Genomic DNA, 114,451 nt, shown 5'->3' on the forward strand with positions numbered 1-114,451 from the left:
GCGACTGCCCAATCAAAAGCGCGATTATCGATACGGGAATGGCCAGAACGATCAAGCCAACAAGAACAAGCAAGGATTCCAACCGAAACCTCCGGGATGTTACGCGCTGAACCTATCGCGGAGCTTGTTGTGATTACAGTACGGAAATCCGCATGATTACCGTATGTTGCCCAGAAAACCTTCCTGGAACAGCGAAATGTCCGGACGTGCAAGCATCAGCCACAGGATCACCAGAGCTGCGGCAAAGGCGGGAATGCCACAGGCTAACCAGATGCCGAACAGTCGATAATATTCGGCAGGCAAGGTTGTGCCCGCTTCATCGGCCTGTCGTGCAAAGTCTCTCAACCTAAGCTGTATCCATACTACGGGCAGCCAGAACAGACCGGTCAGGATGTAAAGTAGCAGCGACAGTGCAATCCAGCCTTCCGTCAGAGACCAGCCCAATCGCCAGGCCAACAGCGCGCCAGTAATCGGTTGCAATATGACCGCTGTAGCAGTGAACAGCATATCGGCCAGCACAACTATTGCGGCCGTATGTGCAATGACCCGCGTATCCGCAGTTCGGTGCGCCATCATCATGAAAAAGGCAATCCCTGCCCCGGTGCCCAGCAGAACACACGCTCCGACCACGTGAAGCCATCGCAAGATCAGGTCCGGGTCCATCAGCGACTCTCTAGGATTGCACGCGCGATCAGTGACAACATCAGTGCTGGCAGTATCTTGACCATCGGGCCCAAAGGATCAAGCCAAAGCTCTGGCACCACTAACGTTGCGGCGACCAAATAGAAGACGGCAACGCCAGCCTGTGCTAAACAGGCGCGCGCAGCCCAAGGGCGCCAAAGTATTGCGAGGCCCAACACGATGTCGATCAACGACCAAAGCACCACGCTTGCCTTTGCAAACCCATGGGTCCAACCCGATTGCACGAGGATTTCGGCCGCTTTGGAAAGGCCCACTAAACCAAACACACCAGATAACAGCCAAAACAGGCTGAGAACCCCGACGACGACAGGCATAAGCAATGTCACCCGTGCTGTCAGCCTGTGCTCACGGGCGCAAACCAGCCCTTTGTAGATTTCTTCCAGCCCGGGCAAAGATCGTCCTGAGGCACGGCGATATGGTTCAGGGTTTCCGGTAACCCCCTGTTTCATAACTGTCATCGCCGTACTCCTCAGGGGCGATCGCCACCCAAGGTACCCCAGCAGATCAGCAACAAAGGCAACCGCATTTATCAGCGGCGGCGGCATTGCAATCGTTAATCGCGCACGCGAAAAGCCAAGCCAGCGCCGGGTTGCGGACAAGACTTGCGACAGAGAATGCGGTGTATCTTCTACCAAATCATAGCTGCCCGGCGCGAGTACACCGCGAATGGCGGCAACAATCGCCGCGCAAAGGTCATTCATTCCGACACATTGAACCGGGGTCTTCGCATACGCGATGGGCTGCACAATCGGAACAGCCGCCAGCATCCGCAGCAGCGCCGTGCCGCCATAGTCGCCTTGACCGATGACCAGCCCGGGTTTGAGGCACCATAAGGTCGCGCCGCTTGCGCGCAGTGCGGCATCGCCTTCGGCCTTGGTGCGCATGAAATCCGTCGACGCATCTGGCTCGGCCCCAATCGCCGATATCTGCACAATCGCAATACCGAGGTCGGCGCAGGCGTATCCCAGCGCTGCAATTGCAGTATGGTGAACGGCGTTCAGATCATCCTGTCCGCCATCCTGCAAAGCCCCCGCACAGTTCACCACCACATCGATTTGTTCCAGATGCGGCAACCAGCCCTCAGCAGATTTGAAATCGCGCAAATCACCCACGATCAGATCGACATCAGGCAGCGTCCGATCAGCGATCTTCGGGCTGCGCACAAGACCTCTCACCACGATGCCATTCGCCTTCAACGCATGAACCACGGCAGAACCGATGAAGCCATAGGCACCGGTTACCAATACAGTTTTTTCGCTAAGGGCTTCTGCCACAAGATGACCCGCGTCTGTTTTCGTTACCCTATCGGACCAGTGTTCAAGAACCAGTCCGATTGAACCAACTGCGACAAAGGCGCAGTTCAGGGATGAAAGAGTGACCCCACCCAAAAGGCGATGGCGGCCGCGGCACCTCCGATCAGCAGGGTTTCTCCACCCGACCTCCACCATGGCGCAAGCGACCAGCGGCTTTTCATGGCGCCAATTGCAAAGAATACACCTGCCGTCATCCAAGCCGATACGTTGAACGCATCCTCAAAGGACAGCAGAAATGGCAGCAACGGAATCATCCCGGCGACCAAGAAGGCAAAAAACGTCGCCATCGCGGCCTTTATGGGATGCGGATCAACGCTGCCCAACCCGTATTCGCCTTCGATCATCAAATCGATCCAGTTGTCATGGTTCGAGGTGATCTCATCCGTTGCCTCATCCAGCACACTGCCCGAAAGGCCCTTTTGTGCAAGGATTTCGCGGACTTCGTTGCGCTCTCCTTCCGGATACAGCCTGATGTGTTGCTCTTCTATGGCGCGGATGCGGTGGATATTATCAAGCTCTGCCTTGGTTCCCGAATAGTTCCCCGCCGCCATCGAAAACCCATCCGCCAGCACATTGGCCAAACCCAGTGCAACGATCACGAAGGGTGACAGCCCCGCCCCAGCCACTCCTGCAACAATGGCAAAGGTCGTCACCGAGCCATCGATGCCGCCATAGACCACATCACGCAACACACCACGCCCAGGCGGCGCGTTGATCCGTTGGGATATCTCTTGCTGGCTGTGGCCGTGGTCGGTCATGGCTGGCTCCATCCGCTTTATGCGGGACGGCGCCGGCTAAGACATTGCGCCAGATCAAGTCTTGGAAAACAGCCCGCTGAGCGCGCGTTTGATCATGCCTCGGGTCGAAGGCTTGTGGCGCTTCGAGAAAGGCAGAGGTCGGCAGACCTCCATCGCGGCAACGCCCACGCGAGCGGTGAGTGCGCCGTTGACCAGCCCTTCGCCAAATCGACGTGACAATTTGCTAAGAACCGAACCGCCCAGGATCGGCTCCAGCAGGTCATCCCCCACCGCCACTGCGCCGGTTGCGACCAGGTGCACGAATACCGCACGGGTCAGCCGCCAGCTGCCCAAAAACCCAGCTCGCCCGCCATAGATCTCGGCAATACGTCGGATCATTCGCAATGAGCTTGCCAGCGCGGTAGCGACATCGGCAAGCGCTAAAGGCACCAGAGCGGTAACCGTTGCGACCTGTCTGGCTGCCGCTTCAACCTCGCGGCTAGCGGCGGCATCTAGCGGGGCTAACAGTTCGTCTTCGGCCAGTGTCAGCAAGGTTGCGGCGTCGAATTGTTCGCCAATCCGTTCCTTCAACCGGTCTCGGCCCCAGCGGGTTTCATCGCGCCCACTGTAGAATGTAATCAGGCGATTGGTAACGGTTCGGGCCTGCGACAGGTCCTCATCCGCCAACGCAGCATCGGCGGCGCGGCGCAGGCCATCTACGCGCGAAAGACGGCTGATTGCAGCCAACTCGCGCAGCGCGATTATCAAGACAACCAGCAGAAGCGCTGCGATCAATCCGGTAACAATCCAGCCCAGAACCGGCGCGCGTTCCAGCAGAGAGAAGGCAAAATCCCACGCAGCGACCGAAATCACAGCCCCTACGACCGCAAGAGCCAAACCCCAAAACCAGCGCGACAAAGCCGAAGGTCTCCGCGCTGCAAATCGAACAGCCGCTTGCATCGCTTGCCCCTGCGGAGGCGTGAGATCGGGCACCGGCGGCGCGGTTGAAACATCGGCTGCCGGGGTGTCATCTTCCAGATCAATCAGGACCGGACCTTTAGCCATCGCCCTTCTCCTCGCGTGTCCAGACATATTTGATATCGGGCAGGTTTTCGTCATTTTCAGAGCCATCGCCGCGCGCGACCTCTACAAACCCGTTGCGTTCGTAGAAGCGGCAGGCTGGGTGGTTGGCCTGAAACGCATACAAGCTGAGCGTAGGGCGCTGTGCTTTCGCATGATCAAGCAGTCGTCGCCCGATCCCCCGCCCTCGGGCCTCCGCTGCCAGATAGAGCGACTGTACCTCGTCACCGTTCAATGCCAAAAACCCGGCCACCCGCCCCTGCAGTTCGACGACCGTGACCCAGCCCAGATCGATCATGCGGCCGCAAAACGCGATGGTTTCAGCCTCGGAATGCAGTTCCGGCATCCAGTCGTTGTCGCGCGCGAACCCGTGCAGAATTGCGCCTGTTGTACCGGCATCGGTACTGCGCGCCGAGCGAAGGATCACGCTCAAAGCCGGTCTCCGATCAAAAACTGTACGGCCCTGTCCAGCCGAATATGCGGAGGGCCATCGCCGGGGTTCAAGGTCAGATGCGCGGGGGCGAATGCCATGAAGCCGTAATCTTCGCCCAGCCAACCTTCGGCACCATTGCGCGCAGGGCCTAGCAGGTGGGCAGGGTCTTCTGGTAAATCGCCCGGATAGAATGCAGCCTGTTTGCCGCTGTCCAATAGCGTGCCACGTACACAAGGCAGTTCGGCGCCATTATGGCTGCGCAACTCTTCCGTTGTGGTGCGAAGCGAGGCCAGCGACAGCGCAGCAGTCTCGGCCCCGGCAAAGCTGGCACGATCACGGGCCTCGCGGGTCAGGGCCTCGATGATCGCCGTCAATCGCGAATGCTGCAGGTGATGCAGATGATCCGCTTTTGTAGCGGCAAAGAGGATGCGTTCGACCCGTTTGCCCAGTAGCAGCCTGTTGAGCCACGCATTGCGACCGGGACGGAAGGCCGACAGGATATCGACCATCGCACGGCGCATATCTTCAACCGCTTGCGGGCCTTTGTGGATCGCACCCAGCGCATCGACCAGTACGATCTGTCGGTCGATCCGCGCAAAATGATCGCGGAAGAAAGGTTTGACGACTTGCGATTTATAAGCCTCATAGCGCCGCTCCATCTCGCGGTGCAGTGAACGGCGGCGTGACGCTTCGGACACTAGCAATGGCGCGAAGGTCAGCACGGGGGAGCCGGCGAGATCTCCGGGCAGAAGGAACCGACCCGGTGTGCAGTCATAGAATCCGGCCTCGCGCGCAGCGTTCAGATAGTCGGTGAAACAGCGGGCAAGGTCCTGCGCCTGCGGCTCGTCATGTGGCGCCGTTGGATCGGCTGACTGAGCTTTGGCCAGAAATGCCTCGGCCAGCGGGCGGTTGGATATGTGCTCCAGCGTGCCTCGTGACCAGTCTTCATAGGATTTGTCCAGCAGGGCCAAATCCAGTAGCCACTCCCCCGGATAGTCAACGATGTCCAGATGCAGCGTGCGTGGGCCTTGTAGTCCTGACAACAGACCTGCGGGCTGGACTTTGAAGGACAGACGCAGTTCGGACACCGCGCGCGTGCTGTCCGGCCAGTGCGGCGTAGGTCCGGTAAGCGCGGACAGGTGGTTTTCGAAATCAAACCGGGGCACGGTATCGTCGGGCTGCGGCTGTAAATAGCTGGCGGTTAACCGCCCTTCCTGCTGCGCGATTAGGCCGGTCATGCGACCGCGATCCAGCAGGTTGGCCACCAGCGACGTGATGAACACAGTCTTGCCTGACCGCGCCAATCCCGTGACGCCCAGCCGGATGACCGGTTCAAAGAAGGTCTCGGATACGCGGTCGCCCACGGATTCGACTCCGCGCACCAGACTGTCTGCCAAGGATGAGATGACCAAGCCGTCGCCCCGCAATTATCGTTTGTGCCAAGATAGGTAGCGGTTGCGGCACATGCCAGAGCTTTCACCCCTCTTGCCCGTCCGCGCAAGGCGCGATACCAGCGGCGCATGCCCAGATACGCGCTGAAAGTTGAATACCAAGGGGAACCGTTCGCCGGATGGCAGCGGCAGAAAGAGCTGCCTTCGGTTCAGGGTGCGATTGAGACTGCGCTGTCGCGGATCGAACCCGGTGAGCATACCATTGCCGCCGCTGGTCGCACGGATGCAGGCGTACACGCGCTTGGGCAAGTGGCCCATTGCGATCTGGCTAAAGAGTGGGACCCGTTCCGCTTGTCGGAGGCGCTGAATTACCACCTTAAGCCACAGCCTGTCGCGATCATCAAAGCCGCGCGGGTGGATGATGACTGGCATGCACGGTTCTCGGCACTCGAGCGGCAATATCTGTTCCGCGTTCTGATGCGTCGTGCGCCTGCGACCCATGATCGGGGACAGGTCTGGCAAATCAACCATATGCTGGACGTTGCGGCAATGCAGGCTGCGTCGGATATGCTGATCGGACGGCATGATTTCACAACCTTCAGGTCCTCCATCTGTCAGGCGGCCAGCCCGGTCAAAACGCTGGACGAGTTGCGGGTCGAGCGGGTTGAGGGCTTCTCGGGCCCCGAAATCCATTTCCACGTCAGCGCCCGGTCTTTCTTGCACAATCAGGTGCGCAGCTTTGTTGGCACGTTAGAGCGTGTGGGGGCCGGGGCATGGACACCTGAAGATGTGCGTTCAGCGCTCGAGGCGGTTAATCGCGCGGCCTGTGGGCCGGTTTGCCCGCCGCAGGGTCTCTATCTTGCGCGGGTTGGATATCCTGAACCGGTGTTTGGTTAATATTACAAAGCCCGCATCAACAGCCCGCTGGCAATCACTGCGATGATAAGACCCGCAATCAGTTCGATGGTCGGGGCCAGCACCGACGCAAAGCGAGTGGCCGAGGCAGAGGCCAGCAACCCACCGCGCAGTCCAAAAGAGGTCCAGCCGACAAGAGTAGTAATGGTTGCGGTGCCCAGCGCCATGGCGAAAGCCCCGGCTATGCCGACCACTGCGATGCCCATTTGCCATGTCAGGATCAGCACAAACAATGCTCCGGTACAGGGGCGTGCGGCTATGCCCGCGATCAGGATCAATGCCTCGCGCAGGCTACCGACCTGAGCGACCTCTTCCGCAGTCGGGCCATGGCGGTGACCGCAATCCGAACATACCTCGTGTTCGTGGTGATGGTGATCATGGTGGTGGTCGTGCACATGATGCTGGTGGTCGTGCTGGTGCGATGCATGGGACTTGTGACGCCGCGCAAAGCTGCGAATGGCGCGAAAGACCAGCCACAGGCCAATTGCCGCAATTGCACCATAGCTAATCGGTGCCATCACCTGTTCGGTCGTACCCACTAGCGACTCACGCGACATCTGAAACACCAACACGCCCGCGTAGACCAATACGACCGCAGTGACCGCTTGCCCCAGGCTCGAGAGGACGCTGATGGCAGAAAGGCGCCAGAACGCGACGCGGCGGCCCAGGCCGTACCCCCCGATCAGAACCTTGCCATGGCCCGGTCCGATGGCATGAAAAAAGCCGTAGGCAAAACAAACAGTCAGCAGGGTCGCAACCGCCTCAGGCTGTTCGGCGCGCGCCGCGCGCAATGCACGGGCGATCTGGTTCTGAAATTCCCGCTGCTCTCCAGCGGCCCAGGCGGCCAAGTGATCAAAACCACCGCTACCCCAAAACCAGAGCAATACTCCGCAGGCAATGGCAACAGGTACGATCAGGTATTTGGACATGAAAGTCTAATCTCGCTTGCAAATTTCTCACCAACCAGAGGGATGTCGTTCTCCTCGAGATCATAGTCGGCATCAAGCGATTGCAGGAATGCCTGCATCTGGGCCAATTCTGCATCGATATCCGGATCGGTGCGCTCGATATTGCACGCCAAGGGCCCCGAAACCGTAACAGGGCGGGTAATCTCATACGCCGTGTAAAAACTCTCATCAAACGCCTTGATAGACAGATCGTTTGCCGGAACCGGGGCCCCTTCGACCTCACGCAGATGTGTGGTGACGATGCGCGCGTCCTCGGTTGTGGCTTTCGGCTCAAGGGGGCCGGATAGTGGGATCACAGTTTCACCCATCCGGATGACCAGATCGCCGTTATACCCTTCGATCCATTGTGCGTCGAAACCCGATAAATGCTTTTCTTCCGCTTCGGTCAAAATGCCATCGCCGTCCTGATCAACGCGATATTCTTCCAGCAGCAGTAATGAATAGAACTCATCATAAGCCCATGTCACCTGCACATGAGTCAGGTTGCCCGCCTCGTCGACAACAAACTCTAACCCCGTGTCAATGAAAACATGTGGGTGAGCCAATGCCGGAACCGGCAGGCAGCATGTCAGAGTAAAAGCAAGCCAACGCATGACCAGAAGATAGGGTGCGTATCGGGTATGGGCAATCTGATAACGCATCACAGCGCAGTTTCTCGCCACTTTAGCCGGGTGGGAACAACACAAGCGTTTGCAATGCGGTTCCCACCGATCCCTGCGTGTCAAACAGGACCGACTGCGACATACCGATGCCCGAAGGTTGCCAGTGCGAGATTGAGTCAGAGGCCAGCCAATCCGAGACGGGCTCTCGATGAATCTGCACCGTCAGGTCGGTGTTCATAAAGCCCATCTCAGACGTTGGGGCGTTCCAGGATATGCCATTGCCGCAATCGGCGAGCGGGCAAAGTGCCTGAATCGGCGATGGGTCCTCGCCCTCTAACAAGGGTGGCGTTCGCATCCAGACCGTTTTTGGACCAGCCCCCTGATTGCCGCCTTTTGGATAGCCGATCTGGGAATGATGCGCGAAACCGCGCAGGTCATGACGCATTTCACCAATTGGGAATGGGCCGTCCACCATATCCTCGATGTGTGGCGCGGGTAGGTCGACATTGGGCATAGCCCCGAGCTCCTTGCGCACCATATGCATCGTCGTTGCGGTGGCACACAGCGTATCGTCCAAATCATGCACAGTGCCTCGGGTGGTCGCGAGCGTTTTTGTATGCCGTGTGGTTTCCGCCGCGACCCGAAGCCCAGCCAAAGGTAAGGGGCGCAACAGATCGACTGTCAGCCGGGTCAGCACCTTCTCAGGACCAATTTCGGCTTCTGCGGCCCGAACGATCAGGCCGCTGACGGGGCCTGCATGGCAGTGATCGGCAGACCAGGGCCCGCGCGCCGGATCATTGCCGACGAACACGCCCTGCGCATTCTGGTGAAAATACGCCTGCCCCAGCACATCCAATGTCATCGCTCAGACTTTTTCCTGCGTGTATTTCTTCAACTCGGCCCGTGCGACCTGTCGGCGATGCACAGCGTCCGGCCCATCCGCCAGTCGCAGGGTGCGTACATGTGTCCACGCATTGGCCAATGGCGTATCCTGACTGATGCCTTGCGCACCGAACATCTGTACGGCCTCATCAATCACCTTCAACGCAACCTTGGGGGCGACGACCTTGATCTGGCTGATCCATGGGGCCGCCGCCCGTGCGTCGCCTTGATCCATATACCAAGCCGCCTTCAGGCAGAGCAGACGAGCCATCTCGATCTCCATCCGGCATTCGGCGATAATGTCGTAGTTTGCGCCAAGCTGAGCCAACTTCTTGCCAAACGCCTCGCGCTGCAGGGATCGTTTGCACATCTGCTCTAACGCAGCTTCAGCCTGACCGATTGCGCGCATGCAATGGTGAATGCGACCGGGTCCAAGACGACCTTGAGCAATCTCAAACCCGCGCCCTTCGCCCAGCAGCATGTTTTCGGCCGGGACCCGGACATCTGAGAATCGGATATGCATGTGACCATGGGGGGCGTCGTCGTGGCCATAGACCTCCATCGGACGCAATACCTCGATCCCCGGCGCATCTGCTGGCACAACGATCATGGATTGACGCTGGTGTTTGGGCAAGTCTTCTCCGCCGGTTTTGACCATCACGATATAAACCTTGCAGCGTGGATCACCCGCGCCCGAAGACCACCATTTCTCGCCGTTCAGTACGTAGTCGCTCCCATCCCGCATACAGGACATAGAGATATTGGTGGCATCGGATGAGGCCACATCGGGTTCGGTCATCAAGTATGCAGACCGAATTTGCCCATCAAGCAGCGGCTTCAACCATTGCTCTTTCATCGGATCAGAGCCGTAGCGTTCAAAGACCTCCATGTTGCCAGTATCGGGGGCCGAGCAGTTGAACACCTCGGCCCCTAAGGGGGTTTTGCCCATCTCCTCGGCAAAATAGGCATATTCAACTGTGCTGAGACCGAAGCCCCTTTCGCTGTCCGTCAGCCAGAAGTTCCATAGGCCAGCCGCCTTGGCCTTATCTTTGAGCCCTTCGAGGATTTCGCTCTGGCGTTCGGTATATTGCCAGCGATCACCTTTGCTGATCTCGGCCTGGTATTCCTCTTCCAGCGGCATGACCTCATCACGGATCATATCCGCAACACGCTGCAGTAGAGCGCGATTTTCCTCGCGCAATCCGAATGTCATGGTCATGCCAAACCCTCTTTCTGGCACCAAATCGTGCCTTCGCCTGTATCTGAGGATGGCTTAGCAGCTATGACGCTGTCCAGTTGAGTGACGGAACGTCACTCCGGCAAATTTCAACGACGCTGGTCACTCGATGTTGCTGAACGCGTGAGTACCCGTTCGCCGGATTTGGCAGAACAAACAAACGCTGCTCAGCGCGCAGTTTCCTACGGTGCCAGAATCCAATTGCCGTCCGCGGTTCTGCAGCGTCGAGTTCTGATGTCACGTGCTTGTTCAGCGCCTTCAGGCTGCACAACGTGCTGGAGAATCACGCAATTGTCCTGAATGCTCTGCACCCGGATCGTCCCTTTTGAACCGGTGTCCTGATTAAGCCACGCCCGTTCCTGCCCTATGGATGGGGACCCGGATGACAACAACGCGTTGGATGTAGCGTTCACAACTTCGAAATCAGCAGGGCTCAGCCCCATTTCCGCGATGATTCGAGAAAGCGGTTTGGCCTGAGCAAACTCACCGGTTCCAAGGAATAAGGTGGCAGCTAGCGCCGTGCAGACAAATGCTTTCATAATGGGGCCTCACGGATTTGAATGAATTTCACGCTCATAAATATACCTCTATGCGTGTGCGGCCAAGCCCAACGTAGCCACCTTCAAATTATCCCGAACAAACCTATCGCAATGCAGGTGCTAGGTCCGCCCGCCAGTTCGCCTCATATTGGCCTCAGACGAACCAGAGGCATTTGATGACACATCCGAAATACTATGCGCCAACGGGCGGGCACCCGGGGCAAGAGCAGTTGCTGACCGACCGCGCCATGTTCACCGATGCCTATGCGGTGATCCCGAAAGGCACAATGCGCGACATCGTCACCAGCTTTCTGCCCTTTTGGGAGGGCACGCGCCTGTGGGTATTGTCACGACCTCTGAGCGGATTTGCCGAAACCTTTTCGCAATACATCATGGAAGTGCAACCCGGCGGCGGCAGCGATGCGCCGGAAACCGATCCCAACGCGCAAGGTGTAATTTTTGTGGTCGAAGGTTCCGTAACGCTGACATTGAACGAAGCAACTCATGTTCTGGAAACTGGCGGATATGCCTATATTCCACCGGGCAACGACTGGACGCTGCACAATCAGGGCGATGGCATCGCCCGTTTTCATTGGGTACGCAAAGCCTATCAAGCAGTGCCCGGCCTGCCCGCCCCAGACCCAATCATTACCAACGAGCGCGATGTGACACCCGTCGAGATGCCCGGAACAGAGGGGCGTTGGTCTACCACTCGATTCACCGATCCACAGGACCTGCGCCACGACATGCATGTCAATATTGTCAATTTCGAACCCGGCGGCGTGATCCCATTTATGGAGACTCACGTGATGGAGCACGGTCTCTACGTGCTGGAAGGGAAGGCAGTGTATCGGCTTAACCAAGATTGGGTCGAGGTCGAGGCAGGTGATTATATGTGGCTGCGCGCCTTCTGCCCCCAGGCCTGTTACGCGGGGGGGCCGGGGCGGTTTCGCTATCTGCTCTACAAGGATGTGAACCGGCATATGCCATTGTCCTTGCCCGCGCGTTAACGGATGATCTCTGCTTGGCCGAGGCAAGTTTCACAAAGGGGTTCACAGAATCACTGGAATCTGATGAAATTACATGAGTTTTCAGCACTGGAGATTGTTCGATGTTACTGCGCGGTACGATGATTGCACTGGTTGCCACCCTTGGCCTTTCGGCTTTCAATGCCGCCCCGGTCGCCGCCAAGGAAGAAACCAAATCCGTTTTTGTCATGAGCCGCACTTGGGCGGTGACGCAGGTCTCGGACGCGCCGGTGGTTTATCGGGCCACGCGGGACAACAACAATCTGAACCCTTTTGGCCCGCCACCCCGTTTGCGCACCATCCAGGCCATGGCCGCGATTCAGAAAGCCACCGGGTGTCGGGCGATCTATTCCAGCATGTATCAGAACATCTCGGGCCAGTTCTTTTCACAGGTCAGCTGTAACTGAAATTGGTACAATACTTTGATTGAGATCGCCTGATCTGCCTGCCATAGCTAGCGCATGAAACTCGCGATCAACGGATTCGGCCGCATCGGCCGCACTATTCTGCGCCAGATCCTAAGCCTGCCGCAACATTCGGATATCGAGCTGGTGCTGATCAATGATATCGCACCGCTTGAAACCTGTGCTTATCTGTTCAAATACGACAGCACGTTCGGTCCCTATCAGGGCGCGGTCACGACCGAAGACGAGGCGCTGAATATTGATGGCCGCGCAATTCCCATGTCTCACAGCGCTGATCTAGCGCAGGTGGATTTGGCCGGCGTTGATGTCATGCTGGATTGCACCGGTATCGCGCGCACATCCGATGTGGCCTGCCGGGGGCTGAGCGCAGGTGCGGGCAAAATCCTGATCTCTGGGCCGTCACCCGCAGCAGAACTGACGGTGGTTCTGGGGGCAAACGAAGATCAATTGGGCAATGCCCAGATCGTTTCAAATGCATCTTGCACGACCAATGGTCTGGCCCCGCTGGTCAAGCTGATCGATGAAATTGGCGGTCTGGTCTCCGGCCATATGACCACGATCCATTGTTACACCAACAGCCAGCCGATGGTTGACGCACCGCGCGGCGATCTGGCCCGCTCGCGGGCTGGGGCGTTGTCGATGGTGCCCACAACCTCTAGCGCCACGCATTTGATTGATGTCGTCTTACCAGAATTGGCCGGTCGTATGTCAGGGGCTGCGGTGCGTGTTCCAACGGCCAGTGTCTCAGCCGTTGATCTGGTCGCCACGCTTGAACGTGGCATGAGTGCCGAAGAGTTCGACCATGCGCTCCGCAATGCCGTTGAAGCCTCTGTCGTGTTGGGTTGGACCGATCTGCCGCTGGTCTCGTCCGACCTGCGATCACGCCCCGAGTCATTGGTTCTGGCCGGGCCCGAGACTCGGATGATCGGTGAAAACCAGATCCGGGTCTTTGGCTGGTATGACAATGAATGGGGGTTCTCGGCCCGCATGCTGGACGTTGCGCGCCTGATGGCCCAAGCGCAGTGACCGCAGCGCTAATGCGCGCTGCGGAATTGTTCATCAATCAGTCGTGGGGCAAGCTGCCGGCACCGTGACCAGCCATGCCACCTGAAACCTCTTCGGTCGATTCTTCAGCCAGTTCTTCCGGCAAGATCAGGTTCAGTACAATTGCAATCAGCGCAGCAGGCAGCAGGCCACTGGTCATCAGAATGCGCAGCGTATCCGGCAGGTGTTGAACTGCGCCGGGCTCTAACTGCAGACCAAGACCGATCGACAAAGAGATCGCGAAGATCACCATATTACGACGGTTCCAATCCACGTCCGACAGCATCGAGATACCAGCCGCGACCACCATCCCGAACATAACGATCACACCGCCACCCAACACTTCGATCGGGACGGTCCGAATAATGGCCCCGACCTTGGGCACAAGGCCGCACAGGATCAGGAAAATGGCACCGCAGGTCACGACATGGCGGCTCATCACGCCTGTCATCGCGATCAAGCCGACATTCTGGCTGAACGAAGTATTGGGAAAACCGCCGAACATGCCGGCAACGGCGGTACCGAATCCATCTGCATAGGTAGCACCGGCGATCTCCTTGTCGGTTGCTTCGCGACCTGCACCCCCCTTGGTGATACCCGATACGTCCCCGACGGTCTCGATGGCCGAAACGAATGACATCAGACAAAAGCCGATTACCGCGGCGAGAGAGAACTCAAACCCATATTTAAACGGCACGGGCAAAGCAAAGGCAGAGGCACGTGACCAGCTTGTGCCAATGGCCTCAAACGTCACCATGCCGACCATCAGGGCATAGATGTAACCAATCGCCAAACCGACCAGTACGGCAGACACCGACAGCATACCGCGCGCAAAGAACTTGAGGCCCAATGTCACAAAAACCACAACTAATGCTGCCGACCAGTTTAGCAGCGATCCATACTCGGGAGTTCCAATCGCAGGCACGCCACCAGCGGCATATTGTATGCCGACCTTGACCAACGCCAACCCGATCATGGTCACGACAAGCCCGGTCACCAGCGGTGGCAGCGCAAAGCGTATCTTGCCGATGAAGAGACCAAGAAAGGCGTGAAACAGGCCGCCAACCAGGACGCCGCAAAACAGCGCCCCTAAGGCATCCACGCCTTTTCCGGCGACCAGAGGGATCATGATGGGTAGGAACGCAAAGCTCGTCCCCTGTACAATCGGCAGACCCGCCCCAACCGGGCCCAGTGTGACGGTCTGCAGCAAGGTCGCCAACCCCGCGAACAGCATCGACATCTGGATCAGGTACAGCAGTTCGGGAAAATCCGGGGAGTTCGACCCAAATCCAAACCCGGCTGCCCCCGCCACGATGATGGCTGGGGTGACGTTCGAGACGAACATCGCCAGAACGTGCTGAATGCCGAGCGGTATCGCCTTGTGCAAAGCGGGGGTGTAGTTCGGATCCCGAAGCTGTTCGGGCGTCCCTATCGAAGTTTCAGCCATGATCTCAATGTCCTCCCTAAGATCCTATGGGGTTCTTACCGCTTCTCCGGCGGTTTCGGTTCTGGTTTCAGCGATCGACCACCTCGTACGGTGAGCTGAACCAGTGTTCCTCCAAGTTCGGGCCGTCTCCGATCCGATCAACCACGGCGAACAAGCCGGGCGCATGCAGAGGTGTCAGAACCCCGTGCCATGTTCCCAGGTGATAGTTCACCGCCTGTCCGGGCTGTGTAAAGAACGCGCGAGGCTGCCCCGGTTGCCCTCCTTCATCCGGGGCGACGATCACCAGAAAGGGCTGATGGGTCATCGGAATGAACGCCTGGCTGCCATCGGGATGACGCTCGACCATTTCCAGCTGATAAGGCAACGCGCGGGGGTTGGCGTTGAACAGGCTGATACCCGCGCGAGCACCACTGAAATCCAGTTTAGCCCGGTCGTGATACCGCCCGCACTGGCCCTGATTGATGATCTTGTCGGGCTCACCTGAGATATCGATCAGATCACCAAACGGCGCGAAAGCCTCAGCCGAGATCGGTTCAGCGACAATCCGAGTCATGAGGGCAGCACATCGCGCAAGCGGAATTCTGCGATCCGCTCGACCTGTCGGCAGGCCTCGGCAAACTCGGCATCGCGATCCTGTTCGATGCGCCGCTGGAACGCACTCAGGATCGAGGCTTTGTTGTGGTCCCGCACTGCAATGATGAACGGGAAGCCGAATTTTTCCGTATAGCGCTGGTTCAGTTCGGTGAAACTGGCGCGTTGCTCGTCCGTCAGCGCATCCAGCCCTGCCGAGGCTTGCTCGGACGTGCTTTCCTGTGTCAGCCGCTTGGCCTGCGCCAGTTTGCCTGCCAGATCGGGGTGAGCTGTCAAAACACCCAGTCGTTCCTCGTCCGAGGCGGACCGGAACATGCGGGACAGAGCATTGTGCAATCCACCCGCCGTGTCATGCGCCGCACCCAATTCCAGATCATAGGCACGCTCAGCGATCCACACCGAGTGCTCGAAGATACCACCGTAAGCGGAAACAAATTCATCGCGGCCCATCTGCGAGGGTTTTGGATACACAACCGATGGGTGCGTTTCAGCCCAGTGTTCTGCTATCTGCAACCGCGTCGCGAACCACACGTCCGAGTATCCGCGCGCGTATTCCAGAAATCGTTTTAGTGCCATAACACGACCCGGTCGCCCGATCAGGCGACAGTGCAAGCCGATCGACAGCATCTTGGGCGCGCCAGATTCGCCTTCCGCATAAAGCGCGTCGAAGCTGTCTTTCAGGTAGGAATAGAACTGGGCTCCGGCATTGAACCCCTGCGGCGTTGCAAAGCGCATATCGTTGCAGTCCAGCGTGTAGGGTACAATCAACTGATCCCGACCCCCGGTCTGCATCCAGTATGGAAGATCGTCTGCATAGGTATCGGCGACATAGGCAAAGCCGCCTTCCTCGGCGACCAGACGCACAGTGTTGTCCGAACAGCGCCCGGTGTACCAGCCGCGCGGGCGATCCCCCACGACCTCGGTATGCAGGCGGATCGCCTCGGCGATCTGGGCGCGCTCTTCGGCCTCGGGCATGTCCTTGTGCTCGACCCATTTCAGGCCATGGCTGGCAATCTCCCACCCTGCGGATTTCATCGCGGCGACCTGATCCGGCGAGCGCGCCAAAGCCGTCGCCACACCGTAGACAGTGATTGGAAGATCTTTCATCAGCCGATGCAAGCGCCAGAACCCGGCCCGCGAGCCGTATTCATAGATCGATTCCATGTTCCAGTGTCGCTGGCCCGGCCACTGCGCCGCCCCGACAATCTCGGACAAGAACGCCTCAGACGCGGCATCCCCGTGCAAAACACAATTCTCGCCACCCTCTTCGTAGTTCAACACGATCTGAACAGCCAGTTTCGCCCCACCGGGCCACGCGGCATCAGGCGGGTTGGCTCCGTATCCGATCATGTCGCGGGGGTAACGAGGCGGCTGCATAGGGTCTTCCAGTCAGATTAAGTGTTTCCACAGCTTTACCCCAGAAACGTGGGATTGATTATCAAATCAATCCGAATACTGCTTCCGATTCTTTCGGCATTTCCACCGTTTTGCGGAGTACCCAGACTGTGGCACACCAAACGAAACACATAGGAGAGACCTTTGGCTGGCTATCTGACGACCCATGTTCTGGACACCGCACGCGGCTGCCCCGCCGAAGGTCTGAAAATCGCGCTTAATGCGGTGTCGGGAAATTCGCACCGCAAACTGGTCGAGATGGAAACCAACGCGGATGGACGCACCAATGGTCCGATCCTGCCGCAAGCGGATTTCAAGACCGGGACTTACGAGCTGATCTTCTTTGCCGGGGATTACCTACGGGCAACCGGACAGGATGGGGATGACCCACTGTTTCTGGATCAAGTTCCAATCCGTTTTGGCATGTCTGATGCAGAAGCGCACTACCATGTGCCGCTACTACTGTCGCCTTACGGCTATTCGACCTATCGCGGCAGCTAACCTCAGGTTTCGGTGCTGCGTACCACCTTGCCGATCCGGCCAATCATGAAATCCATGAACAACCGCGCCTTAGGGTCTTGGTGACGGCGATGTGTGTACAAGCAGGCCATTTGCACCGGTACCGGAGGCGTTTGCACCGCCACCGGGATCAACCGCCCTGCCTTCAGATGCTCAGACACCTCAAAGGTGGGTTTCATGGCAATCCCCTGCCCTGACAAAGCCCAATCGGTCAGAACATCCCCATCGTCGCATTCATAGCGGCCCGACACCGCGAACCGTTTCGGACCGTCTGGCGTTTCCAGCATCCACTGAAATTCAGTCGCGCCCGGAAAGCGCAGATTCAGGCACTCATGTTTACCTGAAATCAGATCCGCACCAGTTTCCGGCATTCCCCGCTGTTTCACGTAATCGGGTGCTGCGCACAATACGCGCTGGCAGTCTGCGATCTTTCGAATACGCAGAGTGCTGTCCTCGGGCTGGCCGATGAAAAAGGCCAGATCCAGCCCCTCGGTGGTCAGATCAACCGATCGGTCCGTCAGCCTGAGGCGAACGTCAATCTCAGGATATTCTGACAGAAAATCAGGCACATGAGGTGCCAACAACCGGCGCCCCACCCCCAAAGGTGCGGCCACAAACAATGATCCTCGGGGGGCTTCGGTCAGATGCGTTACCTGAGCCTCGGCCTCATCCACTGCATCCAGAACCGCGACCGCTCCGGGGTAGAATGCCCGGCCCTGTTCGGTCGGTGTCAGGTTGCGGGTGGTCCGCTGAAACAGGCGCACGCCCAAATGATCCTCAAGCTGAGAAATCCGTGCCGAAGTCACCGCGGGCGAGATACGCATATCCCGCCCGGCGGCAGACATGCTGCCCAAATCATAAACCCGGACAAAGGTGCGAATGTTGTCGAGATAGGACATCTTATCGTTTTTTTTGATACAGTTTGACAATATACGGGAATACCGAAGAAAAGCCCGTTTGCCTAGTGTGGCGGCAACTTATCGGAGACCTCATCGATGTACGACTTCGCCGTTTTCTGGGATTGGATTGGTTTTGGCGTGCGCTGGCTGCATGTCATCACCGCAATCGCCTGGATCGGATCATCCTTCTACTTCATCGCGCTGGACCTTGGCCTGAACCGCGACATCCCCGGACCTGCGGACGGTGAGGAATGGCAAGTTCATGGCGGCGGCTTCTATCACATACAGAAATATCTGGTCGCGCCAGAGCGCATGCCGGACCACCTGACATGGTTCAAATGGGAAAGCTATGCCACATGGCTCAGCGGTGCTGCGCTTTTGATGATCGTCTACTGGGTGGGCGGAGAGCTATATCTGATCGACGCCCAAAAGGCCGATCTGGCATTGTGGCAGGGCATCCTGATCTCTGCCGCGTCGCTGACTGTCGGCTGGCTGGTCTATGATTTCCTCTGCAAATCAGGTCTTGGCGAACGTCCGACGTTGCTTATGGTTCTGCTGTTCATGCTGCTGGTGGCGATGGGCTGGGGCTACAATCAGATTTTCACTGGCCGGGCGATGATGCTGCATCTGGGGGCCTTCACGGCCACGATCATGACGGCAAACGTGTTTTTCATCATCATGCCAAACCAACGCATCGTGGTGGGTGATCTAAAAAACGGACGCACACCTGATCCAAAATACGGCAAGATTGCCAAGCTGCGTTCGACCCACAACAATTATCTGACCTTGCCCGTCGTATTCCTGATGCTGTCGAACCACTACCCGCTGGCCTTTGCCACCGAGTACAACTGGATCATCGCAGCGCTGGTCTTCCTGATGGGCGTCACGATCCGCCACTATTTCAACACCCGCCACGCGCGCGCCGGGAACCCGACCTGGACCTGGCTGGTAACGGCTTTGCTGTTCATGACCATCATGTGGCTGTCGACCGCTTCGATGAACGAACCGTTGGAAGAGACCGAGGCGCGGCAACTAACGCCATACGAACAGAAATTCGCATCCGCAGATGGTTTTGAAGAAGCGCATGACATAGTTCTGGGTCGCTGCTCCATGTGCCACGCGCGCGAACCTGTATGGGAGGGCATCCTGTGGGCGCCCAAAGGTGTCTTGTTGGAAACCGAAGCCGACATTGCGCAGAACGCGCAGCAAATTTACCTGCAATCCGGGGTCACTCATGCCATGCCGCCCGCGAATGTGACCTACATGGAGCCCGAAGATCGGGACACGATCATCCGTTGGTTCCGGAACGCCAATCTGTAAAAAGTTGGAATGCAGGCCGGATAATAAAGCAACTAAGTTTGGTTTAGTCCTTCCCCTAAGCGCCGCCAAATGCTCTAAATGAATTCAACAAGCCGCATTCTTTGGTTTTGCGGTCATAGCGATTTCGACTTGGGGCAGTTGGAGCTAGGAAATGACAGGGAGCAGACCGCGCAGCGCTCTGAAGGGCTGGCTTTTTGGTACGCTTGTGGCCCTATCCCCAAATCTTGCTATCGCGCTAGAAACCACCCTGTCCGCCCCTGGCGCATCCGAAGATTTGGTCGACCGACTGGAAGAGACCTCATCTGTTTTCACTTCGGAATCTCGTGGGTTGGATACCTCGCTGGAAATTCTGTCGGCGGCCTTGTCCGATTACCGCACTATCGTTCAGATCCTTTATGACGAAGGCTATTTCAGCCCCGTCGTCAGTATCAAGCTGGACGGTCAAGAAGCCGCTGATATCGACTCGCTGCACGTTCCGGCCCAATTCAAACGGGCGACGATCTTGGTGACACCTGGTCGAAAGTTCAAATTCGGAACGGCGATTGTGCAACCGCTAGCAACAGGTACGGAACTGCCCGAAGACTTCGCAACGGGCAAAACCGCAACCACCGGGGCGATCCAACAGGCAGCCTCGGCCGGGGTGCAAGGCTGGCGCGACACCGGCCATGCAAAGGCGGAAGTGGCCGATCAAAAAGTGATCGCCCGCCATGCGCAGGCAAGGTTGGACGCGACGATCGATCTCGCTCCGGGGCCGAGGTTGCGGTTCGGCAAGATGATCATTCAGGGCGATACAAATGTGCGCCATCGGTCGATCGAAAAAATCGCAGGTTTCCCCTCAGGCGAAGTGTATTCGCCGGAACAGGTGCAAAAGGTTGGCACGCGTCTTCGCCGAACCGGGACATTCGCGTCGGTGTCTCTGAGGGAGAAGGATGAGCCGAACCCTGACGGTACGCTGGATTTCGATGCCACTTTCGAAGACCTGCCACCGCGTCGCCTGACCTTTGGCGCAGAAATTGCATCACGCGACGGTGTGGACCTCACCGCCACTTGGACCCATCGCAACGTATTCCGCCGCGCCGAACGGCTGCGGTTTGAGGCTGCAATCCGCAATATCGGCGGGGCCGAGGATATCGATGGGCGCATCGGTCTGCGTCTGGATCAGCCTGACCGGCTTGGCCCCGACGACAATACCTTCTGGAGCGCCTTGCTGGAGCGGCGCAATACCGAGAACTACAACGTCTCGGTCGCTTCGCTTGCGTACGGTGCCCGTCGTACCTTCTCGGACCGGCTCTATGCCGAAGCCTCAGCCGGTTTCCAATGGTCGGATGCGGATGACGCCTATGGTAATGGGCGCAAGTTCCGGTACTTCATCCTGCCCTTCCGGTCAGAATGGGACCAACGCGACAGCAAGGTCAGCGCCACGCGGGGCTATTATCTGGATTCGCAGGTTATGCCGTTTGTCGGGTTCTCTGGTTCGGATACCGGCTTGAGAATGTTCTTTGACGGACGCATCTACAATGATCTGGGCACTGCCGGTCGACTGGTTCTGGCGGGCCGGGTGCAGCTGGGTTCAGTCCTTGGCCCACCAGCTGATGGCGTGACTCCGGATTTCCTGTTCTTCTCGGGTGGTGCCGGAACCGTTCGCGGCCAACCTTTTGAAAGCCTCGGCATCCCGGTCGGAGACGGTGTTGCCGGTGGCAAATCTTTCCTTGGTCTCTCGGCAGAGGTTCGCGGCAAAGTCACCGACGCAATCTCATTGGTCGGGTTCTATGACTACGGCGTGGTCGACACGTCCTCATTCATCGGCAGCGGTGCGGAAGAGCATTCTGGCGCGGGCATTGGAATCCGCTATGATCTGGGTGGCTTTGGCCCTCTGCGTTTTGACCTTGCCGTGCCTGTTCAGGGCGACACGGGCGACGGGCTGCAATTCTATCTTGGGATCGGACAGGCCTTTTGATGCGTCGCGTTGTATATCCCCTGTTGCTAAGCTCAGCACTGATCACCGTCCCCGTCGGGGCGACCGCCCAGGACGAGGGCGGCAGCATGATCGAACGGTTCCTGCAAGACACGCTCTCGGGTGATGATCAGAACGTGCGGGTGATTGGCCTGGAGGGCGCGCTAAGCTCTCGCGCGACCATTCAGGAGATCACAGTCGCCGATGACGAAGGTGTATGGCTGACTATCAAGAACGCCGAACTGGATTGGAACCGGCTGGCGCTACTGCGTGGACGCTTCTCGGTCAACACCCTTTCGGCAGAGGAAATTGATGTTGCCCGTGCGCCGGGTACGACCACCAAGGATACTCCACCACCCTCAGCCGAGACCCAACCCTTTCAACTGCCTGAACTTCCGGTCTCGATCGAAATCGGTGAGCTTAAGGTGAAAGAGTTGTCACTGGGCGAACCCCTGATTGGCGTCGCTGCTGATCTTGCGGTGAACGGCAATCTCTCACTTGCAGATGGAACACTGGATACCACGCTGGATATCGACCGATTGGATCGCGCGGGGGACGCGATTGATCTGAAAGCGGGGTTTCAGAATGACAGCCGCCAGATCGATCTGGACCTGACGGTCGCCGAGGCCTCAGGCGGGTTGATCGCAACGGCGCTTTCTATCCCCGACGCACCGCCGCTGGAGCTGACTGCAAAAGGTTCGGGGCCGGTCTCCGATTTCAATGCTGATATCGGGCTGAGCAGCGATCAACAGCTTCGTGTATCTGGCCAGGTCCGGCTGCGCACCGCCGACGAAAATGGCACCGCATCCGACGGCATTGCCTTTACGGCTGATGTCGGGGGCGACCTTACACCGTTTCTGGCTGAAGAGATGGACACATTCTTTGGCACAGATACGCGGCTATACGTAGACGGGCGTACCCATTCCGACGGCGCGCTGGATATTTCGGAAATCGAAATCTCTTCAGAAGCGCTGGAGCTTAAAAGCGAACTCCGTCTTGCCTCGGGTGGTGTTTTGCAACTGGTCGCCCTGCAGGGCCGTATCACCCCTCCGGACGGTGACAAGGTTGTTCTTCCGGTCAGCGGAGGTGAGACGTCCATCGGCGCGGCTCAGATTTCGGCCTTGTACAATACCGAGAATGGCAACCACTGGGACCTGAGCCTCACGACCAACAATGTAGAAACCCCAAACCTGAACCTCGATCACGCCAGGATCAACGGGCAAGGCACGTTGGACCAATCCGGTGGATTATCAGTCGATGGTGATCTGCAGGCTGTGCTGGATGGTATCGATTTGACCGACCCGGCGCTGAATGCCGCCGTTGGCGATCAAATCACGCTTGATGGGCAATTCGATTATGGCAGCGACCAGACGTTGAAATTGTCCGGGTTCGAATTGGTTGGTAGCGACTATACTCTTGATACCGATGCGCTGATCAGCGGGCTTGCCTCCGGGCTGCAGGTCGATGGGACCGCACTGCTGCAGGCAACCGATCTGTCGCGCTTTTCTGAACTGGCTCAGTTGCAGCTTGGTGGTCAAGCTTCGGTCGGGGTGACAGGCAAAGGGTCTCCGCTGGAACGCAGCTTTGACGGTAAGGTTACGGTGAATGGCCGCGATCTGGTGACCGGTCGCGACGATATCGACCCGTTGATCAAAGGCGAGACCGAAATCGTGCTGGATGCCAAACGCGACACAGACGGGGTGTCTATCCGTGAATTCACCATCGACGGTGACGCACTGGCTGCCCAAGCCAGCGGCACGGTTACGACCCCCGATGGCAACTTGACGATTGACGGTCAGGCCAGCGTGAACGCCCCCGATCTTACCGTGTTCTCGGGCCTCGCCAAGCGTGACCTTGCAGGGGCTGTTCAGGCACGGCTGGATGGCAAAGGAACAGTGCAGACGCTCGAGTTCGACGGTCAGGCCAGTGTGATTGGAACAAACATCCAAACCGGGATGAGCGAGTTCGATCCGCTGCTGAAAGGCCGAACTTCGATTAATTTCGACGGCGCACATGCGGACAATCGGGTCGTTATTCGAACCGCCACGGTCAAAAGCGCCGCTTTGACTGCCGAGGTCGGCGCGACCATTGAGGACCCTACGGGCGATATCGCGGTAGATGGCAGTGCCAAGGTGAATGCACCAGACCTGTCTTTGTTCTCGGGCCTCGCCGGGCGTGATCTTGCGGGATCGATCAACGCGGATGTCACTGGACGCGCGGCGCAAGGCAGCAAGACTTTTGACGTCAAAGGCACCGTCATCGCGGATGACCTTGGGACAGGCACCAACCTTGTCGATGAATTGGTTCAGGGTAGAACCACGTTGAACGTGGATGCGGCCAATGATGATCAGGGCCTAAACATCCGTACATTCAGCCTGAATGGCACCGCCTTAACTGCGGATGCATCAGGTCGGTTGGACCGCGAAGCGGGTGGCCTCGATTTCTCAGCCATGCTGGATAATGTTGGTCGCATTTCTCCAACACTATCGGGTCCGCTGAAACTCGAAGGCAACGTTGCGCCGACCGGCTCCGGGTTAGAGGGCAACGCGCGCCTGCAGGGACCTGATAGCTCATACGCCAATCTCTCTGGAACGGTTGAGACCAGCGGCACCGCCGATCTCGACTTTGAAGCCCGGCTAAACAAGCTTGAACGTTTTGTTCCTGATTTCCCAGGCACCGTTTCGGCCAACGGCACCGCGCGCCGCGACGACGGAAAATGGACAATCGATGCGAAGGCTGACGGCCCTGCTGAAATCAACACGACGGTTGCCGGAACCTATGACGAAACTAGCGGCGAAGCAGACCTGAAGATGCAGGGCGGTGTCAACATCGGCATCGCCAACGCCTTCATCTCACCCAACAGTCTGGCCGGTACGGCCCGGTTTGATCTGGCTCTGAAAGGGGCGCCCGCATTGGATGCGCTCAGTGGAACGGTTTCGACTTCCGGTGCGTCGATGGCCTTGCCCGATGTGGGACAGACGATCACTGGCATCGGGGGTTCTGTTAACATCGCGCAAAGCCGCGCCACGATTGCACTGCAAGGTGGGGTACGTGCGGGCGGAGGGTTCACCGTCAACGGCCCTATTGACCTGACACCGCCTTTCAACGCCCAGATCACAACGGCGATCAACAATCTCGTGCTGACTGACAAGCTGCTTTACGAAACCACATTGAACGGCCAGATCGCCTTAACCGGAGCACTGGCAGGAAACAGTTCGCTGGCAGGGCAGATCAATTTTGGCGAAACCAACATCAATCTCGCCGCCGCTGCAGGCGCAGTTGGTGCGGCGCCTATTCCAACAATTGAACACTTGAACGAAAGCCGCGCAGGTTTCGTGACCCGGGAACGTGCAAATTTGGTGGAATCCGAAGATGCAGCCAAAAGCAATTCGCGCATGTCGCTCGACATCGGATTGCTTGCGCCCAAGGCGGTCTTTGTTCGAGGGCGCGGTGTGAACGCCGAATTGGGCGGTCGCATACAGATAGGCGGAACCACAACCTCTGTTGTCCCATCAGGTCAGATTGAGCTCATCCGCGGCAACATCGATATCCTTGGCCGCCGCTTGGCGCTGACTAAAGGCTTGGTAACACTACAAGGCGACCTCACCCCGTATATTGAATTCGAATCCACAACCAGCACCTCGGATGGGACTGCGACGATCGAAATCGCCGGACCGCTGGATTCGCCCGAGGTCGACGTGTTCTCGGACCCCGAGCGTCCGACCGAGGAAGCGCTGGCCATGCTTTTGTTCGGCAATCGCTTCTCAGAGCTGTCACCATTTGTCATCGCGCAGATGGCGGCCTCGTTGGCCCAACTCAGCGGCGCAGGTGGAGACGCAACGAAGGGCCTGCGTGACGCCACCGGCCTTGATACAGTTGATCTTGGGGCGACAGAGGGCGGCGGAGGCAGCCTGGGCGCCGGCGCCTATCTGAGTGACAATCTCTACACCGATTTCACCGTGAACACCGAAGGCGATACCGAGGTGAACCTGAACCTGGACGTCACCGACAGCTTCACGGTGCGAGGCACGGTAGACGGGCGCGGTGAAACGGGTCTTGGTATCTTTTTCGAGCGTGACTACTGATTGCATCGAGCATTAAAAAGGGCGGCCCTTAAGGACCGCCCTTTGTTTCAGTTCAATCGCAGTTTATTCCGCTGCGATCGCATCTTCGATCTTGTCGACACGAATGGCCGAGAACTTGAACTCAGGGATCTTGCCGTATGGGTCAATGGCCGAGTTGGTCAGGATATTCGCTGCCGCCTCGACGTACGCAAACGGGATGAACACCATGTCTTCAGCAATCGCCCGGTCAGCGCGGACCATGATCTCGATGGACCCACGGCGGGTGGTCAGGCGGATAGTCTCACCCGGCTCGATACCCATCAGCTTGAGCGTTCGCGGGTTCATCGAGCAATTCGCTTCCGGTTCCACAGCATCCAGAACAGTCGCACGGCGGGTCATCGAACCCGTATGCCAGTGCTCAAGCTGACGACCCGTGGTGGCGATCATCGGATATTCGTCATCCGGCGCCTCGTCGGGCGGAATGACACTGGCAGGCGTAAAGCGCGCTCGACCATCCGCACGCGGGAAGCCATCACCAAACACGATCGCTTGGCCCGGATCAGTCTCGGACAGCGACGGATAGGTGATTGTCTCGGTCTCAAGCCGTTCCCAAGTGATATTGTCGAGCGAGGCCATCGTCAGCTTCATCTCGGCAAAGACCTGGGACACATCCGTGTAGTCCCAGTTCAGCCCGATCCGCTGCGCAAGCTCGACGGTGATCTTCCAATCCTCGCGCGCCTCACCCGGAGGCGTCACAGCAGGGCGCACACGCTGCACCTGACGGTTGGTGTTCGACACGGTGCCGTTCTTCTCATAGAGCGCCGAGGCTGGCAGGATGATGTCGGCATAGTTCGCCGTTTCGGTCAGGAAGATATCCTGCACGATCATCAGTTCCAACTTGGCCAAGGCATCACGTGCGTGGCCGACATCCGGGTCAGACATGGCCGGGTTTTCACCCTGAATGTACATGCCCTTGATGTTGCCCGCATAGGCCTGATCGATGATCTCGGTTACCGTCAGGCCCTTCTCGTTCGAGAAGTCGCGTTCATCATTCCAGACATTGTTGAACTTGGCCCGGATGCCATCGTCGGTGACCGACTGGTAATCCGGCAGGAACATCGGGATCAGACCCGCGTCCGAGGCCCCTTGCACGTTGTTCTGGCCGCGCAGCGGGTGCAGACCCGCGCCCGGCTTGCCCACGTTACCGGTCATCAAGGCCAGGGAGATCAGACAGCGAGAATTATCGGTTCCGTGGATGTGCTGGCTGACGCCCATACCCCAGAAGATCAGACCGGCCTTGGCTTGCGCAAAGGTGCGCGCCACGCGGCGCAGCTGATCCGGTTCAATACCGCAGATCGGCGACATCGCTTCGGGCGTGAACTGACGCAGATGCTCTTTCTCGGCTTCCCAGTTCTCGGTCCAGCGGTGGATGTACTGGCTGTCATAAAGCTCTTCTTCGACGATCACATTCATGATCGCGTTGAGCATCGAGACATCCGCACCGGGACGGAATTGCAGCATCTCATCAGCGAACTTGCGCATCCCAACGCCGCGCGGGTCCATCACGATCAGCTTGCCACCACGTTTGGTAAACTGCTTGAAGTAGGTCGCTGCAACGGGGTGGTTCTCGATCGGGTTGGCCCCGATGATAATCGCCACATCCGCGTTTTCGATCTCGTTGAAGGTCGCGGTCACGGCGCCGGAGCCGACGTTCTCGATCAGTGCGGCCACGGACGACGCATGGCACAGGCGAGTGCAGTGGTCGACGTTGTTGTGACGGAAGCCCTGACGAATGAACTTCTGGAACAGATAGGCCTCTTCGTTGGTGCATTTGGCCGAGCCAAAGCCTGCAACGCTGCGCGGGTCCTCGTCACGCAAAGCCATCAGCTTGGTGGCGGCCAGATCCATCGCCTCTTCCCAGGTCGCTTCGCGGAAGTGAGTCGACAGATCGCTGGGATCAACATTCAGGCCCTTCGAAGGCGCATCCTCGCGCCGGATTAGCGGCTTGGTCAGGCGATGGGGGTGGTGGATATAGTCGAAACCAAAGCGGCCTTTGACGCACAGGCGGCCTTCGTTGGCGGGGCCGTTGATGCCCTCGACATACTTAACCTTGCCGTCCTTGACCTTTAGCGAAACCTTGCAGCCAACGCCGCAGAACGGGCAGACGCTTTCGGTCTCGGAATCGTAGTCCTTGCTGTCGCCTTGCTGCTGGTCGTCCAGCACGGTTGCGGGCATCAAAGCCCCCGTCGGACAGGCCTGAACGCATTCACCACAGGCCACGCAGGTCGACACCCCCATCGGGTCATTCTGGTCGAACACCACCTGCGCAGTATGACCGCGTCCGGCCATGCCAATCACGTCGTTCACCTGCACGTCACGGCAGGCGCGAACGCAGAGGTTGCAGTTGATGCAGGCGTCCAGATTGACGCGCATCGCAACATGGCTGTCATCCAGCAGAGGGATTTTCTCTGCCTCTTTCGCCGGGAAACGGCTGTCACTGACGTCGTTCAGTTTGGCCATATCCCAGAAATGGCTGGATTTATCGTGCGCCTCGTCGGGCTGATCGGCCACCAGCAGTTCCATGACCATTGCGCGCGACTTCTCGGCGCGTTCCGAGTCCGTTTTCACCACCATACCTTCAGCGGCAGGGCGGATGCACGAGGCGACCAGAGTGCGCTCGCCCTCCACCTCGACCATACAGGCGCGGCAGTTGCCGTCGGGTTTATAGCCCGGTTGCGGCTTGTGACACAGGTGCGGGATGGTGAATTCCTGCCCTTTGGCGGCTTCCCAGATGGTCCAGCCTTCGGGCACGGTGACATCTTCGCCGTTCAGGTTGAAGGTGACGGTCTTGGTTGGGCTTGCATCTAGCATGGCTCTGTCTCCCTTCAGATTTCGTCAGCGAAATGTTTCATGACAAGGCGGATCGGATTCGGAGCAGCCTGCCCCAGACCACAGATCGAGGCGTCGCCCATGACCTGGCACAGATCTTCCAGCAGATCGGTGTCCCACTTATCGGCTTGCATCAGCTTAACCGCCTTCTCGCAGCCAGCACGGCAGGGCGTGCACTGGCCACAGCTTTCATCCTCGAAAAACCGCAGCATGTTCAGCGCCGCATCACGCGCGGTGTCCTGATCGGACAGGACCACGACGGCAGCCGAGCCAATGAACGTGCCATGCGGTTGCAACGTGTCGAAATCCAGCGGGATGTCATCCATCGACGCGGGCAGCAGACCCGAGGACGGGCCGCCCGGCTGATACGCCTTAAAGGTCTGGCCTTCGACCATCCCTCCGGCCGCTTCAATCACATCCAGAATGGTTGAACCAGCAGGCAACAGGTAAACACCCGGCTTGGCCACGCGGCCCGAAACCGAATAGCTGCGCAGACCCTTACGGCCATTCTTTTCTGTGCTGTTGAGGCATTCCGGCCCCTCACGGCACACTTTGGTGACCCAATACAGCGTCTCGACATTGTGCACCAAAGTCGGGCGGTTAAAGACCCCAACCTGCGCCACAAACGGAGGACGGTGACGCGGCAGGCCCTTCTTGCCCTCGATCGACTCGATCATCGCGGATTCTTCACCGCAGATATAGGCACCGGCACCCCGGCGCAGGTCGATATATCCAGGTTCAACGATCCCGGCCTGTTCCAGCGCGGTAATCTCACGGCGCAGAATTTCCAGCACCGCCGGGTATTCGTCGCGCATGTAGATAAAGCAGGTCTCAGCCTCGACCGCCCAAGCTGCGATCAACATGCCCTCAAGGAAAACATGCGGCGTGCGCTCCAGATAGTAACGGTCTTTGAACGTACCGGGCTCGCCCTCATCACCGTTCACCGCCAGATAACGCGGGCCTTCGTTCATACGAACAAAGCCCCATTTCTTGCCGGATGGGAAACCTGCGCCACCCAAGCCGCGCAGGCCCGAAGACAGGACGTCTTCCTGAACCTTTTCCCAATCCCCGCCCTCGCGCAGCTCTTTCAGCTTGGTATAGCCGCCACTCGCCTCATAAGTTGCGAAGGTTTCATAGCCGGGCAGATGTGCATGGGTGTCGCCCGCAGCAATCGCGGCCTGCACCTTTTCAGGGGTGGCATGGTCGATATGGTTATGACCAATCTCAAGCACCGGAGCGGCGTCGCAGCGACCCATGCAAGGTGCACGGACAACACGAACCTCGGCAGGGTCCAGCCCGTCCTCCAACGCCTTTTGCAGCTGCTGGGCACCGGCCATTTCGCAAGACAGAGAATCACAGACTCGGATGGTCAACGCGGGCGGAGGTGTTTCGTCTTCTTTCACCACATCGAAATGGGCGTAGAATGTCGCCGTTTCGTAGATCTCAGCCTGCCCAATCCGCATCTCGACCGCCAGGGCGGCGATATGATCGGCGCTGATATGGCCGTGTTCATCCTGAATCAAATGCAGGAACTCAATCAAAAGGTCGCGGCGGCGCGGGCGATCGCCCAGCAAGCGCGCGATTTCCGCCTGCGCTTCATCCGTGAATTGACGGCCTTTGGGCGTGTGCCGCCCCTTGCCTTTACCTGACTTCCAGACGCCCTTGGGTGCGCCCGATGGCTTGGTATCTAATGGTGCCATGATGCCCTCCGATTAAGGCCCCGTGTCTCATCAGACTAGCATATCGTCAAATCGCATATTTCAATCGCACGATAACGACAGATTATCAACGTAAAGACGTCACCACGTCACGCAATGCGCCGACAGTAGGCAATTCCGGGTCGCGCATCAGGGTCGCCAGACAAATTGGCTTGCTGACCACAGGGTCGACCAGCGGCAACACTTTGGTGCCTTTTAAATCACCCAGCGCCCGTACAAGCACACGCGGGATCACCGTTGCGGCCAGCCCCTCGCGTGCCATAACCATCGAGGCGGTAAAGCCGCTGGTTTCAGCGACCACATCCGGGTGCAAACCTTGCTCGGCGAATATCCGGTCTAGAATTCGTCGGTTCTGCATCTGCGGCTCTAGCAGGCTAAGCGGAAACTCAGCCACGTGCGCCCAAGGGATCGGGCCTGTCTCATCAGTCATGTGCGAGGGCACCAACAGCACATAGGTTTCCTCGTATAGCGGTTGCACCTGCCTCAGATCGGTGCCGATGCTGTCGCCATAAGTGATGCCAGCATCCAGGCTGCCTTCGTCCAGCCGGTGCAGGATCGCGGTCGCAGACATGGTCTCAATCCGGGTCACGATGCGGGGATGAGCATCGCGGAGCCGCTTGGTCAGACGTCCCGTAAATGCGATGGCCGTCGGAATCACGCCGAGGATCAGCGTCCCCGTGATCTCACCCTTCGCGGCCAGCACCTGTTGTTCAAGGGCCTTGGTGTCATCGAGGATACGCCGCGCGCGCTGGACGATCATCACGCCCTCTTCGGTCAGGCCCTGAAACCGATTTGCACGGCGGACGATGGAGACGCCCAGCCGGTCCTCTAGGTTACGGATTCGCATTGAGAAGGCGGGCTGAGATATTCCGCATTCCTCCGCCGCCTTGGCAAAGTGACGATGCCGAGCCAGGGCGCTGAGAAGTTGAAGGTCACGGATTTCGATCATGATTTAGACTTCCAACTTCTGGCCCAATGTAACTCTAACCGCTTTTTTCCAGAGGAACAGCGCAGTCTCCGCCTACTAGCTGGTAACTCAGAGTTCTTGTCTCGCGTGCTCGACTTGCCTCTAATGGATAGAGCGTACGAACGAATGGAGCGCACGATGGTGGCAAAGGATATTTTTCAGCAATTGTATAACGGTTACGTCGATAGGTATCGATCAAAAGACGCCGCGGGATGCGCTTCGTACTTTACAGAAAACGCAGAGCTATACTCGCCATACGGTCCTGCAGCGATCGGACGGAGCGCCATAGCAAATATCCATTCAGATTGGGTTCAGGAAGGCGGGGAAGACAAAGTTATCGAAGTCATGCATGCTGATATCAACGACAATGTCGGTTGGTGCCTTGCACGTTACAGTGAAGGAACGAACGGCCAGGGTACTTCATTGAATGTACTATATAAGCAGGCCGACGGAAGATGGCTGATCACCCAGTGCAGCTTGAACGAAGCACTCTGAAAACCTGCGATAACCAGATATATTTACGTGTTGAACAGGAAATGCATCACATCGCCATCCTTGACGATGTAGCCCTTGCCTTCGGCCCGCATCTTGCCCGACTCTTTCGCACCCTGTTCGCCGTTGGCAGAGATATAGTCGTCATAGGCAATGGTCTCGGCGCGGATGAAGCCTTTTTCGAAGTCGCCATGGATCACACCAGCAGCCTGTGGCGCTGCGGTGCCGGTGCGGATGGTCCAAGCGCGGGCTTCCTTTGGGCCGACGGTGAAATAGGTTTCCAGTTTCAGCAGATCGTAACCAGCCCGGATCAGGCGGTCGAGGCCGGGTTCTTCCAAACCCATCTCCTCAAGGAACATCTGGGCTTCGTCCTCTTCCAGCAGGCTGATCTCTTCTTCGATCTTAGCGCTAATGATGACGTGGGCATTGCCCTGAGCTGCAGCCATCTCGGCCACTTTCGCGGAATACGCGTTACCTTCGGCGGCTTCTTCCTCGGACACGTTGCAGACGTAAAGAACCGGCTTGGTGGTCAGCAATTGCAACATCTTCCACGCCTTAGCGTCTTCGTCAGAAACTTCGACCAAACGCGCGGGTTTACCGTTTTCCAGCATTTCCTGCGCTTCGGCCAACAGACGGTCCTGCTGCTGGGCTTCTTTATCGTTGCCCTTAAGCTTGCGCACCAGATTGGCGCGGCGCTTTTCAATGCTTTCCAGATCAGCCAGCATCAGCTCGGTCTCAATCGTATCAGCATCGGCGACCGGATCAACGCGGCCATCCACATGGGTCACGTCACCATCTTCGAAACAACGCAGTACGTGTGCAATCGCGTCTGTCTCACGGATGTTGGCCAGAAACTGGTTGCCCAACCCCTCACCTTTTGAGGCACCCTTCACCAAACCAGCGATGTCCACAAACGTCATTCGGGTTGGAATGATTTGCTTGGACGACGCAATCGCGGCCAGTTTATCAAGACGGTCATCAGGAACGGCTACGTCACCCACATTGGGTTCTATCGTGCAAAACGGGAAATTCGCCGCCTGAGCTGCTGCGGTTTTGGTCAGCGCATTGAAGAGGGTCGACTTGCCCACATTCGGCAAACCCACGATTCCCATTTTAAAGCCCATGACGGCCTCCTGATACCATTCGAGCGCTGCTTCTAGGCAGGTCCGCTCCAATGCGCAAGGCAAAGTGCCTGTTCGCTTGCTCGAGTCCATTCTGCCACATCACAATAATGGGATCACATTGTGATCTTGCCTGCGTTGAAAACATGCATCTACATTCCTCAATAAAATCAAATCAAAGAACGACGGACAAAGTAGGTACAATGAAATCCCTAGGTATATTGGCCATTGCGCTGGCGGCCGCAACGTCAGCACAGGCCCAATCGATTGTTTTTGGCGCGGGTTATGCAGACTATTCAAATGCCGAAGCCGAAGATCAGGCAATTGTTTCGCTTGAGTATCAGCATCGGCCCTTTCACGAGGCCACCCGTTTCAGCGCAACCTGGGGCGCGGCGTTGTCGGTTGATGCGGATGGAGACACGCATATCGGCGCAGGCCTGATCGGGTTATATACATTCGCAGACCGCTGGTTCGTGGAAGGCAGCGTCATGCCGGGATATTACAACGAATCTGACGAACGGAACGATTTAGGCGGCAGCTTCCAGATTCGAAGCCTGCTGGGTCTGGGATATACGCTGGAAAGCGGCAATAAACTGTCTGTTGCGATTACGCATAAATCCAACGCCAGCACTCAGGAAGATAATCCCGGCGTGAATGCCTTGCTGCTGCGGTATCACTATTCGTTCTGATCGCGAGCTTTCCAAGCGGGATTGATTTTCAGCGAAAGTTTCTGCACATCAGGTCCAAACCCGAGTGCAAGGACTTCCGATGACCCGTATCGACGCCAAATTCGCCGCCCTGAGAGACCAGGGCAAAAAGGCATTTGTAGCTTATGTGATGGCCGGTGATCCCGACTATGACACTTCGCTAGAGGTCGTAAAGGGTTTGCCAGGCGCAGGCGTCGATGTGATCGAACTGGGCCTGCCCTTTACCGACCCGATGGCAGATGGCCCTACCATTCAGGCCGCCGGTCAAAGGGCGCTGGACGGTGGCATGACATTGCAGCGAACGCTGGATCTGGCGCGCGCGTTCCGTGAAACTGATGAAACAACACCCATTGTGCTGATGGGGTATTACAACCCGATCTACAGCCGAGGGGTCGAGACCTTTTTGGCCGATGCAAAATCCGCCGGAATTGATGGCTTGATCGTAGTGGATTTGCCACCTGAAGAAGATGCGGAACTCTGCCTGCCTGCGCAGGCAGCCGGTTTGAACTTTATCCGCTTGGCAACCCCAACCACCGATGACAACCGCCTGCCTCGCGTTCTGCAGAATACCTCTGGCTTTGTGTATTATGTCTCGATTACCGGCATCACCGGCGCCGCCGAAGCGCAGGCGACCGATGTCGGCCCCGAGGTCGCACGGATCAAAGCTGCAACCGATCTACCCGTGATCGTCGGGTTCGGGATCAACACGCCAGAGAAGTCTCGCAACATCGCCAGCGTGTCCGACGGTGCAGTTGTTGGGTCTGCGATTGTCAGTCAGATTGGGGCCGGAAAGCCGGTTTCTGAGGTTTTGGACTTTGTCAAATCTCTGGCTGACGGCGCGCACTCCGTCTAAATCATTTCTGCGATTTCAGACTAAATTCCACCGCAGCGGGCTTTCAGCTTGCTGCGGTTTTTTGCTTCTTGCGACGCGGCATCCAACCGCATCAGACAGGCATTGCAGTACGATGTGATAATTGGTAAAGAAAGTTAACCAATCGCTTGAAAGCCTGATCTATGCCTGTCATTACGAATATCGAAGACCTCAAACGGATCTATGAACGCCGCGTTCCCCGTATGTTTTTCGACTATGCCGAAAGCGGCAGTTGGACCGAACAAACCTTCCGCGAGAATACCTCGGATTTTGAGGATATTCGCCTACGGCAGAGGGTTGCGGTTGACATGACCGGGCGCTCGACTGCGTCGCAGATGATTGGGCACGACGTAACAATGCCGGTCGCATTGGCCCCGGTGGGCCTTACGGGAATGCAACATGCCGATGGCGAGATCAAAGCGGCCAAAGCAGCCGAAGCCTTTGGCGTGCCGTTTACGCTCTCGACCATGTCGATTAATTCGATCGAAGACGTTGCAGACAACACATCGGCTCCGTTCTGGTTCCAGCTCTACACCATGAAAGATGACGACTACATCAGGCGGCTGATCCAGCGCGCGAAGGATGCGAAATGCTCGGCCCTTGTCATCACGCTTGACCTGCAGATATTGGGTCAACGGCACAAGGATCTCAAAAATGGCCTGTCCGCTCCGCCGAGATTAACACCCAAAACTATCGCCAACCTCATGACCAAATGGGCATGGGGTATCGAGATGCTCGGGGCCAAAAGACGCGAGTTCGGAAACATCGTTGGCCATGTCGATAGCATCACCGATACCCGCTCACTGGGCACCTGGACCGCCGAGCAGTTCGACCCCAGCCTTGATTGGGGCAAGGTCGGGAAACTGATCGAGCAATGGGATGGCAAAGTCATACTCAAAGGTATTCTGGACGCCGAAGACGCAAAGATGGCCGCCAAGCTGGGCGCGGATGCGATTGTTGTATCCAACCACGGTGGGCGACAGCTGGATGGCGCGCTCAGTTCAATTCGCGTCCTGCCTGAAATCATGGATGCGGTTGGCAATGATGTCGAAGTACATCTGGACAGCGGTATTCGCTCGGGTCAGGACGTGCTGAAAGCGCTGGCGCTTGGGGCCAAGGGCACCTTCATTGGTCGCGCCTTTGTCTACGGGCTGGGTGCGATGGGCCAGAAAGGTGTAACTACGGCTCTGGAAATCATCCACAAAGAGCTTGATACGACAATGGCGCTCTGCGGTGAACGCAACGTGGCTGATCTGGGCCGTCACAACTTGCTGATCCCCGAAGATTTTGGAGGTCGCTGGCAGGCCTGACCTCGTGTCGCTGGGAAAGTGGGGGCGCTGCCCCCGCCGCCCGCTGGGCGTCTCCCCCGGGATATTTGGGGCCAGATGAAGCAGGGGATCCGCTCTTCATCTGACCCAAAATATCCCGGAGCGCGAGGCAGAGCCTCGCTAATTCTCAGGGTCTGCAAAAAGCCCTTTCCAAACCAACTGAATCAAGCTAAGGACGCGGCTTCACGCGGGCATACAGCCTTGGAGGATGCCCGCCCTAACATTGGAGAATTATCATGGCTGGAGAGATTCCTGATCTCGTAGCTCTGGAACGGACGGGGACAGGCAAGGGCGCCGCTCGTCAAGCACGCCGCGACGGCATGGTTCCGGGCATTGTATTTGGTGGCGACAAAGAGCCGCTGCCGATCCAGATCCCGTTCAACGAACTGTTCAAGCGTCTGAAAGCAGGTCGGTTCAAGTCGACTCTTTGGAACCTGAAGGTTGAAGGCCACGACGACGTTCGCGTCATCTGCCGCGACGTTCAGCGTGATGTTGTCAAAGACCTGCCGACCCATCTGGACCTGATGCGTCTGCGTCGTACCACCAAGATCGCGCTATTCATCCCCGTTGAATTCGTCAACGAAGAAGCTGCGCCCGGCATCAAGAAAGGTGGCGTTCTGACTGTTGTTCGCCCTGAGGTAGAGCTGCTCTGCACTGCTGGCGACATTCCTGAGAAGATCACCGTTGATCTGACCGGAATGGAAATCAACGATGTTGTCACCATTTCGTCGGTCAGCCTGCCCGACGGCACCAAGCCGACCATCGATCGTGACTTCGTGATCGCCAACGTCTCGGCACCCACCGGTCTGTCGACCAGCGACGACGAAGAGGGTGAAGAAGAAGTGGCTGCAGATGAAGTTGAAGTCATCGGCCAGGAAGAAGAAGAATAAATCCGGATCAGTACCGGATTCGAAACGGGGCCCCATCCGGGGCCCCGTTTTCTTTTGCGGGTGCGGGGCTGGAAACCATCCCTGAAACCATGCAATGAGAGAGCGATGCGAGACTGCAAAGGGCAATGCGATGAAACTGTTTGTCGGTTTGGGAAATCCAGGATCTAAATACGCCCGCAATCGACACAATATCGGTTTCATGGCATTGGATCGGATTGCCGAGGATCATGGATTTGGCCCGTGGAAATCCAAGTTTCAGGCAGAAATTGCCGAAGGCCGTCTGGGCGGCGAAAAAGTGCTGTTGGTGAAACCTCAGACTTTCATGAACAGGTCCGGCCAATCCGTCGGCGAGGCGATGCGGTTCTATAAGCTCGACTCGACCGATGTGACTGTTTTTCATGATGAACTGGATCTGGCCCCAGGCAAAGTACGCGTAAAGGCAGGTGGCGGCCACGCGGGACACAACGGGTTGCGCTCGATCCACGACCATATCAGCCCAGCCTATGATCGCGTGAGGCTGGGTATCGGTCATCCGGGCCGGAAAGAGATGGTCTCACCCTATGTTCTGAGTGACTTTGCCAAGGCAGATGCGGATTGGCTGGACGATGTATTGCGTGGCGTCTCGGACGGGGCCTCTTATCTGGTCAATGATGAAGGCGGAAAACTCATGAACGCAGTGGCCTTGCGCACCGCCCCTCCCAGATCATCAAAACAACCTGCTAAAGCCGAAACAGCGCCCAAAGCCGCGCCTGAATCTACGCCTGATGAGCGTTCGGCGATGCAGAAACTGTTGGATAAGTTCAGATAATCATTCCGCAACGTAGCAATTGCGCAATTCGGCGGACCGGGTTCCAATGTCCGGGATAGATGGAGGCGTCGCATGAGAACTGCGCTAAAGTGGATGCTGCGGATTATATTGGCGTTGGCCCTGGCAGCATTGGTGGTCGGGTTTTGGAAGCGCGAAGAGATTCAACGCCTGATGGCTGTGAACTCTTTGTTTTCAGAAGAGAAGATTGTTCACAATTTTTCCCACATGGATGAAGCCTTTTTAACCGTCAACCTACCGCGCGGTTATGGCCCGACGTGGGAGCTGCCCTATGGGTCCGAGTTTGACCTACCCGAAGGAACGGACCAATGGATCGAGGATCGCGCAGTAACCTCTTTATTGGTGATGCAGGACGGCGATATCCGGTTTGAGGAATACTATCTTGGCACCGGCCCGGATGATCGGCGGATTTCCTGGTCTGTTGCGAAAAGTTATTTGTCCGCTCTGTTTGGCATTCTGATGGAGGAGGGTGCTATTGCATCGCTGGACGATCCAGTTGTGCAATACGCGCCTGAACTCAAAGGTAGCGCTTATGAGACCACCTCGATCCGGAATGTGCTGAATATGGCCAGTGGCGTAACATTCGACGAGGATTATTTGGATTATAATTCAGACATCAACCGCATGGGCCGGGTCGTGGCGCTGGGGGGTGAATTGGATGACTTTGCCGCCTCGTTACAAGACAGCTTCGTCGCACCGGGTGAGACATGGCAATATGTGTCGATCGATACCCATGTGATTGGAATGGTTATCCGAGGTGCAACAGGACGCAGCGTAGCGGATCTATTGACCGAAAAAGTGATCAAGCCGCTGGGGCTAGAGCGGGATGGCTACTACATCACTGACGGCGCGGGTGTTGCATTTGTCTTGGGCGGCCTCAACTTTACAACACGGGATTTTGCACGTTTCGGGCAGCTGATTTTGCAGGACGGCGCGCGTGACGGGCGACAGATTGTACCTTCGGACTGGATCAGCGCATCGACCTGGCCCAGCGCACCGACAGAGCCGGGCAAGATTGGCTATGGCTATCAATGGTGGATACCCGTTGGCGCCCATGAGGGTGAGTTCATGGCGCGCGGCGTATATGGGCAGTATATCTATTTCGATCAGCCCCGTGGCGTCTTGATCGTAACAACAGGCGCTGACCGGAAGTTCCGCGATCCCGGTGTCAGCACGCAGAACATAGAAATATTCCGCAAGATCGCGCAAAGCCTGTAGGGTGCAGCCATGCAAAAGCAAGACAGCATCAATGTTTTAGGTGGCGTACTCGCCCCCTGTTCACGCGATCCCCTGACCGGGTTCTTTCGCGATGGCGCGTGCAACACCTGCCCCGAGGATCAAGGCAGCCACACCGTCTGCGCCGTTATGACGGCCGAGTTTCTGGCCTATTCCAAATATGTTGGCAATGACCTGAGTACACCGCGCCCCGAGTTTGACTTTCCCGGCCTGAAGCCGAGCGATAGCTGGTGCTTGTGCGCCTCGCGCTTCCTGCAAGCCTATGATGAAGGTTGCGCACCTTTGGTTCATCTGGAAGCTACACACCAGCGAGCGCTTGAGATCGTCCCGATGCGCGTTTTGCAGGCGCAACGGCACGACAACTTGTCCTAGATTGCGATGGCCCGGTAACCGCGTGATGTGCGTGAAGGAGGTCCGGTCGGAAAGCTGTGTTCAGATTGCAAATCCCACCCCGAACGCGCCAACATATCTGCCACCGCTTCTGACCGATAGGTTCGGTGCCGCCACTGGAACCAGATAATTGCATTACACCAATGCGGTTTGCTTACGACCAGCCAAAGTGTCGAACCCGGCTCAACCAGTTCGCGCATTTGGCCCAGCGCGGCTACGGGATCGGCGCAGTGTTCCAGAACATGAGCGGCCAGCAGGCAGTCGAATCGGCCCTCCGGCTGAAACTCTTCCAGACGCGATTGGATCGGCGATGCGTTGGATCCGCGCCTCTGCAAAGCGGACTGCGCCAAATCTAGCATGTGGGCCGATGGCTCAAGCAGTGCGATTTGTCCCTCTGGCCGGATGACGGCGCGTGCCTCGGCAAACGCGCCCGTCCCACATCCGATATCCAGCGCATTGCGGCCCAAATCCACAAGCGGATCTGAAGACAAAAACCCCAGATAGGCATCGAAATACCCGAGCAAACGCATCTTGTCCGCCCAGCCGGGGGCGGCCCGATCGTATTTCTGATCCAGCCGATCAGGATCGGCCTTTGAGGATGCGCTGCACATGGCAGCAAATTGGCACAGTTCCTCAAAGGCGCAAAGCCTGATTGCGTGGTTTAGTTCGCAGCCCGGCCCTCGGTGTCGGACATATCGAAGTTCAGGTACCGTGCGACTGTTTGAACATCCTTATCCCCGCGCCCACACATGTTCATGCAGATCAGGTGATCCTTGGGTAGATCGGGCGCTATCTTCATGACATGCGCCAGCGCGTGACAGGGTTCTAGTGCCGGGATGATGCCTTCGGTGGCGCAGCACAGCTGGAACGCCTCAAGCGCCTCTTTGTCGGTGATCGACACATAGTTGGCGCGGCCAATATCGTGCAGCCAGGAATGTTCAGGCCCGATGCCCGGATAGTCCAGACCGGCCGAGATCGAATAACCTTCCAAAATCTGCCCGTCATCATCCTGAAGCAGATAGGTGCGGTTCCCATGCAGCACGCCAGGGCGACCACCGGTCAGCGAGGCGCAATGCTCCATTTTTTCGTTCACGCCTTTGCCACCCGCTTCGACGCCGATGATGTTCACATCCTTGTCGTCGAGGAACGGATAGAACAGGCCCATGGCGTTCGAACCACCACCGATGGCGGCGATGATCGTGTCGGGCAGACGCCCTTCGGCCTTCTGCATCTGCTCTTTGGCTTCTTTGCCAATGATCGATTGGAAATCGCGCACCATCGCCGGATAGGGATGAGGCCCTGCAACAGTACCGATGCAATAGAACGTATCGCGCACATTGGTCACCCAATCGCGCAGCGCGTCATTCATTGCGTCTTTCAGAGTACCACGGCCAGATGTGACAGGAATCACTTCGGCCCCCAACAGGCGCATGCGGAACACGTTCGGGGCCTGACGCTGAACATCATGGGCACCCATATAGACGATGCATTTTAGGCCGAACTTGGCACAGACAGTTGCTGTCGCCACGCCGTGCTGCCCTGCCCCAGTCTCGGCGATGATCCGGGTCTTGCCCATGCGGCGCGCCAGAATGATTTGGCCCAGCACGTTGTTTATCTTGTGAGCCCCGGTGTGGTTCAGCTCATCCCGTTTGAGGTAAATTTTCGCCCCACCCAGATGCTCGGTCAGGCGTTCCGCGTAATACAGAGGCGATGGGCGGCCAACGTAATTGGCCCATAGATCATCCATCTCGGCCCAGAAGGTCGGATCATCCTTGGCCTTGTCATATTCCTCTTCCAGCGACAGGATCAGCGGCATCAGCGTTTCGCTGACAAAACGTCCGCCAAAGATGCCGAATCGGCCCTGCTCATCAGGTCCGGACATGAAGGAATTGAAAAGATCGTTGGCCATGGGTATCTCCCTCGTCGTACCAGATGTTCATAGGAGGTAGGCGCGGGATTTGCCATCGCAAAACGTATTATTCTGCTGCCTGAGCGCGCTGTTCCCAGACCTGAAGCGCCTGATCCCGACTGGGAACGGCAATACATGGAAATTGACAGAATACACTGATCTCGGCCAGTCGCGCCGACGCCCGCACCACGCGTCTATGGGGCCCGGAATGCGCGAATGTCAGCATCGCTTCGACGTCGTGCCAGACGGTGTAAGAGAAATAGCACCCTTCGTGCATGAACACCTCGGCGTGCAGGCACAGCGAGTCGCCGCGCGCTTGTCGCAAAGATTGATGCGCGCGCCAAAAGAACTCTGGCCCGTGATACCATCGTCTGAGTGAAACTCCGCCGATAACAGCAAGCATATACTTCCCCTCTGTGGAGGATACGCAGGCACATTCAGGTCAGATCAATTGGCGGCGTCAATAAACGCACGGATCAGGGCCGCATCCTTAACGCCGGGGGCGCTTTCAACACCAGATGCTACATCGACCTGTTGCGCGCCGGTCATTCGGATCGCCTCGGCAACATTTTCCGGGTTCAATCCCCCAGCCAACATCCAGGGTTTGCGCCAGTATTTGCGTCCTGCCAGCAATCGCCAATCAAACGCCAAGCCATTGCCACCCGGCAAAACAGCATCTTTTGGCGGCTTGGCATCGATGAGGAGCTGATCGGCGACATCGCTATATTCGTCGATTTTGATCAGATCATCAGCATCAGCGACACCAATGACTTTCATCACCGGCAACCCATAGCGCTGCTTGACCCCCATGACGCGCTCGACGCTCTCATCGCCGTGCAGCTGAAGCATATCGAACGGCGCGGCTTGCGTGATGCTGTCCAAAAGTTCGTCAGATGCATTCACCACCAGCGCCACGCTCGCCACTCCCGCGGGAACGGCGGAGGTCAATGCCGCAACATCGGTAGGCGCCACATAACGCGGAGATTTCGGGAAAAAGTTGAAACCCAAATAGCCCGCTCCAGCCTCGGCAGCGACGCGCACTTGATCGGGGGCGGTGAGGCCGCAGATTTTGACACGAATATCAGAGGGCATCCTCGGCCTCAGCTTGCCTCATCCAGCAGAGCCAGAACATCGTCCTGCCCTTCGTTCTGCTTTTTCTTGAGCTTCTTGACCTCGCGCTCAAGCTTGCGCACTTCGCTTTGCTTGACGGTCGCATCCTTGCGGTGCTTGTGCTCGCGCAGCCATTCCCAAAGGAAGCCAATGACCAGACCGGCCACAACACCACCCAATACAACCAGGAAAAGCGGAAGCGAAGTGGAGAAGTTAAACCCAAGAAGTTCAGCCAATGCATCTGGCATCAGTTTCAGTTCAACCAGCTCACGATTGGCCAGCGAGATAGAGACCAGAATGATCCCTAAAGCAGCAAGAAAAGCATAACGAATATAGCGCATCATGGCTTACGCTTTACCGTTCAACCGATCCCTTAGCAACTTGCCTGTCTTAAAAAATGGAACACATTTTTCCTCGACTTGTACGGTTTCTCCGGTGCGTGGATTGCGACCGACGCGGGCATCGCGCTTCTTAACTGAAAACGCGCCAAAACCGCGCAGCTCAACGCGATCACCGCGCGACATTGCGTCCGTCACTTCTTCGAAAACCGTGTTTACGATCCGTTCAACGTCCCTTTGGTAAAGATGCGGATTCTCGTCTGCGATTTTTTGAATCAGTTCTGAACGGATCATGCGCATTACCCTCCCAGGCGGCCGGTGTGACTGGTCTACTGATTTGACAGTATAGGAAAAAACCCGGATCGGGGGAACGCATACTCTGCATGGTTTGGCTTTATTTTGCCATATTCTAACGCGAATTTTAGTGCACAGACCCGATTTCCACACCTATTGAGCGATCATGACCGGAAATAACCCGGATAATTGGAACATATTGATTCGCAACAAAAACGGCCCCGCGCATCTGCACGGGGCCGAAATATTGATCAGGTTAAGGTCCGAGATTTAGTCGCCGGACTTCAGCGCTGCACCCAGGATATCGCCCAGCGACGCGCCCGAGTCGGAAGAACCGTACTGTTCCACGGCCTCTTTCTCTTCGGCGATCTCGCGCGCTTTGATCGACAGACCCAAGCGGCGGGTCTTGCTGTCAACGTTGGTCACGCGGACGTCGACTTTGTCACCGACCGAGAAACGCTCAGGACGCTGCTCGGCGCGATCACGGCTCAGGTCCGAACGGCGGATGAACGACTTCATGCCTTCGTACTCGACCTCAATGCCGCCATCTTCGATCGCGGTGACTTCGACAGTGATGACCGAGCCACGCTTCACGCCGCCCACGGCTTCGGCGAACTTGTCACCGCCCAGGGCTTTGATTGACAGCGAGATACGCTCTTTTTCAACGTCAACTTCCGAGACAACGGCCGAAACCATATCGCCTTTGCGGTAGTTCTGGATCGCATCCTCGCCACGCTCGTCCCAAGACAGGTCCGACAGGTGAACCATGCCGTCGATGTCGCCTTCGAGGCCAATGAACAGACCGAATTCGGTGATGTTCTTGACTTCGCCTTCGACCTCGGTGCCCTCGGGGTGTGTTTCCGCAAACACTTCCCATGGGTTGCGCTGAGTCTGCTTCAGGCCCAGAGACACGCGACGCTTGGCGCCGTCGATTTCCAGAACCATGACGTCGACTTCCTGGCTGGTCGAAACGATCTTGCCGGGGTGGACATTTTTCTTGGTCCAGGACATCTCGGACACGTGCACCAGACCTTCGACACCGGCTTCCAGCTCGACGAACGCGCCGTAGTCGGTGATGTTGGTGACGCGACCCTGATGGACCGAGCCCAGCGGGTACTTGGCAGCAACCAGATCCCACGGATCTTCCTGCAGCTGCTTCATGCCCAGGCTGATGCGGTGGGTCTCTTTGTTGATCTTGATGACCTGAACCTTGATGGTTTCGCCGATCGTCAGGATCTCGGACGGGTGGTTCACACGGCGCCATGCCATGTCGGTGACGTGCAGCAGGCCGTCAACGCCGCCCAGGTCAACGAATGCGCCGTACTCGGTGATGTTCTTGACAACACCCTCGACGGTCTGACCTTCGGACAGGTTGCCGATAACTTCGGCACGCTGTTCGGCACGCGATTCTTCCAGGATTGCGCGACGCGAAACAACGATGTTGCCACGGCGGCGGTCCATTTTCAGGATCTGGAACGGCTGCTTCAGACCCATCAGAGGACCTGCGTCGCGTACTGGGCGCACATCAACCTGGCTGCCGGGCAGGAACGCAACTGCGCCACCCAGATCGACGGTGAAGCCACCTTTGACGCGACCAAAGATTGCACCTTCGACGCGCTGGTCGTCGGCATATGCTTTTTCCAGACGATCCCATGCCTCTTCACGGCGGGCCATCTCGCGCGAGATGACGGCTTCGCCACGGGCGTTTTCTGCGGCGCGCAGGTAAACTTCGACCTCGTCACCAACAGCGATTTCAGGGGCTTCGCCGGGATTTGCGAATTCTTTCAGATCAACGCGGCCTTCCATTTTGTAGCCGACGTCGATGATGGCTTGGCCGGCTTCGATCGCCAGAACCTTGCCTTTGACAACAGAACCCTCTTCGGGTGTGTCCATTTCGAAGCTTTCATTCAGGAGGGCTTCGAATTCCTCCATGGATGCGTTAGCCATGTGGCGTTGTTTTCCTTTACATACGTTTTTGCTGGCCGAGCGGTTGTCTCCGCCGGTCTTGTTTCATGATGTCTGACTGCGTGATCCAGAACGCGCCCGAGCTAACAAACACAAAGGGCCGAGGTGACCCGGCCCTGCTCAGATACGTCATCCGGACGTTAACCGCCCTTGTTCAGACAGCGCGCGTATAGGCGGATTCCGCATCATGCGCAAGGGCAAAGCCCATAATTACAGGGCAATACCACAGAATCGACGCATCACAGGCCCGCATCGATACTGAGCAGCCAATCTGCTTGCCAGACTCGCCGGTACTTTGGCCGGGTCCAAAGCCATCCTAAAACAATTGCAGATCTTTTTTGCCGCTTTGAATCTCGGCAAGGTTCGGCATGTTCTCGATCACAACTGGTGCGGGTTTCACGCCCGGCATCGCCACGGTCGGTTGCGCCGCGACCGCTTTGCCAAAGGCCGGTTTTTCAAGCTCTCCGCGGATATCGCGCAGCAGCGTCTTGTGATCCGGCATGGTTTTGAGGATCTGCGCCAAATCCATTTTCGCACCTTTCCACCATTGGAACCAGATCGGTTTCTTTAACGGGCGGATGCGATCGCGGATACCAGTGCCATAGCCGGTATCGTAGACCTGCTTGCCCAACAGAACTGTCTGATAGACGCGGAAATTGAACAGCGTCGCGAACTCGATATCGTGCTCCATCGGCAGGCGGTGCTGCCACAGCTCAAGGTTCTCGGCCAACCGATCCGGGATCTTCATCTCAGTGCGCGCATCGATCCAGTATTGATCATCGGTGCGGTTGCCCAATCGGTAGTGCAGACAGATGAAATCCAAAACTTCATCATAGAGCTTGTTCATCTGTCGATTATAGCGATTGCGCAATGCAGGCTCGATATCGCGCGTTGGCAAGTGTTCAGCGAACCAGCGAATTGCATGGTCGATCATGTGGATTGCGGTACTTTCAAGCGGTTCGATGAACCCGCCGGACAATCCGATTGCCAAACAATTCTTCACCCATGCATTCCGCACACGCCCGACACGCATCGGGATCACGCGCGGAGTCAAGCTTTTGCCGCTGTCTCCAAGCCATTCCAAATACTCATCGGCCGCCTGATCATCCGTCCGATGCGCCGACGAATAAACATATCCAGTGCCCACACGATTGTAGAGCGGCACCCGCCAAGTCCAACCAGCGCCAAGTGCGGTCGAGCGTGTAACGCTTTCGATCTTCTCAGGATCAGGATGCTCGATCTGCAGCGCCATCGCGCGGTCATTGGGCAGATAGTCCGAATAATCCATAAACGGCTCGCCCAGCGCCTGATTGATGATCAACCCGCGGAATCCGGTGCAATCTATGACCATCTCGATGTCATGACGACCCTTGTGCTCCAGCATCAGGTGGCTGACATTGCCCTGCTCATCCAGTTCGACAGATTGCACTTCATCCTGAATATGCTCGACGCCGCGCTTGGTGCAGACCTTGGTCAACATGCCTGCAAATTTCACGGCGTCCAGATGATAGGCATATCCAAACCGCTGCTCGAATTCAGGCGCACCCAGGGGCCGCGCCCCTTTGCACAGACGCGCCAAATCATCATGGGGCGAGATCGACTGCGTGAAATCCCGATCCCCATTGCCAAAGCGCAGGAAGTATTCGGCCGACTCCAGACCTTCCAGCAATTGGCCATGAGCAAAAGGGTTCACATAATCGATACGATTGCCCTTAGCGTCCCTGTTCCAATTGCAGAACTTAACACCCAACTTGAACGAGGCGTTGGTTTCGCGGAAAAAATCCCGCTCGGAAATGCCCGCCTGGCGCAAGGTGACCGGCATGCGCGGAACCGTCGCCTCACCAACGCCCACGGTCGAGATGTTGGGGCTTTCGATCAGGCAGATACGCGGACGATCTTTTAGCGCTGATGTGCGGGAAAACACCATGTCGAGGATCAGCGCGGTCATCCAGCCCGCTGTACCACCACCTACGATGGTGATCTTGCGCAAACGATTGTTCATATTTTCTTGTCCCTGTTGGCTCGGTGGGATTGTTTGGCTGCTGCCCCATTTTGAATTGGGGTTCGTGTCGCAGCCTTCCCTTTCTTGGCTTTAGGGAAACTATAACAGCTTTATTACGTTCAGCTAGAGCTTATGGTGTCGCGATTTGGCGGAAAAACCGAACGAAATTTAAATCTCTTCGCCCTTTTTCAGCAATTCTTCGATCAGTTCACGCTGAAGATCGTGACTGTCGCCACCTCCGAATTCGGCAGCGCCGCCGGTGTACAACGTGCCATAGGTCTTAGCGATGTTCACGGTTTGCGCGAGCCCCGAGATCAGCTGGTCTCGTTCCAGCAGTGACAGCGGGTGAATGAACGCCGCCCACAAGGTGCCATTTGCAATCGCATAGCGCGCATCCAGCGTGCTGTCGAAATTCGCCTGCATCATGCGCTGCAAATCAGCAGGCGACAGATCGGCAGAGCTGCCAATCGCAACCATCGCCCGCATGCGATCGGCATTGGTATCGGTGACAACCAGCATCGTCACATCAGATATGGTCAGTTCAAACCCCGGTCCAATTGGCTGCGCCTCAGGGTCCAGCGCGAATATTATCTTGCCCAACCGTTCGTAAGTCATCCGAGGCTCGGCCTCAGGCACCGGCGCATCAGATTGCTGTGCAGCCACACTGCCCGCAAGAAAGAATAAAATCATGGCTAGTCGGATCATGGGGCACTCCTACGGTTATCCGCACAGCTTAGGCGGCCAGAGGACGGGTGGCTAAACAAAGCTATGTGAACAGTTTTGGCAAAACGCCCTGATCTTCGGACGATCTGCATCATCTCGCGTCTTATCTGCGATTCACCGTCCGCCACACCTTTCCTAGCTTAGTCTCATCGGCTTGGGGCGGACCCGAGCCTTGAACTAAAATGGAAAGGACAACTGCCATGAAATCACTTGTACTTACTGCATTTGCAGCAACCCTTGCACTGACAGCTCCGGCATTTGCCGCAGATGAAATCAACGTCTCCAAAGGTCTTTCGGCCGCTGGCGCGCCCCTTGCAGCGCATGGCGTTGATCTGGTCGCGCTGGTCACCAGCGGCAACCCGGTAGAAGGCTTCGCCTACCACTCGGCGACCTATGATGGGGCCTCCTACTACTTTACGAGTGCAGAAAACCGCGAGGCGTTCGAGGCCAACCCAGCAGCCTACCTGCCACAGCACGGTGGCTATTGCTCGTTCGGTGTGTCTGTTGGCAAGAAGTTCGACGGTGATCCGGATCAATACCTGATCGCAGACGGCAAACTGTATCTGTTTCTAAACGCTGATACCCGTGCCGCCTTTCTGAAAGACGTCGCAGGTACCACGCAAACTGCAGATGACCAGTGGGCCAACATCAAGAGTATAGAAGTGGGTGAGTTGTAACTGACCAACACTTGCCCGCGGCGCAATTAGGTCGCGGGCAGGCTGCTTTCAATGATTTCAAGCGCCCGCGCCAGCGCGGCCTTGATGCTCAGATGCGATGTATCAAGCTGCACGGCATCATCTGCCGGCTTCATCGGAGCTGTGCTACGCTCGGCGTCGCGCGCATCACGTTCTTTGACATCCGCTAGAACCTGTTCGCGTGTCACATCCGCACCTTTGGCCGCAAGCTCCTGATACCGCCGTTCAGCCCGGACCTCGGGACTGGCGGTGACAAATAGCTTCACTTCAGCCTTCGGGCAGATCACAGTTCCAATATCGCGTCCATCCAGAACCGCACCTCCGGCACGTCGGGCGAAGGCCCTTTGGAAATCAACCAACGCGCTGCGGACCTCGGGAATAACTGCAACTTTTGAGGCCGCTTGTGCGATCTCAGCTGTGCGCAAATCGCCTTGCTGCAGTTCTTCTGCAGTCAGGGACTGGGCCGCAGAAACGGCCTCTTCGCCCTGTAGCACCCGACGTCCCACAGCGCGATACAGAAGACCGGTATCCAGATGCGCGAACCCGAAATGCGCGGCGACACCCTTTGAAATCGTCCCCTTACCCGCCGCCGCAGGCCCGTCGATTGCAACGGTGAACCTCATCCACGCGCGACCTTGGCACCAAGCGCAGCCATCAAAGGCTCAAAAATCGGGAACGACGTTGCAATCGGGCCGCCATCATCCACCGAGACCGGCGCCTTTGCTCCCATCCCCATGACCATAAATGACATGGCAATGCGATGGTCCAAAAAGCTCTCGCAGGTCCCGCCACCAGGCACGCCACCAATACCAAGACCGTCGACCGACCACCATTCGTCGCCTTCGTTGACTGTTACGCCATTGGCGCGCAATCCCCGAGCCATCGCGTCGATCCGATCACTTTCCTTAACGCGTAACTCTTTGACGCCACCCATCATCGTGGTGCCCGTTGCATTTGCCGCCACCACGGACAGCACCGGATATTCGTCGATCATCGATGCCGCGCGCTCGGGCGGAACATTGATCCCCTTCATGTCAGGCGAATATTTTGCGCGCAGATCGGCAACCGGCTCGCCACCTTCTTCGCGTTCGTTTTCATAGGTCAGATCCGCGCTCATTTCGCGCAAGGTGGTGAACAGCCCTGCACGGGTCGGGTTCAGCCCAATACCGGGGATCAACACGTCCGAGCCGGGCGTGATCAACGCCGCGCAAACCGGAAAGGCTGCACTGGACGGGTCACGCGGCACGGCAATGATCTGCGGCTTCAGCTCTGGCCGACCGGTCAGCGTAATGATCCGCCCCTCATCCGTATCTTCGACAGTAATTTCGGCGCCAAAGCCTGCAAGCATCCGTTCTGAATGATCGCGCGTCGCTTCTTTCTCGATCACGACAGTCTTGCCGGGGGCGTTCAGACCCGCCAGCAGAACTGCAGATTTCACTTGCGCCGAGGGTACGGGCACTTCGTAACGTACCGGGGTGGGGTCTGCAGCGCCGCTAATGGTCATTGGCAGACGCCCGCCCGACCGGCCAACGGATTGCGTCCCAAACAAAGCCAGTGGGTCGGTAACCCGGGCCATCGGTCGTTTATTCAGGCTAGCATCCCCTGTGAAGGTCACCGCAATCGGAGACGTCGCCATCGCCCCCATGATGAGGCGCACACCGGTGCCAGAGTTTCCGCAATCAATCACTTGGTCAGGCTCAGCAAAGCCGCCAACACCTACCCCATGGACGGACCATTCACCCCCACCATGATCGGTCACTTCGGCCCCGAAAGCACGCATCGCTTTGGCGGTGTCCAGAACATCTTCGCCTTCCAGTAGGCCTGATATCTTGGTCTCGCCAACAGCCATCGCCCCAAGGATCAGCGACCGATGCGAGATCGACTTGTCACCCGGCACCTCTGCCGTGCCGGTCAGAGGGCCGCAAGGGTGCGACGTCATCGGGATGGGCGTGCCGTGTCCGGACATGGGGGCTCCTGTTCTCGCTATCAGTTCAAGGCGGATTAGCGAATTGGGGCCAGATGGTCCAGCGGCAATCAACCCTTGCGGCGGAAGGTCAGGTAATGCGGGGTGCGCCCTTCGCGCAGCGCCTTTTGTTCATAGCGGGTGGAAATCCAGTCACCCCAAGGCTCGCGCCAATCCGCAGGACGTTCGGCCAGCCATTCGAACCCGGCGCGCGGCACCTCTTCCAATGTCTGCCGGACATAATCCGGTATGTCTGTGGCGACACGGAAGATGGAACCTGGTTTCAGGACCCGCGCCAGCGGCTCCAAATGTTCCTGAGTGACGAACCGGCGCCGGTGATGCCGTTTCTTGGGCCAAGGATCAGGGTATAGCAGGAAGGCCCTTGAGATGCTGGCGTCGGGCAGTACATCAAACAGGTCTCGTGCGTCGCCGGGATGCACCGCAAGGTTCTCAACACCGGCTTGGCGTATTTTGCCCAGCAACATGGCGACGCCGTTAATGTAGGGCTCTGCCCCAATGATGCCGATATCAGGGTTTTGCCGGGCCTGATGCACCAAATGCTCACCACCGCCAAAGCCGACCTCAAGCCAGACAGGTTTGCCCCCAAACAATCCGTCTAGGTCAAGCGGCTTACGTTCGGGATTGGCCTCCCAGTCGACCGTGCCCGGAGACAAGGCGCTGAGATCCTCGTTCAAATAGGTCTTCTGGCTGGGCTTCAGGGTCTTGCCCTTGAAGCGGCCATAGAAGTTTCTGCGCGGGCGTTGTGGGGTCTGTGTGCTCATGGCGGTCGCCATACTGCCATGCGTGCAATCTGGCAATAGGTGCAGATGTGGGTCTGCACCTACACCACGATTGTGAATTCAATTGGAAAAAGAGCGCGCCCGTCAGGGCGCACAATTTAACAGATGCTTAGACGGCCGCTTTCAGGGCCGCAGCCAGATCGGTGCGTTCCCAGCTGAAACCACCGTCTGCGTCAGGCTCACGGCCAAAGTGGCCGTAGGCTGCTGTGCGCTGATAGATTGGTTTGTTCAACTGCAGATGCTCGCGAATTCCGCGTGGTGTCAAATCCATAACCTGCCCAACTGCCTTTTCGATCACTGCATCCGCGATCTGGCCAGTGCCGTGGGTATCCGCATAGATCGACAGGGGTTTAGACACACCAATCGCATAGCTCAGCTGGATGGTGCAGCGTTCTGCCATGCCTGCCGCAACTACGTTTTTGGCAAGATAGCGCGCCGCATAGGCTGCCGAGCGGTCGACTTTGGTCGGGTCTTTGCCCGAAAACGCACCACCTCCATGAGGTGCCGCGCCGCCATAGGTATCAACGATGATCTTACGCCCTGTCAGCCCTGCGTCTCCGTCCGGTCCGCCGATAACGAACTTTCCGGTTGGGTTCACGTGCCACTCGGTCTCAGCGGTCAGCCAGCCATCGGGCAGAGTTTCGCGAATATAAGGCTCGACAATCTGACGAATATCGTCAGAGGTCAGTGCTTCATCCAAATGTTGGGTAGACAGAACAATCGAGCTGACACCAACAGGTTTGCCATCGCGATAAACCACCGACAATTGCGACTTTGCATCCGGGCCAAGCGCGGGTTCGCTGCCATCTTTTCTGACTTCGGCAAGACGGCGGAGAATGGCATGCGAATATTGGATCGGCGCAGGCATCAATGCAGGCGTCTCGGTCGTGGCATAACCGAACATGATGCCCTGATCGCCGGCGCCTTCGTCCTTGTTGTCGGCTGCATCCACGCCTTGTGCGATATGGGCCGATTGCTCGTGCAGCAGGTTCGTCACTTCGACAGTTTCGTGGTGAAACTTGTCCTGTTCGTAACCGATATCCTTGATACATGCGCGCGCGATATCGTCGATATGCGCCATGTAGTCGTGCAGCTTCTCCTGATCCGACAGCCCCACTTCTCCGCCGATAACCACGCGGTCAGTGGTTGCGAAGGTTTCGCACGCCACCCGCGCTTCTGGTTCTTCACGCAGGAACGCATCAAGCACTGCATCAGAAATTCGATCGCAGACTTTATCGGGGTGCCCTTCGGAAACGGATTCCGAAGTAAAAGTGTAATTCTGTCGGGACATGAATGTGCTCCATTAAGATTTCCCCATCACGTCAGGAAGCCGTTGTGACGGGCGGTCGACCGAATACGCGCACTGTCAGGCAGGGTCAATCGATATTTGGTCACCGTGCCGTTTGGTGTGACGCCAAAACAATGCAAGTAGTGCCAGTAAGGTCAAAAGAACTGGATTGTCGCCTATCCGCGAATAGATCGTGGCGCGCTGAGCGCTTGGTAATTCAGCATCAATGAAACCTGCTTGCCCCAATGGCAAGGACTCGGTGATCCTGCCCAATGGGTCGATCATCGCCGACACTCCGGTATTGGCCGAGCGCATCATTGGCAGACCTTGTTCGATCGCGCGCATCTGCGCCTGAGCGAGATGCTGATACGGGCCCGACCGAGTTCCAAACCAGGCATCATTTGTGATCTGCAAAAGAAAATCCGCACGATCAGGCGCGGCCAGAACATCCTGCGTAAAAACCGCCTCGTAACAGATTAAAGGCAGCGCTCTGCCAAGCGCACCTGCATCCATCAGCGCGGCCCCCGGTCCGGCACTAAAGCCATTGCCGTTTGTGGCCGCCATTCCGTGGATACCAAATCGAGCCATAACATCGCCGAACGGTACATATTCCCCAAACGGGGCTAAATGATGCTTGTCATAAAGCCCCGCCCGCCGACCCTCCTCATCTAGATAGATCATCGAGTTATAGATCTGCTGACCTTCAGCACGCTGTATACCCAGGAAAACCGGAGCGCCCTGTGCAGCTTCACCGATAGCCGCCAGATAAGGCTGTGCGCTGTCCAGCCATGCCGGGACCGAGGTTTCTGGCCAAACGACCAAATCCGGCCTTGGCTCGGCTGCCGTGAACTCCAGCTGTCGCGCAAAGAACAAAGGCGCATAGGCGGGATCCCATTTCTGGTGCTGGGGGGCATTGGGTTGAATCAGGCGCACGATGTGGCCTGAGGATACGACCGGCGGCCGGCTTGCTGAATAGATTAAGGCCAGGACCAAACAGCCCAACGTTAACGCGATCGATACGGCAAGGTCACGGCGGTTTTGGCCACTGAATAGTGCAGCTCCCAGCGGTAAGGTGGCAAGCAGGGTCAAGGCGCCCAAGCCATAGGGCCCGACAAGTGAGAGAAGCTGCGCGAATGGTGTATCCACCCAGATTTGTGCGATGCCTGCCCAAGGAAAGCCGGTCAGAATATAACCGCGCGCAAATTCGGCCAGTGACAATACAATGGACAACAACACCGCCTGCAAGATGGGCGATCCACCGATGCGTTTCGCAATTCCGAAGGGCAGCGCCCAGAATAAGGCCAACCCGCCCGACATAAAGATCAGCGCAAATGGCGCCATCCAAGCATGGCGCTCGGCATCAACCAGAAACGGCTCGACAATCCAGCTTAGCGCGTGCGCAAAATACCCTGTTGCAAAGCCCCACCCCAGCAAGGCCGCCCGGCGACCTGTTTCAGAGGTCACATACAACGGCGCGATCAACACCAGAGAAATCAGAGTAATCGGCCAGTAACCCAATGGTGCAAGGCCGCAGGCCGCCGCAACACCCAATAACGCCGCCAGCACCAATCGTATCAAATAGGGCCAACCCTTGGCAGGGTTCATGCGGCAATGTCCGGCAACATGACACGCAACCGTTTTATACGGCGGGGATCAGCGTCGATAACTTCGAACTCGGGGCCTTCGGGATGACATACAACCTCACCACGCGCCGGAACCCGTCCCGACAGCATGAAGACCAGACCGCCCAGCGTATCAATCTCTTCCTCGTCCACATCCTCGTGACTGGTCAGAGAGCGACCGATCTCGGCCTCGAACTCTTCAAGCGGCACACGCGCTTGCACCACATAGCAACCGGGCTTTTCCTGTATCCATAACTGATCTTCATGGGCGTCATGCTCATCGGCGATTTCACCAACAACCTGTTCGATCAAGTCTTCGATGGTCAGCAATCCATCGACCCCACCATACTCATCGATCACCAGCGCCATATGACGACGTTCGGTCTGCATCTTGGTCAGCAGAACTCCGATTGGCATCGAGGGGGGTACAAACAGCAACGTCCTGAGCATCGACTTCAGATCGAACTCGGCCGAGTTGCCATTGAATCCATGAGTCAGCGCAAAATCCTTGAGGTGTACAAATCCCAAGGGCGTATCTAGCGTTCCGTCATACACAGGGATCCGCGACAATCCGCTATCCCGGAAGATTTGCGCCAGCTCATCCTTTGGAGTCGTAACGGGTACCGAGATGATCTCGGCCGTGGGGATAGCGACATCTTCGACCCGCATTCTGCGCAGGTTGATCATGCCCCTCGGTTGGGCGCTGACCGTCTCAGCCCCGTTTACCTGGCTGGTCTCTTCGCCCTGAGAAGAAAACGCGTCGAGAAGCCGCGAAAATAGCCCGCCTCTTTCGTCGCTATCAATATCGCTGTTCCGAGAATGCGCGCCATGCGCCGCCCTAGAACTGCCGTCTGTTTCACCCATTATCCTGTTCCAATTGATCGGGCTAAAGTGCCCATGTCATACATTATATGGGTCATCTATACCCAGTTTGCCAAGTATCTCGACCTCGACCCCTTCCATCAAAGTGGCGTCGAGGTCACGAATGTGATCGTATCCTAGCAAATGTAATGTACCGTGAATGATCAAGTGCGTCACGTGATCGTCGGTGCTTTTGCCAGCCTCGGCCGCTTCGCGGATGCAGGTGTCATACGAGATCGCAATATCGCCCAGCGCGATTTCGCCAGTAAAGTCAGGCTGCGGCGTCTGTGGTACCTTCCCCGCCTGTTCCGGTGCCAAATCTTCGGCAGGCCAGCTAAGAACGTTGGTGGGCGTCGGCTTTCCCCGAAATTCGGCATTCAATTCAGCGATCCGGGCATCATCGCAGCCCAACACGCTGATCTCGCATTGATCCGCCTCAAGAGCGCAATACTCCAGAACAGCCGCAATAGCGCGCACGGCCAATGGCTCCAGCCCGCGCCAACGCTCATCCTCAAGGGTGATTTCCAGATTCATGCCATCGGTTCCAAGCCCAGATTCGACGAGGGCCTCAGAGGTTATCCGGTTTCACGACCCGCATCGGCCTCATATGCTTCGATAATGGCGGCGACAAGCGGATGGCGGACGACATCTTTCGAGGTGAAATAGTTGAAGCTGATATTCGGGATCGTTTTCAATAACCGCTCGGCATCCGCCAAGCCTGACTGCACGCCACGCGGCAGATCCACCTGTGACCGGTCTCCGGTGATGACCATCCGGCTGCCTTCACCCAGACGGGTCAGGAACATCTTCATCTGCATGGTCGTGGCATTCTGTGCCTCGTCCAGAACCACAAATGCATTCGCCAGAGTGCGCCCTCGCATGAAGGCCAGCGGAGCAATTTCGATCCGCTTTTCCTCGATCAACTTGGCCAATTGTTTGCCGGGCAGGAAATCATTCAGCGCATCGTAAAGCGGCTGCATGTAAGGATCGACCTTGTCCTTCATATCGCCGGGCAGATAGCCTAGTTTTTCCCCCGCCTCGACCGCAGGACGACTGAGAATGATCCGATCTACATGCCCACCGATGAACATCGACACACCGACCGCGACGGCCAGATAGGTTTTACCAGTTCCCGCAGGGCCAATCCCAAAAGCCAGTTCATTGTTGAACAATGACTGCACGTAAGCCTTCTGAGCGTCGGTGCGTGGCTCGACCAATTTTTTACGGGTCTTGATTTCAACCGTGCCACCCTTGAACATCTCAAGCTGGTCACCATCGCGGGTGCCGGTTCCGGCCTCGGAGTTGCCCATGCGCAGCTCTCGATCGACATCTGCAGCTTCTACATCACGCCCGCCTTCGAGCCGGGTATAAAGCGCCTGCAATACTTCTATCGCCTGCTTTTGCGAATCTTCGTCACCAAGCACCACCAACTGATTGCCGCGTCGCACAATCTGCACCGAAAGCTTCTGTTCGATATCGGTTAGATTACGGTCATATTCACCGCACAAATCGATCAATAGTCTGTTGTCTGGGAATTCAACAAGCGCCTCACGCTGGGGCATGTCATCTTGCGGTGGGGTCAGGGCACCGATGGCCAATCCGTTCTCCTGTCTTGGCGTTTCACCTTGAGCGTAGACAAACTCGGAAGGGAGACGCAAGCGGCAGTTTCAATTTTTGTGATTCACATGACAAAAGCGCCGATCGGCGCTGCGTCATCAACCGAAACACGCAATTCAGGCAATTCTTCAGAACGTATAGTTCAACCCAATCCGCAGCCCGCGATAGCTTGGAGTGGATTTGGTCGAGAATGTCGAACCCAGTTCAACCGTCTTTGATTCGAATTGCAGGTACTCGATCTCACCGGTGATCGACCAATTCTCATTCAGTCTGTGTTCGGCGCCGAGGCTGGCCGAGAATCCTTGCCGACGATCCTCGCTTTCGAACCGGCTCGTCCCACCTGCACCTGTCAGGGAGCCTGTCGTGGTGATATCGCCACGAACATATCCTACGGTCACGAAATACAAAACGCTGCGGCTGCGGTTGGTCAGTCCATTTCGCAGGCGGATCGACAATACATCAGAAATTGCAGACCTGCCGCTGACCTGCCCCGAAGGAGTCTGAGACGTCGTGCTGTCATCCAGCGTGCCAAAATCATAGCCCACTTCCAGGCCATAGACATAATCGCGCCCACCGCTGGCAGGCAGGATACCGCGCCAACCGCCACGAAACCCGACGAAATTCCCACTGGGCTTGACGTCGCCTGCAGCAAGCGGGTCACCGCCATCGACGCGCAGACCAAACTCATCCGACCCCCCGGAAGCATGCCCGGCACTTATTCCAAGATAGAATGCATTCACATCCCGCGCGAAACGCTGAGACGAAACGACATCAGGCTCGGTCACATCCCCGATCACATCCCCGGCCAATGTCGGTGCCGCACAGGAAAGTAAAATGGCCGCAGCAGTCAAAACACGGGAAAGGTTCACACTTGGAAAACGCATCCAACTCATTACTCGTACCCTCCTCCAATCCAGGCGGTCAGTCTGAGTGGGCGCGTTCGCCGACACCACATTAACAGCCCGGAAAATTCTGACCTCCCTCCGAACATAGTTCCAAGCCATAAATCAAGGGTTAAATTTCAGCGTTTGGAACTCTGGCAGCCCCATTGCTGTTGGTCAGATCAACTCGCCCGCAAGCGAGTTTGCGCCAGAGGCCTTGATCCTTACCTTGCGTAAGTCTCCGCTCGCAACATCGGCGTCTGCGACATGAACCGCGTGAAGATACTCGGATTTTCCAACCATCTGACCTGGTTGCCGCCCCGGTTTCTCGAACAGAACATTCACTGCCTTGCCAACCATCGAGTCCTGAATCTCGCGTTGATGGCGTGTGATCATCGCCTGCAGGCGCTGTAGTCGTTCATCCGCCACTTCGGCCTCGACCTGTGGCCGTTCTGCTGCAGGTGTGCCGGGACGCGTCGAGTACTTGAATGAATAGGCGTAGCCGTATTTGACCTCTTCCACCAAATCCAGAGTGGCTTGGAAGTCCTCTTCCGTCTCTTCCGGAAAGCCCACGATGAAATCGCCGGACATCAGAATATCGGGTCGCGCTTCTCGGATACGCTCGATCAATCGCAGATAGCTTTCAGCCGTATGGCTGCGGTTCATCCGCTTCAGGATTTTGTCAGACCCCGACTGCACAGGCAGATGCAGATAAGGCATAAGCTTTTCGCAGGTGCCATGTGCTTCGATCAGCGCATCGTCCATATCGTTGGGGTGCGAGGTGGTAAAGCGGATACGCTCAAGCCCATCGACCTTGTTCAGTTCCCAGATCAATGCGGCAAGGGTCATGTCTCCGTCCGGGCCCGCCCCGTGATACGCGTTGACGTTTTGCCCTAGCAACGTGATCTCGCGCACGCCGCGTTCGACCAGATCGCGCGCCTCGTTCAGGATGCGATCCGCCGGGCGGCTCACTTCGGCCCCGCGCGTATATGGCACCACGCAGAAGGCGCAGAACTTGTCACACCCTTCTTGAACGGTAAGAAACGCAGTGGGGCCACGCTTGGCCTTGGGGCGGTTCTTAAGCTTTTCGAACTTATCTTCTTCCGGGAAATCGGTATCCAGAGCCTTTTCACCCGCGCGCGTCTTCGCCTCCATCTCGGGCAGGCGGTGATAGCTTTGCGGGCCAACGACCAGATCGACCAGAGGCTGGCGGCGCATGATCTCTTCGCCCTCGGCTTGGGCCACGCAGCCGGCGACACCTATCTTCAGATCCGGCTTGTCTGCTTTCAGCCCCTTAAAGCGACCCAGTTCGGAATAGACTTTCTCGGCTGCCTTCTCACGAATGTGGCAGGTATTGAGCAGGATCATATCCGCATCATCGGGCGATTTGGTCTCAACATACCCTTGCCCGCCCAGCGCTTCGGCCATGCGTTCGCTGTCATAGACGTTCATCTGGCAGCCATAGGTCTTGATAAACAGCTTTTTCGGTTCAGACATGGGTTGGCCTTTGCAGTCGCTGGGTCGGCGTCGTCTATACGGATCGAACGCCGCTTGCAATGCTGGCGCAATTACCCGAATTTGGCGGGAATTTCCAGCGAGGCGGAAACAGCACCCACGATGCAGTATGAATCCCTTGATCACCTTCTGAAATCCGGCCGCAATACCCTGCAGAACGGCCCCATCGCACTGATATTTGCCGAAGATGATGTCGAACTGGAAGGCACATTACTCCATCATCTGAAACTGGGGTTCAAATCCGTGATCGCATTCCTGCCGCAGGAATTCACGCTGGATGAAGCGTTAGAAGCAAGGGTTCATCGAGTGACGATGACCTGCGCGCCTAGAACCGTCGTATTTGAGGCCATCAGTCGGATCATTCAGGCCGCCCAAGGTATCTGGATATACTACTGCTACAACGCTGAATATCTGTTCTACCCTTTCTGCGAAACCCGCTCGGTCGTAGAGTTACTGGCTTTCCATTCTGAAGAACGGCGCCAGGCCATGCTGACCCATGTGGTCGATCTGTATGCGAATGATCTGACGACCTATCCCAACGGGGTGGCCCCCGATCACGCAATGCTGGACAAGACCGGATATTACGCCCAGACGCGGCATGACGCATCTGGCAAGCCGCTGGAGCGCCAACTAGATATGTCGGGTGGTCTGCGCTGGCGGTTCGAAGATCATATCCCGTATGAACGGCGCCGCATCGATCGAATTTCGCTGTTCAAAGCAAAACCCGATCTGAAACTTCTGCCTGATCACACATTCAATGAGCCGGAATACAACACCTATGCCTGCCCGTGGCACAACAACTTGACCGCCGCGATTTGTTCGTTCCGGGCGGCCAAAGCACTGAAGACGAACGCCGGATCGACATTTGATATCTCCAACTTCTGCTGGAGCCATTCAACTCCGTTCGAGTGGGACTCGCGCCAATTGCTGGATCTGGGCCTGATCGAATCGGGCCAGTGGTTCTAGGCTCTATCGCTGTAGCAGAACTGGGAACCAGTCCTCGCGCAGCCGCTGCCCCGGCACCATGTTATGTCCCGGAAATGGCGGAGACGTTCGGCCCGGACGTTCGACATACCGCGCGTCATCCCCGACCAACCGCAGTGAGAAGGCCCGACGCCGACTTTCCGAGGTATTGCCTCGGGCCCCGTGCAGCGTGCGATAGTTGAATGCTACGGCGTCGCCCGGCTCCATCTCGAACTCGACAATCTTCATCCCTTCGGCATCCGGGTCGGGGATCGGCATGTATTGCCCCTCATCGGGGAAGAAACCTTCTTCCGACACCCAACGAGTAGGTAGCACTTCTTTTTCCCAGCGGTGCGAACCGGCGACGCAACGCAAGGTCGCTTGTTTCACCGGATCCAGTGGTGACCAGAAGCTGATATTTTGTTGACCTTCGACAAAATAGTACGGCCCATCCTGATGCCACGGCGTCGCCATTGAGGTCCCGGGCTCCTTCACCAGTACATGGTCATGGAACATCTGCACGGATTGCGATTGCATAAGGTCGGCCGCAACTTCAGCGGCAGGAGAATTTTCAATCACCTCGCGAAACTGCGGGATACGCGACCAGTTGCAGTAATCATCGAAAAAACGACCGGTCTCGCCCTCTTTCTTATTCTCTGATGCATAAGGTCCGGGTTTTTCCATATTCGCGGCAACCCCGGCCCGCAGGGTTTCAACATGATCGGCGAACAGACCTTTGACCAACACAACGCCATCATTTTGGTAGTCGTCAATCAGCGCTTGCGAAACAAGAGGATGAGTCATCGCGGTCTCCTTGGATTTGTCACCTGATCTGCGCATGAATGAGACCTCTGTTCAAATCATATCTTTGGACTTAGGTATTAACCTGATGTTATACCTTACGCTCCGCCAGTACGAATATGTCTGTGCCATTGGTCGGCATGGAAGCCTGTCTGCGGCGGCACAACGCCTGAACGTCTCGCAACCCGCCTTGTCCAATGCGCTGACGCGGGTCGAATCGCATCTGGGATATCCACTCTTTGCCCGAAGGCGGGGTGCCGCAATGGCGCTGACCCCGCAGGGCCGCAAGTTCATCGAAGAAGCCGAAGCCTTCTTGAGCCGAGCCGCGCAGCTTGAAGATGCAAAGCAGCAGACTTCGGGTGAAAGCCGATTGCGTCTTGGGTGCTTTGTCGATTTGGCCCCCTTTCTACTGGCTAAATCTCTGCACTGCCTGCGCGGGGCAGTACCAGATATTTCCCTGACGCATGGGGTTGAGACATTCGAAGGTCTGATATCCGGCCTGATCGATGGAAGATACGATTTTGCACTGACTTATGATTTGGGGATGGACGCCAGTTTCTCGTGTTCAAAGCTGTTCGATAGCACCCCGTATGCATTGCTGTGTCCTGATCATCCGCTGGCGATATCTAAGCAGGTTAACTTGGCTAATCTTGCTGAGTTTCCACTGATTCTCTCCAAAGAAGGCCTGTCGGCACAACACGTGCTTGGATTGTTCAGACGCAACGGGCTGAACCCTACGGTTTCACACCGCGCGGAAACGCTCGAGATTCAGCGCAGTCTGGCCGCTCATGGTGAAGGTATTGGGATCAGCTATGCCAGCCCGACAAGTGGCTTCAGCTATGATCAGGTCCCTCTGGTTAGTCTGCCGATCATTGATGCAGATGCAACCGAAGCCGTCGTGTTGGCGCGTCACGGCACTGGCCCAACAGATCCGCTGATCACAGCGGCTGAACGCGCTATGGTTGATCTATTGCAAACGGCCTAAAGGTTACTTCTTGCGCAGCCGGATCACCACATCGACCGACGCGATCTCAACACCTTCGGGCGCTTCGGGCAACTGCTGAATCACCAATTGATCGGACGGCGCGTCGCTCAGGCGGCTTTCGTCTTCCCAGAAGAAATGCGGATGATCATGGGTATTGGTGTCAAAATAGCTTTTCGATCCGTCAACGGTGATCTCTTGCAGCACCCCGGCATCGCAGAACGCCCGCAAGGTGTTATAGACGGTGGCCAATGAAACCGCGTCACCGTTGGATTTGGCGGATTCGAACAGGCTTTCTGCGGTCACATGTCGATGCAACCCATCGCCCACAAGCAATTCTGCCAAGGCAACCCTTTGGCGTGTGGGACGCAAACCGGCGTCAACCAACCAATTTGTAGCTATGTCACGGCTCTGAGGTGTCATGAATCCGATACCTGTGTTTTGCTGCCCTTAATATAAGTGCGCCCGACCTGCAATTTCAAATGAAATTCATTCGCAAGAAGTATCGTCATCACAACATGATATGGCGCGCTGGTCTTGCAGGACCTTGCAAACGGGTGATAGACGAGGCCAGATATAACGAACAGACCAGGCAGGAGAGGCGGCAGAATGGCCCAATTCCCAAGCAGTTTTGACAAGGACGATCTGCTGAAATGCGCCCGCGGCGAGTTATTCGGCCCCGGTAATGCGCAATTGCCCGCTCCGCCGATGCTGATGATGGACCGCATCACCGAGATATCCGGCGATGGTGGTGCGCATGGCAAAGGCCATGTGCTTGCTGAGTTTGATATAACGCCCGACCTGTGGTTCTTTGACTGCCATTTCCCCGGCAATCCCATTATGCCCGGCTGTCTGGGCCTAGACGGTCTGTGGCAACTGACCGGCTTCAACCTGGGCTGGCGCGGCTGGCAAGGTCGCGGCATGGCGGTCGGCGTTGGTGAGGTCAAGCTGACCGGCATGGTGCGTCCTGACCGCAAGATGCTGACCTATAAGATTGATTTCAAAAAGGCGATCCATACCCGCCGCCTGACCATGGGTGTGGCAGATGGCATCGTCGAAGCCGATGGCGAATTGATATACGACGTCAAGGACATGAAGGTCGTTCTGTCAGACGCCTGAGCCTGACCGGCCGCAACAAGGAGTACGCACATGCGTCGAGTAGTCGTCACCGGTTTGGGGGTTGTGTCCTCGATCGGGAACAATGCCGAAGAGGTGCTGGCCTCTCTCAAAGCAGGCAAGTCCGGCATCGTGGCAAGCGAACAGATGGTTGAACATGGCTTTCGTAGTCAGATCGCCGGTTCGCTGAAAATCGACGTTGCCGAGCACGTGGACAAACGCACACTTCGGTTCATGGGGCCGGGCGCTGCTTATGCCCACATCGCGATGAGCCAGGCCATCGCTGATGCCGGGCTGACCGAAGATCAGGTCGTTAATCCGCGCACCGGTCTGGTGGCCGGTTCGGGTGGTCCATCGACCAGCGCAATGCTGACCGCGCACCAGACCGTGCTGAAAACCGGTGCAACCAAGCGGATCGGTCCGTTCGCGGTGCCGAAATGCATGTGTTCGACGATTTCCGCCAACCTTGCGACCGCGTTCAAGATCAAGGGCATCAACTACTCGATCACCTCGGCCTGTTCGACGTCGCTGCACTGCATCGGCAACGCAGCCGAACAGATCATGCTGGGCAAGCAAGATGTGATGTTTGCAGGTGGTGGTGAAGAACTGGACTGGACCCTGTCCTGCCTGTTCGACGCGATGGGCGCGATGTCGTCGAAGTACAACGACACGCCCGACAAAGCCTCGCGCGCATTCGATCAGAACCGTGACGGGTTCGTGATCTCAGGCGGCGGTGGCATCGTGGTTCTGGAAGACCTAGCGCATGCGCTGGCGCGCGGTGCGAAAATCTATGCCGAAGTAACCGGCTATGCTGCGACATCTGATGGGCACGACATGGTGGCCCCCTCTGGTGAAGGTGGCGAGCGCGCGATGCGTCTGGCGCTCTCCACTGTGCCCGAAGGCCGCAAGGTCGGCTATATCAATGCCCACGGCACCTCGACCCCAGTGGGCGACGTCGGAGAAGTCGAAGCCGTGCGCCGCATTTTTGGCGAAGGCAGTGTGCCACCGATTTCATCGACCAAATCGATGACCGGTCACGCGCAGGGCGCGGCAGGTGCGCTTGAAGCGATCTTCTGCCTGCTGATGCTGGAGCATGACTTCATTACTCCGTCGATCAATGTCGACACACTTGCCGAAGGCATCCTGCCCGGTGAAATTGCAACGCAAGTTGTTGAAAACGCAGGCTTGGACAGCGTGATGACCAATAGCTTCGGCTTTGGCGGCACCAACGGATCCATGGTTCTGTCGAAGTATAACGGGTGAATAAGATGTCGGATATTCTCAAGGGTAAACGCGGCCTGATCATGGGCGTAGCAAATGACCGCTCGATCGCCTGGGGCATAGCCAAAGCCATGCACGAGGCGGGCGCTGAGCTGGCTTTCACTTATCAGGGCGAGGCTTTTGGAAAGCGGCTTGAACCACTGGCTCAGAGCCTTGGAAGTGATTTCATGGTCGATGCCGACGTCACCGACGACGCTTCGCTTGAGCGCGCATTTGGCGAACTGGCCGAGCGCTGGCCGACGATCGATTTTGTGGTGCATGCCATCGCCTATTCGGACAAATCCGAGCTGACAGGCCGGTTCCTGAACACCACCCGCGCAAACTTCAAACACTCACTGGATGTCTCGGCCTATTCCTTCATCGAGGTTGCGCGCCGCGCCTATCCGCTGATGAAGGACAATGGTGGCACGCTGCTGACCCTGACCTATCAGGGCTCGAACAAGGTTGTGCCGAACTACAACGTCATGGGTGTCGCCAAGGCCGCGCTGGAATCCGCGACCCGCTATCTGGCCAATGATCTGGGTCCCGAAGGCATTCGGGTGAACGCCATCTCGCCCGGCCCTATGAAAACGCTGGCCGGGGCGGCCATTGGTGGTGCGCGTAAAACTTATAAATTCTGCGACCAGAACGCTCCGATGCGGTCGAACGCAACGCTCGAGGCTGTTGGCGGCACAGCCGTCTATCTGGCGTCAGACGCAGGCAGCTATACCTCGGGTGAGATCATCCGGGTCGATGGCGGCTATCACATTCTGGGCATGCCACAGCCCGAAGCCATGTGACCATATCTTTCCCTGTCGGTGCCAAGATTTAACCATCTTTGCCCGGCAGGGATTACGATATGAGCAAGCTTGAACAAATCCTCGCGAGCAATTCGCGCTCGACAGCTTTGAAACGCAGATCAGCAGGTGGCCGTGCGCGCCTTTTGTTGCTGGTCCTCACATCGCTGCTGATTGCTTTTGTGTTTCTGACGCAGCCTCAGGTACGCGATGCGCTTGAACCGTTGATCTCGCAGATCCCCGGCCTTTAACCCGAACTCGGTCAATTGATCGAGACAATCTCGATATCAAAGATCAGATCCTGACCGGCCAGCGGGTGATTGGCATCCAGAGTTACCGTTGCCTCATCCACCTCGACAACAGTCACCGGTAGCGCCTGACCTTCCGGGGTTTGCATCTGCAGCTGAGTACCGGGTTCCAGTGGTATGTCATCCGGAATACCCTCGCGGGGGATCTGCTGCCGCATACCCGGATTGATCGGGCCATAGGCGTCAACGCAATCGATCTCGACCCGCTTTTTCTCACCAATCTCCATCCCCGGCAGAGCGGCATCCAGACCAGGAATAATCTGGCCCGAACCTACCGCAAACTCCAGCGGATCGCGCCCTTCGGAACTGTCAAAGACTTTGCCGTCCAGCAAGGTTCCGGTGTAATGGATGCGAACGGTGTCGCCTTGTTTGATTGCGGTCATGGTGGCCTCCGGCCTGAAGATAAGTGAACGGCGGAGCCTAGAGGCTTGCACAGCATTGTAAACCCTGCCCTCTTTAACCCCTCGGACGGTTGTGCTTACCTGCGCCCGATCAGGGGAGGATTGGATGGCTATCACCACATGTGTATTCGACGCATACGGCACTCTGTTTGACGTGGCCGCCGCCGCGCGGCAGGCCGCAGCAGAGCCAGAGTTCAATGCTTTGGCGGACAAATGGCCTGAATTGGCCGGACACTGGCGCCTGAAGCAACTGCAATACACCTGGCTGCGGGCAGTGGCAGACGCGCATTGCGATTTCTGGGATGTCACCCAAGACGGGCTGGATTGGGCGTTGGAAGCGGTTGATCTCCAAGGGGATGCCTCACTGCGACAGCGCCTGTTGGATCTCTATTGGGAATTGCAGGCCTATCCTGAGGTCCCTGAAATGCTGAAAACGCTGAAAGAGGGTGGCATGAAGACGGCCATTTTGTCTAACGGGTCCCCTCCGATGCTGGAAGGTGCGGTGCGGTCCGCGGGAATCGGCGATGTGCTTGATGACGTGCTATCGGTCGAAAGCGTGGGTGTCTTCAAACCCCATGCCAGCGTCTATGACCTTGTACAGAACCGGTTCAGCTGCGCGCGCGACGAAGTGCTGTTCGTCAGCTCAAACGGCTGGGATGCTGCCGGGGCAAGTGGCTATGGATTTGTCACCGCCTGGGTAAACCGCGCAGGTGAGCCAATGGATCGCCTGCCGTGGAAACCCGCACATGTTCTGCCTGACTTGACGACCATCCCGAAACTGGCAGGGCTTTGATGGCATATTTCACGACCTCAGACGGCAAGCGCCTGTATTACGAGGACACAGGTTCAGGCCAACCGCTGCTTTGTTTGGCGGGTTTGACCCGCAATAGCCGAGACTTTTCGTTTCTTGCGCCACATGTGACCGACCTTCGCATGATTTCGATGGACTATCGCGGGCGCGGACAATCCGATTTTGATGCGGACTACATGAACTACAACATCCTGCGCGAGGGGCAGGATGCGGTCGAATTGCTGGATCATCTGGGATTGGACAAGGTTACTTTGCTCGGCACCTCGCGCGGGGGGCTGATCGCCATGGCGCTGGCCCTAAGCCATCCAGACCACCTGGCCGGAGTAATCCTGAATGACGTTGGGCCCGTGATAGAACTTGGTGGCATCGCCAAAATCATGGATTATGTCGGCAATCGCCCGACCTCAAAAACCTATGACGAAGCGGCGCAAGCACTCCGGGCGATGATGGGGTCGCAATTCCCCGGCATCCCGCTGGACATCTGGAGACAGCAGGTTGAGTGCCAGTACATCCAGACCGACTCCGGGCTAGGCCTGCGCTATGACCCCGCCCTGAGACAAGCACTGATCGAACAGGCAGCGATCACGTCCGCGCCAGATTTCTGGCCCTTGTTCGAGGCTTTGCAAGACATTCCAACCGCCGTTATTCGAGGTGCCAATTCTGACCTTCTGAGCCCTGCAACTGTGCAAGACATGCACGCGCGCCACCCTAAATTGATCTCGACCCAAGTGCCGGACCGGGGCCATGTTCCGTTTCTGAACGAACCGCAATCCCTTGATCTGATCCGCCAAATATTGGACGCCACATGAGCAATATAGACATGATTGAAGCCGCCGCTGAACGGCTGAAAAGTCACGTGCGCGAGACGCCGCTTTTGTCTTCGCCGTTTCTGGATGAAATCGCCGGTCGCCGCGTATTGATAAAACCCGAATGTCTACAGCACACTGGTAGCTTCAAGTTTCGCGGCGCGTGGTCCGCAATCTCGGCGCTGGATGACACAGCCCGCAACCAGGGCGTCATAGCCTTTTCTTCGGGCAATCATGCACAGGGCGTTGCTTATGCGGCAGCGCAACATGGGGTCTCGGCGGTCATCATCATGCCCTCGGATGCGCCCAATCTGAAGATCGAAAACACCCGCGCCTTGGGGGCCGAAGTTGTCCTCTATGACCGCGCCAGCGAAAGCCGCGAGGATATTGGTGAGGCACTGGCCGCCAAACGCGGTTTGACGCTGATCCGGCCTTATGATGAGCCGCAAGTGATAGCAGGCCAAGGAACAACCGGGTTGGAACTGGCACGACAAGCGCGGGAACTGGGCGTCACCGAAGCGGATGTTTTGGTGTGTTGTGGCGGCGGCGGGCTGACCTCAGGTATCGCGCTCGCGCTGGAACGTCATGCGCCCGGTTTGCGTGCCCGGCCGTGCGAGCCTGAAGGGTTCGATGACGTAAAACGCTCGATCGCAGCGGGTGCCATCCAAGCCAATGAAGTGACATCCGGAAATATCTGCGACGCCATCCTGACACCGCAGCCCGGAGACATCACGTTTCCGATCCTGAATCGGCTTTGCGGGCCCGGCCTATCGGTATCGGAACAGGAGGCCTTGCACGCGATGGCCCTGGCCTTTCTGCGCCTGAAAATCGTGCTGGAACCGGGAGGAGCTGTCTCGCTGGCGTCGGCTCTGTTTCGCAAGGATCAGATCGAAGGAGATGCGGTAATCGTTGTTGCCTCGGGCGGGAATGTGGACCCGCAGGTGTTCGCTCGGGCGTTGGAATTCCTTACCTGACAATCTGTTACGACCGGTGCACAATCCTTATGTGGTCAATTAAGACCGACAGCCTGAATTGACGGGAACCCTGCACGTGCAAATCGCTGACCTCAAAGATGTGAGGATACACTACCGCATAGACGGAGACGCCACCGGTGCACCCATCGTGTTCGCCAACTCGTTGGGCACGGATATGCGTCTGTGGGATTCGATTTTACCGCTATTGCCCAAAGGCTTGCGCATCATCCGCTATGACAAACGCGGGCATGGTCTGTCTTCTGCGCCCGACGCGCCCTATTCTATGGGAAATCTGGTGCGCGATGCTGAGCAACTTTTGGACTATCTTGAGGTCAAGGATTGCGTCTTCGTCGGCCTGTCAGTCGGCGGCATGATTGCGCAGGGTCTGGGTGTAAAGCGCATGGATCAAATCCGTGCTCTGGTCCTGTCGAATACCGCAGCCAAAATCGGGACACCGAAGATCTGGCATGAACGGATGGACGCCATTCGCGCAGGTGGGATCGAAGCTTTGGCAGACGCCACGATGGAGCGTTGGTTCTCAAAGTCGTTTCGCTCAAGCCCCGAGATGGCTCTGTGGCGCAACATGATGGTTCGGCAACCTGCCGAGGGCTTTCTGGGCTGCTGTGCCGCCATTTCGGGCACCGATTTCTACACCCCAACCAGTGGCCTGCGCTTGCCGACGCTTGGTATCGCGGGCAGCGAGGATGGCTCAACCCCGCCCGATTTGGTGCGTGAAACAATTGATCTGATCCCGGGCTCAAAATTTGCCCTGATCCGAAAAGCAGGCCACCTGCCCTGCGTCGAGCAACCTCAGGAATATGCCAAGCTTCTTGGCGATTTCCTGACCGAGATCGGTCACATCTGAAGGAGTAATGCGTTGGCAGACTTCTTACTAGTCCATGGGTCATGCCACGGCGCCTGGTGCTGGCGGGACCTGATCCCCGAACTGACCACCTTCGGGCATACTGCACGTGCGATTGATATGCCAAGCCACGGCTCGGACCCGACCCCCATCCGGGACGTAACTCTTGCATCCTGCCGGGATGCTGTGCTGAAAGCCTCGACCCCGAACACGATCATCGTTGGACATTCGTGGGGAGGTTACCCTGTCAGCGCGGCGGCCGAGGCCGATCCGAACGCGATGCGCGGTCTGATATATCTATGCGCCTATGTTCCCCAATCCGGGTTTTCGATGGTTGAGATGCGTAAACGTGCCCCGCGTCAATTGATCGGCGACGCAGTTGAAAAATCTGGCGACGGGATGTCGTACACAGTCGTGCCGGATCGGGTGCATGATCTGTTCTATCACGACTGCCCGCGCGAAGTTGTCGCCTATGCGTTTGGCCGCCTTTGCCCGCAAGCGATTGCGCCACAGGCCACCCCACTTGCGACCGGTGAAAACTTTGCACGTGTTCCCAAGGGTTATGTCAGGACCACAGACGACCGCACCGTTCCAACCGAATATCAGGCCGAGATGGCAAGCTGCGCTGCACCCGATATGAGCGTTACGATCGATAGCTCTCATTCCCCCTTTTTTTCGCATCCCGAGCATTTGGCCGGCCTGCTGCACATACTCTCTGAGCGGATGTGACAGCAATTACACTAGCCACCGGGATCATTAACGTCACGTAACTGGCGGCGTTTTTGTAGCGTCTGCCCCGCCTTGGCCCAACAACGACATATCTGTGACGGAAACCACCTTGCAGATCAAATTGCTACGGGCCACCGTGATCCCAATAGGGAGCGGGGACAGACATGCAAACCATCAAAGCAGCCGTATGCCGGGCGTTCGGCGAACCTCTGGTCATCGAAGACATCCTGATCGCGCCGCCCGCCACGGGCGAGGTCGAAGTCACACTGGACGCGGTGGCGATCTGCCACTCGGATATCTCGTTCGCGAACGGGGCATGGGGCGGGCATCTGCCCGCGGTTTATGGGCATGAAGCGGCCGGGGTTGTTTCCGCGGTTGGTGATGCTGCCGGTGATTTCAAAGTTGGCGATCCGGTCGTCGTTACGTTGATCCGCTCCTGTGGTTCTTGCCCATCCTGCGCTGGTGGCAAGCCCACCATTTGTGAAACACCCTATGACACGGTCAATGGCCCATTGAGGACGGTTGATGGTGGTGCACTCACGCAAGCGATGGCCTGCGGGGCCTTTGCCGAGAAAGTCGTGGTGAGCCATCGCCAGATTGTCCGCATCCCTGAAACGCTGCCCAAAGACATTGCCAGCTTGCTGTCGTGCGGTGTGATCACCGGGGTTGGTGCCGCCGTCAACGCAGCCCAACTGCGTCCGGGTCAGGATGTCGTTGTAATCGGCGCGGGTGGCGTCGGGCTTAATGCGATTCAGGGGGCTCGCATAGCCGGAGCGCGCCGTATCGTGGCCGTCGACATGACCGAAGACAAGCTGGACATCGCGATGGAGTTTGGCGCAACCCATGGCGTTCTGGCCAGCCAGAAAGAGCCTTGGAAGGCAGCGTTCGAAGCGCTTGGAGGACGCGGAGCGGATGCGGTTCTGATCACCGTTGGTGCGATTCCGGCCTATGACCAAGCCCCGCGCTATCTGGGTTTGGGCGGCAAGGCGATCATGATCGGGATGCCCCATTCCGGCGATAAGTCGACCTATGAGCCCGTAGTGCTGGCAGCACTTGGCCAAGGGATGGTTGGCTCGAAAATGGGAGATGTGGTGATTCAGCGGGATATCCCTTGGATGATCGATCTTTATGAGCAGGGGCGGTTGAAATTGGACGAGCTGATCTCGGGCCGTTGGAGCTTGTCGCAGATCAACGAAGCGATTGAGGATACCAAAACCGGAGCCGCCAAACGCAACGTGATCCTGTTCGATCAAAGCTGAATCCCATTAAAGGAGCGTCCGATGAAACTGCAAGATCTCGACGTTATCATCACGGCCCCACCTGCCCCGGGCTGGGGCGGGCGGTATTGGATTTTGGTCAAGGTTACCACCGATACAGGCGTGGTCGGTTGGGGCGAATGCTATGCGTCCTCGGTTGGCCCGGATGTCATGGCGCATGTCATACGCGATGTATTTGAACGACACATGCAGGGTGAAAACCCTGAAAATATCGAGCTGATGTTCCGCCGCGCCTATTCCAGCGGTTTTACCCAGCGTCCTGATCTGACTGTTATGGGCGCGTTTTCAGGGCTTGAGATCGCCTGCTGGGATATCCTCGGGAAAGATCGGGACCGCCCGGTCTACGCGTTGCTGGGTGGGCGAATGAACGACCGCATCCGGGCTTATACCTACCTCTATCCGCTCCCTCAGCATAACTTGACCGACTTCTGGACCGCACCGGAACAGGCCGGAGAATGCGCGGCAGAAATGATCCGGCGCGGGTATACGGCGGTAAAATTTGATCCGGCTGGTCCCTACACGATCCACGGCGGGCACATGCCAGCGATGTCCGACATCTCGCTGTCAGTTGCATTTTGCAAAGCTATTCGCGAGGCGGTTGGGGACAAGGCGGACCTGCTGTTCGGAACCCACGGGCAGTTCAACACGGCCGGAGCCATTCGTCTGGGCCAGGCGCTAGAGCCGTATTCGCCCCTTTGGTTCGAAGAACCCACCCCACCGGACATGATCGAGGATATGGCCCGCGTGGCCCGCAACGTCCGCATCCCCGTTGCAACGGGCGAACGGATGACAACCAAAGCGGAGTTTGGCGCTATCTTGCGCGCGGGGGCTGCGGAAATCTTGCAACCCGCGCTAGGCCGCGCTGGTGGCATCTGGGAAATGAAAAAAGTCGCTGCCATGGCCGAGGTTTTTAACGCGCAGATGGCACCCCATCTGTATGCGGGGCCAATAGAATGGGCAGCCAATATCCACTTGGCAGCCTCAATCCCGAACCTGCTGCTGCTCGAAAGCATTGAGACGCCGTTTCATGATCAGTTGATCATGGGAAGTATCCGCGTTGAAGATGGGTTCGTTACACCTCCGGAAGGGCCTGGCCTGGGTATCGAAGTAGATGAAGATCTTGCGCGCGCTCATCCTTACACCGGTGACGGCTTACATCTGCAGATGCAGGAAACGCCCTGTGATTACGTAAACGGAAACGCGTTTCAGGGCGGCGCATCTGCGACCGAAAGCTGACATACCGAAGAAAGAGAATCCGATCAGTTCGAGACGTAGCCTGCAATCACCTGCATCAGCTTGAATGCAGTGGCTGCATCATTCTCAACCACGGCCAGGAATTCTTCTTCACCGATGCGTAGACAAGACAGGTCAGTTTCGGCAACCATGCTCAGTGCCCGGGGCTCTTTGCGGATCAGCCCCAGTTCTCCGACCAATGCGCCTGGACCTACCGTAATGATCAGTTGATCAGCTTCGCCCGAGCGCGGCAGATAAAGCCCTGCTTCACCCTCAAGGACAACATAGGCGCCATCTGTCGGTTGATCGTCTTTTAGAAAGACCACTTGGCCCGCCTTGGCCTCGAACCAGCGTGCACCAAAGGCCAGCAGGCGGAGCTGGCGACGGTCCAGACCAGAGAACATTGGCGTTTGTTCTAATGCACGCAATTTGCGCACCAAATCTGCTGACGCAGCTCCGTCACCTTCAACGTCAATCGGGCCTTCGCCGGTCACAACGCGGCCTTGACGGATTTCGACATGCATGTCGAATACGTCTGGGTTCTCGAATGTGTCATTTAGGTAGATTACCGTGGTTTCCGGCAAAAGGTCTCGGAGATTTTTGTAAACCGCGACCTGTGTCTTCATATCATAGCTGGCCAGTGCCGTTTCCAGGATCAGAATATCCGGCTTTTTGATCGCGGCGCGGGTAAAGGCCAGCGGTTCAGCAAATACGGCGGGCAGGTTTTGACCACCCAGCGAGACAGGCACATCGTAGATCAGCTCAACCACCATCGGTCGTGCACCGTTTTCGGCCAAAACATCTACGATCAGTTTGCGCGCTTCATCAGTGCGCGCGCCACCGATTTGACTGACTTTGCCGAACAACGCGTTTTCCATGACCGTCAGACCGGGTGCAATTGCACCCTCATCCAATGGCACAAAAACGTCGTGCAACGGTTCCAGCAACTTGTCGGAATGGCTGTGGCGCAACTCAAGAATTCGGTTCTTCAACTCGTCAGAGAAGGCCGGACCGATCTGTTCTGCCGAGATCACAAACGGCACCGACAACAAGCTGGCCAATTGTTCGTCATCTAGGCCATTGCCACCCTCTTTGCGGGTTTGCTCGACCAGTTCAACCGCAGCCTCATAGGTCTGAGCCTCAAGCCCTAGTTTACGAAACAGCGGGTGATCCGTGCCATCCAGGCCGAAGATCTGGCGCAGCAATTCGATCACATCGCGCGTCAGGCTGATCAGTGTTTCGTCTAGCCTCAACTCGCGCAACTGCTGCAGAAACACGGTCTGCTGTGCTAGCAATTCCTGAGTAACCGGCACACAAGGGGTGGCGAACAAGAGGTTTTCGGCAACCGGTAGGGCCGCGTTATACGTGGATCGATCAAAGATCAGCGCCTGCTGCTCAAGCCCGGCCTCATGCACTGCCTTTTGCACCAATGGGCGCAGCTCAACCAGCTTTGCCGCCAACGCCGGGTGTTCACTTGCATCAAAAACCTGCTCGGCGCCGCGTTGGAACAGCGCGGCACCTGACCCCATTCCATCGATCAATTGCAGCCACCAGTCGCGCAGCATGGCTTTATCTTCAAATCCCGCCATTTTGGGATCCAGCCATTCGACATGGAGCGGATCAGCGCTGTTGCCGGCCCGCAGCGTTTCCGCGAAATCCGGGTCCTCGGTAGATGTGGATAAAGGATGAGACCGCATCGGCATCATCACGTTTTGGCCCAGGGTGCCTTGGAACATAATGGGGCGCGATGTTGCCAAGCCAATGCGCGCTGCGACGACACTCTGTGGCAAACCGGTCAAGTTGATCCCGCCGATCTCAATGCGGCCAGACGTTGGCAGCATTTCCCGGGTCAGCAATTGGGTCAGGGCATGACGGTCTTCTTCGCTGGGCGCAGAGATACCGATGGTCTTGCCTGCCGGAAACGTCAAATCCAGGTCGTCTAGCACCTGATTTCCATCCATGTCGCGAACAGATACCTGATCCAGTACAATGTCTCCATTCAGATGCGGGAGTTCCTCGGGCTTCGCATCAAAGAGGTTTTCATCAACCATGCCATCCGGAGCGAAGCGATCAACCACTACGTCCCACCGCAGAGACATATCCTGCGTCTGATTGTAATAAGTCAGCAGCTCTTTCCAGGGTGAACTCAGGTCCTTGTACGCTGCCAGCGCAGCCACAAGCGCACCCAGTGAAACCGATCCCTGCAACACCAGAAGGCCGCCAACCAGATAGAACATGAACGGCGTGAGCTGTGAAATGAAGTTATTGATGAACTTCATGAAGAATTTTTTCTGGTAGATCTCGAACCGGATACCGAACAGCCTCCCCAATTGATGCGAGATCATTGCCCTTCGGTAACGCCAGCCACCATTGGCGCGCAAGGTCGAGGCCCCAGCGGCGTTCTCGCCGATCTGCGCGGCCAATACGCGCACTTCCTGAATGCGTTTCTTGTTCAGCAAGTTGATCTGACGCTGTAATTTGGGGATCAGCCACGCCTGCAGCGGAATCAGCGCAACCGCAGCCAATCCGAACCAGACACTTTGAAGAAACAGGAAGGACAGGATCGTGAACATCTGCCCGGCCTGCAGGACCGGCTGGCTGATCGCATCCCCCATTAGCCCGCCCATCGGCTCGCTTTCGGCGGTGATCATTGAAACCATCTCGCCCTGGCTTACCCGTTCAAAATAAGGTTGTGGAAACCTCAGCGCCCGGTTGATCAACTGATAGCGAAAGCGGCGCAGCATTCGCTCGCTCAGAACACCCTTCATGGTGTTGATGCGCATTTTCATCAAACCGTGCGCCAACACAGCAGCCAGAAAGGCAAAGCATAGGATCATCAAAAATGTGGTCTGTTGCAGGCTGTAACCCCACACATCAACGATCTGGCTGGTCGCACCAATCGCGTCATTGATGATCCGCTTGGGCAGTTCCAACGTCAGATATAGCAATGGAAACAGCGTTGCGGTCACGGCCAGAAGAATCAACTGGTCGCGTTTTGAATATTTCCAGATGAACTGAAAGATCGTTCGTTCTATTGAACCCGCCCCTACTATCGATCCGCCGCTTAAGTCACTGATTTTGGCGTGAACACAACGGTCCGAATTTACCGCAATCGTGTCCTCGGACGCAAATGAATTTCCGAACTGCGCTTAATTTGGGTTGTGTGAACAAGTTCATTTGCGTGTCAGGCCATTACCCCCTAGTCTTCCGATTCAGGACGATATCGGGAGGATTCATTTGCCTGCCAGTTTTGGCGCTGTGTTTTTGTTGCTTTGCCTGCTTCAGATCAAACACATGTTCGCCGATTATTATTTACAAACGCCCAAGATGCTTTCAGGGCGAGGCACGTATTTCCATATGGGACGCGCGCAACATGCAGCTGTGCATGTTGTGGGCTCGGTTGTGATTTTTGCGCTTTTTCGGGCTCCGATTGAGTTCATACTTATCATCGCCGCGCTGGAGTGGATTGTTCATTTCCACATAGATTTTGCCAAGGCCAGCTATTCTGATCGCAAAAAACTACAGCCCAATCAGGCCGCTTTCTGGCGCGCGGCAGGTCTGGATCAGTTGTTTCACAACCTGACCTATATTGGCATGGCTTGGGCTTGGGTTGCATTCGCGGCCTGAGTTTCAGGGGACGACCGGTCGGTTCCGCTTGATCGTGCGCAGGACAACATTGGTCTGCGCGCTGGCAACTGCGGGAAGTCGAAACAGGAAATCTTCCAAAAACGTGTTGTAAGCCGAGAGGTTCCGGCACAAGACCCGAAGGTGATAATCAGCCTGCCCCGTTGTGGCGTAACATTCCTGTACCTCGGGGCTGATTTCAACCGCTCGAATGAAATCAACGATTTTGTCCGGGTCGTGCCGTGTTAGATGCACATGCACGATCGCCTCAAAGGTCAAACCCATCGCCGGTGGGTTCACCAACGCGCCATAGCGCTCGATTACCCCAGCCTCCTCCAGCGCCCGCACCCTGCGCCACAGGGCCGAGGATGACATGCCCACAGCGTCCGCCAGCTCGGCATTTGAGATCCGGCTGTCATTCTGCAGCAATGTCAGTATTCGGCGATCTCGGTCATCAAGAGAGGTCATTTTGGTTGTTTTCTCCGAAATATTGAAAAATTTCGGGTTCATCTACCACAAATCTCTTTATTCACACACACTCTGGAACAGTTATCCAGCAACTCGGGGTTAAAATCACCGGGAACCACAGGCAAAACCCATGGACCCACGACGATGAGCCATCACGACCCCGCACCTCGCACTTATCAACTTGAAGACCGCTACGCTCTGACCCAGGGCCGGGTCTTTCTGACCGGCACGCAAGCACTGGCACGGATCATGATGGATCAAGCCCGGCGCGACCATCAGGCGGGGTTGAATACGGCAGGATTCATCTCAGGCTATCGCGGATCTCCGCTTGGTGGGCTGGATCTGGAACTGTGGCGCGCAAAGGACCGGCTGGAGACGGATCACATCACCTTCATGCCCGCCGTGAACGAAGACCTTGGCGCAACAGCGGTTTTAGGTGCGCAGCAAGCCACGCTGGACCCGCATTGCGAGGTCGAGGGCATCTTTTCCATGTGGTACGGCAAGGGCCCTGGTGTCGATCGGTCCGGCGATGCCTTGAAACATGGCAATGCCTATGGATCTGCGCCGAAAGGCGGTGTGCTGGTCGTTGCCGGTGATGACCATGGATGCGTGAGCTCGTCGATGCCGCATCAATCGGATGTGGCTTTCATGGCCTGGTTTATGCCCACGCTGAACCCAGCCTCTGTCGAGGAATATCTGGAATTCGGCGAGTACGGGTTTGCTCTGTCCCGTTTCTCAGGCACATGGGTCGGGTTCAAAGCGATCTCCGAAACAGTCGAAAGCGCACGTTCGGTTGAGCTGCGCCCCGACCGCAGCTTTATACTGCCGCAGATCGACCTGCCGCAACGCGGCTTGCATGTGCGCACCGCCGACCTGCCCTCGCCCGAAATCGAAACGCGCATTCAGCACAAGCTGCGCGCCGTGAGGGCCTTTGCCGAAGAGAACCCCATCGACCGGCGCATCTATGACATCGACAATGCCAAGTTCGGCTTTGTCACCACGGGTAAGGGGCATCTTGACCTGATGGAAGCGTTGCGCCTGCTGGAACTGGATGAAGCAGCTTGCCGTCGCTTGGGGATCGACATCTATAAAGTCGGGATGGTCTGGCCGTTGGCGCGGCGCAACGCGTTGCGCTTTGTGAAAGGCAAAGCCGAGGTACTGGTCGTCGAGGAAAAGCGCGGCATCATCGAAAGCCAGTTCAAAGAGTATTTCTATGACTGGCCCGGCGACAAACCCCACAAGATGGTGGGGAAATATGACAGCCACGGCGAACCGCTGATCCCGTGGACCGGGGAACTCAGCCCCTTGATGCTTGTTCCCATCGTCGCCGCCCGGCTGAACACGTTCTTTCCAGAAGAAAACCTGCCGGCCAAAGCGCAGGCTCTGACCGAAACCCCTCCACCTGCGATCAGCGTCTCTGGCGCGACCCGGACTCCTTATTTCTGCTCGGGCTGTCCTCACAACACATCGACCAAGGTGCCAGATGGCTCGACCGCAGCCAGTGGGATTGGCTGCCACGTCATGGCATCGTGGATGGATCGCGAAACGGTCGGCTATGCGCAGATGGGGGGCGAAGGTGTGCCGCATGTGGTGGCTTCGCAATTCAATGGCGGCAAGCATATCTTCCAGAACCTTGGTGAGGGGACGTGGTACCATTCGGGCTCGCTCGCGATCCGTCAGGCCGTCGCCGCCGGGACAAACATCACCTACAAAATCCTGTACAATGATGCGGTCGCAATGACCGGAGGGCAACCGGTTGACGGGCCTGTCAGCGTCGCGGGCATTGCCCAGACCTGTCGCGCCGAAGGGGTCGAGCGGATCGCGCTGGTCTCGGACGATATCACCAAGTTCCGCCGTGTGGACTTCCCGCCCGGAACCACGTTTCACGACCGGGCTGAGATGGACGGGCTGCAACGCGAATTGCGGGACATTCCCGGCGTCACGGTTCTGATCTATGAACAGACCTGCGCCACCGAAAAGCGTCGCCGCCGCAAGCGTGGGACTATGGAAGACCCATCCACATTTGTCTGGATCAACGATCTGGTCTGTGAGGGCTGCGGCGACTGTTCAGTGGCATCAAATTGCCTAAGCGTTCAGCCGCGCGAAACCCCGCTGGGACGCAAACGCAAGATCAACCAGAGTTCTTGCAACAAGGATTTTTCATGCCTGAATGGGTTCTGCCCAAGCTTCGTAACTGTAGAAGGTGCCACACGGCGCAAGCGCAGCATGGATCTGGACCTCGATACGCTCGAGGCTGGTCTGCCAACGCCCACCCTTCCATCTTTGACAAGACCCTTCGATCTTCTGGTAACCGGCGTCGGTGGTACGGGCGTGGTCACGGTTGGTGCCTTGATCACCATGGCCGCGCATCTGGAAGGTAAAGGGGCCTCGGTTTTGGATTTCACCGGCTTTGCCCAGAAATTCGGAACAGTGCTGAGCTACATTCGTCTTGGCGCGGCACCTGATACGCTTAATCAGGTACGGATTGATCAGGGGGCAGCAGATGCTGTGATTGGCTGCGACATCGTGGTCAGTTCGGCCCCCAAAGCCTCTGCCCATTACACACATGGCACACAAGTTGTGCTGAACCGCGCCGAGATGCCCACGGGTGATCTTGTGCTGCGACGCGATGCGCAACTGCGGGTGGATGCGCGGGAGCAGGCCATTGCCGATGTGGTTGGGGCTGACAATCTGTCCAGCCTTGATGCAAACTCCATTGCCGAGGCGATGTTGGGTGATGCGGTTTTTGCCAATGTCATCATGTTGGGCTACGCGTGGCAAAAGGCGTTGGTTCCGGTGTCGAACACTGCGGTAAACCAAGCCATCCTGCTGAATGGCGTAGCGATTGAGAAAAACCGGCTGGCGTTCGCGATTGGTCGGTGCCTGGCAGCTGACCCCGGCAGGGTACAAGGGTTGGCACACCCGTCTGACACAGGTGAAACGCCGGACCAGATGATCGCGCGTCGCGTGGCGTTTCTGACGGACTATCAGGACGCTGCTTATGCCGAGCGCTATATGCAACAGATTGAAGACATCCGCAGGTCCAAGCCCGAGATATCCGACCGGCTTGTTGAATCCGTCGCCCGCAGCCTGTTCAAGTTCATGGCTTACAAGGACGAGTTTGAAGTGGCTCGGCTACACACGTCCTCAGCCTTCGCAGACGAACTTCGGCGGCAATTCGAAGGTAATTTCAAAACCAAATACCATTTCGCTCCGCCCATGCTGAGCTGGCGCAAGGATGAACGCGGAAGACCGCGTAAGTTCACGTTGGGCTCGTGGATACGACCGGTTCTTCGCGGGTTAACACGGCTGCGGGGACTGCGAGGATCCGCGTTCAATCCCTTCGGATATCACGCCGAAGCGCGGCTACATCGGGATTTGCTGAGATGGTATGAGGGCTTGCTGGACCAATTGCGGGCAGCCTACTCCACTGAAAATGAGACCATTTGGTATGAGCTGCTTTCCTGCGCCGATGAGGTCCGAGGCTATGGTCCGGTCCGCATCGAAGCTGCCCGTGCCGCGCGGCTGAAAGCGGATGAAGTGTTAAAAACCCTGCCCAGTCATGCAACTTGATCAAGGCATGAGGATCGATAAGCCGTAAACCACAATCGGTCCAGCCAATCGATCTCAGCTGGGTCAAATCGTTGGTCCACCTCCCAATAACGCCCGGACGGGACAAAGTACCCCAACTCGGCTTCACGCTTCAGCGCCGGTCGCATCGCAGAGATATCTGGCAATGGCGCGGCGGATAGTTCTCGCCGTGAGGTTGGTGGAAACACCAACCGGCTATCCCCGCGCGACAACCGGGCAACTCGGCATCCCTGGGCCGCGCCAAAAAGAGCAAGCCGCGCCGATTTGGCCTCAAGCGAACGGAGCGTGATGTCGTCTCGCAACGGATCGGCAGTACCAGTGCCATAGAAATGAGTTTGACCCATCTTTGGATAAACCATGTCACAACCAAAATAAGCCAGCGTCGCTGGGCGCAGGGCGGCCAGCGCCCAATAGCCTGCGGTGAAAGCCATCGTCCCACCGGCATAGACAAAACCGCCATATTGATTTTGCAGCGGCACATAGTCATTCGCTGTGATTACGATTTTGTCGGCCGTGATTTCGTGAGGATGGTTCTCAGGCGGAAAATCCTCGGGGTGGATCAGGTAGTCCCAGTCGTTCCGGATACGCCACGCGTTGTTAATAGCAATGATATGCGTGAAAGGCGCGCGCGGCCAATCGCGCGCCGCCATGGCCGAGGGTGCACTGCCCAGGATCAAAACGTGCGGGGATTGATTTGCCATCAGAACGGCCCTCTTTCCGGTTCATCGGAAATCTAGGCCGTTCCACTCTGTCGTCTAGCCCAGCACTGAGAAACTGCTTTCGTTATTGATCGGGCGTTTACGCGAGTAGAACCCGACATCAATGCTGCGCCCGATATATGGCAGTTCGAACTGCAGCGGTTCTGCGTCGTGATCTGCCCCGCCCTCGCAATAGCCGATCAGGGCCGCCATCATCTTGCCCGCAATCGGGGCGTTCTTGTATTGGTTTCCACTGGTGCCACAGGCCATGTAGAACCCTGGCAGGCTGGATTTGTCATAAATCGGAATCCAGTCGGTTGACGCATCATAGAGATCGACAACCCCGCGAGTTTTGGATGGAATGCCAAGGCTTGGAACCCGTTGTGCATATCGCATCGCCTGCGTGGTCCACTGATCCGTGAAATCGTGGTTGTAAGTCTGATCGTCCTCGCACCACTGATGTGGATCACATTCCGGGTCTTCCGATCCGATCAGAATGTGATTGCCATGCTCAGGCCGACAATACAGTGAAATATCGCTGTCGGATACGATCGTGCCTTGGTTTTCGAAATCAAAGCCTTCGGGCGCGGGAACATGAACCACTTCCTGCCTCAAAGGGCGGGTTTCAATGGTCATGTCGTCCAATACACCCGCCATGCTGTTGATTAAGGCCGAACCAGGGCCCGCGACATTCACAACCACCTTCGCATGGATTTCTTCGCCCGATGCCAGCCTTACACCCGAAACCCGTCCAGCTTCGGTGAGGATTTCAACCACCTCGGCCCCCGTACGCACGACTGCCCCGTGCTGCTTGGCTGCGTCCATCAGGTTTTGCGCGGACAAGGCCGGGTCGGTCACATATCCCGCTTTTGGCCAGAATACCGCACCCTGAACCTTCGCCCCGTTCGGTTGCCCAAACTCGGGGTCATCCATGCGTTTCGCCGGGGCGAAGCTTTCGAGCGAATAGATCGGTAGAAGCTCCTTTATGTCCTTTGGCGTCCATTCTTCGAACGGGCAATCCAATTCGGTGCTGTTGGTTTTGTGTTTGTCCAGATATCCGTTGGCTTCGGTTTTCATCACTAGGCAGCCGGTCTGCCGGAATTGTGCCAGGTTTGCGTCCTCGGGCAGCCCGAGATACGAGGCCCAATCGCGCCAATAGTGATAACCCTCCCACGCGAAGGCAGTACCATCAAAGGTCGAATAGTGCATTCTGATGATGGCGCAGGACCCAGCTGTCGAGCCATGTCCAACCTGTGAATTGCGGTCCAGCGACAGGGTCTTCCATCCGACCTTTGACATCTCAAACGCGATGGCCGCACCAATCACGCCGGTGCCGATGAGAATTGCATCTGGTTGACTCATGAGGGGTCTCCTTCCCAATGGGCTCGAGAATAGGCGCTGAATTCTTCGACTTCCTCGTCGCGCGGTTCGACCCCGGTGAAAACATAGAGGTAATGCGGAACCATCGCGATCCGTGCCGAGATGGGTTCGTTCAATTGCGCAAGGTCGTAACCAATCTGCATATAGTACAGGACACGCGCCCGGGTTTCGGCTTCAACTTCGGTATAGCCGTAGCGCGTAAACATTGCGCACAATGCTACAAGCCGTCGCGCATCGGACTGGTCCAGCGCGCGTCGCACCTTACCGGATTTGCGCGCCCAATCGCGAATGGCAAAATCGAGCGCAGTGTCGAACAGATCGTTGTTCACCACGCAGCGATGCACGTTGCAGACCGCGCCTGTTATAGTCTCGGCCGGCGCCTCGGCCTGCGCGACCAGAGCCGCCGTGTTCATCGCCTGCCAGCGTGCAAGCAATGCGTCCAGCAGCTCCTGCCGAGATTTGAAATACCAATAGAAAGATGACCGCGACACGGCCATCCGTTCGGCCAGGTTCAGAACCTTGATCTGATCCACCCCGTCTGAGATTAACACGTCCATAGCCACGTTCAGCCAGTCGTCACGCGTTACTTTGACGTTACCGACAAGCGGCTCGGCCTTTGGGTCATCACGGTGGAGGATGGGTTTGGTGTTCATTCAGCTCTCCGGTGGTGCTCCGCCCTCTTCTGTGCGGCGTGCGATAAACTCTTTCATGGTCCCAATGCGATCCGAATCTGACGACGGTGCCTTGAAATTTGCCAGGATGTCTTTCCACACGCCCGTTGCGCGGTGATTGGCATCGATCGCACCACGCTCGGTCCAGGTGCCGAAATTGGCATAATCATGCACGTGAGGTTCATAGAACGCGGTATTATAGCGCTCCATCGTCTGGCTGGTGGCAAAGAAATGACCGCTGGGCTCTACTTCGCTGAGGGCCGTGTCGAAGCCAATCTCTGCCCCACCGGCCTGCGCCCCGGCGCATAGCTCGGCCACCATGTTCAACACTTCGGCGTCACAGATCATCTTCTCGAAGGATACCGTCAGCCCCCCTTCTAGCCAGCCGGCTGAATGAATAATCACCGTGGCACCGGCCATCAAGCAACCCCATAGCCCGAACTGGTTTTCATTGGCCGCCTGCACGTCGTTGATGTTGGCCGCAGACCCGGCTGCTGATCGCCAAGGTAGTCCGAGATGACGGGCCAATTGACCGGCAGCCAGTGAGGCCTGGAAATGCGAGGGGGTCCCGAACGCAGGTGCACCGGATTTCATATCCACGTTGCTGGTGAACGTCCCATAGCACACTGGCGCACCCGGGTTCGTCAATTGTGTCAGGGTCAAAGCTGCCAGCGCCTCGGCGTGCGACAGGGTAATGGCTCCGGCAACGGTGATCGGAGCCATCGCCCCCATCAGAGTAAAGGGCGTGATGATCGACATCTGCCCATGGCGCGCAAAGTCAATCAGCCCCTGCGCCATCGGAATATCCAATGTCCGGGGGCTGTTGGTGTTAATGATCGTATAGCAATGCGGATTGGCCCGGAAATCATCTTCGCTGAGACCGCGTGCGATGGACAGCATCTCAAAACTGTCCATCACCTGCGGTGTTCCGCGTGAGAAGAAGAACGGGAACTTGTCCGTCAGCTCCATCTGCGCCTGCGTCGTAAAGTAGTGCCTCACATTGGTCGGCACGTCCTGCGGCTCGACCTGGGGTGAGATCATCTGAAACACATCAAAGTGATGCGTGAGCTTCAGGAACTCCAGATAGTCCTGAGCGCCCGCCGCTCTGCGCCCGCGTTCCAGATCGGTTGCGTTCGGCGCCCCTGCCCCGGGCTGAAATACCAGCGAGCCCAGTTCCAAGGTAAAATCCCGCCTTCGCGCGCCCGCACGACAGGCAATGGATTTGGGGACTGAGGCCACTGCGGCCTCGACCATATCCCGCCCGATAAAGACCATCTCGCTGGCTTCATCCACGCGCGCTCCACCCTGCGCATAAATCCGACGCGCCTCGGGCAACAAGACCTTCACCCCCAGCTCTTCCAGTGTGCGCAGGGCCGTTTCGTGCATGTCCGCGATCTGATCCGCCGGGAACACTTCCATCTGCGGGAACGGATTGCGAAGCTGGCGATAATTCACGTCACGACTTGGTTGTGGGGCCGCTTCGGCTCCGCGACCCCGACGACGGCGTCTTCCGACCTCTGCCTCCATGATCAACCTCGCATCGCTTTGCCCTGAGGGTCATAGGGCGACGCCGCAATCACACGTGCCGGGCGTTCGACGCCTACAACATGGACCGATAGCTCTGTCCCCGGTTCGGCCCTGTCGCGATCGACCAAAGCCATAGCCAGCGACTTGCCGGTATAGTGGCCGTAGCCGCCCGAGGTCACAAAGCCCACACGCTGATCACCGGCCCAAATCGGCTCATACCCGCTGGCGTCAGCATCTTCCGCATCAACCTCAAGCGTAACCTGAATCTGCGCCGGGCCATTGCCATCGCGTTCTGCCAGCGCGGCCTCTTTGCCCACAAAGTCCTTGTCCCAGTCGATCCAGCGATCCATCCCGGTCATGCCCGGCGTGTAGAGCTGAGTGAACTCGGCCGACCAGATGCCAAAGCTTTTCTCAAGACGCGTGGAAAGCATGGCATTGAAACCGCACTCAAGAATGCCCTCTTCGGCCCCCGCCTCCAGCAGCATGCGGCGCAGTTTGATGTGATCGCCATAGCGGCAGTTGATCTCATACCCTTTTTCGCCGGTCACCGACATCCGCGCGACGCGGGCACGCACCAGACCGATGTCGAAGTTGTCGCAGCCCATGAATTTCAGACCCGAGATATCCTGTTCTGCCAGTTTCTCGACGACTGCCTGCGATTTCGGGCCTACCACGGCAAAGCCGCAATATTCCTCGCCCAGATCACGGACCGTGACGCCGTCGATCATGTGATCATCGAACCAACGCATATGCCAGGCGCGCAGGTAATAGCTGCCCATGATCCACCAGGTGCCATCACCCCAGTTCAGCACGGTCAGATCACCCTTGAGCCGCCCATTTTCGCCCAGCATCGGGGCCAGCTTGGCCCGACCCGGCGCAGGCAGTTTCGACGCCATGACCTTGTCCAGCCATGCTTCGGCATTGGGTCCGGTGACCTCGAACCGCGAAAAGCCCGAGATATCCAGCAAGCCCACACCTTCGCGGAGTACCTTGCATTCCTCAGCCACAATATCATGCGCGTTCGAACGCTTGAGTGTCGGCGTTTCTTCAAACCCTTTCGGCGCGAAATAGAGCGGCACTTCGAGGTCCCAGCTGACACCCCATTTGCACCCTGCTTCGGTCATCGCGTCATGCGCGGGCGCCATTTTCAGTGGACGACCAGCAGGCAGTTGCTCGTTCGGGTAGGTCATCACGAAACGGCGGGAGTAGAATTGCCCCGTCGTCTCGCGGATGTAACGCTTGTTCTGTGCAAAATCGCCATAGCGTGCCACGTCCATCGGCCAAGCGTCTGCCTCTGGCTCGCCGTGGATCATCCACTCGGCCAATGTTTTACCAACGCCGCCGCCTTGCAGGAACCCGGCCATCACGGCACAGGCCGACCAATAGCCGCGCTTGCCCGGCACTGGGCCAACCAGCGGATTGCCGTCGGGCGAGAAGGTAAATGCGCCATTCACCCATGTTTTGATGCCAACATTCTGGATCGATGGATAACGCTCAAAGCCCAGCGTCAGCTCGTTTTCGATCCGATCGAGCTGTTCCTGAAACAGCTCTTCGCCATAGTTCCAAGGCGCGCCGTCCATGGCCCAATGTTCGTGATCGACCTCGTAGATACCGACCAGAACGCCCTTCTGGTCCTGCCGCATATAGGTGAAACCTTCGAGATCCACGGTCATCGGCATCTCAAAATCAGCCTCAGCCACCTCTGGCACCGTGTCGGTGATCAGATAATGGTGTTTGAGTGGCGATACCGGCAGTTCCACCCCAGCCATGCGCCCGACCTGCTTGGCCCAGAGACCCGCGGCATTGACCACATGCTCACAGGTAATGGTGCCCTTATCGGTCACGACTTCCCAACCATCGGCAGTCTGCGTCAGACTTTCGACCTTGGTTTCCTCGTAATACTCGGCGCCCCGCTTCTTGGCTGCGGTTGCATAGGCCTGCACGGTCCCGGTCGTATCGATATAGCCTTCGCGATCCGCCCACATCGCGCCTAAAACACCATCGGTGGACATGATCGGGCAACGTCTCTGCGCTTCTTCCGGGCTTAGCAACTCGCAATCGTCGATGCCGATGGACTGGAAAATGCGGTAATTGGCCTGTAGCCACTCCCACCGCTCAGGCGTTCCCGCCAATGTAAGGCCGCCGGTCATGTGCAGGCCGATGTTCTGCCCCGATTCCTTCTCGATCTCGCTCAGCAGGTCGATCGTGTAGGCCTGCAGGGATGCCATGTTGGGATCTGCGTTCAGCGCATGGATGCCGCCAGCCGCATGCCAGGACGAGCCTGAGGCCAAACGCCGCCTCTCAAGCATGACCACATCCGACCAGCCGAACTTGGCCAGATGATACAGAACCGAGGCGCCAACAACGCCGCCACCGATGACTACGACACGATACTGAGATTTCATCTCGCGCTCCCCTGAATGACTCGCAAAGGACGCTAGAGGTACTGTTCACTTCTGTCTAGACATTTCTGTACAGTTCGGGTTTGACGCCGTGCAAAATATCAAATCTGCGCACTCGGCCGTGCCTGAATTGTGTTGTACCATGCCTGCGTCGCCGTATTTTCTTCGGGGATGCGCATCTTGATGACCCGCGCGAAATCGACAAATACAAACGTGGTGATATCGGCCAGAGTGAACTCTTCCCCGGCCATGAAATCACTCTCACTTAAGTGAGGCTCCAGCAGATCAAAGAAGGCGCTCACACGCGCTTTGCCCCGTTCTGCCAGTTCGGGGATTTGCTCATAATTCTTGGGCCCAATGATCGCGCGGCCTTTGAACGCGGGATGCATGTTGCGCAGCGCATCTGCGATAGGGGCCCCGCATTGCTGTTCAGCAATAGCGGTCCACATCAAAACCTTGCCCTTCTCATCCGCGGTTCGCCCCATCAACGGAGGCTCTGGAAAGCGCGCCTCCAGATACGCTGCGATACCTAGGTTTTCGGTGAGCGTCGCGCCTTCATCTGTGACCAATACCGGGATCGTCGCCCCTGGGTTTACGGCGCGAAACGCGTCGCTCATCTGCTCGCCCTTGGCGATTGAGATGTCTCGGGTTTCAATCTCCAGCCCCTTTTCCGCGATAAACATCCGGGCGCGCCGGGGGCTTGGCGCGGTCGAGCAATCGTAGAACAGCATATTTACGATCCCTTCTGAAACTTCATGCCTCAGACGTTAGACCAGCCCACCGTCGCAGCGCGAGTCAGATCGCAAAGTGACCCAATGGCAGATCAACGCCGATAGATGAAACAGCGTCCTTCCACCGCACCTTCGGGCAGTGGCAATTCGGTCAGCGCTTCAAAATACATTCGATCACTCGACACCATGTGCCCACCCTGTGCCAGAAGTGGTTCGATCAATGGCGAAACGAGGCGGGCAAATGCATCGTTCTTTTGTCGGTTGTGCCCACCAAGATCGGCATGGATCAGACTGGCAGTCGCGCCAAATCGCGCGACAGATGCAGGCAATGTCTCACGCACATCACCAAGAATCACCAGATCATCCGGCGGCGTCGAATCGGGATGAGACGCAACAGCCCGTTCGAAAACATATACCGGCCGGCCCTGAATATGCTGCATCATGTGGTGATAGGTGCGCCCATTGCCCAGCCCCAGTTCAAACACCGGGCCGGGCTGGCCCGCTGTTTGAGCGATCGCGAAATCCAGACAAGCGCGTTGCGAGACCATGCGGTCGATGAACAGATCCAGGCGACTTTGAGCTTCCGGCACAGCTATAACCTCTATCTATAGAAACGACACCTTATCTGTGCCCTGCGATCTGGTAGTGGCAAATTCTCAAGGGAATGTGTAGCCGCGCCGCAAAGAATTCACGAATTCGCGACAATTCGGGTAAAGAAGGTGTTTGACTACGCCGCCCCAACCGCGCGAAACTGCGCAAAAAAGACAGGGAGTTCACAAAGCCGATGTTTTCTAACGGCCAGACGGGTGGAAAACCCGCATGAGTGCGTTGTTGTCCGTTCGCGATCTCAGCATCGGCTTTGGCACGGGTCCTTCCGTTGTCCAGGATGTCAGCTTTGAGGTCGAGGCCGGACAGACACTTGCATTGGTTGGAGAATCTGGATCGGGCAAGACGATCTCATGCCGGGCTGCGTTGCGCATTCTACCGCGCACAGCTCAGATCCGCAGCGGAACGATCACGCTGAACGATTCCAAAGGCACGGCTAATCTGACCGAGCTAAGCGAACGACAGATGCGCAGTATTCGCGGCAATCGGGTCTCCATGATTTTTCAGGAACCGATGCGGTCCCTGTCGCCGCTTCACAAAATCGGAAATCAGGTCAGTGAAGTCCTTTGGCTGCATCGCGGCGCATCCGAGGCACAGGCCCGCAAAGAAGTTCTGACCCAGTTTGAAAGGGTCGGTTTCCCGGACCCTGCCCGCGCCTATGACAGCTATCCGTTCGAGCTGTCCGGCGGAATGCGACAGCGAGCCATGATCGCCATGGCCATGGTGTCCAAGCCCGAATTGCTTATCGCGGATGAACCAACCACGGCGTTGGACGTGACCACCCAAGCGCAGGTTCTTGGGCTTATCAAAGAGCTACAGCGTGAAACCGGTATGGCTCTGATCCTGGTCACCCACGATCTGGGTGTCGTTGCCAACATGGCCGAACAGGTTGTTGTTATGCACAAGGGCCGCGTGATGGAGGCAGGTCCGGCAGCGCCCATTTTGAATGATCCGGCCCATCCCTACACACAACAGCTGTTCGACGCTGCGCCTGAGATACCGGATCAGGATTCCGTCGGCATTCCGATGCCCGAGGAAGACTTGATTCTACAGATGACCGGGGTTTCCAAGACCTACACGATGCGATCCAGCAAAGGCTGGAAGGCTGATAAACTGATCCATGCCTGCCGGGGCGTCGACATGAAGCTGGCGCGCGGCAAGACGCTTGCGATCGTTGGCGAAAGCGGGTCTGGCAAGACAACCGCCGCCCGGATCGCCTTAGGCGCTGAACTGCCAGATCCCGGCGGCGAAGTTTTATTCCGAACAACCAAAGACTCCGAACCAATTACGGTTCACAAGATGACCCGGGCTGAACGCACCGCCTTTCAGCGCAAGGCGCAAATGGTGTTTCAGGATCCCTACAGCTCCCTGAGCCCACGGATGCGCATCCAGGATGCCATGACCGAGCCGATGGAAATACATCGCATCGGCACTGTATCCGAACAGCGCGACAAAGCGGCCGAAATGCTGCAGCGTGTCGGGCTGAACGCCGATATGCTGAAACGCTATCCGCATGCGTTCTCAGGTGGGCAGCGGCAACGTCTGTCTATCGCAAGAGCGATGATGCTGGACCCAGCGCTGATCGTTTGTGATGAGCCGACCTCGGCCCTGGATGTCTCCGTTCAGGAACAAATCCTTACGTTGCTTGAAGATTTGCAAGACAGTTTGAACTTGTCTTATCTGTTCATCTCACACGATCTCGCTGTCGTCGCGCGTATCGCCGACGAAGTCGCTGTGATGCGCAGGGGTCTTGTGGTCGAACAAGCTCCGCCCGAAACTCTGTTCTACAATCCACGTCATCCCTATACCAAAGCGCTGATCGCCGCCCAGCCTGAGCCGGATATCAATCGCCCGATCGACCTGAAACTGGTTGCACTGGGCGCTGGTTCGCCCGACAGTTGGGATGACGCCTTTAGATTTTCCGACTCCGTGATACCTTCTTTGGTAGAGTTGGAGCCCGGCCATAAGGTACGCTGCCATGTTTAAGACCACTCACCGACTGTTTCTCGCTGCATCGATTGCAGTTGCAGGCATATTGCCCGCCGCTGCGGAAATTCCAACCAATCTTCAGGAAAGCACGTTCTGGCAAAGCGATGTTGAAAGCGGCAGCCTTCCACCTATTGCCGAGCGCATCCCACAAGACCCTCTGATTGTTGATCTGGCCGCAAAAGGACGAGAATTCGGCGCGCCCGGTGGTACGCTTCGTACGATGGTCACCCGATCAAAAGATATCCGGCAGATGGTTGTCTATGGTTACGCAAGGTTGGTGGGATTTGATCAGGAATACAACATTGTACCCGATCTGCTGGCGTCATTCGAAAACGACGGCAATCGGAAGTATACCTTGTATCTGAGACCCGGCCACAAATGGTCGGATGGTACTGCGTTTACGTCTGAAGACTTCCGCTATTGGTGGGAGGACGTGGCAAATAACGAATTGCTCAGCCCCTCAGGTCCTCCGGACTTTTTGTTGGTTGAAGGCAAGCCCCCTACGGTAACCTTCCCCGATGAAACAGCCGTTGTGTTCGAGTGGGACGAGCCCAATCCAGACTTTCTGCAATCTCTTGCTCAGGCACGTCCGCCGTTTATTTACCGTCCGTCGGAGTTTCTTAAAAAATATCACGAAAAGTTCGCTGATCCTGAAGAGCTGGCATTTCAGGTCGAAGATGCACGGGTCAAAAGCTGGGCAGCCCTGCACAACAAACTGGACAACCTGTATAAGTACGACAACCACGAACTGCCAACATTGCAGCCATGGCTCAACGCCAGCTCGGGCAAGAAAATCCGGCACAGCTTTATCCGTAATCCCTACTACCACCGGGTGGATTCGAACGGGGTGCAGTTGCCCTATATCGATGTAGTTGAAATGGAAATCGTCGCGCCGGGTCTGGTCGCGGCCAAGGCTAACGCGGGTGAAACCGACTTGCAAGGTCGTGGGCTGGCCTTCCGCGATGCTTCGATCCTGAAAAAGGGTGAAGCCGAAGGCGGCTACAAGACACTCTTGTGGAAAACAGGCGTGGCATCACAGATCGCGATCTATCCTAACCTGAACTACACCGACGATGCATGGCGGGACGTTCTGCGTGACGTACGCGTGCGTCGGGCGTTATCGCTGGCTATTGACCGCAACACGATCAATCAGGCGCTTTATTTCAAACTGGCCCAGCCCGGAGCCATGTCGGTTCTGCCTGCCTCGCCTTTTTACGACGAAGCCAACGCAAAGGCCTGGGCGCAGTATGACGTCGAATTGGCGAATGCTTTGCTTGATGAGGCCGGTTTGGCTGAGCGTGACAAGAATGGCATCCGCTTGTTGCCCGATGGACGTCCGATGGAGCTGATCATCGAAACTGCGGGCGAAAGGCAAGAGGTTGAAAACGCACTTCAGATCGTAACGGATACTTGGCGTGAGATTGGCGTCGACCTTGTCATGCGCCCGTTGGACAGGGATATCCTGCGCAATCGGGTCTTCTCGGGCAATACCATGGCCTCAGTCTGGTTCGGCTGGGATGACGGCATCCCGCAAAGCCACACTTCTCCTGCCTATCTTGCGCCGACCGATCAAGTCTTTCTGGCCTGGCCTAAATGGGGCCAATACTATCAGACCAACGGCGGATCGGGTGAGCCGCCAGACATGCCCGAGGCGGAACTCCTCATGAAGCTGGCCCATGATTGGGAGATCGCAACCAGTGACGAAGAACGCGAAGCTGTCTGGTCTGAAATGCTGAAAATCCACGCGGACCAGCTGTACGCCATCGGCATCCTGAACGGCGCGCCACAGCCAATCGTCGTGTCGAACCGTCTGCGCAACGTGCCTGAACAGGCCATGTGGGCGTGGGAACCCGGTGCGCATTTCGGCATTCATCGTCCGGACGAGTTCTTTTTCGTCGACTGATCAGGAGCAGCTAAATGGTCATGCTGCGCTATGCGGTGTATCGCTTTTTCACGATGCTGCTGACTCTGTTGGTGGTTTCGGTTCTGATCTTTGTGATCATCAACCTTCCGCCCGGAGACTACCTGAGCAACCAGATTGCCGAACTGCAGGCTTCGGGACAGTCCGCCGGTGTCGCCAAGGCTGAATTTCTGCGCAAAGAGTATTCTCTGGATCGGTCCCTTCCGGAACAATACCTGATCTGGATGGGCTTCTGGCCAGGCCCACACGGGTTTGAAGGCCTGTTGCAGGGTAATTATGGCTGGTCCTTCGAATTTGACCGCCCCGTGCGCGAGATCGTGGGCGATACGCTGTGGTTGACGGTTGTGGTCAATCTGGCTGCCATTCTATTCGTCTACGCCGTTGCTTTGCCTTTGGGAGTCATCGCTGCGGCCAGATCACGGACCTGGATCGATTATACTTCGGCCTTTGTCGGCTATCTGGGCCTTGCGACGCCGAACTTCCTGCTGGCGCTGATCCTGTTCTACTATGGCCATCGCTATTTCAACCTGCCCATCGGCGGACTGATGGACCCTTCCTTTGAGGGGCAGCCGATGAGCTGGGACAAGCTGAAATCCATCCTTGTCCACCTGATCGTTCCGACCTTCGTCATCGGCACCTCGGGTGCGTCGGCCATGATGCAACGTCTGCGCGCCAATATGCTGGATGAGCTGGGCAAACCTTATGTCGAAACAGCCATCGCCAAGGGTATGTCGCCATCGCGGATGCTGACAAAATACCCGTTGCGCGTGGCCTTCAATCCCTTTGTCGCGGATATCGGCAACCTGCTGCCATCGATGGTCTCAGGATCGGTTCTGGTTTCTGTTGTTCTTGGCCTTCAGACCATCGGCCCGACCTTGCTAACGGCACTAAAAACCCAGGACCAGTTCCTTTCGGCGTTCATCCTGATGTTCGTGGCCCTGTTGACCCTGATCGGCACCATGATCTCGGATATCTTGTTGGTCATGCTTGACCCACGCATTCGGTATGAGGGGCGCGAAGCATGAGCAAACGCCCCGACGGTCGTTATGTCGACGAAGCCCCATTCGACCCGCAAGCTTCGATCCAGCAGCTTGAGCGTGCGGACCTCGACGCTCCCAACTGGGTGCTGGTCTGGCGCAAGTTCAAAACCCACAAGCTGGGCCTGATTTCAGGCATCTTCCTGCTATTTTGCTACCTGATGCTGCCATTTGCAGGGTTTGTTTCCCCGTACGGACCCAATGACCGGAACGGAGAGCATCTCTATGCCCCGCCCCAATCCGTTAACTGGTTCCATGAGGGCAAGTTCATCGGCCCCTATGTCTATCCCATTGTGGCCGAGGCGGATCTTGAAACGTTCCAATGGAAATTCGTCCCCGACACCGAAGACCCGCGCCCGATCCGTTTCTTCTGTGAGGGTTCTGAATACAAGCTTGCAGGTCTGATCAAATCCGACACCCACCTGTTCTGCGCGCCCGAGGGGGCGACGCTGTTCCTTTGGGGCTCGGATCGACTGGGTCGTGATGTGTTCAGCCGTATCCTCTATGGCGCCCAACTGTCGCTCACCGTGGGTCTGATCGGCATTTCAGTCTCGTTCTTCCTTGGTATCCTGTTTGGATCAATGGCCGGGTATTTCGGAGGGCGCATCGACTGGACCATCAACCGCGTGATCGAAATTCTGCGCTCGCTGCCGGAATTGCCCCTCTGGCTGGCCCTATCCGCAGCGGTGCCCTCGAATTGGAGCCCCGTTGCGGTGTTCTTCATCATCTCGATCATCCTCGGTATTCTCGATTGGCCCGGTCTGGCCCGTTCGGTGCGCGCCAAATTCCTGTCGCTGCGTGAAGAGGAATATGTTCGAGCCGCTGAGATGATGGGCGCAAGTTCAGGCCGGGTGATCCGTAAGCACCTGCTGCCCAATTTCATGTCGCATCTGATTGCCTCGGCCACACTTTCGATCCCTGCGATGATCTTGGGTGAGACGGCCCTCAGCTTCCTTGGCCTTGGCCTGCGCGCGCCAGCAGTCAGTTGGGGGGTTATGCTGAATGATGCACAGAACCTAGCCTCAATCGAAATCTATCCCTGGACTGCGATCCCAATGCTGCCGATCATCGTGGTCGTATTGGCGTTCAACTTCTTGGGTGACGGTTTGCGCGACAGCCTGGACCCCTATCAACAATGAGCTTGCTTTCTGCTCTCCCCTCACCTGAAACCTATCGGGTTTTTGGGGAGGGCACGCGACCCAGTGCCTTTGCGGTGTCCGAGCTTGCTACAGCAAGTTTCGCCACGGTGGGGCAAGAGCTGTCACGCCTTGTGACCGGCATGAACCTATCGTCGGAACCTCCTGAAATAACCGTAGATCACCGTCTGGCCTCGCTGTGGTATGGCTGTTCATTCAAACCCAAAGGCTGGGACATGCCCAACCTGTGGGACGCGATCGCGGGCGATTATCAGGGCGCAGATGGGTGGATCAGGTTGCACACAAACTTGCCTCATCACCGTGCCGCTGCCCTCAAGGTCTTGCAGGTCGAAGCTGATCGGTCAGCGGTAGAGCGTGCCGTCCGAGGCTGGGTTGTCGCTGAGCTTGAAGCCGCGATTGTGGCTGAGGGCGGTGTCGCGGCCGCGATGCGCAGTCGCGCGGATTGGCATGAGCACCCTCAAGGGCGAATTCTGGTCCGTGAGCCATTGATCGGATGGCAAGGCCCGCGCAACGCAAAGCTTCGAGATCGGCCTCAGGCCACCGCTGCGCTCCCGCTTGCGGGGCTGCGCGTGCTTGACCTGACCCGTATCTTGGCCGGCCCGGTTTCAACACGGACACTCGCGGGTTTTGGGGCTGAAGTGCTGCGGATCGATCCCCCCGACTGGGATGAGCCCGGCGTCATCCCTGACATTTCACTGGGTAAGCACTGCGCCTATCTGAATCTGAAATCACCTGACGGAATAAGTCAGCTCAAAGAACTTCTGACCCAAGCGGATGTCTTTGTTCATGGATATCGCCCCGGGGCATTGGACGCACTTGGCCTGAACAAAGCCGCGCGCGACCAGCTGGCGCCGAACCGGATCGAGGTCACGCTTGACGCCTATGGTTGGCAAGGCCCATGGGCTGCGCGCCGCGGCTTTGACAGCCTCGTGCAGATGAGCGCCGGAATCGCGCATGCGGGGATGGATTGGGCCGGAGCTGACAAGCCGACCCCCTTGCCCGTACAGGCATTGGATCATGCAACCGGATACCTGATGGCCGCTGCCGTGATGTCCGCCTTGGCCGAGGCCGCATCTCGCCAGACTGTCATGGACGCCCGGCTTTCGCTCGCACGAACTGCTGAGCTTTTGGCAAACCTTGCCAAAAGCGACGCCGACAAAGATATCACACAAGCCCTGCCAACAGATTATGCGGATAAACCCGAACCCTCGGGCTGGGGGCCCGGTCATCGATTGAAACCAGCTCTGACAGTCGGAACCGCCCAGATGAACTGGACACTACCCGCATCCAAACTTGGAACGTCACAACCCGTCTGGCCATCGCTTTCAAATTAGACCAACCGCCGCGCGACACGCGCGGCCCGGCCCAACGCTTTGGCTGGCGTCTCGTCAGAGACACGAACCAAAGGGGCGGGAGCCGCCCTAGCGGTCGTCGCCTCCGGGTCCGATATCGTCCAAATAATCTTCGTCAATCGCAGCCTGTACAGCCCCTGTGACCGCCTCGCGCTGTTTTGGCGTCAGGTCTTCGGCCTCCTTGTCATCCGCCAGCCGCACCGTGACTTCCCGGTGCGCAAAACGGATGCCTTCGCGGGCAAACAGCTCGCGAATATCCTGATACACTTTCTTACGCACCAGCCACTGATCGCCTGGTTTGGTCATGAACTTGACCCGGATAATCATCGCCGAATCCTGCATCTCGATCACGCCCTGTGATTTCAATGGCTGGATGAAGTTCTCACCGATCACCGGATCGCTCAGCAATTCCTGCCCCAGCTTTTTGATCAGCTTCCGCACTTTCTCAACATCCGTGTCGTAAGTCACCCTCAGCGGCAACTTCATGATCACCCAATCGCGGGAATAGTTGGTCAGCACTTTGATCTCACCGAAGGGAATCGTGTTGAGCGCACCCAGATGGTGGCGCAGTTGGAATGACCTGACCGAGATCTTCTCGACCGTCCCCTTCACGTCGCCGATATCGATATATTCACCCTTCCGGAACGCGTCATCCATCAGGAAAAACGCGCCCGAGAAGATATCCCGCACCAAAGTCTGTGACCCAAAGCCAACCGCCAGGCCAACAACACCAGCGCCCGCAAATAAGGGGCTGACATTGATCCCCAACTCCATCAGCACGATCAGCGCGATGGTCACAACCACTACAGCCAAAATAGCGCCGCGGAACAGAGGCAGCAGAGTGGCCAACCGGCTCTGGCCACCTTCGCCTCCTTCGTCACCTAATTCGGCTTCTGCGCCGCCATCATCCGTTTCTTCCGCGATCTTGCTGTCGATCCAGACTCGGAAAAAGTGAAACAAGATATAGCCGATGAACAAGATCACCATCACATCCAACGCCCGCTCGATCGGCAGATCTTCGGACCAATTGGCCTGCGGGTTCCAGATGACCACAAGCGCATAAAGACCCACGACAAACGCCAAAATGCCCGCTACGCGGCGGGCCAGGTCTTCATAGGTTATTATCGCATGTTTGCGCTTCTCAGCCTGTGGTGTCTCAACCACAACCTCGTCTTCGATCAGCTCTGCCTGCTCGTAATCGGCATTTAGGGCCTCAATCTGGCGATTGCGGTCAAAGTACCGTTCGAGCAGATAGTTCATCGCACCGTAGGCGACGACGACCGACATGAAGATCGCATAGCTGCTTGCCACGATTGGTATGGAATCCTGAACTTCCAGCACCAGATCAACGGCCAGCTTCAACCAGCTAAACACCATGTAAAGCACGAGAACAGGCGCCCAGGCGAAAGAGATGAATTTCAAAATCCATGACACCTGATCCGGGGCACGCCCACCGCGAATTGCATTGGAGATCGCGCGCGCATTGAACAGGATCATCAGCACGTTGCCCAACGCCCCGACCAGTGTCAGACTGCCATAGACCAACGCATAGACGTTGTAGTTCAGCCCAAAATCCGCCACCCAGGTCGCAAACAGCACAACCGAGATGTCATATGTCGCAAGCGCCGAAGCCCAGAAATACAAGCGCTTAGCGTCCCGGTCCGAAAAAGGTGGCAGGCGGTACTGGCTCAGGTACGGCGAAAGCACCATCCGCCACAAATCAGATACCGTGCGCGACAGGAAAAACGCCGTGAAGATCGCTGTGACAGTAAACTGGATCGAGATGTCTTCAGCTTCGCCAAAAAACAGATACCCCACGATCAACGCCATAAGCATGGCAAAGATCGTGCCCCCAATACCCATCACGAAGCGATAAACCAGGAACGGCATCTTTTCGCGATAACCTACGGGGTTTTCCTTGATGCGTGCGACAACCCAGCGTTTTGCGATGCGCTTACCGTAGATTTCAGTCGATAACCAACGGCCAAACAACAGGAACAGAATGTTCAAAACCAAGACTTCGATGTAAGTTTGGATACGCCCGTCTGGGCTTGTTTGCCTGAGGATATATTGCACCTCGAATACCGAGTAGGGCAGCGCCTCCATCCGTGAACGGACGGAATCACGAAATTTCGAAAACCGCTCCTGCGCTCTCATAAGCTGAGAGCCCTCAGCCATTGGATCGGCATTACTGGCGTCAGCTGTTGCACTGCCGCTATCGCCTGCCGCCGAAACCACCTGACCGGCGCTGTCGATGACGATAACGCTTGCACCCGCTTCGGTCGCTGAACGAATGGCGGCTGCCAGATCGCTATCCGATGCCTCCGTGCTCTCTTCGTTGCTTGATCCGGTTGGGTATCCCGGAATAAGCGAGGTCTGCGCAGCCGCCTCGTTAACAAAGGCCAGCGTTGCCGCCCAAATCACCAGAAACAGCCCGGCCAGAACATTCATTTTCATCGTGTGTCGCATCCAATTCACAATTGTGGCCAACCCTATAGAACCTCGAAGGGCTGTTCAAATCTTCCGCACATCCTTTATCAACATCGTGAGAGCACGTGTTCCCAGCGCAATGAATGGGATAAGGTGTTTCCAAGCCAACAAAAATTGAATATGACCGCCTAAGACGCCCAACATCCAACCTATCATGTGCCCGCATAGCTGTCGTACTGGGTGTGACATTGAGCGTCGGCTACTTGGGGTCGATTATGCTGTTGCCTATTCGCAATGTTTGGCGCATTTGGGCGGCAAAATATGTGCCTTTGGCAAGCGGGGGCCGTTAAAATACGATAATCAGGTGCAGACGCGCGGAGTAGCACCAAAACCGAAACAGGCGAAGGTATGAGCCTAGGTAGTAAAAACGAAAATCACATCCGCGCCCCGCGCATCCTGCTATACAGTCACGATACGTTCGGTCTCGGTCATTTGCGCCGCTCTCGTGCTCTGGCCGCCGCGATTACGCAAGCCGATCCAGAGGCCTCGGCTCTCATCCTTACCGGTTCGCCTGTCGCCGGGCGATTTACGTTTCCGCGGCGGGTTGACCACGTCCGCTTGCCCGGCGTCACCAAACGTGCCGATGGATCATATGCTTCTCAGACCATCGGGATGGGTATCGATGACGTGACCGAGCTGCGCGCAAGCCTGATCCAAACCTCGGTCGAACAGTTCCAGCCGGATGTCCTGATCGTTGACAAGGAACCGACCGGTTTTCGCGGTGAGTTGCTGCCGACACTGGAGTATCTGGAAAATTCGGGCACAGCCAAAATGGTTTTGGGCCTGCGTGACGTCTTGGATGAACCCGAAGTGTTGGCCGCCGAATGGGATCGCAAAGATGCTATATCGGCAACCGAGCGGTTCTATGATGAGATCTGGGTCTACGGCCTACGCTCGGTTTACGATCCAACGCAAGGCCTTCCACTCAACCGAGCAACGCAACAGCGCTTCCACTGGACAGGGTATCTGCGGCGCGATCTGGGACCTGTCGGCGAACCCCCTGAGCAGCCTTATATCCTGATCACGCCTGGCGGCGGTGGCGATGGCAAAGCGATGGTCAATCTTGTTCTGTCGGCCTACGAAAAGGACCCAGACCTGTCGCCTCGCGCAGTGCTGGTTTATGGGCCGTTCCTGTCAGGCGAGCTGCGTGAAGATTTCGAAACCCGCGTTGCCGCCCTGGATGGCCGGGTGACCGCGGTTGGCTTTGAATCCCAGATCGAAACGCTGTTCGCCGGGGCCGCCGGCGTGGTTTGCATGGGCGGCTACAATACGTTCTGCGAGGTGCTGTCTTTCGACAAGCGCGCCGTCATTGTCCCGCGCACGACCCCTCGGCTTGAGCAATGGATTCGGGCCTCTCGCGCCGAGGATTTGGGGCTGGTGCGCATGCTGGATGAAAACCGCGATGGCTTAACGGCAGATGCTATGATCCAAGCGATCCGCAATCTTCCACATCAGCCGCTGCCCTCACAAGCCATTCGTGCCGGGCTGTTGGACGGATTAAGTTACGTCACCCATCGCATCAACGCGTTGCTGGGCGCGGAACAAAAGCGCGCCACCGGATGACGACCACAGCCCCCAAGCTGGCGGTGCTGGTCAAAGGCTGGCCGCGCCTGTCCGAAACGTTCATCGCTCAGGAACTGGTGGCGCTGCAAGAGGCAGGGCATAGCTTTGATATCTGGTCGCTGCGCCATCCGACCGATACCAAACGCCACCCTCTGCACGACCGCTTCGAGGGGCAGGTGCATTACCTGCCGGAATATCTGTATGACGAGCCTGCGCGGCTGGCGGCCGCGCGCGAGATTGCTTCTCGCCTGCCCGGATATGTCCAAGCCTACCAGGTCTGGCGGAAAGATCTTCGCCGGGACCCGACCCATAACCGAATTCGCCGGTTTGGTCAGGCCTGCGTATTGGCTGCGGAACTGCCCGATCAAACGCGGGGGCTGTATGCGCATTTCATGCACACCCCGTCTTCGGTTGCCCGTTACGCGTCGATCATGCGCGGCCTGCCTTGGAGCTTTTCCGCGCATGCCAAGGATATCTGGACCTCGCCAGACTGGGAAAAGCGGGAGAAACTGCAACTGGCCACTTACGGTGCCACATTTGGAGCCACCTGCACCGCCATTGGCGCTGCGCATTTACGCGATATGGCCGACGATCCGGAGCGGGTTGAACTGATTTATCACGGGCTGGATCTGTCGCGTTTTCCGGCACCTCCCCAGCGGGGCATACGTGCCGCGAATGCACCGTTTCACATGCTGTCGGTTGGGCGATTGGTTGAAAAGAAAGGCTTTGACCGCCTTCTCCAAGCTTTCGCGCTGCTTCCCAAATCACTGAATTGGCACTGGACCCATATCGGCGGTGGAAATCTGAGCAAAAAGCTGAGCGCACAAGCCGAGGCCGCAGGGCTGTCCGATCGGATCACGTGGATGGGGGCCTGCGACCAACCCGAAGTCATTGCCGAGATGCGCCGCGCCGATCTGTTTGTCCTGCCCAGCCGGATAGCTGCCGACGGCGACCGCGATGGTTTACCCAATGTCTTGATGGAAGCCGCTTCCCAGCGCCTACCGATCCTGTCAACGCCGGTGTCGGCCATCCCGGAATTCATCGAAACCGGCATCCACGGTCTGTTGTCTGCAGATGACCCGAACTCGCTGGCCTCGGCTATTGCGGATCTCGCCCAGAACCCGGCCAAAACCGCAATGATGGCTGAGGCCGCCTATGATCGGCTGATCGCTGACTTCCGCATGGACCCCGGCATTCGCCGCCTATCCCAACGGCTAAACGCCTTGTGCGCGGACGGCCCCTAATGGCGCGGGTGGCTTTCTATGCACCGATGAAGTCCCCCGACAGTCCCAAGCCCTCGGGCGACCGCGAAATGGCCCGCAACCTGATGCAAGCCCTCGGCGCTGAGGGAGACATTGTTGAGCTGGCCTCGCAGTTGCGGATTTACGACAAAGCAGGCGACTGCGCGCTTCAGGACGAATTACGTCGCAAGGCAACGGCCGAAGCTGCACGACTGGCTGAGGAACTGCCCTCTGACACGAATCTGTGGGCGACTTATCACAACTACTATAAGGCTCCTGATTTGCTTGGCCCAGCGGTGAGCCGCACCAGGGGGATACCTTATGTGCAGCTGGAAAGCACTCGAGCGACCAGTCGACTGAACGGTCCATGGGCTGATTTCGCCCAAGCCGCACATGACGCTTGCGACGCTGCTCAGGTAATCTTCTACCACACCGCCAATGATCTGATCACGTTAGAGCGGGAACGGTTTGGGACCCAGGCGCTGATCGAGTTGCCTCCGTTTTTGCCCATCACAGACGTGCCCCCTGCGTCGACCCGTGATGGTCCGATGCTAACGGTCGGTATGATGCGACCGGGGGATAAGCTGGCCTCCTATACCATTTTGGCTGATACGCTGGATTACCTGACCGCCGATTGGGCGCTGGATATCGTTGGCGACGGCCCTGCCCGATCCGAGGTTGAGGCGCTGATGGCACGGTTCGGAGCGCGTGTTCGGTTTCTGGGTCAGCTTGATCGGGATGCTCTGCAAGCCCAATACCGCCAAGCATCCATATTCGTATGGCCCGGAGTCAACGAAGCGTATGGCATGGTCTACCTAGAAGCTCAGGCCTGCGGAGTGCCAGTTGTCGCACAAGATCGCCCGGGCGTTCGGGATGTGTTGATGCCTTCCGATCACCCCAACGTCGGATCAGGAGCCAGAGGGTTGGCCGCATGCATTCAGACATATTTGGGCGATCCTGACCTGCGCCAGTCTGAGGGCGATCGCGCCAGCGCCTATGTCAAACAACGCCATCTCATGCCATCAGCCACCCAACGGTTCTGGACGGCGGTGCGGCCTTTGTTGGAGAAAAGCTCATGACCCGCCTCGCCCTTTTGCGCCATGGACACACAGATTGGAATCGCGCGGGTCGCATTCAAGGACGTAGCGATATTCCCCTGGACGCCGATGCCCGCACGGAACTTGCAGGCTTTTGCCTGCCGCCGCCGTGGGACGTGGCCTCGATCTGGTCCAGCCCACTGAGCCGCGCTTCTGAGACCGCACAGTTGGTGTCGGGCAAAGCGCCCAAAACATCACCTGCGCTGACCGAGATGAACTGGGGCGATTGGGAAGGGCAACGTGGTGTTGATCTGATCGAAATCCCCGACAGCGGCTATCGTCATATCGAGGACTGGGGCTGGGAGTATCGCCCACCAAACGGTGAAAGCCCGGTTGAGCTTTGGGCGCGGATCGCGCCTTGGCTGTCAGAGCTGGAAGGCGACATTCTGGCTGTCTGCCACATCGGTATCATGAGGGTGATACTGGCCAAGGCTTGGGGCTGGAACTTTTCTGGCCCCGCCCCGTTCAAGATCAAACGCAACCGGCTGTTTGTCGTAGACTTGGATAAAATGCGGCCAGAACCTGAACCTATCCGTCTGCTTTCACGAGAGATCTGATCATGAAGGTGATGATCATCGTGACCCATTTGTTAGGCACCGGCCATCTAAGTCGGGCGCTCACCTTGGGGCGTGCATTCGCAAACAAGAAACATGAGGTTCTGGTTGTTTCGGGCGGCATGCCTGCGCCTCAACTAGACACGCGCGGGCTGTCATTACTGGGTCTACCGCCGCTGCGATCAGATGGCACAAACTTTACGCGCCTGCTTGATCAAAATGGCCAGGTTGCTGACGCCAGCTATTTCGAGGCACGCACAACCGGGCTAATCCAGGCGATACGCAGCTTTGAGCCGCAGATTCTGATCACCGAGCTTTACCCGTTTGGGCGTCGCTCGCTTACCGCAGAGTTCCTCGCCGCGTTAAAAACAGCCCGGGCGCTACCGCACGCGCCTGTTATTCTGAGCTCGATCAGAGACATTCTTGCTCCTCCTTCGAAGCCCTCAAAAGCAGTCCAAACCGACGAGGTTATCGCGGAGTATTTCGACGGCGTCTTGGTTCATTCCGATCCGAAAATAACATCGCTCGACGTCAGCTGGCCTGTCTCATCGCAATTGGCATCACGGTTGCATTACACCGGCTTTGTCGCCCCAACCGCGCCATCCAGCCATCCGGACGGGATCGGACAGGGTGAAATAATGGTTAGTGCAGGCGGGGGATCTGTCGGCCAACCGATCTTTCAGGCCGCCATTGAGGCCGCCCGAAATATGCCCAACAGGCGTTGGCGCCTGTTGGTGGGCGGGCAGGACGCCAAAGCACGAATTACCGAGCTTTCGCGAATTGCTGAGGGCACTTCGGTCATTCTTGAAACGGTTCGCCCGGATTTTCGCCAGATGTTGCCCCTTGCTGCAGCCTCAGTCTGCATGTGCGGATACAATACGGCGATGGACCTTCTGCAAAGCGGAACCCCGGCCGTGCTCATCCCGTTTGATGATGGAAATGAGGTTGAGCAGGGATTGCGCGCGCACTCGCTCTCGCAACTAGATGGAATTGAAGTGCTGAACAGTTCCAAATTATCCGGCGCCTCGTTGAGCGAGGCTTTGGACCGCGCCTTAGCGGCAGCCACCCGCCCCGCTTTGCGAGAGGGTTTTGATGGCGCACACCGCTCAGTTGAGATCGCAACGGGCTTGTATGAGAACAGCCGATGAAACCTGATTGGCACCCATTGCATATCGAATTGCAGCGTTGGCAGGATCAAGGGCTGACGCTGCCAATATGGTGGCGCGATGACGACGCGATCACGGTTACTCCGCAGCTTGAAATCCTCACTGATATGTCCGCTGAACTTGGGCTTCCCGTCCATCTGGCGGTGATCCCACGCGACGCAGAGGAGACGTTGGCGGATTATGTTGCAGATCACCCCAACCTGATCCCAGTGGTTCATGGCTGGGCCCATTTGAATCATGCACCCGAGGGCGAGAAGAAGGCCGAGTTTCGGCTGCACCGGCCTCTTACTTCTGTCGTTTCAGATGCAGAGAACGGGCTATCCCGCCTGCAAGCCCTGTTCGGCGATCAACTACGCCCGATGTTTGTACCCCCGTGGAACCGGATTGACCCGGATGTAACGGCTCACCTTTGCGGGCTCGGCTATAAGGTTCTGTCCACCGCAACGCCCCGACAAAAACCACAAGCCGCACCCGGACTTGAGCAGGTAAACTCGCATCTCGATCCCATCGATTGGCACGGAACACGCGGTTTGATTGAACCTCAGCAACTGATCACGCAAACGGTTGAGTTGCTGCAGAACCGGCGCGCAGGACGGGCTGACAATGCCGAAGCATTTGGGGTGTTGACGCATCACCTGGTCCATGATCAGGACATCTGGACATTTACACAGAATCTGTTGCGCAGGCTGCTTGATGGACCGGGTATTCCCTGGACTGCGCCGCGCAACTGAACTCGCAAGGAGAGCCCGAATGAGCCGACTGGATTCCATGCTGCGCCGCCTGACAGCGCAACGCGATGGGCTGAACTGGGCTGCAGCGCAAATCGATGAGATGGACGGAGACGTTCTGGATCTGGGGCTGGGTAATGGACGAACCTACGACCATTTGCGTGAAATCCTGCCCGCGCGCCGTATTTGGGTGATGGACCGCGTCTTACAATGTCACCCTGACAGCACCCCGCCTGCAGAAGATTTCTTGCAGGGCGAGGCCGAGCCAATGCTGCAGAAACTGGCAGAAGCTGGGCGAACAATCGCGCTGGCGCATTATGACTTCGGCCGCGGGATCAAAGCGGAAGATGTCGCCGAGGCCGCGCGCCTCAGTTCGCTGATCGAAAAGGTCATGCGGCCCGGAGGCTTCCTGATTTCAGGACAGCCTTTAGTGGGTTTCGCTCAGGTACAAGGCCCTGAGACGATCGCGCCAGATCGGTATCTGTTCTATCGAGTCTGAACAGGGTTTGAATTCTACCACGTCGCGGATATACGCCATCGCAACCGCACATCTACATGAGGCCAATCATGAGCTTTGATCGTTCCATCAAGATCGCCCCTTCGATCCTGTCCGCCGATTTTGCCAATTTCGGGCAAGAAATTCAGGCTATCGAAGCACAAGGCGCGGATTGGGTTCATGTGGACGTAATGGACGGGCATTTTGTGCCTAACCTCACCTTTGGTCCCCCTGCGGTCAAAGCGTTCCGTCCGCATGTGAAGACCGTCATGGATGTGCATCTGATGATCTCCCCCGTCGATCCATATATCCAAGCCTATGCCGATGCAGGTGCGGACATCTTGACCGCACATTTCGAGGCTGGGCCACACGCACACCGCACGCTGCAAGCCATTCGCGCGGCAGGAATGAAAGCCGGCATTGCACTGAATCCGGGCACACCAGCAGAAGCGGTCGAGCATCTGCTGGATCTAACCGATCTGGTATGTGTCATGACCGTCAATCCCGGATTTGGCGGACAGAAATTCATCGACATGACCACCAAGATTCAGCGCTTGCGCCAGATGATCGGAGACCGCCCGGTGCATATTGAGATCGACGGCGGCGTCGATCCCAAAACCGCGCCACTGGTGGCAGCAGCGGGCGCAGATGTGCTGGTTGCCGGATCGGCAGTGTTCAAGGGTGGATCAGTTTCAAACCCCGAAGTCTATGGTGAAAACATTCGGGCCGTCCGTACCGCTGCTGACAGCTCGCTGAACTAAGCGCTGGCCCTCCCGCCAGTCATCGATGTTTCTGACGAAACATTTCTTCCTGTTGGGCCCGGCATCGCGCAACGCGCGATGCCGGGCCCAAGGTGGCTAGCAATATTTGAGAAGCAAATGTTGCGCGGGCGCAGGAGCATTCACCCTACGCGGTCAGTTTGCTTTGTTTAAATCATCAAAGCAGCGGCTTTCAGAGACCAACTGTTCCAGCAAAGGTGCAGGTTGCCAGTAATAAGCGTCTTCCCCGGACCACTTATAGATATCATCCAACACGTTCGACAAACCTTGCAAATCAGCCCATTTCAGAGGTCCGCCCCAATAGCGCGGAAAGCCGTAGCCGTAGAGCAAAGTGATATCCACATCCAGCGGTCTGCGCGCGATGCCGTCGCCAACCACTTTTGCCGCCGCATTCACCATCGCAACCATATACCGGCGCACAATTTCGGCGTCCGTAAACTCCCGAGGAGATATATTCTGCGCGGCACGCTCAGCCTCGATCAGACCCAATACTTCGGGGTTTGGCTCGCCACCGCGTTTGCCCTGTTCGTAAACGTAGTAGCCCTTGCCTGTCTTCTGACCAAATTGCCCGGCCTCACACAGCTTATCCGCATAGAAGCTATCTCGTACTCGGGGATCCTGTCCCGCCTCCCGCTTTCGCTTACGCGCGGCCCAACCGATGTCCAATCCGGCCAGATCAGAGACTGCATACGGTCCCATCGCAAATCCAAATCCGGTCAGTGCGGCATCGATCTGAAATGGGCTCGCCCCGTCCAACACCATATGATCCGCACAAGTCCGATAGGTGCTTAAGATGCGGTTACCGATGAAGCCATCACACACGCCGGCCCGGACCGACACTTTTCCCAATCGCTTGCCCAACGCAAACCCAGTCGCCACGACCTCTGGCACCGTGCGGTCCGCCACAACGATCTCGAGCAGTTTCATCACGTGAGCAGGTGAGAAGAAATGCAGACCAATCACATCACCCGGTCTGTCAATAGATGCCGCAATTTCATTGATGTCCAAATACGAGGTATTGGTCGCCAAGATGGCCCCGCCTTTGCAGACCGCGTCAAGCTGCGCAAATACTTGCTTTTTGACGTCCATGTCCTCGAAGACTGCTTCGATCACCAGATCAGCCCCGCCCAGTGCGTCGTATTCGGTGGCCAAGGTCAGCCGGTGCTGCAGTATCTCCGCATATTCTTGCGGGCTCAGTTTGCCGCGTTTGACGGCACCAGTCAGATTGGCTTCGATCCGGTCTTTCGCCGCTTGAGCAGCTTCGCGCGACATCTCAAGCAGGACCACGGGTAATTTCGACAGCAAAGCAGACGTCGCGATCCCTGCACCCATCGTGCCTCCGCCGATGACACCGATCTGGTCGAGAGATCGGGGCTCTACTCCCTTTAGCTCTGGCAGCTTAGAAACAGCACGCTCTGCAAAAAAGGCGTGGATCAACCCTTTGCGCTGATCCGACTCCATCAGCTCCATGAACAATTCCCGTTCACGTCGCTGTCCAGCGGCAAAATCTTCGGCTTCACAACTGGCCTGAATCGCACGCACGGCTATCGCAGGAGAAAGCTGACCTCGCCCCTTCTTCAGTACCGCGTCATAAGCGGCGTCAAAATCAATTGGTGTGGGTCGGGGCATGTCACAAACCGGTCGGCGAGGAGCCCCGGCGTTGAGTAATTCCTTTGTATAAGCCAAACCGATTTCCCGCGGATCACCTTCCTGAACCTTGTCTAAGACACCCAATTCCAGGGCCTCCCGCGCCTGAACATGCCGTCCAGTCGTTATCATGTTCAAAGCAGCCTCAACCCCTGCGACACGCGGCAGGCGCTGAGTTCCCCCTGCACCAGGAATGATACCCAGATTGACCTCGGGCAATCCCACCTTCGCTGAAGGTACGGCAATGCGGTAGTGACAAGAAAGCGCGACCTCTAGCCCTCCTCCAAGGGCTGTGCCATGCAAAGCCGAAACAACCAACAACGGGGACGCTTCGATGCGATCACAAAGGGCAGGTAACCAAGGGTCCAGCGGCGGCTTACCAAACTCGCGAATATCTGCGCCGGCAAAATACGTCCGGCCCTCACCATAGATCAAAACTGCGCGCGCGCCCTCTGCCTCGGCGCGTTCGATCCCCAACAACAACCCACGGCGCACATCCACACTAAGCGCGTTAACGGGTGGATTTTGCGCCGACAACACAACAATATCACCCACTCTTTCAAACCCGATAACCTGGGACATGTGTTCGTGACTCCTTTGGCGAATTGTTTAGCTGGTCGTGGTTTCAGAATTTCCTGAAGTTCAGGCATCCTTAGAGTGGCCCGATCTGTGCTCATATTCAACTATATTTTCGACCGAACGTTCGGTTTATTTGATTTTTCTCTAAAGTGGTTTAGGGGGGTGAGCCAGTTTAGACAGGTGCTATGGTAGCCAAACCGAACCGAAAGCCCTTAAAAACAAGGTCGAAATGCATTTGGTGGTGAAAATCGCATTTTAGACGGAATGTTCAGTATACGCTCATTTTGGCGTGCCAAATGAGACAGAGTGAGCGGAAAATGAGAAGGACCGACACTTAGAGTGTCCGACCGATCCAGACAACGCGGCCAATTGGGTGGAACTGGTCCATATCGTCGGCCTCGATTGTAAACTCGCCATAGTCCTTGTTATCAGACTTCGCAATGATGAGGTTGGGAGTGACGAACAGGCGTTTCACAAAGACGTCCTGACCGAACGTGAAGCCATAGATCGCCGAGGTGATCGACTTCGACGCAGACGACGTGTCGATCATAAGCAAATCCCGGTCTCTCATAGTTGGTTCCATACTCTCGCCACGCGCATCCACGATAATCATATCCTTCGGGTCGCGCTGCAGGTAGCGCTCGAAGAAATCGTCATTGAACGGTATGTGATTCAGAATTTCCGAGCGCTCGACAAAACTGCCATGTCCCGCTGACAACTGAATATTATGCCTTGGAATAAGTGTAAGTTCCTTTGAGCAGGATTCACCATAGAGTTTGGCCCACGCCCAGTTGCGAGCCATTCCAAGTTGACACCGGCAGTGTCAGAAATCGTAACCAATTTGTCGACTGATTGTCGCGATCCTTCGAGGACACCCTTCAGTGTGCTGTACGGAACTCCGATCAATCGAGCGAATTCACGTTCGGGACGATTGGCAAGCAATCCCCGAACTCGATCTGCGACAGATTCCATTTCCAAGTGTCGTCCCATAAGCGACAGAATGCGCCTCAGCGACACAATCTGATTTTACATTTAAAAACAAAGTTCTACGCCATTTGATCGTATTTACGTTCATGTTCATGCTCAGAGGCGCGTTAAACATCCACGAAAAACCGCCCAGAGCAGAACATAGGATGAGCAGATGAACCAGAATGCCCATAACTGGCATCCTGCCGACATTCTGGCAGCCGTGCAGAAACAGGGGCAAAACCTTGCCTCCATTGCACGCGCCAGCGGCATTGCCCCCGAACCGTCAGCAAAGCTCTTCAGAAGCCCTGCCACGCAGGAGAGCAGGTTATCGCAGAGTTCCCAGGCAGAGCCGCCCACGAGATCTGGCCAAACCGGTATGACAAAGCTGATATCCCGCTTCATCCCCGCATCCGTAAGCAATTTAACGCGCCTATCGGCACGAAAACCAGTCAAAAAATGGCGGTAGTTTGAACATGGCGCGCCTGTATCTCGTCCGTCTGACCGATGAAAGAACAAAGACGCTGTTCAGTGTGAATGAATCCGCCATCGCCGAGGTAATTACGGGCATCGCATTCATAGTGCTGATTTTGGCGGTGTTGTTCGGCCCTTTCGTTTTGGGCTGCCTTCCCGCGGTTGACGCAGCATGGACCGGAGGGCTGGAGTAATGCCACGGCCCCGCGATCCCAACACCTTGGATATGTTCACCGATTGGCAGCCGCCGCAGGTTGCGGTGACATTACCACCGGAGGTCACAACAGGCGGCAATCTTGCCAGCCAGATTGCGCGTGCGGTGAGCCGGGCATTGAAGGCTTCTGACTTAGGTCGCGATCAGATCGCCGAGGCGATGTCTGACTATCTCGGCGAAGATATCAGCAAGAACATGCTGGACGCTTGACCATTGCAGGCGGCAAGCTGGTTATAAATGGTGATCTGGAAATTACGAACAACGTGACAATCTCCGGAGATTTGGTGGTTGGCGGAGATACGACCCTGAAAGACACCTCAATCAACGGTGTGACACAGGTGGGAGACTAATAGCCTCAAAACGGCTGACTAGACAGAGCGATCAATGGTGATAGGATTATCTGTGGGCCACGCAGAGTTTGTATGGTGGCTAAAGTTCTCAATACTCCATTCATACGCCGATTTTAGTATCTTCAGGTTTGGCCCATTTTAGAAAGGAAAAAATCATGACAAATATTGAACTCAACGACCAAGATCTTGATGCCTTTGTGGATACTGTATCCGGAGAAGACTTCACCGTGACGTTTGATGCGGGAACAGCCGAACGCTTGGGACTTCCAGAAAAGCTGGGTTTTTGCGAGTATTGGCCAATCGCCAAAGCGATATTGACTACGCTTGCGGCAAAAATTGGCTTTCCTGGTAACGTGATTGTCGGGACGTTGATCCAATTTGGCGACCGCAAATATGAAAAAGATTGCCAATAGGCGTCTGTTTGCATTCGATTGGGAATGCCCATGCTGTGAAACAGCTACAGTAGATACCCCTGATACCTGAACTGAGTTCAGGTATCTTACGCTACCTTAGATCCGGCATCACCATGCCATGCTGGATCGGAACACCATCACAAATGTACATTGGCAGTCCAAACGCACGGCTGAAGGGCCTGTGTGGGGGGAGATCGCGCCCGATCTTGAGGATCTGGCACAAGAAATCCGCCAATGCATTCTCACGCCCACGGGATCAGTGCCGCTGAACCCGGAAAAGGGATTTGATCTGGACCGATACAGCGACCGACCCATGAGGGCTTCACGCTGCGGATCATGCCGAGCGGGCGAAAAACCATGGCGGCAATGGTCCAGGATTACCAAGGAACAATGCGCACGATCACTATCGGCACCTATGGAGAGATGACAATCAAGGAAGGCCGCGAACGGTGCCGTCAGATCGCCTATGGTTTGAAGTATGGGGGCGAAGATTTCGAGATGCCTATTGGCTCCGAAAAAGGCGATCCCACGACCCTCAAACAACTCTTGGACGAAGTGCAGCCTGTTTTTGCAAAAAACAAAAAGGGCTGGCGCCGCCGTGGTGGCCCCAAGTCCAAAGCAAATATGCGCAGCACATCCGGTGTTTGCGGCAGTAGTTTGCGAGCATCATGAGCACTTGACCGCTTTGCTTTCGCTTGTAGGCCAGAATATCCAGTTTTTCAGATTGCATGATCAGTTTCCTATTTCTCTGTCGAAAGGAGATAGGGAAGGCGTACAACGGATAAAAAGCTTCGCATTTTATCCCCGCCAACCTGATCAAGGGAATGGCACTGTTTTCAATTCGGCACTCGGTAAAGACATTTTCGGAGAAGCGCACGGACGAATCCCGTGCAGCCAAGCCAGGTCAGACAGCGGCTCATCTCCGCTATATCACCCGCCCAAAAGCTGCGCGCGTGGTGCCGCAGGAGCGGTTATCTGCCAACACTCACCCCGAGGCTGCTGCCTACGCCGAAGATGAGGCTCAGAGGCGCAAGGGTCGCGTCTGCGAGCGGTTGTGATTGCCCTGCCGGTCGAGGCTTCACCGAAGCAGAGAGAAGCTCTGACGCATGCGTTTGCGGAGAGGTTGAGCAAAGGGACGGCTGGGTATGTTGCAGCCATACACGACCAGCACGGCAATGACGCCCAAAACCCCCACGCTCATTTTGCGTTCTTCGATGTGCAGCAGAAGACCGGAGGGAGAGGTAGGCCCAAAAGCACCCTTGGTCTTGCCCGAAAGAACGCCATCGAAAATACCGCCAAGATGTGGGCCAATCTTCATAACGAGATGATGCGTGGATGGGGCTTTGGCCCGGATTCCGAGATTAGCCACTTGTCCTACGCAGATCGTGGAATCGACAGGATTCCCACGTTCCACGAAGGAGCAAGCGCCCGGGCAGCCCCGAAGGGTCAAAAGGCAAGCAAAGAGAAATGGAAGCACATCGACCACGGCCACACTCGGGCCGAAGCGAATGTAATCATCCGGGAAATTAACCAACTAAAACAGGAGCAGGACAATGCAGGAACCGTTCAACTGGGAACAGGCAATGGAGACAACAAGGCGCAGCGCAGCGGCGGCGTCCCAGAACAGCGAGAACGCGGTGGCGGGAATGTCAAAGTTGTTGCGGGAAATCGACCGGCATTCGAGCAAGCTGTCCAGCCTGACCAAGACCATCGACCGACTGGCAGAGGCGCGGGACCAGCAAGTAGCCCCCACCAAAGCCGCCCTCGACCGCGCCCAGGGCGACAACCGCCATTCCTGTCGGTTATGCGAAGTCCAACAACTTCCAGACATCGGCGGCGGAGGAAGAGGACAAGCCCCCGTTCATCGTGCCCCTGCTGGGCTTTCGAAAACAGGGCGAATTGCAGCTTTTCAGCAAGGAACATTTTCTCGATTTGCCGTGGCGGCTGGATCAATGCGATGTCTCGGATATCATCACCCGTTTCAAGATCGTTGATGAGAGCCAATCCGGCCAGATCGACATTTCCGATGCCGGAAAAGTCGAGATCGACTTTGCCCGACGCGTTCAAGGAGAGCTTGCCGCAGTCATCCAAGAACCAGCATGGACTTTGCCCAGACTGGCCAACTGGATCGACACGGGTATTAAGCACCCTGACATTACCAAGCCGAGCGCGGTGGTGTTCATCAGGAACGCCCTGAACAAGCTGCTGGCGAGCGGTCATGACTTGGACACGTTGGCACGGAACAAATACGATCTGCGCAAGGTGATGGGCAGCTTCATATCTGACCTACGGTCTAATCGGGAAACCGACAACTATGCCGCCCTGTTTGCCGCTCATGCGGACCAGTTTGCGACCAGCGCCGAACTGTCCATGATCTTCGATGAGCAGAGCTACGCCTTCAGCCAGCCCTATGCCGGGGCCACCAAGTTCAACAAGCACTACATCCCGTTGATTGGCGACTTGAAAGCTGAAGGCGAGGAGTTTGATTCCGCCGTCTATCAGGACCGGCTGGATGCTGTGAGATACTGGATTCGGAATGTCGAGAACAAGAAGACCTCGTTCTGGCTCCAGCTTCCGCACGGCAAGTTCTATCCGGATTTCGTGGCGATGCTCGAAGATGGTAGAATCTTGGTTGTCGAATACAAAGGCGCGCATCTCTACGACTCGGAAGAAGCCAAGCGCCATATGGGCGACGCATGGGCTGGCGCCAGCGGTGGTCAATGCCTGTTCTGCATGCCGACGGATCGAGGATTCGATCTTATAGACAGGACAATCAGTTAGCGCCGAGTTAGAATCCCTACCGCCGGGTTGCAGTCCCATTGCAGTCCCGGCGGGAAACCTGCAGAGAGGATTTTGGCAACCGAATGCAATTGCTTGATTTTCAAGGGAAATTTGGTAGCGGAGGAGGGACTTGAACCCCCGACACGCGGATTATGATTCCGCTGCTCTAACCAACTGAGCTACTCCGCCACGAGTGAGAGGCGATTTAAGCGAGGGGCTGGGGAGGGTCAAGAGGGAAATGTTCACCAGCTGAGATTCTTTGCGTGTTCTTTCACTCGAGCTTTTGTTTGGCCTTCTTTGCGCGTGCCTCCTCAACAATCTGACGTATGAAACGCACGCAGACATCGGGTTCAGTGATCAGGATCATATGGCCTCGGTTCTCCATCTCTTCATATGTCAGACCAAACTTTGTCATTGCTGCGCCATGTGTTTTGGCGGACAGGATCGGGTCTTCTGAGCCATACAGGATACCTCCGGGCACATGCAGTTCGTCATAGCGAGAGGTTAGATTACCCATGCTGGTCTCGGCCCCGATCACATCCTGCGAAGCGGTAATGAAGGCCGAGGGGCGAAGGCCCAGGGCTCCGCCTGCCCGGTCCAGAAAGTCCGCCGGAGCAGGTTCAGGCGCGAAAACGTCTTTTAGAACAAGGGGTGCTGTTTTGCGCGCCATCGGGACAGCAATGGTATTTCCGATAAAGTTGCGCAACCACTCGGTGCGGATTTCAAGCGGTTTGAAGACAGCAGGCGGGGTGGGCATTTCCTGCGTCAGCGGAGCCAAGAGCGCGAGCGCGGTCGTGCTATCCGGATAATCCAGCGCCATCGCCAAAGACACGGCGCCACCCAAAGAATGACCGACCAATACGGCTTGGCCGACATTCTTCGCCTCCAGAAACTCGTGGATCATACGTCCCTGCTCGGGCAGCGAGGCAAGCGCAGCATTATCGCGAGTGGAATAGCCACAACCCGGACGGTCCACCGCAAGAACATGATAATCCTGTGCAAGCTCATCCATCAGCGCATAAGTGTAATGCTGTAGTTGGCCTGAAAGACCATGGATCATGACAATGGTCTGGTTGGCCGGATCGCCCTTTTCGACATAGTGGATGCTGCCACCATGCACAGGTATGCACTGACCCAATTGTGGTACCAACTGGGTGCCTTGCTTGGTCAGATGGCGGGTCCAAAGGTGCATGCCGAACAGGAAACCCGCCAGTAGCAGGACTATCGTTAGCAGGATCGACATCAGGGATCTCCGGTTGCTTTGACAAGGGGATGGTATTGCTCGAGCCCTGATTGCGCCAATCGTTTTCTGAATTCGGAAACTGTGCCTGGCCACAATGTCCTGTTGCGCCCGTTGGCGTCCTGATACCACGAGGTACAGCCGCCGGATTGCCAGACGCTTTCAAGGTGACGATCCTGCATCTCTTGCGTGAATGCTGCCTGCCTATCTGCGTTCGGAGTAATGGCGCTCAGGCCGTTCTCCTGCATCTCGGTTAGTACACGGCCGATATGGGCAACCTGTGCCTCGATCATGAGCACCACTGAATTATGCCCCAGCCCTGTATGCGGGCCCAAAAGGATGAAGAAATTTGGAAATCCGGCGACCGCAGTACCAAGATTCGCCTGCATCCCATCGGACCATGCCTGTTTCAGTGTCAGGCCATCAGCACCGGTGATATCGAGATTGTCGACCACATCAGTCACATGAAATCCGGTGCCCCAGATTAGAACATCGGCTTCAAACTCATCTCCGTTGCCTGCTGTAAGTCGGTTCCCTGCGATTGAGGAAACGGCATGTGGCACCACATCGACGTTGTCACGCGCCATCGTCGGGTACCAATCGTTTGAACTGAGGATACGTTTGCATCCGATTTTGTAATCGGGTGTCAGCGCCGCTTTTAGCTTTGGATCACTGATCGCATCATCCAAAGCCTGT

General features: G+C 57.0%; 109 protein-coding genes, 1 tRNA gene, 3 pseudogenes and 1 riboswitch (2 of these 114 cut by a window edge). Of the genes and pseudogenes, 54 read left to right on the top strand and 59 right to left on the bottom strand.

Annotated features, from left to right (window positions below; all coding sequences use genetic code 11):
- The 7 genes from ACR0B3_RS13500 to ACR0B3_RS13530 form a co-directional block, all read right to left on the bottom strand.
- Positions 1-82, bottom strand: partial view of a DUF2339 domain-containing protein gene (locus ACR0B3_RS13500; protein WP_480809530.1) — the start only. Its footprint begins 2,627 nt before the window's first position; the window shows 82 of its 2,709 coding nt (coding positions 1-82); it begins with the start codon at positions 80-82; its stop codon lies off the left edge, out of view.
- Between the two features lie 74 nt (positions 83-156).
- Positions 157-663: a DUF2269 family protein gene (locus ACR0B3_RS13505; RefSeq protein ID WP_480809531.1), complete on the bottom strand. Its 507-nt coding sequence runs from the start codon at positions 661-663 to the stop codon at positions 157-159.
- Positions 663-1,976, bottom strand: a complete 1,314-nt coding sequence (locus tag ACR0B3_RS13510) for an SDR family oxidoreductase (RefSeq protein WP_480809532.1) — start codon at positions 1,974-1,976, stop codon at positions 663-665. The genes ACR0B3_RS13505 and ACR0B3_RS13510 overlap by 1 nt, the downstream gene beginning before the upstream one ends.
- Before the next feature lie 86 nt (positions 1,977-2,062).
- Positions 2,063-2,773 carry a VIT1/CCC1 transporter family protein gene (locus tag ACR0B3_RS13515; protein ID WP_480809533.1) on the bottom strand — a complete coding sequence of 237 codons (711 nt, stop codon included), beginning with the start codon at positions 2,771-2,773 and terminating at the stop codon, positions 2,063-2,065.
- Positions 2,774-2,827: 54 nt separating this feature from the next.
- Positions 2,828-3,817 carry a YcjF family protein gene (locus ACR0B3_RS13520; RefSeq protein ID WP_480809534.1) on the bottom strand — a complete coding sequence of 330 codons (990 nt, stop codon included), beginning with the start codon at positions 3,815-3,817 and terminating at the stop codon, positions 2,828-2,830.
- Positions 3,810-4,259, bottom strand: coding sequence for an N-acetyltransferase family protein (locus tag ACR0B3_RS13525; protein WP_480809642.1), 450 nt, complete (start codon positions 4,257-4,259; stop codon positions 3,810-3,812). Before ACR0B3_RS13525 ends, ACR0B3_RS13520 begins: the two co-directional genes overlap by 8 nt.
- Before the next feature lie 2 nt (positions 4,260-4,261).
- Positions 4,262-5,677, bottom strand: a complete 1,416-nt coding sequence (locus tag ACR0B3_RS13530) for a YcjX family GTP-binding protein (protein WP_480809535.1) — start codon at positions 5,675-5,677, stop codon at positions 4,262-4,264.
- A gap of 108 nt (positions 5,678-5,785) precedes the next feature.
- On the opposite strand from ACR0B3_RS13530, the gene truA reads away from it, so the two are divergent.
- Positions 5,786-6,553 carry a tRNA pseudouridine(38-40) synthase TruA gene (truA, locus tag ACR0B3_RS13535; protein WP_480809536.1) on the top strand — a complete coding sequence of 256 codons (768 nt, stop codon included), beginning with the start codon at positions 5,786-5,788 and terminating at the stop codon, positions 6,551-6,553.
- 2 nt (positions 6,554-6,555) lie between these two features.
- Here truA and ACR0B3_RS13540 read toward each other — a convergent pair whose 3' ends face one another.
- From ACR0B3_RS13540 to ACR0B3_RS13560, 5 genes are all read right to left on the bottom strand, one after another.
- Entirely contained in the window at positions 6,556-7,500 is a 945-nt protein-coding gene (locus tag ACR0B3_RS13540) for a nickel/cobalt transporter (RefSeq protein WP_480809537.1), read from the bottom strand.
- Positions 7,485-8,180: a DUF1007 family protein gene (locus ACR0B3_RS13545; protein ID WP_480809538.1), complete on the bottom strand. Its 696-nt coding sequence runs from the start codon at positions 8,178-8,180 to the stop codon at positions 7,485-7,487. Before ACR0B3_RS13545 ends, ACR0B3_RS13540 begins: the two co-directional genes overlap by 16 nt.
- Positions 8,181-8,202: 22 nt before the next feature.
- Entirely contained in the window at positions 8,203-9,003 is an 801-nt protein-coding gene (locus ACR0B3_RS13550) for a thioesterase family protein (protein WP_480809539.1), read from the bottom strand.
- Positions 9,004-9,006: 3 nt separating this feature from the next.
- The gene (locus ACR0B3_RS13555) at positions 9,007-10,242 is read right to left on the bottom strand and encodes an acyl-CoA dehydrogenase family protein (protein ID WP_480809540.1); all 1,236 of its coding nucleotides are present in this window, start codon (positions 10,240-10,242) and stop codon (positions 9,007-9,009) included.
- Positions 10,243-10,442: 200 nt separating this feature from the next.
- The gene (locus ACR0B3_RS13560; RefSeq protein WP_480809541.1) at positions 10,443-10,799 is read right to left on the bottom strand and encodes a hypothetical protein; all 357 of its coding nucleotides are present in this window, start codon (positions 10,797-10,799) and stop codon (positions 10,443-10,445) included.
- Positions 10,800-10,975: 176 nt separating this feature from the next.
- Between ACR0B3_RS13560 and ACR0B3_RS13565 the strand changes: the two genes are divergently transcribed.
- The 3 genes from ACR0B3_RS13565 to ACR0B3_RS13575 all read left to right on the top strand — a co-directional run bounded on the left by ACR0B3_RS13565 (position 10,976) and on the right by ACR0B3_RS13575 (position 13,278).
- Entirely contained in the window at positions 10,976-11,809 is an 834-nt protein-coding gene (locus ACR0B3_RS13565) for a bifunctional allantoicase/(S)-ureidoglycine aminohydrolase (protein ID WP_480809542.1), read from the top strand.
- A gap of 101 nt (positions 11,810-11,910) precedes the next feature.
- Positions 11,911-12,234 (top strand): hypothetical protein, encoded by a 324-nt coding sequence (locus ACR0B3_RS13570; protein ID WP_170721312.1) that lies wholly within the window; start codon positions 11,911-11,913, stop codon positions 12,232-12,234.
- Between the two features lie 54 nt (positions 12,235-12,288).
- A complete protein-coding gene (locus tag ACR0B3_RS13575) occupies positions 12,289-13,278 on the top strand; it encodes a type I glyceraldehyde-3-phosphate dehydrogenase (RefSeq protein ID WP_480809543.1) in 990 nt (329 codons plus the stop codon).
- Between the two features lie 37 nt (positions 13,279-13,315).
- Here the strand turns inward: ACR0B3_RS13575 and ACR0B3_RS13580 are convergent, their stop codons facing one another.
- From ACR0B3_RS13580 to puuE, 3 genes are all read right to left on the bottom strand, one after another.
- On the bottom strand, positions 13,316-14,743 hold the full coding sequence (locus ACR0B3_RS13580) for a nucleobase:cation symporter-2 family protein (RefSeq protein WP_480809544.1): 1,428 nt from the start codon (positions 14,741-14,743) through the stop codon (positions 13,316-13,318).
- A gap of 67 nt (positions 14,744-14,810) precedes the next feature.
- A complete protein-coding gene (locus tag ACR0B3_RS13585) occupies positions 14,811-15,296 on the bottom strand; it encodes an ureidoglycolate lyase (RefSeq protein WP_480809545.1) in 486 nt (161 codons plus the stop codon).
- On the bottom strand, positions 15,293-16,711 hold the full coding sequence (gene puuE / locus ACR0B3_RS13590) for an allantoinase PuuE (RefSeq protein WP_480809546.1): 1,419 nt from the start codon (positions 16,709-16,711) through the stop codon (positions 15,293-15,295). Before puuE ends, ACR0B3_RS13585 begins: the two co-directional genes overlap by 4 nt.
- A gap of 162 nt (positions 16,712-16,873) precedes the next feature.
- On the opposite strand from puuE, the gene uraH reads away from it, so the two are divergent.
- Positions 16,874-17,230 (top strand): hydroxyisourate hydrolase, encoded by a 357-nt coding sequence (gene uraH, locus ACR0B3_RS13595; RefSeq protein WP_480809547.1) that lies wholly within the window; start codon positions 16,874-16,876, stop codon positions 17,228-17,230.
- Between the two features lie 2 nt (positions 17,231-17,232).
- Here the strand turns inward: uraH and ACR0B3_RS13600 are convergent, their stop codons facing one another.
- Positions 17,233-18,147: a LysR family transcriptional regulator gene (locus ACR0B3_RS13600; RefSeq protein ID WP_480809548.1), complete on the bottom strand. Its 915-nt coding sequence runs from the start codon at positions 18,145-18,147 to the stop codon at positions 17,233-17,235.
- Positions 18,148-18,243: 96 nt separating this feature from the next.
- On the opposite strand from ACR0B3_RS13600, the gene ACR0B3_RS13605 reads away from it, so the two are divergent.
- The 3 genes from ACR0B3_RS13605 to ACR0B3_RS13615 all read left to right on the top strand — a co-directional run bounded on the left by ACR0B3_RS13605 (position 18,244) and on the right by ACR0B3_RS13615 (position 25,506).
- Positions 18,244-19,467, top strand: a complete 1,224-nt coding sequence (locus ACR0B3_RS13605) for a urate hydroxylase PuuD (RefSeq protein ID WP_480809549.1) — start codon at positions 18,244-18,246, stop codon at positions 19,465-19,467.
- A 151-nt stretch (positions 19,468-19,618) separates the two neighbouring features.
- A complete protein-coding gene (locus tag ACR0B3_RS13610; protein WP_480809550.1) occupies positions 19,619-21,424 on the top strand; it encodes an autotransporter assembly complex protein TamA in 1,806 nt (601 codons plus the stop codon).
- Entirely contained in the window at positions 21,424-25,506 is a 4,083-nt protein-coding gene (locus ACR0B3_RS13615) for a translocation/assembly module TamB domain-containing protein (RefSeq protein ID WP_480809551.1), read from the top strand. The genes ACR0B3_RS13610 and ACR0B3_RS13615 overlap by 1 nt, the downstream gene beginning before the upstream one ends.
- A 63-nt stretch (positions 25,507-25,569) precedes the next feature.
- Here ACR0B3_RS13615 and fdhF read toward each other — a convergent pair whose 3' ends face one another.
- The 3 genes from fdhF to ACR0B3_RS13630 form a co-directional block, all read right to left on the bottom strand.
- Entirely contained in the window at positions 25,570-28,356 is a 2,787-nt protein-coding gene (gene fdhF / locus ACR0B3_RS13620; RefSeq protein WP_480809552.1) for a formate dehydrogenase subunit alpha, read from the bottom strand.
- Between the two features lie 14 nt (positions 28,357-28,370).
- Entirely contained in the window at positions 28,371-30,074 is a 1,704-nt protein-coding gene (locus ACR0B3_RS13625) for an NAD(P)H-dependent oxidoreductase subunit E (RefSeq protein ID WP_480809553.1), read from the bottom strand.
- Positions 30,075-30,159: 85 nt separating this feature from the next.
- Positions 30,160-31,041, bottom strand: coding sequence for a LysR family transcriptional regulator (locus ACR0B3_RS13630; protein ID WP_480809554.1), 882 nt, complete (start codon positions 31,039-31,041; stop codon positions 30,160-30,162).
- A gap of 144 nt (positions 31,042-31,185) precedes the next feature.
- On the opposite strand from ACR0B3_RS13630, the gene ACR0B3_RS13635 reads away from it, so the two are divergent.
- Complete coding sequence (locus ACR0B3_RS13635; protein ID WP_480809555.1) at positions 31,186-31,554, top strand: YybH family protein; 369 nt, start codon at positions 31,186-31,188, stop codon at positions 31,552-31,554.
- Positions 31,555-31,577: 23 nt separating this feature from the next.
- On the opposite strand, the gene ychF is transcribed toward ACR0B3_RS13635, so the two are convergent.
- Positions 31,578-32,675, bottom strand: coding sequence for a redox-regulated ATPase YchF (ychF, locus tag ACR0B3_RS13640; protein WP_480809556.1), 1,098 nt, complete (start codon positions 32,673-32,675; stop codon positions 31,578-31,580).
- Positions 32,676-32,875: 200 nt separating this feature from the next.
- Between ychF and ACR0B3_RS13645 the strand changes: the two genes are divergently transcribed.
- The 7 genes from ACR0B3_RS13645 (at position 32,876) to ACR0B3_RS13675 (ending at position 38,902) form a co-directional block, all read left to right on the top strand.
- Positions 32,876-33,361 (top strand): acyloxyacyl hydrolase, encoded by a 486-nt coding sequence (locus ACR0B3_RS13645; protein WP_480809557.1) that lies wholly within the window; start codon positions 32,876-32,878, stop codon positions 33,359-33,361.
- Positions 33,362-33,440: 79 nt separating this feature from the next.
- Positions 33,441-34,232, top strand: coding sequence for a tryptophan synthase subunit alpha (trpA, locus tag ACR0B3_RS13650; protein ID WP_170686049.1), 792 nt, complete (start codon positions 33,441-33,443; stop codon positions 34,230-34,232).
- Between the two features lie 161 nt (positions 34,233-34,393).
- Positions 34,394-35,560: an alpha-hydroxy acid oxidase gene (locus tag ACR0B3_RS13655; RefSeq protein WP_480809558.1), complete on the top strand. Its 1,167-nt coding sequence runs from the start codon at positions 34,394-34,396 to the stop codon at positions 35,558-35,560.
- 254 nt (positions 35,561-35,814) lie between these two features.
- Complete coding sequence (locus tag ACR0B3_RS13660; RefSeq protein WP_480809559.1) at positions 35,815-36,468, top strand: 50S ribosomal protein L25/general stress protein Ctc; 654 nt, start codon at positions 35,815-35,817, stop codon at positions 36,466-36,468.
- Between the two features lie 130 nt (positions 36,469-36,598).
- Positions 36,599-37,276 carry an aminoacyl-tRNA hydrolase gene (pth, locus tag ACR0B3_RS13665; RefSeq protein WP_480809560.1) on the top strand — a complete coding sequence of 226 codons (678 nt, stop codon included), beginning with the start codon at positions 36,599-36,601 and terminating at the stop codon, positions 37,274-37,276.
- A gap of 72 nt (positions 37,277-37,348) precedes the next feature.
- Positions 37,349-38,512 carry a serine hydrolase domain-containing protein gene (locus ACR0B3_RS13670; RefSeq protein WP_480809561.1) on the top strand — a complete coding sequence of 388 codons (1,164 nt, stop codon included), beginning with the start codon at positions 37,349-37,351 and terminating at the stop codon, positions 38,510-38,512.
- Positions 38,513-38,521: 9 nt separating this feature from the next.
- Positions 38,522-38,902, top strand: a complete 381-nt coding sequence (locus ACR0B3_RS13675) for a DUF2237 family protein (protein WP_480809562.1) — start codon at positions 38,522-38,524, stop codon at positions 38,900-38,902.
- Here the strand turns inward: ACR0B3_RS13675 and ACR0B3_RS13680 are convergent.
- From ACR0B3_RS13680 to ACR0B3_RS13720, 9 genes are all read right to left on the bottom strand, one after another.
- The gene (locus tag ACR0B3_RS13680; RefSeq protein ID WP_480809563.1) at positions 38,899-39,531 is read right to left on the bottom strand and encodes a class I SAM-dependent methyltransferase; all 633 of its coding nucleotides are present in this window, start codon (positions 39,529-39,531) and stop codon (positions 38,899-38,901) included. The genes ACR0B3_RS13675 and ACR0B3_RS13680 overlap by 4 nt on opposite strands.
- A 50-nt stretch (positions 39,532-39,581) precedes the next feature.
- Entirely contained in the window at positions 39,582-40,829 is a 1,248-nt protein-coding gene (gene trpB, locus ACR0B3_RS13685; RefSeq protein WP_480809564.1) for a tryptophan synthase subunit beta, read from the bottom strand.
- A gap of 67 nt (positions 40,830-40,896) precedes the next feature.
- Positions 40,897-41,232: a hypothetical protein gene (locus tag ACR0B3_RS13690; protein ID WP_170760628.1), complete on the bottom strand. Its 336-nt coding sequence runs from the start codon at positions 41,230-41,232 to the stop codon at positions 40,897-40,899.
- Between the two features lie 44 nt (positions 41,233-41,276).
- The gene (locus ACR0B3_RS13695; RefSeq protein WP_480809565.1) at positions 41,277-41,921 is read right to left on the bottom strand and encodes a phosphoribosylanthranilate isomerase; all 645 of its coding nucleotides are present in this window, start codon (positions 41,919-41,921) and stop codon (positions 41,277-41,279) included.
- Positions 41,922-41,929: 8 nt separating this feature from the next.
- Positions 41,930-42,280, bottom strand: a complete 351-nt coding sequence (locus ACR0B3_RS13700; RefSeq protein WP_170686123.1) for a LapA family protein — start codon at positions 42,278-42,280, stop codon at positions 41,930-41,932.
- A gap of 6 nt (positions 42,281-42,286) precedes the next feature.
- Complete coding sequence (gene ihfB / locus ACR0B3_RS13705; RefSeq protein WP_008758048.1) at positions 42,287-42,571, bottom strand: integration host factor subunit beta; 285 nt, start codon at positions 42,569-42,571, stop codon at positions 42,287-42,289.
- Between the two features lie 270 nt (positions 42,572-42,841).
- Positions 42,842-44,518: a 30S ribosomal protein S1 gene (rpsA, locus tag ACR0B3_RS13710; protein ID WP_039532111.1), complete on the bottom strand. Its 1,677-nt coding sequence runs from the start codon at positions 44,516-44,518 to the stop codon at positions 42,842-42,844.
- Between the two features lie 334 nt (positions 44,519-44,852).
- Positions 44,853-46,538, bottom strand: coding sequence for a tryptophan halogenase family protein (locus tag ACR0B3_RS13715; RefSeq protein ID WP_480809566.1), 1,686 nt, complete (start codon positions 46,536-46,538; stop codon positions 44,853-44,855).
- A gap of 168 nt (positions 46,539-46,706) precedes the next feature.
- Positions 46,707-47,243 (bottom strand): hypothetical protein, encoded by a 537-nt coding sequence (locus ACR0B3_RS13720; RefSeq protein WP_480809567.1) that lies wholly within the window; start codon positions 47,241-47,243, stop codon positions 46,707-46,709.
- A gap of 218 nt (positions 47,244-47,461) precedes the next feature.
- On the opposite strand from ACR0B3_RS13720, the gene ACR0B3_RS13725 reads away from it, so the two are divergent.
- The gene (locus tag ACR0B3_RS13725) at positions 47,462-47,938 is read left to right on the top strand and encodes a YHS domain-containing (seleno)protein (RefSeq protein ID WP_480809568.1); all 477 of its coding nucleotides are present in this window, start codon (positions 47,462-47,464) and stop codon (positions 47,936-47,938) included.
- A 26-nt stretch (positions 47,939-47,964) separates the two neighbouring features.
- Here the strand turns inward: ACR0B3_RS13725 and cmk are convergent, their stop codons facing one another.
- From cmk to miaB, 10 genes are all read right to left on the bottom strand, one after another.
- The gene (cmk, locus tag ACR0B3_RS13730) at positions 47,965-48,579 is read right to left on the bottom strand and encodes a (d)CMP kinase (protein WP_480809569.1); all 615 of its coding nucleotides are present in this window, start codon (positions 48,577-48,579) and stop codon (positions 47,965-47,967) included.
- Positions 48,576-49,922 carry a 3-phosphoshikimate 1-carboxyvinyltransferase gene (gene aroA / locus ACR0B3_RS13735; protein ID WP_480809570.1) on the bottom strand — a complete coding sequence of 449 codons (1,347 nt, stop codon included), beginning with the start codon at positions 49,920-49,922 and terminating at the stop codon, positions 48,576-48,578. Before aroA ends, cmk begins: the two co-directional genes overlap by 4 nt.
- 68 nt (positions 49,923-49,990) lie before the next feature.
- Entirely contained in the window at positions 49,991-50,701 is a 711-nt protein-coding gene (gene trmB, locus ACR0B3_RS13740) for a tRNA (guanosine(46)-N7)-methyltransferase TrmB (RefSeq protein ID WP_480809571.1), read from the bottom strand.
- A 127-nt stretch (positions 50,702-50,828) separates the two neighbouring features.
- Positions 50,829-52,010, bottom strand: coding sequence for a methionine adenosyltransferase (gene metK / locus ACR0B3_RS13745; protein WP_480809572.1), 1,182 nt, complete (start codon positions 52,008-52,010; stop codon positions 50,829-50,831).
- A gap of 5 nt (positions 52,011-52,015) precedes the next feature.
- A riboswitch (SAM-SAH riboswitch) is annotated at positions 52,016-52,064 on the bottom strand.
- A 21-nt stretch (positions 52,065-52,085) separates the two neighbouring features.
- Entirely contained in the window at positions 52,086-53,612 is a 1,527-nt protein-coding gene (lnt, locus tag ACR0B3_RS13750; RefSeq protein WP_480809573.1) for an apolipoprotein N-acyltransferase, read from the bottom strand.
- Entirely contained in the window at positions 53,609-54,493 is an 885-nt protein-coding gene (locus ACR0B3_RS13755; RefSeq protein ID WP_480809574.1) for a hemolysin family protein, read from the bottom strand. The genes lnt and ACR0B3_RS13755 overlap by 4 nt, the downstream gene beginning before the upstream one ends.
- A gap of 36 nt (positions 54,494-54,529) precedes the next feature.
- Positions 54,530-55,024, bottom strand: coding sequence for an rRNA maturation RNase YbeY (gene ybeY, locus ACR0B3_RS13760; protein ID WP_480809575.1), 495 nt, complete (start codon positions 55,022-55,024; stop codon positions 54,530-54,532).
- A gap of 41 nt (positions 55,025-55,065) precedes the next feature.
- On the bottom strand, positions 55,066-56,088 hold the full coding sequence (locus ACR0B3_RS13765) for a PhoH family protein (RefSeq protein ID WP_039538636.1): 1,023 nt from the start codon (positions 56,086-56,088) through the stop codon (positions 55,066-55,068).
- A gap of 147 nt (positions 56,089-56,235) precedes the next feature.
- Entirely contained in the window at positions 56,236-57,000 is a 765-nt protein-coding gene (locus tag ACR0B3_RS13770) for an outer membrane protein (RefSeq protein ID WP_480809576.1), read from the bottom strand.
- A 165-nt stretch (positions 57,001-57,165) separates the two neighbouring features.
- Positions 57,166-58,485, bottom strand: coding sequence for a tRNA (N6-isopentenyl adenosine(37)-C2)-methylthiotransferase MiaB (miaB, locus tag ACR0B3_RS13775; protein ID WP_480809577.1), 1,320 nt, complete (start codon positions 58,483-58,485; stop codon positions 57,166-57,168).
- A gap of 120 nt (positions 58,486-58,605) precedes the next feature.
- Between miaB and ACR0B3_RS13780 the strand changes: the two genes are divergently transcribed.
- Positions 58,606-59,469, top strand: a complete 864-nt coding sequence (locus ACR0B3_RS13780) for a hypothetical protein (protein ID WP_480809578.1) — start codon at positions 58,606-58,608, stop codon at positions 59,467-59,469.
- 3 nt (positions 59,470-59,472) lie between these two features.
- Here ACR0B3_RS13780 and ACR0B3_RS13785 read toward each other — a convergent pair whose 3' ends face one another.
- Positions 59,473-60,270: a phytanoyl-CoA dioxygenase family protein gene (locus ACR0B3_RS13785; RefSeq protein WP_480809579.1), complete on the bottom strand. Its 798-nt coding sequence runs from the start codon at positions 60,268-60,270 to the stop codon at positions 59,473-59,475.
- 85 nt (positions 60,271-60,355) lie between these two features.
- On the opposite strand from ACR0B3_RS13785, the gene ACR0B3_RS13790 reads away from it, so the two are divergent.
- Positions 60,356-61,252, top strand: coding sequence for a LysR family transcriptional regulator (locus tag ACR0B3_RS13790; RefSeq protein ID WP_480809580.1), 897 nt, complete (start codon positions 60,356-60,358; stop codon positions 61,250-61,252).
- Positions 61,253-61,255: 3 nt separating this feature from the next.
- Here the strand turns inward: ACR0B3_RS13790 and irrA are convergent, their stop codons facing one another.
- Positions 61,256-61,672 (bottom strand): iron response transcriptional regulator IrrA, encoded by a 417-nt coding sequence (irrA, locus tag ACR0B3_RS13795; protein ID WP_170686075.1) that lies wholly within the window; start codon positions 61,670-61,672, stop codon positions 61,256-61,258.
- 186 nt (positions 61,673-61,858) lie between these two features.
- On the opposite strand from irrA, the gene fabA reads away from it, so the two are divergent.
- Genes fabA through ACR0B3_RS13815 form a run of 4 tightly spaced genes read left to right on the top strand, consistent with a single transcriptional unit; the run spans position 61,859 to position 64,673 of the window.
- Positions 61,859-62,368, top strand: coding sequence for a bifunctional 3-hydroxydecanoyl-ACP dehydratase/trans-2-decenoyl-ACP isomerase (gene fabA / locus ACR0B3_RS13800; protein ID WP_480809581.1), 510 nt, complete (start codon positions 61,859-61,861; stop codon positions 62,366-62,368).
- A gap of 30 nt (positions 62,369-62,398) precedes the next feature.
- Positions 62,399-63,628: a beta-ketoacyl-ACP synthase I gene (gene fabB, locus ACR0B3_RS13805; RefSeq protein ID WP_480809582.1), complete on the top strand. Its 1,230-nt coding sequence runs from the start codon at positions 62,399-62,401 to the stop codon at positions 63,626-63,628.
- Between the two features lie 5 nt (positions 63,629-63,633).
- Positions 63,634-64,425, top strand: a complete 792-nt coding sequence (locus ACR0B3_RS13810) for an enoyl-ACP reductase FabI (RefSeq protein ID WP_170686077.1) — start codon at positions 63,634-63,636, stop codon at positions 64,423-64,425.
- 59 nt (positions 64,426-64,484) lie between these two features.
- A complete protein-coding gene (locus ACR0B3_RS13815; RefSeq protein ID WP_480809583.1) occupies positions 64,485-64,673 on the top strand; it encodes a hypothetical protein in 189 nt (62 codons plus the stop codon).
- Positions 64,674-64,684: 11 nt separating this feature from the next.
- Here the strand turns inward: ACR0B3_RS13815 and ACR0B3_RS13820 are convergent, their stop codons facing one another.
- Positions 64,685-65,113: an FKBP-type peptidyl-prolyl cis-trans isomerase gene (locus ACR0B3_RS13820; RefSeq protein WP_170686079.1), complete on the bottom strand. Its 429-nt coding sequence runs from the start codon at positions 65,111-65,113 to the stop codon at positions 64,685-64,687.
- 124 nt (positions 65,114-65,237) lie between these two features.
- On the opposite strand from ACR0B3_RS13820, the gene ACR0B3_RS13825 reads away from it, so the two are divergent.
- The 7 genes from ACR0B3_RS13825 (at position 65,238) to ACR0B3_RS13855 (ending at position 71,826) form a co-directional block, all read left to right on the top strand.
- The gene (locus ACR0B3_RS13825) at positions 65,238-65,924 is read left to right on the top strand and encodes a haloacid dehalogenase type II (protein ID WP_480809584.1); all 687 of its coding nucleotides are present in this window, start codon (positions 65,238-65,240) and stop codon (positions 65,922-65,924) included.
- Positions 65,924-66,751 (top strand): alpha/beta fold hydrolase, encoded by an 828-nt coding sequence (locus ACR0B3_RS13830; protein ID WP_480809585.1) that lies wholly within the window; start codon positions 65,924-65,926, stop codon positions 66,749-66,751. The genes ACR0B3_RS13825 and ACR0B3_RS13830 overlap by 1 nt, the downstream gene beginning before the upstream one ends.
- On the top strand, positions 66,748-67,722 hold the full coding sequence (locus ACR0B3_RS13835; RefSeq protein ID WP_480809586.1) for a threonine ammonia-lyase: 975 nt from the start codon (positions 66,748-66,750) through the stop codon (positions 67,720-67,722). Before ACR0B3_RS13830 ends, ACR0B3_RS13835 begins: the two co-directional genes overlap by 4 nt.
- Before the next feature lie 76 nt (positions 67,723-67,798).
- The gene (gene pcaD, locus ACR0B3_RS13840; protein ID WP_480809587.1) at positions 67,799-68,587 is read left to right on the top strand and encodes a 3-oxoadipate enol-lactonase; all 789 of its coding nucleotides are present in this window, start codon (positions 67,799-67,801) and stop codon (positions 68,585-68,587) included.
- 12 nt (positions 68,588-68,599) lie between these two features.
- Positions 68,600-69,313, top strand: a complete 714-nt coding sequence (locus ACR0B3_RS13845) for an alpha/beta fold hydrolase (RefSeq protein ID WP_170686084.1) — start codon at positions 68,600-68,602, stop codon at positions 69,311-69,313.
- A gap of 164 nt (positions 69,314-69,477) precedes the next feature.
- On the top strand, positions 69,478-70,572 hold the full coding sequence (locus ACR0B3_RS13850; RefSeq protein WP_480809588.1) for a Zn-dependent alcohol dehydrogenase: 1,095 nt from the start codon (positions 69,478-69,480) through the stop codon (positions 70,570-70,572).
- Between the two features lie 21 nt (positions 70,573-70,593).
- Positions 70,594-71,826, top strand: coding sequence for a mandelate racemase/muconate lactonizing enzyme family protein (locus ACR0B3_RS13855; RefSeq protein ID WP_480809589.1), 1,233 nt, complete (start codon positions 70,594-70,596; stop codon positions 71,824-71,826).
- 23 nt (positions 71,827-71,849) lie between these two features.
- On the opposite strand, the gene ACR0B3_RS13860 is transcribed toward ACR0B3_RS13855, so the two are convergent.
- Positions 71,850-74,846, bottom strand: a complete 2,997-nt coding sequence (locus tag ACR0B3_RS13860) for an ABC transporter transmembrane domain-containing protein (protein ID WP_480809643.1) — start codon at positions 74,844-74,846, stop codon at positions 71,850-71,852.
- Positions 74,847-75,060: 214 nt separating this feature from the next.
- Here ACR0B3_RS13860 and ACR0B3_RS13865 point away from each other — a divergent pair, with 214 nt between their 5' ends.
- Positions 75,061-75,450, top strand: coding sequence for a DUF3307 domain-containing protein (locus ACR0B3_RS13865; protein ID WP_170686087.1), 390 nt, complete (start codon positions 75,061-75,063; stop codon positions 75,448-75,450).
- A gap of 3 nt (positions 75,451-75,453) precedes the next feature.
- Here the strand turns inward: ACR0B3_RS13865 and ACR0B3_RS13870 are convergent, their stop codons facing one another.
- Positions 75,454-75,915: an Lrp/AsnC family transcriptional regulator gene (locus tag ACR0B3_RS13870; protein WP_480809590.1), complete on the bottom strand. Its 462-nt coding sequence runs from the start codon at positions 75,913-75,915 to the stop codon at positions 75,454-75,456.
- A 144-nt stretch (positions 75,916-76,059) separates the two neighbouring features.
- On the opposite strand from ACR0B3_RS13870, the gene ACR0B3_RS13875 reads away from it, so the two are divergent.
- Complete coding sequence (locus tag ACR0B3_RS13875; protein WP_480809591.1) at positions 76,060-79,488, top strand: indolepyruvate ferredoxin oxidoreductase family protein; 3,429 nt, start codon at positions 76,060-76,062, stop codon at positions 79,486-79,488.
- On the opposite strand, the gene ACR0B3_RS13880 is transcribed toward ACR0B3_RS13875, so the two are convergent.
- From ACR0B3_RS13880 to ACR0B3_RS13910, 7 genes are all read right to left on the bottom strand, one after another.
- On the bottom strand, positions 79,476-80,207 hold the full coding sequence (locus ACR0B3_RS13880) for a hypothetical protein (RefSeq protein ID WP_480809592.1): 732 nt from the start codon (positions 80,205-80,207) through the stop codon (positions 79,476-79,478). The genes ACR0B3_RS13875 and ACR0B3_RS13880 overlap by 13 nt on opposite strands.
- Before the next feature lie 54 nt (positions 80,208-80,261).
- A complete protein-coding gene (locus ACR0B3_RS13885) occupies positions 80,262-81,566 on the bottom strand; it encodes an NAD(P)/FAD-dependent oxidoreductase (RefSeq protein WP_480809593.1) in 1,305 nt (434 codons plus the stop codon).
- Positions 81,563-82,237: a TetR/AcrR family transcriptional regulator gene (locus tag ACR0B3_RS13890; RefSeq protein ID WP_480809594.1), complete on the bottom strand. Its 675-nt coding sequence runs from the start codon at positions 82,235-82,237 to the stop codon at positions 81,563-81,565. Before ACR0B3_RS13890 ends, ACR0B3_RS13885 begins: the two co-directional genes overlap by 4 nt.
- Positions 82,238-83,782 carry a trimethylamine methyltransferase family protein gene (locus tag ACR0B3_RS13895; protein ID WP_480809595.1) on the bottom strand — a complete coding sequence of 515 codons (1,545 nt, stop codon included), beginning with the start codon at positions 83,780-83,782 and terminating at the stop codon, positions 82,238-82,240.
- 2 nt (positions 83,783-83,784) lie between these two features.
- Complete coding sequence (locus ACR0B3_RS13900) at positions 83,785-86,187, bottom strand: GcvT family protein (protein WP_480809596.1); 2,403 nt, start codon at positions 86,185-86,187, stop codon at positions 83,785-83,787.
- 98 nt (positions 86,188-86,285) lie between these two features.
- Complete coding sequence (locus ACR0B3_RS13905) at positions 86,286-86,915, bottom strand: glutathione S-transferase family protein (RefSeq protein ID WP_480809597.1); 630 nt, start codon at positions 86,913-86,915, stop codon at positions 86,286-86,288.
- A 92-nt stretch (positions 86,916-87,007) separates the two neighbouring features.
- On the bottom strand, positions 87,008-87,505 hold the full coding sequence (locus ACR0B3_RS13910; RefSeq protein WP_480809598.1) for a class I SAM-dependent methyltransferase: 498 nt from the start codon (positions 87,503-87,505) through the stop codon (positions 87,008-87,010).
- A gap of 229 nt (positions 87,506-87,734) precedes the next feature.
- On the opposite strand from ACR0B3_RS13910, the gene ACR0B3_RS13915 reads away from it, so the two are divergent.
- Genes ACR0B3_RS13915 through ACR0B3_RS13935 form a run of 5 tightly spaced genes read left to right on the top strand, consistent with a single transcriptional unit; the run spans position 87,735 to position 94,959 of the window.
- Positions 87,735-89,507, top strand: coding sequence for an ABC transporter ATP-binding protein (locus tag ACR0B3_RS13915; RefSeq protein WP_170721517.1), 1,773 nt, complete (start codon positions 87,735-87,737; stop codon positions 89,505-89,507).
- Entirely contained in the window at positions 89,500-91,413 is a 1,914-nt protein-coding gene (locus ACR0B3_RS13920; protein ID WP_480809599.1) for an ABC transporter substrate-binding protein, read from the top strand. Before ACR0B3_RS13915 ends, ACR0B3_RS13920 begins: the two co-directional genes overlap by 8 nt.
- A 14-nt stretch (positions 91,414-91,427) precedes the next feature.
- Positions 91,428-92,456, top strand: coding sequence for an ABC transporter permease (locus ACR0B3_RS13925; RefSeq protein WP_170397654.1), 1,029 nt, complete (start codon positions 91,428-91,430; stop codon positions 92,454-92,456).
- Complete coding sequence (locus ACR0B3_RS13930; RefSeq protein WP_480809600.1) at positions 92,453-93,607, top strand: ABC transporter permease; 1,155 nt, start codon at positions 92,453-92,455, stop codon at positions 93,605-93,607. Before ACR0B3_RS13925 ends, ACR0B3_RS13930 begins: the two co-directional genes overlap by 4 nt.
- The gene (locus ACR0B3_RS13935) at positions 93,604-94,959 is read left to right on the top strand and encodes a CoA transferase (RefSeq protein ID WP_480809601.1); all 1,356 of its coding nucleotides are present in this window, start codon (positions 93,604-93,606) and stop codon (positions 94,957-94,959) included. The genes ACR0B3_RS13930 and ACR0B3_RS13935 overlap by 4 nt, the downstream gene beginning before the upstream one ends.
- 87 nt (positions 94,960-95,046) lie before the next feature.
- Here ACR0B3_RS13935 and ACR0B3_RS13940 read toward each other — a convergent pair whose 3' ends face one another.
- Positions 95,047-97,434, bottom strand: coding sequence for a mechanosensitive ion channel domain-containing protein (locus ACR0B3_RS13940; protein ID WP_480809602.1), 2,388 nt, complete (start codon positions 97,432-97,434; stop codon positions 95,047-95,049).
- Positions 97,435-97,815: 381 nt separating this feature from the next.
- Between ACR0B3_RS13940 and ACR0B3_RS13945 the strand changes: the two genes are divergently transcribed.
- The 8 genes from ACR0B3_RS13945 (at position 97,816) to rpe (ending at position 105,073) form a co-directional block, all read left to right on the top strand.
- On the top strand, positions 97,816-99,030 hold the full coding sequence (locus ACR0B3_RS13945) for a glycosyltransferase family protein (protein ID WP_480809603.1): 1,215 nt from the start codon (positions 97,816-97,818) through the stop codon (positions 99,028-99,030).
- Entirely contained in the window at positions 99,027-100,274 is a 1,248-nt protein-coding gene (locus tag ACR0B3_RS13950; protein WP_480809604.1) for a glycosyltransferase family 4 protein, read from the top strand. The genes ACR0B3_RS13945 and ACR0B3_RS13950 overlap by 4 nt, the downstream gene beginning before the upstream one ends.
- The gene (locus ACR0B3_RS13955) at positions 100,274-101,350 is read left to right on the top strand and encodes a glycosyltransferase family 4 protein (RefSeq protein WP_480809605.1); all 1,077 of its coding nucleotides are present in this window, start codon (positions 100,274-100,276) and stop codon (positions 101,348-101,350) included. The genes ACR0B3_RS13950 and ACR0B3_RS13955 overlap by 1 nt, the downstream gene beginning before the upstream one ends.
- On the top strand, positions 101,347-101,925 hold the full coding sequence (locus ACR0B3_RS13960; RefSeq protein ID WP_480809606.1) for a histidine phosphatase family protein: 579 nt from the start codon (positions 101,347-101,349) through the stop codon (positions 101,923-101,925). Before ACR0B3_RS13955 ends, ACR0B3_RS13960 begins: the two co-directional genes overlap by 4 nt.
- A gap of 2 nt (positions 101,926-101,927) precedes the next feature.
- Positions 101,928-103,070, top strand: a complete 1,143-nt coding sequence (locus tag ACR0B3_RS13965; protein WP_480809607.1) for a glycosyltransferase family protein — start codon at positions 101,928-101,930, stop codon at positions 103,068-103,070.
- On the top strand, positions 103,067-103,819 hold the full coding sequence (locus tag ACR0B3_RS13970; protein ID WP_480809608.1) for a polysaccharide deacetylase family protein: 753 nt from the start codon (positions 103,067-103,069) through the stop codon (positions 103,817-103,819). Before ACR0B3_RS13965 ends, ACR0B3_RS13970 begins: the two co-directional genes overlap by 4 nt.
- Before the next feature lie 19 nt (positions 103,820-103,838).
- Positions 103,839-104,315, top strand: coding sequence for a class I SAM-dependent methyltransferase (locus tag ACR0B3_RS13975; RefSeq protein ID WP_480809609.1), 477 nt, complete (start codon positions 103,839-103,841; stop codon positions 104,313-104,315).
- A 68-nt stretch (positions 104,316-104,383) separates the two neighbouring features.
- Positions 104,384-105,073: a ribulose-phosphate 3-epimerase gene (gene rpe, locus ACR0B3_RS13980; protein ID WP_480809610.1), complete on the top strand. Its 690-nt coding sequence runs from the start codon at positions 104,384-104,386 to the stop codon at positions 105,071-105,073.
- 153 nt (positions 105,074-105,226) lie between these two features.
- Here the strand turns inward: rpe and ACR0B3_RS13985 are convergent, their stop codons facing one another.
- From ACR0B3_RS13985 to ACR0B3_RS13995, 3 genes and pseudogenes are all read right to left on the bottom strand, one after another.
- Positions 105,227-107,320, bottom strand: a complete 2,094-nt coding sequence (locus tag ACR0B3_RS13985) for a 3-hydroxyacyl-CoA dehydrogenase NAD-binding domain-containing protein (RefSeq protein WP_480809611.1) — start codon at positions 107,318-107,320, stop codon at positions 105,227-105,229.
- A 331-nt stretch (positions 107,321-107,651) separates the two neighbouring features.
- Positions 107,652-108,119, bottom strand: a complete 468-nt coding sequence (locus tag ACR0B3_RS13990) for a S24 family peptidase (protein ID WP_480809612.1) — start codon at positions 108,117-108,119, stop codon at positions 107,652-107,654.
- A 35-nt stretch (positions 108,120-108,154) separates the two neighbouring features.
- Positions 108,155-108,307: pseudogene (locus ACR0B3_RS13995) on the bottom strand (hypothetical protein); the annotation flags it as partial.
- A 151-nt stretch (positions 108,308-108,458) separates the two neighbouring features.
- On the opposite strand from ACR0B3_RS13995, the pseudogene ACR0B3_RS14000 reads away from it, so the two are divergent.
- The 8 genes and pseudogenes from ACR0B3_RS14000 to ACR0B3_RS14035 all read left to right on the top strand — a co-directional run.
- Positions 108,459-108,757 (top strand): annotated as a pseudogene (locus ACR0B3_RS14000) (helix-turn-helix domain-containing protein).
- Positions 108,758-108,759: 2 nt separating this feature from the next.
- Entirely contained in the window at positions 108,760-108,951 is a 192-nt protein-coding gene (locus ACR0B3_RS14005; protein ID WP_480809613.1) for a hypothetical protein, read from the top strand.
- A complete protein-coding gene (locus tag ACR0B3_RS14010; protein WP_480809614.1) occupies positions 108,951-109,181 on the top strand; it encodes a hypothetical protein in 231 nt (76 codons plus the stop codon). Before ACR0B3_RS14005 ends, ACR0B3_RS14010 begins: the two co-directional genes overlap by 1 nt.
- Positions 109,178-109,321 (top strand): hypothetical protein, encoded by a 144-nt coding sequence (locus ACR0B3_RS14015; RefSeq protein ID WP_480809615.1) that lies wholly within the window; start codon positions 109,178-109,180, stop codon positions 109,319-109,321. The genes ACR0B3_RS14010 and ACR0B3_RS14015 overlap by 4 nt, the downstream gene beginning before the upstream one ends.
- A gap of 155 nt (positions 109,322-109,476) precedes the next feature.
- Positions 109,477-109,734 (top strand): hypothetical protein, encoded by a 258-nt coding sequence (locus ACR0B3_RS14020; RefSeq protein ID WP_480809616.1) that lies wholly within the window; start codon positions 109,477-109,479, stop codon positions 109,732-109,734.
- A gap of 297 nt (positions 109,735-110,031) precedes the next feature.
- Positions 110,032-110,406 (top strand): Arm DNA-binding domain-containing protein, encoded by a 375-nt coding sequence (locus ACR0B3_RS14025; RefSeq protein WP_480809644.1) that lies wholly within the window; start codon positions 110,032-110,034, stop codon positions 110,404-110,406.
- 152 nt (positions 110,407-110,558) lie between these two features.
- Positions 110,559-110,792, top strand: coding sequence for a hypothetical protein (locus ACR0B3_RS14030; RefSeq protein WP_480809617.1), 234 nt, complete (start codon positions 110,559-110,561; stop codon positions 110,790-110,792).
- A pseudogene (locus ACR0B3_RS14035) lies at positions 110,789-111,112 on the top strand (MobA/MobL family protein); the annotation flags it as partial. The gene ACR0B3_RS14030 and the pseudogene ACR0B3_RS14035, both read left to right, overlap by 4 nt.
- A 271-nt stretch (positions 111,113-111,383) precedes the next feature.
- Here ACR0B3_RS14035 and ACR0B3_RS14040 read toward each other — a convergent pair.
- Positions 111,384-111,527, bottom strand: coding sequence for a hypothetical protein (locus ACR0B3_RS14040; protein WP_480809645.1), 144 nt, complete (start codon positions 111,525-111,527; stop codon positions 111,384-111,386).
- Between the two features lie 73 nt (positions 111,528-111,600).
- Here ACR0B3_RS14040 and ACR0B3_RS14045 point away from each other — a divergent pair, with 73 nt between their 5' ends.
- Positions 111,601-112,515 (top strand): hypothetical protein, encoded by a 915-nt coding sequence (locus ACR0B3_RS14045; RefSeq protein ID WP_480809646.1) that lies wholly within the window; start codon positions 111,601-111,603, stop codon positions 112,513-112,515.
- 112 nt (positions 112,516-112,627) lie between these two features.
- Here ACR0B3_RS14045 and ACR0B3_RS14050 read toward each other — a convergent pair.
- The 3 genes from ACR0B3_RS14050 to ACR0B3_RS14060 form a co-directional block, all read right to left on the bottom strand.
- Positions 112,628-112,704 (bottom strand) — tRNA-Met (locus tag ACR0B3_RS14050).
- Between the two features lie 82 nt (positions 112,705-112,786).
- Positions 112,787-113,758, bottom strand: coding sequence for an alpha/beta fold hydrolase (locus ACR0B3_RS14055; RefSeq protein ID WP_480809618.1), 972 nt, complete (start codon positions 113,756-113,758; stop codon positions 112,787-112,789).
- Positions 113,758-114,451 carry the 3' portion of a flavin-containing monooxygenase gene (locus tag ACR0B3_RS14060; protein WP_480809619.1) on the bottom strand. Its footprint extends 779 nt past the window's final position, so 694 of the gene's 1,473 nt are visible here — the last part of the coding sequence; its start codon lies beyond the right edge, outside the window; its stop codon occupies positions 113,758-113,760. Before ACR0B3_RS14060 ends, ACR0B3_RS14055 begins: the two co-directional genes overlap by 1 nt.

It is taken from the genome of Ruegeria sp. CE9, assembly GCF_056537425.1.

Bases quoted from the DNA above. Each gene is read 5' to 3' on its own strand.
- ACR0B3_RS13850 (WP_480809588.1), top strand. From the start codon at position 69,478: ATGCAAACCATCAAAGCAGCCGTATGCCGGGCGTTCGGCGAACCTCTG.
- ACR0B3_RS13835 (WP_480809586.1), top strand. From the start codon at position 66,748: ATGAGCAATATAGACATGATTGAAGCCGCCGCTGAACGGCTGAAAAGT.
- ACR0B3_RS13880 (WP_480809592.1), bottom strand. From the start codon at position 80,207: ATGGCAAATCAATCCCCGCACGTTTTGATCCTGGGCAGTGCACCCTCG.
- ACR0B3_RS13770 (WP_480809576.1), bottom strand. From the start codon at position 57,000: ATGAGTTGGATGCGTTTTCCAAGTGTGAACCTTTCCCGTGTTTTGACT.
- metK (WP_480809572.1), bottom strand. From the start codon at position 52,010: ATGTCCCGACAGAATTACACTTTTACTTCGGAATCCGTTTCCGAAGGG.
- ACR0B3_RS14010 (WP_480809614.1), top strand. From the start codon at position 108,951: ATGCCACGGCCCCGCGATCCCAACACCTTGGATATGTTCACCGATTGG.
- aroA (WP_480809570.1), bottom strand. From the start codon at position 49,922: ATGTCCGGACACGGCACGCCCATCCCGATGACGTCGCACCCTTGCGGC.
- ACR0B3_RS13625 (WP_480809553.1), bottom strand. From the start codon at position 30,074: ATGGCACCATTAGATACCAAGCCATCGGGCGCACCCAAGGGCGTCTGG.
- ACR0B3_RS13900 (WP_480809596.1), bottom strand. From the start codon at position 86,187: ATGAAATCTCAGTATCGTGTCGTAGTCATCGGTGGCGGCGTTGTTGGC.
- ACR0B3_RS13725 (WP_480809568.1), top strand. From the start codon at position 47,462: ATGAAATCACTTGTACTTACTGCATTTGCAGCAACCCTTGCACTGACA.
- ACR0B3_RS13955 (WP_480809605.1), top strand. From the start codon at position 100,274: ATGGCGCGGGTGGCTTTCTATGCACCGATGAAGTCCCCCGACAGTCCC.
- rpsA (WP_039532111.1), bottom strand. From the start codon at position 44,518: ATGGCTAACGCATCCATGGAGGAATTCGAAGCCCTCCTGAATGAAAGC.
- ACR0B3_RS13985 (WP_480809611.1), bottom strand. From the start codon at position 107,320: ATGTCCCAGGTTATCGGGTTTGAAAGAGTGGGTGATATTGTTGTGTTG.
- ACR0B3_RS13925 (WP_170397654.1), top strand. From the start codon at position 91,428: ATGGTCATGCTGCGCTATGCGGTGTATCGCTTTTTCACGATGCTGCTG.
- ACR0B3_RS13780 (WP_480809578.1), top strand. From the start codon at position 58,606: ATGCAGTATGAATCCCTTGATCACCTTCTGAAATCCGGCCGCAATACC.
- fdhF (WP_480809552.1), bottom strand. From the start codon at position 28,356: ATGCTAGATGCAAGCCCAACCAAGACCGTCACCTTCAACCTGAACGGC.
- lnt (WP_480809573.1), bottom strand. From the start codon at position 53,612: ATGAACCCTGCCAAGGGTTGGCCCTATTTGATACGATTGGTGCTGGCG.
- ACR0B3_RS13975 (WP_480809609.1), top strand. From the start codon at position 103,839: ATGAGCCGACTGGATTCCATGCTGCGCCGCCTGACAGCGCAACGCGAT.
- pth (WP_480809560.1), top strand. From the start codon at position 36,599: ATGAAACTGTTTGTCGGTTTGGGAAATCCAGGATCTAAATACGCCCGC.
- ACR0B3_RS13630 (WP_480809554.1), bottom strand. From the start codon at position 31,041: ATGATCGAAATCCGTGACCTTCAACTTCTCAGCGCCCTGGCTCGGCAT.
- puuE (WP_480809546.1), bottom strand. From the start codon at position 16,711: ATGCAGCCGCCTCGTTACCCCCGCGACATGATCGGATACGGAGCCAAC.
- ACR0B3_RS13965 (WP_480809607.1), top strand. From the start codon at position 101,928: ATGAAGGTGATGATCATCGTGACCCATTTGTTAGGCACCGGCCATCTA.
- ACR0B3_RS13905 (WP_480809597.1), bottom strand. From the start codon at position 86,915: ATGCTGTTCTACGATTGCTCGACCGCGCCAAGCCCCCGGCGCGCCCGG.
- ACR0B3_RS13515 (WP_480809533.1), bottom strand. From the start codon at position 2,773: ATGACCGACCACGGCCACAGCCAGCAAGAGATATCCCAACGGATCAAC.
- ACR0B3_RS13920 (WP_480809599.1), top strand. From the start codon at position 89,500: ATGTTTAAGACCACTCACCGACTGTTTCTCGCTGCATCGATTGCAGTT.
- ACR0B3_RS13680 (WP_480809563.1), bottom strand. From the start codon at position 39,531: ATGTGCAGCGCATCCTCAAAGGCCGATCCTGATCGGCTGGATCAGAAA.
- ACR0B3_RS13565 (WP_480809542.1), top strand. From the start codon at position 10,976: ATGACACATCCGAAATACTATGCGCCAACGGGCGGGCACCCGGGGCAA.
- cmk (WP_480809569.1), bottom strand. From the start codon at position 48,579: ATGAGGTTCACCGTTGCAATCGACGGGCCTGCGGCGGCGGGTAAGGGG.
- ybeY (WP_480809575.1), bottom strand. From the start codon at position 55,024: ATGAATCTGGAAATCACCCTTGAGGATGAGCGTTGGCGCGGGCTGGAG.
- ACR0B3_RS13585 (WP_480809545.1), bottom strand. From the start codon at position 15,296: ATGACTCGGATTGTCGCTGAACCGATCTCGGCTGAGGCTTTCGCGCCG.
- ACR0B3_RS13520 (WP_480809534.1), bottom strand. From the start codon at position 3,817: ATGGCTAAAGGTCCGGTCCTGATTGATCTGGAAGATGACACCCCGGCA.
- ACR0B3_RS13895 (WP_480809595.1), bottom strand. From the start codon at position 83,782: ATGGAGGCAGAGGTCGGAAGACGCCGTCGTCGGGGTCGCGGAGCCGAA.
- ACR0B3_RS13825 (WP_480809584.1), top strand. From the start codon at position 65,238: ATGGCTATCACCACATGTGTATTCGACGCATACGGCACTCTGTTTGAC.
- ACR0B3_RS13550 (WP_480809539.1), bottom strand. From the start codon at position 9,003: ATGACATTGGATGTGCTGGGGCAGGCGTATTTTCACCAGAATGCGCAG.
- ACR0B3_RS13855 (WP_480809589.1), top strand. From the start codon at position 70,594: ATGAAACTGCAAGATCTCGACGTTATCATCACGGCCCCACCTGCCCCG.
- ACR0B3_RS14055 (WP_480809618.1), bottom strand. From the start codon at position 113,758: ATGTCGATCCTGCTAACGATAGTCCTGCTACTGGCGGGTTTCCTGTTC.
- ACR0B3_RS13505 (WP_480809531.1), bottom strand. From the start codon at position 663: ATGGACCCGGACCTGATCTTGCGATGGCTTCACGTGGTCGGAGCGTGT.
- ACR0B3_RS13655 (WP_480809558.1), top strand. From the start codon at position 34,394: ATGCCTGTCATTACGAATATCGAAGACCTCAAACGGATCTATGAACGC.
- ACR0B3_RS14040 (WP_480809645.1), bottom strand. From the start codon at position 111,527: ATGGCGGTTGTCGCCCTGGGCGCGGTCGAGGGCGGCTTTGGTGGGGGC.
- ACR0B3_RS14005 (WP_480809613.1), top strand. From the start codon at position 108,760: ATGGCGCGCCTGTATCTCGTCCGTCTGACCGATGAAAGAACAAAGACG.
- ACR0B3_RS13885 (WP_480809593.1), bottom strand. From the start codon at position 81,566: ATGAGTCAACCAGATGCAATTCTCATCGGCACCGGCGTGATTGGTGCG.
- ACR0B3_RS13890 (WP_480809594.1), bottom strand. From the start codon at position 82,237: ATGAACACCAAACCCATCCTCCACCGTGATGACCCAAAGGCCGAGCCG.
- ACR0B3_RS13715 (WP_480809566.1), bottom strand. From the start codon at position 46,538: ATGAACAATCGTTTGCGCAAGATCACCATCGTAGGTGGTGGTACAGCG.
- irrA (WP_170686075.1), bottom strand. From the start codon at position 61,672: ATGACACCTCAGAGCCGTGACATAGCTACAAATTGGTTGGTTGACGCC.
- ACR0B3_RS13615 (WP_480809551.1), top strand. From the start codon at position 21,424: ATGCGTCGCGTTGTATATCCCCTGTTGCTAAGCTCAGCACTGATCACC.
- ACR0B3_RS13945 (WP_480809603.1), top strand. From the start codon at position 97,816: ATGAGCCTAGGTAGTAAAAACGAAAATCACATCCGCGCCCCGCGCATC.
- fabA (WP_480809581.1), top strand. From the start codon at position 61,859: ATGGCCCAATTCCCAAGCAGTTTTGACAAGGACGATCTGCTGAAATGC.
- fabB (WP_480809582.1), top strand. From the start codon at position 62,399: ATGCGTCGAGTAGTCGTCACCGGTTTGGGGGTTGTGTCCTCGATCGGG.
- ACR0B3_RS13635 (WP_480809555.1), top strand. From the start codon at position 31,186: ATGGAGCGCACGATGGTGGCAAAGGATATTTTTCAGCAATTGTATAAC.
- ACR0B3_RS13610 (WP_480809550.1), top strand. From the start codon at position 19,619: ATGACAGGGAGCAGACCGCGCAGCGCTCTGAAGGGCTGGCTTTTTGGT.
- ACR0B3_RS13580 (WP_480809544.1), bottom strand. From the start codon at position 14,743: ATGGCTGAAACTTCGATAGGGACGCCCGAACAGCTTCGGGATCCGAAC.
- ACR0B3_RS13820 (WP_170686079.1), bottom strand. From the start codon at position 65,113: ATGACCGCAATCAAACAAGGCGACACCGTTCGCATCCATTACACCGGA.
- ACR0B3_RS13930 (WP_480809600.1), top strand. From the start codon at position 92,453: ATGAGCAAACGCCCCGACGGTCGTTATGTCGACGAAGCCCCATTCGAC.
- ACR0B3_RS13570 (WP_170721312.1), top strand. From the start codon at position 11,911: ATGTTACTGCGCGGTACGATGATTGCACTGGTTGCCACCCTTGGCCTT.
- ACR0B3_RS13875 (WP_480809591.1), top strand. From the start codon at position 76,060: ATGAGCCATCACGACCCCGCACCTCGCACTTATCAACTTGAAGACCGC.
- ACR0B3_RS13690 (WP_170760628.1), bottom strand. From the start codon at position 41,232: ATGCTTGCTGTTATCGGCGGAGTTTCACTCAGACGATGGTATCACGGG.
- ACR0B3_RS13670 (WP_480809561.1), top strand. From the start codon at position 37,349: ATGAGAACTGCGCTAAAGTGGATGCTGCGGATTATATTGGCGTTGGCC.
- ACR0B3_RS13950 (WP_480809604.1), top strand. From the start codon at position 99,027: ATGACGACCACAGCCCCCAAGCTGGCGGTGCTGGTCAAAGGCTGGCCG.
- trpB (WP_480809564.1), bottom strand. From the start codon at position 40,829: ATGGCCAACGATCTTTTCAATTCCTTCATGTCCGGACCTGATGAGCAG.
- ACR0B3_RS14030 (WP_480809617.1), top strand. From the start codon at position 110,559: ATGGCACTGTTTTCAATTCGGCACTCGGTAAAGACATTTTCGGAGAAG.
- ACR0B3_RS13695 (WP_480809565.1), bottom strand. From the start codon at position 41,921: ATGCCCTCTGATATTCGTGTCAAAATCTGCGGCCTCACCGCCCCCGAT.
- ACR0B3_RS13545 (WP_480809538.1), bottom strand. From the start codon at position 8,180: ATGCGTTATCAGATTGCCCATACCCGATACGCACCCTATCTTCTGGTC.
- ihfB (WP_008758048.1), bottom strand. From the start codon at position 42,571: ATGATCCGTTCAGAACTGATTCAAAAAATCGCAGACGAGAATCCGCAT.
- ychF (WP_480809556.1), bottom strand. From the start codon at position 32,675: ATGGGCTTTAAAATGGGAATCGTGGGTTTGCCGAATGTGGGCAAGTCG.
- ACR0B3_RS13660 (WP_480809559.1), top strand. From the start codon at position 35,815: ATGGCTGGAGAGATTCCTGATCTCGTAGCTCTGGAACGGACGGGGACA.
- ACR0B3_RS13785 (WP_480809579.1), bottom strand. From the start codon at position 60,270: ATGACTCATCCTCTTGTTTCGCAAGCGCTGATTGACGACTACCAAAAT.
- ACR0B3_RS13555 (WP_480809540.1), bottom strand. From the start codon at position 10,242: ATGACCATGACATTCGGATTGCGCGAGGAAAATCGCGCTCTACTGCAG.
- ACR0B3_RS13915 (WP_170721517.1), top strand. From the start codon at position 87,735: ATGAGTGCGTTGTTGTCCGTTCGCGATCTCAGCATCGGCTTTGGCACG.
- ACR0B3_RS13755 (WP_480809574.1), bottom strand. From the start codon at position 54,493: ATGGGTGAAACAGACGGCAGTTCTAGGGCGGCGCATGGCGCGCATTCT.
- trmB (WP_480809571.1), bottom strand. From the start codon at position 50,701: ATGAGCACACAGACCCCACAACGCCCGCGCAGAAACTTCTATGGCCGC.
- ACR0B3_RS13970 (WP_480809608.1), top strand. From the start codon at position 103,067: ATGAAACCTGATTGGCACCCATTGCATATCGAATTGCAGCGTTGGCAG.
- ACR0B3_RS13810 (WP_170686077.1), top strand. From the start codon at position 63,634: ATGTCGGATATTCTCAAGGGTAAACGCGGCCTGATCATGGGCGTAGCA.
- ACR0B3_RS13935 (WP_480809601.1), top strand. From the start codon at position 93,604: ATGAGCTTGCTTTCTGCTCTCCCCTCACCTGAAACCTATCGGGTTTTT.
- ACR0B3_RS13815 (WP_480809583.1), top strand. From the start codon at position 64,485: ATGAGCAAGCTTGAACAAATCCTCGCGAGCAATTCGCGCTCGACAGCT.
- rpe (WP_480809610.1), top strand. From the start codon at position 104,384: ATGAGCTTTGATCGTTCCATCAAGATCGCCCCTTCGATCCTGTCCGCC.
- trpA (WP_170686049.1), top strand. From the start codon at position 33,441: ATGACCCGTATCGACGCCAAATTCGCCGCCCTGAGAGACCAGGGCAAA.
- ACR0B3_RS14020 (WP_480809616.1), top strand. From the start codon at position 109,477: ATGACAAATATTGAACTCAACGACCAAGATCTTGATGCCTTTGTGGAT.
- ACR0B3_RS13720 (WP_480809567.1), bottom strand. From the start codon at position 47,243: ATGATCCGACTAGCCATGATTTTATTCTTTCTTGCGGGCAGTGTGGCT.
- ACR0B3_RS13540 (WP_480809537.1), bottom strand. From the start codon at position 7,500: ATGTCCAAATACCTGATCGTACCTGTTGCCATTGCCTGCGGAGTATTG.
- ACR0B3_RS13560 (WP_480809541.1), bottom strand. From the start codon at position 10,799: ATGAAAGCATTTGTCTGCACGGCGCTAGCTGCCACCTTATTCCTTGGA.
- ACR0B3_RS13675 (WP_480809562.1), top strand. From the start codon at position 38,522: ATGCAAAAGCAAGACAGCATCAATGTTTTAGGTGGCGTACTCGCCCCC.
- ACR0B3_RS13700 (WP_170686123.1), bottom strand. From the start codon at position 42,280: ATGCGCTATATTCGTTATGCTTTTCTTGCTGCTTTAGGGATCATTCTG.
- ACR0B3_RS13605 (WP_480809549.1), top strand. From the start codon at position 18,244: ATGTACGACTTCGCCGTTTTCTGGGATTGGATTGGTTTTGGCGTGCGC.
- truA (WP_480809536.1), top strand. From the start codon at position 5,786: ATGCCCAGATACGCGCTGAAAGTTGAATACCAAGGGGAACCGTTCGCC.
- ACR0B3_RS13960 (WP_480809606.1), top strand. From the start codon at position 101,347: ATGACCCGCCTCGCCCTTTTGCGCCATGGACACACAGATTGGAATCGC.
- ACR0B3_RS13645 (WP_480809557.1), top strand. From the start codon at position 32,876: ATGAAATCCCTAGGTATATTGGCCATTGCGCTGGCGGCCGCAACGTCA.
- ACR0B3_RS13940 (WP_480809602.1), bottom strand. From the start codon at position 97,434: ATGAAAATGAATGTTCTGGCCGGGCTGTTTCTGGTGATTTGGGCGGCA.
- ACR0B3_RS13790 (WP_480809580.1), top strand. From the start codon at position 60,356: ATGTTATACCTTACGCTCCGCCAGTACGAATATGTCTGTGCCATTGGT.
- ACR0B3_RS13830 (WP_480809585.1), top strand. From the start codon at position 65,924: ATGGCATATTTCACGACCTCAGACGGCAAGCGCCTGTATTACGAGGAC.
- ACR0B3_RS13600 (WP_480809548.1), bottom strand. From the start codon at position 18,147: ATGTCCTATCTCGACAACATTCGCACCTTTGTCCGGGTTTATGATTTG.
- ACR0B3_RS13990 (WP_480809612.1), bottom strand. From the start codon at position 108,119: ATGGCTCGCAACTGGGCGTGGGCCAAACTCTATGGTGAATCCTGCTCA.
- ACR0B3_RS13575 (WP_480809543.1), top strand. From the start codon at position 12,289: ATGAAACTCGCGATCAACGGATTCGGCCGCATCGGCCGCACTATTCTG.
- ACR0B3_RS13870 (WP_480809590.1), bottom strand. From the start codon at position 75,915: ATGACCTCTCTTGATGACCGAGATCGCCGAATACTGACATTGCTGCAG.
- miaB (WP_480809577.1), bottom strand. From the start codon at position 58,485: ATGTCTGAACCGAAAAAGCTGTTTATCAAGACCTATGGCTGCCAGATG.